Raw genomic sequence first — 111,856 nt, forward strand, 5'->3', positions numbered from 1 at the left:
GATCGGACCGCAATGATCTGGAGTGGTTGGCGGGCTACGTCGCACTGCGCAAGCTGAACGATCTGGCCACCGCGCTTGAGCATTTCCAGACCTTCCAGCTGGGTGTCGAAACCCCGATCAGCCTTGGCCGTGCCGGGTACTGGCAAGGCCGCGCTTATGAGGCGTTGGGCGACACAATCAGCGCGCAGGCGTCCTATGAATATGGGGGCGAGTTCCAGACCAGTTTCTATGGCCTTCTGGCGGCTGAGAAAGCGGGCCTTCCCATGGACCCACGCCTGACCGGGTCGGAACCTTTCCCGGACTTCCGGCAGGCCCGTTTCTGGGGTGGATCCGTCATGGAAGCTGCCCGTCTTCTGCAAGCCGCGGGTGAGCTGTACTGGGCCGAACGCTTTTCGGTCCACCTCGCCGAAAGCCTGACCCGCGAAGAGATCGGCCAGCTGGCCGCATGGGCAGAAAGCGTAGGCGAGCCGCATTTGCAGGTGATGATCGCCAAACAGGCCGCGCGTCAGGGTCACACCATCGCCCGCCCATATTTCCCGACGCCCGACATCGGGCGCGGCAACCGCACCGTCCCGCGCGCGTTAGAACTGGCCATTGCCCGGCGCGAAAGCGAGTTCGATCCTTCGGTTGTGTCAGGCGTCGGCGCGCGCGGCTTGATGCAGTTGATGCCCGGCACCGCGTCCGACATGGCGAAGCGGCTGGACATGCCCTATTCCAAGGCCCGCCTGACCGAAGACCCCGCCTATAACACCCGGCTGGGATCGGAGTATCTGGCGAAACTGATCGAAGATTTCGACGGCAACCCGGTTCTGATCTCGGTGGGCTATAACGCGGGCCCCAGACGGTCGATCAACTGGACCGAACGGTTCGGGAATGTGCGATCCTCGTCCGTGGATATCATCGACTGGATCGAACACATCCCCTTCCGCGAGACCCGCAATTACGTCATGCGTGTCACCGAAAGCCTGCCTATCTATCGCGCACGGCTGACGGGCAAGACACAACCGCTGCGTCTGTCGAAAGAACTTAAGAAGTAGCGCGACGACTGCGGACCAATGTGAAGATGCCTGCCGACACAACGATCACCGCGCCGATGACGACATTGGTGTGCAAGGTCTCGTTAAACACCAAGACGCCGATGAAACTGACGAAGACCAGTTGCAGATAGGCGAAGGGTTGGACGGTGCTGGCCTCGGCGAATTCGTAGCATTTGATCAGCAGCCAGTGGCCCAACACGCCGGTGCAGCACAGAAGCGCCATCCATGCCCAGTCGCCTTGTGACATGGGCTGCCAGAACCACACGCCAATCGCGGTCATCACCACCGCGCCGACAATACCCGTCCAGAAAAAGCTGGTTTGTGTGCTGTCCGTCTTCGCGGCCAACCGCGTCATCAACCCATAGACCGCAAACATCGCCGCCCCCAACAGCGGAATGATGGCATAGGGCGAGAACACACCCGAGCCCGGTTGCAGGATCACCAGAATGCCAATGAAGCCAATCCCGATCGCCGCCCAACGCCGCCAGCCCACATGCTCGCCCAGCACAGGGCCGGACAGGGCAGCCACCATCAACGGATAGACCGAGAAGATCGCATGGCTTTCCACCAGCCCCAGCAATGTGAACGAGATGACTGTCACGCAAATCTCAAGCGCCAGCAGTGCCCCACGCGAGATTTGCAGCCACAGACGGGCGGGTCGCAGTGCTTGGGTCAGCCCACCATTGCGACGGGTGATCCAGATGACGAACGCCGCAAAGAACCAATAGCGGATCATCACCACCATCCAGACGTTATACTCGCCGCCCAAATGGCGCGAGATCCCGTCCTGCATCGCGAAGACAAAGGTGGTGGCCACCATCAGCCAGATGCCGATTTGATTGTTGCGCTCCATTGCGTCCCCTTAGGGCCGCAGTGTTCCGCGGCTCATGTGCCGCTTGCGCCCGTATCCGGGTACACGTTCCACGTCAAAACCGGCCACGTCTAGGGCGCGACGGACAAAACCTGCGGCGGTATATGTCGTAAACGTACCATTTGGTGCGGTATGGCGTCCAACCTCGCCCATCAGCGCCTCACCCCACAGCTCAGGGTTCTTGGCGGGCGAGAACCCGTCAAGGAACCATGCGTCCGCCTTTCCGTCCCACGCGGCGAGGGTGTCGCGGGCGTCGCCTTCGATCACTTCGACCGAGAACCCGTCCAGATCAAAGCGCCTTGCGCCCTGCTCCCATGCTTCCATAAACGGCCCAGCGACCGCATGCGCCTCGGGGAAAGCTTGCAGAGCGCGGTCGATGTCGGCGGCGTCCATCGGGAAGGCCTCGAACGACGTGAACCCAGCCCCCACAGGCGATCCCGCTGCACGCCACGCGATGTACGCGGCCAGCATGTTCAACCCAGTGCCAAAGCCCAGCTCGGCAATCTGGAAACCGGGTCGGAACCGCGTGGCCAGATCATTGCCCTCGATGAAGACATGCCGCGTCTCGGCCAGCCCGTCTTCCAGCGAGAAATAGGGGTCGTCGAACTGCTCGGCCACCGGCACGCCGCTGTCTTTCCACGTGATGCTCGCCGTGATCGTCGCTGTCTGGCGCTTTGTCATGATCTGCCCTAGAACGCTGATGAAACCCGCGCGACCATGAAGAAGGAACGGCCCAATGGCAATCGCTGATGTGACAGTTTACGGCGCGGGGATCTTTGGCCTGTCGGTCGCGTGGAGCTGCGCCAAGCGCGGCGCAAAGGTGCGGGTGATTGACCCAAACGGGCCGGGCGCAGGATCGTCCGGCGGTCTGGTCGGCGCGCTAGCCCCGCATGTGCCCGAGCGCTGGAACGCCAAGAAAGCGTTTCAATTCGACAGCCTGATCATGGCGGAAACCTACTGGGCCGAGGTCGAGGCCGTGTCCGGCACATCCCCCGGCTATGCGCGGTCAGGCCGGTTGCAACCCGTCACGGACGAGCGTCTGTTGGAGCTTGCCAAAACCCGCGCAGTCGAGGCGGACACCCTGTGGCAGGGTAAAGCTGTCTGGCAGGTCCGCCCCGCGTCGGACTTCCCAGACTGGGCGCCGATCAGCCCCACAGGCTTCCTGATCCACGACACGCTGACCGCCCGGATGAGCCCCCGCCGGGCAGGTGCCGCTTTGGTCGCCGCGATCCAAGCCAAGGGCGGCGAGATCGTGACTGAAGGCCCGTCAGAAGGGACCGAGGTCTGGGCGACGGGCTGGCAAGGTATGGTGAAATTGTCCGAGGAGTTGGGCAAACCTGTCGGCAACGGCGTCAAAGGCCAAAGCGCGCTGCTGGATTACGATGCGCGGGATATGCCGCAACTGTTTGCCGACGCCGTGCACATCATCCCACACGCAGACGGCACCGTCGCCATCGGATCGACGAGCGAACGCGACTTCGACGACCCATCCAGCTGTGACGACGCACTGGACGAGGTCATCGCCCGCGCCCGCACCGCCTGCCCGGCCCTTGCAGACGCGCCGGTGATCGAACGCTGGGCGGGGGTCCGCCCTCGCGCCAAATCCCGCGCGCCAATGCTGGGCGAATACCCCGGCCGCCCCGGTACCTTCATCGCCAATGGCGGCTTCAAAATCGGCTTCGGCATGGGTCCGCGTGTAGGCGAGTTGATGGCGGATCTGGTGCTGGAGGGCCACGACGAAATCCCCGATGACTTCCGGGTCGAGGCGAGCTTGTAGGAACTCACAAGGCTTTGCTCTTTTTCTTGCCCTAAATATCCCGGGGGTGAGAGCCGCAGGCTCGAGGGGGCAGCGCCCCCTTTTTCATCCTAACAGATTTATACCGTCGCCCGCAGCTTGCCCATAAGTTTTACCAGATTAGCCTCGTAGCGCTCATTCGTCAGAACGCCATCCGCATCGAACTCTTTCGAGCTGCCCGCCACGGCGATCTCTGGCCCAATCACAAGCTTCGGCTGAAACGGCACCATCGCCGCCACCAAAGACGCCTGCGCCCGTTCTCCGCCAGCGCGACCTCCGGCAGCGGACATGACAGCGACCGGCTTGCCCTGCCACGGATGAGGCTTCACCCGGCTCACCCAATCCAGCGCGTTTTTCAGAACGCCGGTCAGCATCTTGTTGTATTCCGGCGTCGAGATAATCACCGCATCTGCCGCTGCAATCTGCGCTGCCAGCTTCGCCACACCTGCGGGGATCCCCTCGGCATCCTCAAGATCGCCATCGTAAAGCGGCAGGTTCAAATCTGCCTCAATATACTCTGCATCGCCATAAAGCCGCGCAGCATTTCGCAGCAGGAACCGGTTCGTTGCGTCTTTACGCAGGGAACCGGACATGCCAAGCAATTGGTGTTTGGACAATGAAGCCTCCTTGTTCGCGTCCCAAGGATGTGGGGCGCGCGACATAAGAGGTCAAGATAAGACGAGACTTACCCATGCGCCACGGCGGACAAATCCTGGTCGATCACCTGAAAACCGAAGGCGTGAGCCGTGTCTTTTCCGTGCCCGGAGAAAGCTTTCTGGCCGCGCTGGACGGGCTTTATGACAGCGGGATTGAAAACGTCGTCTGCCGTCAGGAAGGCGGCGCGGCCATGATGGCCGAGGCACATGGCAAGCTAACCGGCGCTCCGGGTGTGCTCTTCGTGACGCGCGGGCCGGGGGCGACGAATGCGTCCGCCGGCATTCACGTCGCGATGCAGGATGCGACGCCAATGGTGGTGTTTGTCGGTCAGATTGCACGCGCCCACAGGGATCGCGGCGCGTTTCAGGAAGTCGACTATCGCGCCTTTTTCGGCCCTCTTGCCAAGTGGTCCTGCGAGGTTGACCAGACCGAGCGCCTGCCCGAATACCTCGCCCGCGCCTTCCATGTGGCCCGCACCGGGCGCCCCGGCCCCGTCGTGGTCGCCCTGCCCGAGGATATGCTGAGCGACGTAGCTGATGTGCCGGACCGCCCCGCTGTGCCTGCCACGCAGGGCCATGTGTCCAGCGCGGACGCAGGTGCAATACTGGCCGCGATTGAGACGTCTGCGCGTCCGCTTCTGATCGCAGGCGGGCCGGGTTGGACGGCAGATGCGGGCTCCACGCTGATGAAGTTCGCCGCCGCAAACGCCCTGCCCGTCGCCACCGCCTTCCGCCGTCAGGACTATGTCGACAATCGCCACCCGAATTATGTCGGGGACCTTGGCCTTGGCATCAACCCGGCGCTCAAGACCATGTTCGACGCGGCCGACACGCTGGTCGTTCTGGGCAGCCGTCTGGGCGATATCGTCACCGGCAGCTACGAGATGCTGGACCCGATGCAGACCGGCAAGCGCATCGTGCATGTCTATCCCTGCGCCGAGGAGCTGGGGCGCGTCTATCACGCCGACCAAACCGAACTCGCGACCGGCCCTGCGGCGATTGCAGCGCTTGGTGAACAACCCTCTCTGACCGCGACACCGTGGGCGGAATGGACGCAACAGGGCCGCGCGGCCTATGACGACTTCCAAACCCCGGTCGAGACCCCCGGCCCGGTCAAGCTGGAGCGCATCATGCACTGGCTGTCGGACACGCTGCCTAACGACACGATCATGACCAATGGGGCAGGAAACTACGCCACATGGCTGCACCGTTACTTCCGTTTCAAGGAATACGGAACGCAGCTGGCCCCGACCTCGGGGTCGATGGGCTATGGCTTCCCCGCAGCGGTTGCGGCCAGCATTCAGCACCCCGACCGCTCTGTCATCGCGTGGCTGGGGGATGGCGAGTTTCAGATGACCCTGAACGAGATGTCGACCGCCGTGCAGCACGGCGCGAAACCCATTGCGATCATCGTGAACAACGGGCGCTATGGTACCATCCGGATGCACCAAGAACGCACCTACCCGGCGCGCGTGTCCGGCACCGACATGGCGAACCCGGATTTCGCAGACTTGGCTCGCGCCTATGGCGGCCACGGCGAAACGGTCACGCGAACCGAAGACTTCGACGCCGCCTTCCGCCGCGCCGAAGCCTCCGGGAAATTAGCCGTGATCGAGTTGGTGGTGGACCAGCAAGTCGCCACGCCAGGCCTGACGCTGGACCAGTTGCGCGCGCAGGGCGAGGCGGGGTGACCGCCGCGCCCTGTCGCTAGGGATCAGCCTTTCGGCATCTCCATCAGTTCGGCCAGATGGATCGTGCCCATCTGAATGAAGCTGTTTTCGCCGGCAATCGCCAAGGCCGTTTCCGCGTCCGGCGCGTTGATCACGCAAAAGCCCATCATCGGCTGCTTGAACCCTTCGCGGTGGCCATCGCCATCCACGGTCCATTGCGCCTTGAAGGGTGTTTCGGGCATCTCGAACACATCCGCGTATTTGGCGATCCACGCCTTATACGCGGCCTGCATCTCGGCCTTCTTGTCGTCGGGTACATCCGTCGGTTCGTGATAGGCCATATAGAATTTCGGCATCGTCTCTCCTCCCGTTTAGGGGATCAGTATTCGACCCCAATCTGCGCCTTGATGCCCGACCGGAACGGGTGCTTCACCAGCTCCATCTCGGTCACCAGATCGGCAATCTCGATCAGATCGTCCGAGGCATTGCGCCCGGTCAGAACCACGTGGGTCATCTCGGGCTTTTCGTCGACCAAGAACTGCACAACCTCGTTGATGTCGACATAATCATAGCGAATGGCGATGTTGATCTCGTCCAGCAGCACCATCTTGTTCGACGGATCGCGGATCAGCTCTTTCGACTTCTCCCACGCGGCCTGTGCCATCTCGATGTCGCGGGTGCGGTCCTGCGTTTCCCACGTGAATCCCTCGCCCATCGTGTAGAACTCGCAGATGTCCGAGAACTTGGCGTTGATCAGATCACGTTCGCCGCAATCCATGCCGCCCTTGATGAACTGCACCACGGCGCATTTCATATCCGCCGCGATACAGCGGAAAATCATTCCGAACGCGGCCGAGCTTTTGCCCTTGCCTTTGCCCGTATGCACGATGATCAGACCTTTCTTGTCGGTCTTCGTCGCCATGATCTTATCACGGGCGGCTTTTTTCTTTGCCATCTTGGTGGCGTGGCGATCGGGATCTACGGTCATTCTGGCCTCACTTCTGACTGTTCATCCACTGTGAGAGCACACGCCCCCGGATGCAAGAGCGGGCGCCCCGAAAATCAGGACGCCCGCCTATTTTGGCCACCGTGAGTGGTATATTACTCGGCTGGTACGGCCGAACTATGTACGCGGCCAAAATGCTGTTTGTTCAAGCGAACAACCAGAACAATCATGGCCATTTGGAACGCAATCGCAATGGCGGAAATCACCCAGTACATCAGCGAAAACTTGTCGATCACGCCCGCTTTGACCAGACCCGAGTTCAGGAAGAAGTGCAGCAGAACCGACAGGGCAACACCCGGGCAGACCAGCGCATAGGAGCCGGGCGAGGTCTCGTTCCCGAAGACAAAGCTCTTCCAGTAGCCAACGCGCGACAGCACAACCAGACCCAGAAGACCGAACAGAACTTGGACAGCGATCAGACGAGCAAGGAAGACCATCGTTTCGGCAGCCGAGCCGTGCACATCAAAGGTTACGTGCATTCCGTGGTCCTGGCGCATGAACATGATGCCCAGAATGGTCATCAGCGGGATAACGATCATCAGGGTCGGGGCAGCTTCCTTGGCGGTGCCGTGATGCAGCATCGAGTTGAAGGCGGTGAACAAGGCCAGCGCAGCATAAACGATGGACGCGGTACCGAAGAAAGTCGAGCCAACCAGCGATACGCCCACGACGATGGTATTTGCGCTCATTGCGGCGGGGGCGGCGAAGCCAACCGCGGTCATGGCAAGCGCGAAGGACGGCAGCATCTGGGCAAAGCTGTTATGGGCGGTCACGTCGAACACGCCACCTTTGGACAGCACGCGGCCCAAGAAGTCACCGATGAAGCTCAGCGCCAGAATGCCGATGGCAAGGAAGGCGGCCATGGCGAAGGGGAACAGGTATTCCACGATCGACCACAGGCCCGGCACGAAGACCAGTCCGGCCACGAACAGGCCATTCACGCTCATCGCCAGCGCAAGCGGCATGGCAAGGATGGTGGTTTCCGCGTTTGAATTCTTCAGCGCGGTGTACGCTTCGGTTTTGCGGAAGGCCGAGAAGCTTTTCAGGTTCCAGATCAGGTATTTCAGGTTAAGGAAGACCATGGCGGCGATCCCGGCCCACGCAACGACGATGGCGGTTTTGATGCCCATCGAGCCCGTGGTGAAGGCGGCCATGATGTCTTCAAAGACCGGCACGGGCTGACCCGGGTGCTTCACCCAGAACATCAGATACATGAAGAAGGTGACCGACAGGCCACCGGCCCCAACCGAGGCGAGGAAGTAGAGCGGCGAATATTTATCCGCGGGACGTGAGGTTTGCATCGGATCTCTCCATTCATATTCGTAATCTTGAATATCTTATAATTGCAATTGCAACAGTTAGCAAGCGGCCAGCTGTGCACAGATTGTCGCGGGGGGATTTTGCGGGGATTTACCGATTATTAACCAATGCATCGCAAGCTGCACGGGAAGGAGACCCACCCATGCGCCTTGCCCATTCCCTTGTTTTTCTGGGCTTTGCAGCCCTGACCGCCTGCGACAGCCCCAGCCCGCAATTCATGCATCGCGACACCGCCACCACGCGGGTCGAGGTCGAAGGTTCGACTTTTTCCGTGCATCAGCGCGAAAACTGGGTCGAGGTCTATCGCATTGGTTTCGAGGCTCTGCCCCGCGTCCCGGTGATTCTGGCCCGCGCGAAAATCGCGATAGAGCAGGCCACCGGTTGCAAAGTGGTCAAAGGGTCGCTCAGCGGGGATCAGGCCATCCAAAGGGCCAAGGTTGACTGTGACGTCGGCTAGACGCCCTACTGAATGATCATCTGATCTGATCCAGCATCGCACGGGCCGAGTTTGACCGTGGCGTCCAAAGCCCCCGCTCAATCGCTTCGCGCAGACGTTCAGCGATCTCTTTCAACGCCGGATCGTTGTGTTCCTCGATGAACTCGCGGGTGTCGTCGTCCTCGATGAAGGCGCTATAGACCAGATCGAAATGATGGCTGCGCACTGCGCCCGTGGTCGCTGCGAAGGCGAACATATAGTCGACAGTCGCCGCGATCTCGAACGCACCTTTATAGCCGTGGCGCTTCACCCCATCGATCCATTTCGGGTTCACAACGCGCGAGCGGACCACGCGGCCGATCTCGTCTTCCAGCGTGCGAATGACCGGGCGTTCAGGCCGCGAGTGGTCGTTATGATAGATCGGGCGATCCCGGCCCTGAAGGGTCGACACAGCCGCAGCCGCCCCGCCTTCGAATTGGTAATAGTCGTCACTGTCCAGAAGGTCGTGCTCACGATTATCCTGGTTCTGCACGATAGCCTCGACTTGCCCCAAACGGGCCTCGAATCCTTCGCGGTCGCGGGTGCCTTCCGACCCCGCGCCATAGGCATAGCCACCCCATTCCAGATAAGCCTCGGCCAGATCCGCCTTGTCGGCCCAAAGCCGCTCGTCGATCATCGCCTGCAGCCCCGCGCCATAGGCCCCGGGTTTCGAGCCATAGACCCGCGATGCCCCCTCGCCCGCTCGCACGCGCGCGGCAGCAGGGTTCACATCATCTGGTTCGTCCAGCGCCTGCACAGCGCGCGCGGCGCTATCAACCAAAGCGATCAGCTGCGGGAAGGCGTCGCGGAAGAAACCGGAGACACGCAAGGTCACGTCCACACGCGGACGGCCAAGTGCGGATGATGGGATCACTTCGAACCCGGTCACGCGGCGGTTGGCGCTGTCCCATTTGGGCTTCACGCCCATCAGCGCAAGCGCCTGCGCGATGTCATCGCCACCCGTACGCATGTTTGCCGTGCCCCATGCCGTGACCAGCATCGTGCGCGGCCAGTCGCCATGGGTTTGCAGGTGCTTGTCGATCAGCAGGCTGGCCGATTTCCACCCCAGCGCCCACGCGGTTGGCGTCGGCACCGCGCGGCTATCGACCGAGAAGAAATTCCGGCCCGTCGGCAGAACATCCAGTCGTCCGCGGGTGGGCGCGCCGGACGGCGCGGGGGCGACGAACTGCCCGGAAAGGGCGGTGAGGAGCCCCTCCCCCTCATCTGGTCCACAGGCGCGGACCGAGGGCAGAACCTGCGCGTGATAGGCATCAAGAACCGGGCGCGTAGCCGTGAACTCCTCCGGCACCTCATCCCAAGCGACGGCTGTCTGTGCCAACAGTTCCAGCCGCTCAACCGTGTCACCATTGCTGCGCCACTTACCTGCCGCGATCGCCTCAAGACGTGCGTGACGCGGACCGTCATATGTGGCCGCCATATCGCAATCCAGAGGGTCAATCTCCACACCGCAATCCGCTGCCAAAGCCCGGATCAAGGACGCATCGCCGCCTTCACCCTGACCGCGCGGCACACGGACAAGCGCGATGCCTAGATCCCGCTCAAGATCCCCAGTCGGAGACTGCCCGAACACGTGCAGCCCGTCACGGATTTGTGCTTCCTTGAGTTCACACAAGTAAGCATCCAGCTTCGCGAGATCGCTATCTTCATCCTCACCCGACATGCCCACATCGGCGTCCAGCCCGGTGGCGTGTGTCAGAGTCAAGATCTCGCGGCGCAGGCGGTCGATGCGGCGGGGGTCGACGCCGGCGGCTTCATAATATTCGTCAACCAGAGCTTCCAAATCACGCAGCGGACCATAGGTTTCGGCCCGGGTCAGGGGCGGCGTCAGGTGGTCGATGATCACCGCCTGCGCGCGGCGCTTGGCCTGCGTGCCTTCGCCGGGGTCATTCACGATGAACGGATAGACATGGGGCATCGGGCCCATCACAGCCTCGGGCCAGCAGGTCTCGGACAGGGCGACGGCCTTGCCCGGCAGCCATTCAAGGTTCCCGTGCTTGCCCATATGCACCAGCGCGTGCGCGCCAAACGTGTGGCGCAACCAGAAATAGAAGGCCAGATAGTTGTGCGGCGGGACCAGATCGGGCGAATGATAGGTGTCAGTCGGGTCGATGTTATAGCCGCGCGCGGGCTGTACCCCGACGACAACGTTGCCGTATTCCAGAACCGATAGCGAGAACGACCCGCAGTCGACCTCACCCGGCGTGAAAAAGGGATCTTGTTCCGGCTTGCCCCAGCGGCTCTCAATCGCCTCGCGCATCTCCCACGGCAGTTGGCCATAATTGATCTGATAGTCGGACATCGGCATCGAGACTCCGCCCACGCGCGCAGCCCGGTCGGTCAGCCAGTTGGTCGGCCCCGCCATCACTGCCTGCATCAGGGCATCGCTATTCGCAGGCGCATCTGCAACCGCGTAGCCCTGTTCGGCCAATAGCCCCAAAGCGTGCACCACGGCGGCGGGCGTATCCAGCCCCACGCCATTGGCAAGACGACCATCCTTGTTGGGATAGTTCGCCATGATCAACGCGACTTTGCGGTCGGCTGCTCCGGCGCGGCGCAGGCGTGCCCAGTTGGCGGCAAGCTCGGCCACGAATTGCACCCGATCACCCAGTGCCTTGTAGGTCGCGATGGGGCATTCGGTGGCCTCGTCAAAGAATGCCTCGCCTTTGAAGCTGATCGCGCGGGACAGGATGCGCCCGTCCACTTCGGGCAGGGCGACGTTCATGGCGATGTCGCGGGCAGAGAGGCCGGTCAAGCCCTCGGCCCATGCCTCTTCGCTGGACCCGGCGAGCACCACTTGGAACACCGGCGCCGCGTTGCACCACGGGGCTTCGAACGGGTTCTTGCTGGGCGCGTCACCTGCATGCGGCGAGCCGACGGCGAATGAGGTGCAGTTCAGGATGACCTCGGGCGCGGCCTCGGAAAACAGGCTTTCCAGCGTGGCGACCGATACCGGGTCTTTTAGCGACGCCACGAACACGGGCAGCGGGTTCAGGCCCTGCCGCAGAAGCGACTTCACAAGGCGGTTAATCGGGTTCAGCCCTGCGCCCTGCACCAGCGCGCGATAGAAGACGACGGGCACAACAGGGGCGCCGTCAGTCCACATTTCTTCCGCGGCGGCCAGGTCCGCCACACCCGCACCTGGCCAATAGACACCTGCGCGCAGAAGGGGACGCGCGGCTTCGGGTTTGTCGCCGCCGTCCATCATCGCCTTGGCATAGTTCAGGAACCCGACCGAGTTCTCTGGCCCGCCCTCGACCAGATAGGCCCAGAGCGCATCGTAATCCTCGTCCGAGACGGTCGACAGCGCGCGCAGTTCCGCGTCCGGCTTGTCGTCGCCCGGCAACAGCGCCAAGGGCACGCCCGCGTCGCGCAGATGGGCGGCGTATTGCTCGGCCCCGTATTTCCAGTAGCCGACACCACCAAGCACCCGCGCCACAACAAGCCGGGACTTCGTCGCGCAATTGTCGATATGCAGATCGACCGACATCGGGTGCGCCAGATGCATCATGTTGGCCAGTCGCAGACCCGGTGCGCCCGCCATCTCGGCCCGCGCTTGAGCAAGCCCCGCAAGTTCCGTGTCTGCCGCCGAAATGAACACCAGATCCGAGGGCGTCTGCCCCAGATCAACCGGTTCTTTTCCGTCATCAATGCTGCCCGGAGTTGCTGCCAGAAGATGCATATCGCGTCCCTTGCGTTAAGATGTTATGGACCGGGAAAACAAAACCCGATCAAGGTGAACCCTATGGATTATAAAGCTGCCGGCGCGCCGAAACCCGCCAAGGGCAAGCCCCGCCACTCCGAACACAACGCCCGCGGAACCGAGAAGAACCCGCTGAACCGCAAGGACGACAAATCGGCGCTTTTGGCGCGGATGAAAGCGGCTGCCGACAAGGGTAAGAAGGACTGAACGCCGCTCACAGCGCTTTCTCCATGAAGAGAGAGCTGTTGGCCTCGGGGTAATCCCCAAACGGGCCGCATTTGGTAAATCCGGCCCGTTCATACAGACGGTGCGCTGCATAGAGCACATTGCCGGTTTCCAGCTTCATCGCCGCGTGGCCTTGCGCGCGAGAGGTGGCTTCGATCTGCTGAAGCAGCGCCTCGCCCACGCCTTTACCGCGCGCGTCGGGCGAGACGAACATGGATTTCACCTCGCCATAGTCGCCCTTATCGGCCAGCGCACCAGTGCCCAGCACAGTATCGCCTTCGCGCGCCACGAAGAACGAGATTTCGGGCACGCAGAGGTCGTCGATGTTCAGAAAGAAATTGTCCTCGGGCGGAAACAGGCTCTCCATCAGGGCATGGCTTTGCTTTAGCAACGCCGTGGCCTGTGGATCGAGTGGATCGCCGGGGACAACGTCAATCGTCATGCGGTTAGCGCCTGTGCGATGGCGTCGCGGTCAAGACCCGACTGGCCGATGACCACCAGACGCGTTTCGCGGGGCTGGGTGCCGAAAGGCTGGTCGAAATAGGTGTCGACGCGGGGACCAACCGCCTGCAACGTCAGACGCATCGGCTTGCCTTCGACGGCAGCGAAGCCTTTTAAGCGCAGGATGTTGTTGGCGCGGATCACGTCGGCGACTTTCTCGGCAAAGGTTTTGGGGTCTGCGACCTCGCCCAGTGTGACGACGAAGCTTTCAAACGCATCATGGTCATGATCGTGGTGGTGGTGATGATGGTGGTCATCATCGTGATCATGGTGGTGATGGTCGTCGTCATGGTCGTGGTGGTGATCATCGTGGTGATGATGCCCCTTCTCGTGCAGCGACAGGCGGGCGTCCATGTCATCCTCAGCACCCATGCCTTGGCCAAGCAGAACCTCAACCGGCAGCGCGCCCATGGTCGAACGCACAACCTGCACGCCGTCGCGGCTATCCCCAGACAGTTTCGAGACCAGCTGATCCGCCTCGCCTTCTGCCAGAAGGTCGGACTTGTTCACGACGATCATGTCGGCACAGGTCACCTGATCCTTGAACAGCTCGGACAGAGGCGTTTCGTGGTCGAGATTTTCATCCAGCTTCCGCTGCGCTTCCACGGCGTCCAGATTGGACGCGAACTGACCGTCAAACACGGCCTTTCCATCCACAACAGTCACAACGCCATCCACGGTCACGCGGGTCGAGATTTCGGGCCATTGAAACGCGCGGACCAACGGTTGCGGCAGGGCCAAACCCGAGGTTTCAATCACGATGTGATCGGGCGGGGTGTCGCGGTCCAGCAGCTTTTCAAGCGTCGGGATGAAGTCCTCGGCCACGGTGCAGCAGATGCAGCCGTTCGACAGCTCCATGATGTCATCCTCGGTGCAGGTCTCGTCTCCGCAGCCTTTCAGGATGTCGCCATCCACGCCCAGATCGCCAAATTCGTTGATGATCAGCGCAATGCGCTTGCCCTTGGCGTTGTCCAGCATGTGACGGATCAGGGTCGTCTTGCCCGCGCCCAGAAAGCCGGTGACCACGGTGGCAGGGATCTTTGCTTGCATCTTATCCTCCTTCGCCCGTCTCCCCGACGGGTGGGTTGCGTGTGGGCATGGCAGGTCTCCTGGCTATGCGGGTCGAAGCGCGCCGCCGCCTTCCCGACCCGAAGATCAGTGGCGCTGGCGGGCGCTCTCCGCTTACAGTCGCGGGGGCGGCTGCACCATCAAACCCCGGATTGGGTCGTCCCCGGTGCATTCCCTTTTGTCCCATTGGGAACCATGCAGAACGTCTTTGCCGTGCAAGGGGGCAAAGGGTCAAGATCGAAACCGACCTTGGACGGGGGAATGGCGGCACGGGAATCCCGCCCAAACGGCACCAAATGCAATATCTTGTGGATAAGTTGCCCATTTCGACCACATATCGGTCACCGCCGTTGACTCCTGCAACTTCCCTTCGAACAATCATTGGACAGTAAGAATCAATTATGAGGCAGACCGCTTGCGGTTTTCAAAACTCCGTCTGAATGGCTTTAAAAGCTTCGTGGACCCGACCGATCTGGTGATCGCGGACGGGCTGACGGGTGTGGTGGGACCGAACGGCTGCGGCAAATCCAACCTTCTGGAAGCCCTGCGCTGGGTTATGGGTGAAAACCGCCCGACCGCCATGCGCGGTGGAGGGATGGAGGATGTGATCTTCGCCGGTGCGGCCTCGCGCCCTGCCCGGAACTTTGCCGAAGTCTCGTTGCTCTTGGACAACAGCGAACGCCTTGCGCCCTCGGGGTTCAATGAAAGCGACAACCTTGAGATCGTGCGCCGGATCACCCGCGATGCAGGTTCGGCCTATAAGGTGAACACCAAGGATGTCCGCGCGCGTGACGTCAGTATGCTGTTCGCCGATGCCTCGACCGGGGCGCATTCGCCTGCGCTGGTACGTCAGGGTCAGATCTCGGAACTGATCAACGCAAAACCGAAGGCGCGTCGCCGCATCCTTGAGGAAGCCGCGGGCATCTCGGGCCTGTATCAGCGCCGCCACGAGGCCGAGTTGAAGCTGAAAGGCACCGAGACCAATCTGGCGCGTGTGGAAGATGTGATCGAGCAGCTTGCGCAACAGCTTGGGCAACTGGCGCGTCAGGCCCGCCAAGCCGCGCGTTATCGCACCATCGGGGATGATCTGCGCCGCGCCGAAGGGCTTTTGCTTTACCGTCGTTGGAAAGAAGCCGACGCTGCCCGCGCCGAAGCACAAGCGCAATTGACCGAACGCGTGAAAGCCGCAGCCGCCGCAGAGAGCGCCTCGCGCCACGCCACCAAAGCGCGGCAAGAGGCCGAAGACCGCCTGCCGCCGTTGCGCGAGGAAGAGGCCGTCGCCGCCGCCATCCTGCAACGCCTTCAGGTTCAGCGCGACCAGCTGTCGGATCAGGAAAGCCAAGCGCGCGAACGGATCGAGACCCTAACCAGCCGCATCACGCAACTGGCCCGCGACATCGAACGTGAAAGCGGGCTGAACAAGGATGCAGGCGAAACGATCGAGCGTCTGGAATGGGAACAGGATCAGATCGCAAAGGCCTCGGAAGGCCACGACGACGCGCTTGAGGCGTCTAATGCGGATGCCCGCGACAGTGCTGCAATCTTGCAGGAGCGCGAAGGCGACCTGACCCAACTGACGGAAGACGTCGCGCGGCTGGCCGCGCGCCACCAATCCGCCCATCGCCTGCTGGATGACAGCCGCAAGACGCTTGAGAAAAGCGAAGGCGAAGCCATGCGGGCGCGGTCCGCAATGGACGATGCGAAGGGCGCGGTCGACAAGGCAGCCGCGGATTTTGACGCAGCTGGCGTTGCGCAGACGGCAGCTGCGAAAGCCTCGGAACAGGCTGAGGCAGCGTTGGTTGCTGCCGATGAAGCCCGTTCTGAAGCGCAGGCGCGCGAAGCCGACGCCCGCGCCGCACGCTCGTCCGCCGAGGGCGAAGTGAACGCCCTCCATGCCGAGGTTCAAGCCCTGTCACGTCTGGTCGAACGCGATGCAGCCGAAGGCACGCAAGTGCTCGATACGCTGCGGGTGAAATCGGGCTACGAGAAAGCCTTGGGCGCGGCATTGGCCGACGATTTGCGTGCGCCCGAGATCGAGGGCGAAGCGCCGTCTGGCTGGGCGTTGCTGCCGGGCTATGCGCAAGCGCAGTCCTTGCCTGACGGCGTGAATGCCCTGTCCAACTACGTCACTGTGCCCGAGGTCCTGGCCCGCCGGATGAGCCAGATCGGTCTGGTCCACACAGAAGACGCCGCACGCCTGCAGGCAGAGTTGAAACCGGGGCAACGGCTTGTCTCGATGGAAGGCGATCTGTGGCGTTGGGACGGGTTCCGCGCTGGGGCGGAAGACCAGCCCTCGACCGCTGCGTTGCGACTTGAGCAGCTAAATCGTCTACAGGAGCTGAAGCAAGATCTGGAAGAGGCCTCGGCCCGCGCCGATGGTGCCCGCGCTGCCCATGACATGCTGAAAACCCGGCTGGTCGAAACCACCGAGGCCGACAAACGCGCCCGTGATGCCCGCCGCGATGCCGACCGCGCCGTCACCGAAGCCAACCGCGCCCTGTCGCGCGCCGAAGCGGACCGCAACATCGCGGAAGGCAAGTTGGAAAACCTCGGGCTGGCGCTGAAACGCCACGAAGAAGAAGCCATGAGTGCACGTCAGCGTCTGGCCGAAGCAGAAAAAGGCGTCGCTGATCTGGGTGATCTGGACGCCGCCCGCACGCAGGTGGAAGAGGTCAAAATGGCCGTCGAAGCCGCGCGGATGACCATGATGTCCAAGCGCTCGGCCCATGACGAATTGCGCCGCGAGGGCGAGGCGCGGACCCGTCGGTCTCAGGAGATCACCAAGGAAATCTCGGGCTGGAAGCACCGTCTGGAAACCGCGGGCAAACGGATCGCCGAGCTGGACGAGCGCAAGACCGAAAACGAAGCCGAACTGAAAGACGCCCAAGCCGCACCGGACGAGCTGGCCGCCAAGCGCGACGAGCTGGCCGATGCGATTGGCGAATCCGAGACCCGGCGCAAAGCCGCAAGCGACAAGTTGGCCGAGGGCGAAACCGCTGAACGTGAAGCCGCCAATGCGGAACGAGACGCCGAACGCGCCGCAGGTGAAGCCCGCGAGGCCCGCGCCCGCGCCGAAGCCCGCGCGGATGCGGCGCGCGAGACGGTCGCACTGGCCGCCGAGCGCATTCAGGAAGAAATGGAGACCACGCCGGACGCCCTTCTGGAGACGCTGGATGCAGACCCGGAAAAGATGCCCTCGTCCGAACAAATCGAACACGACGTGAACCGCCTGAAACGCCAGCGGGATTCACTGGGCGCGGTAAACTTGCGCGCTGAGGAAGACGCCAAGGAAGTTCAGGAAGAGCACGACAATCTGCTGTCGGAAAAGACAGATCTGGAAGAGGCGATCAAGGCCCTACGCACCGGCATTTCCAGCCTGAACAAGGAAGGCCGCGAACGCCTTTTGACCGCGTTCGAACAGGTGAACGAAAGCTTCGGCACCTTGTTCAAGCACCTCTTCGGCGGCGGCGAAGCCAAGCTGGTACTGGTCGAAAGCGACGACCCGCTGGATGCCGGACTGGAAATCATGTGTCAGCCTCCGGGCAAGAAACTGTCGACGCTCAGCCTTCTGTCAGGCGGCGAACAGACCCTGACCGCGCTGGCCCTGATCTTTGCCGTGTTCTTGGCCAACCCCGCCCCCATCTGTGTGCTGGACGAGGTCGACGCGCCGCTGGACGACGCGAACGTGACCCGTTTCTGCGACCTGCTGGACGAGATGACCCGCCGCACCAACACGCGCTTCCTGATCATCACCCACCACGCGGTGACGATGGCACGGATGGATCGTCTGTTCGGTGTGACGATGGCAGAACAGGGCGTTAGCCAGCTGGTCAGCGTTGACCTGAAGAAGGCCGAGCAAATGGTTGCCTGATCCGGCAACGCCCTTGCCCCCTGAAAGTCAAATCCCTAGGCTGACCCAAAGTCTGATTTGGAGAAGCATATGAAATCGATCCTTTTTTCCGGCGCAATGGCTCTATCCTTGTTGGCAGGTCACACCGCGACCGCCCAACAGGTCAAAGCGTCCGAGCCTGAAAGCGTTCTGGCGTATTTTGAAGACCTTGGTGCGCCTGCAAAATTGGTCGAAGACAATGTCGGCGATCCGTCGGTCGAGGTGCGTTATTACGGCACCAGCATGGTCGTGTTCTTCTATGGTTGCCGCAACAACAAGAACTGCAACTCGCTTCAGTTCTTCGCCGCCTACACCGAGGACAGCGAGATCTCGCTGTCGGGCCTGAACGAATGGAACGCCGAGCAGCGTTATGGCCGCGCCTATCGCGCGGATGATGGCCGCAAGATGCTGGAGTATGACGTCTATACCGGTCAGGACGGCGTCAGCATGACCGACTTTGACGAGATTTTCGACATCTGGACCGAGGTCGTCGAAAGTTTCGAAGACTCTCTTTCCTAAAACGTGTCGCCCCCACCCTGATGGCTGGGGGCGTTCTTTTTTACAGCGCGTTCAGCAGCTGTGCCGTCGGCCACGCATCAGCAGGCAGGCCCAGACGGATCTGCTCTTGCTGAATGGCGGCACGGGTTTTCGCGCCCAGAATGCCGTCGATCTTACCCACATCATGTCCGCGCGCGGACAATTTCTTTTGCAGCGCTTTCATCTGTTGGCCGGTGAAGGCCGGGTCGGGGTTGCCCGCGTCAAAAACCGGCGCGCCTTCCAGCCGCGTTGCGAAATAGGCGGCGGTGGTCACGTAGACGAAGCTTTGGTTCCACTCGAAATAAACGTTGAAGTTAGGGTAGGCGATGAAGGCCGGCCCCTTGCGTCCTTGTGGCAAAATGATCGAGGCCGGCAGGGTCCCCTTCCCCAGCTTCCCGCTGCGAGGTTTCACGCCCAGCGCGGCCCAGTCCGACACGGATTTCGTGGTGTTCAGCCCGGTCTCGGCCCAGTTCAGGTTTGACGGTACTGTGACCTCTTGCAGCCACGGCTCGCCCGCGCGCCAGCCCAACCCGCGCAGCATATTGGCCCCGGACAGAAGCGCATCCGCTGGGGTCTTGCGCAGGTCGATCTTACCGTCGCCATTGCCGTCCACGCCTGCCTCAATAATGTCACCGGGCAGCATTTGGACCATGCCAATCTCACCCGCCCAAGCGCCGGTTGAGGTCGCGGGGTTGAAGGCACCGGCCTCGTACAGTTCAAGTGCTGCGAAGACCTGCGGCTGGAACAGCTCGGGGCGCCGGCAGTCATGCGACAGCGTCACCAGAGAGTTCAGCGTGTTGAAGTCCCCTTGGAAGGCGCCATAGTCGGTCTCGAACGCCCAGAACGCGGTCAGGACACCGCGGCTGACGCCGTATTCTGCCTCCATCCGGTCAAAGGTGGCGGCGTGCTTGGTCAGCATCGCGCGGCCCCGGTCGATCCGGTTCTGGCTAATCAAACGGCGCGAGAAATCGACGAAGGGCCGTTGGAAAATCCCCTGCGCGCGGTCGGCTTTCAGCGTAGCGGGGTCTTGCCGGACCGACGCGAAGAATTTGTTCACGCTGGCTTTGGAATGTCCCTTGGCAATGGCCGCCTTCTTCATCGCGCCCACGAAGCCCTTGAAGCTGCCACCACAGGCCACGGTTTGCGCCTGCGCGGGAAGGGCCAGTGTCATAGCCAAAACCGCTGCGGAAATAAATTTTTGCATGTGAATACCTTATTCTGCTCGGTGGGCAGATTACCGGATTCGCATCACGTGACAACCGCAAGTAGGAATACGAGGCCCAGCAGGACCAACCATGCCGACCAGAGCGCATCGACGGCCTGATCGACCTCTTTCGCGCCAATGTCGCGCGCGCCTTCGCCGTTCACCCACGGGAAGTCCCGCATCTCGCCGTCATAGGCACGGGGGCCAGAGAGGGCGACGTTCAGGGTGCGGGCCATCGCGGCCTCGGGCCAGCCTGCGTTGGGCGAGCGGTGCAGGGGCGCGTCGCGGCGGATCACCGACCACGCGGACCATTGGCGGCTGGCGAGGATCAGGATCAGCGCAGTCAGGCGGGCGGGGATCCAGTTCAGCACATCATCCAGTCGCGCGGCGAACTTGCCGAATTGCTCATAGCGCTCGTTGCGATAGCCGATCATGCTGTCGGCGGTGTTCACCAGCTTATAGACCATCAGCCCCGGCAGACCTGCGATCAGGAACCAGAAGGCAGGCGCGACAACCCCGTCCGAGAAGTTCTCGGCCGCGCTTTCAATCGCGCTGCGGGCGATGGCGTCATCCGTCATGTCCTTGGTGTCGCGCCCGACGATCATGGCGACCGCCTGACGGCCATCTTCCGTCGATTGGCGCAAGGCGTCGGCCACGGCCTGCACATGCTGGGCCAAGGATTTCTGCGCCAGAAGGATTGCAGCCACGATGATTTCCAGCAGTCCGCCGAAGGGCAGATACTGGATCACTTGGCCAAGTATCCCGGCAACGGCGGCCAGCACGAACACGCCCATCGCGCCGTTGAAAAAGCGGTTGTCGCCTTCGTTCAGATTGCGCTCTAGCCACCCAATCGCGCGGCCCATCAGGACTGCCGGATGGGGCACCCGTTTCCACGCCCAATCGGGTTCGCCCAGAAAGGCATCCAAGATTAGGGCCAGAACCAGAGGTGCTGCGTAGATCATAGAGCAGTCTCCAACTGCGCCCAGCGGTCCGGGTGCGGCAAGCCAAGGCGAAGCCACCCGGTCGAATAAGGGAAGATACGCGACCAGACGTGGCGTTCGGCCAAACGGTCCTGCCACGCCTGCGCGTCGCCCACATCATAAAGCCGGAATAGCGTCGTGCCGCCCAGCGCCTTGGCGCCCTTGGCGGTCATCAGGGCATCCAGACGCGCGGTGTCGTCCGCCAACCGCACGCGTGTCGCTTCGGCCCAATCAAAATCCTCAAGCGCCTGCGCGCCCAGTTCCAGTGCCGGGCCCGAGACCTGCCACGGACCGATCGTATAGCGCAGCTTGGCGATCAACGCGGGGTCTCCGATCACAAAACCCAGACGAAGCCCTGCGAGACCCCAGAACTTGCCGAAGCTTTTCAGGATCAACACGCCGGGAGTGGTCGCGGCGTCGATCAGGCTTTGATCCGGCATCACGTCGCAAAAGCTTTCGTCAATCACGGTCAGGGCGCGGTTCAGATCCAGATCCGGCCAAACGCGACCATCAGGGTTGTTGGGGTGCACCACCACGCGGGCGGGGGCGGTGTGGTCCACGACCTCCCACCCTTGCGCATGAAACCCGGCGGCGTGTTCGTTATAGGTCGGGCCTTCGATCTGCACCTGACCAGCGGGCAGCAAAGACGGGATGCGCGCGATCAGCGCAGACGCACCGGGGGCCGCCAGAACAGCGGCACCTTCGGGTACGTTCCAGAACTTACGTGCCGCAGACTCAAGCCGCGCAAACGCGCCCTTGTCGGGCAGCGCGGTCCACGCGTCAGCCGAGAACGCGCCCACAGGATAGGGCAACGGGTTGATGCCCGTGGACAGGTCCAGCCAGCCCGTGCGTGTGCCGCCGAACCGTGCGATGGCCGCGTCCAGCCCGCCCCCGTGATCGCGTTCTTCCACTTGGGTCATGTGTCCTCCGGCAAGGGGGCGTGGCGGGTGACGAAATGGCCTTTCACGGCCTGCGGCCATTCGCGATAAGGCACCTGTCCAGTTTCGCTGCCTGCATGGGCCACGGCGTAGTCGACGATCCCTTGGGCAGCTTCCTCGGACACCTCGAACCGGCCCAGCGTGTAGCACAGCTTGCCATGTGCCTGAACGGTGACGTTGCAGCTGTTGTCACACCCCATCATGCAGGATACGCGGCGGGTGCGGACCTCGGTGCCATCGGCCTGCGCCTCGATCAATGCGGCCAAGGCTTCGCCGTCGGTCTGCTCCATCCCGCGTTCAGCCCAATCAGCGTGTTTGCAGGTGTCACAGATGGTGATCCAAGTTGTCATGGCGCGCGCTCCTTCAGTGTTGGTGACGGTTCAAACGGAAAATGCAGCGAAAGACAACGCAAATTGCGGCGAAGTGGCTGGGTTGGGCGACACAACGGCAGCAACGGCAAGATTGGCAAGTGCTGCGGAACGTGTCATACCGCGCCCGCGGAGAATATTATGCAAGTACTTATTATCGAGGAAAACCCCGATCTGGCCCGAATTTGGTCGGCGCACCTGAAGCGTCAGGGGATGAACGTGACGCACGCGACGTCGAAAATCGAGGCGCACACGGCGGTGACCGAACGCGCGTTCGACGTGGTTGTTTTGGACGCCGATATTGATGGAGGACGGCCGATTGCGCTGGCGGATTATATTTCCTACCGCCTGCCTGCCGCGCGGATCATCTTTGTGACCAGCGCCAGCTTCTTTTCCGATGGCTCGATCTTTGCCTTGGCGGCGAATGCCCATGCCTGCGTGCCGACAGACTCGGATCCCGCGGACATTGTCAGCCTTGTCGACCACCACGCCCGTGCCGCACGCCTGCAGGCCAGCCTCTCAGGCCCCTCGGGCCCTCTGGACGGATAACGCGCACCCGCAGGTTTCGGCTTCCGTTTCCGGACAAACGCACTAAGGTCGCGGCATGACACAGAATACCCCCGTCACCGCCGTGGTCTTTGACATCGGCAACGTCCTGATCCGCTGGCAGCCGGAAGAGCTCTATGACCAATGGGTCGGGCAAGCGCGCCGGGAAGAGATGTTCGCCGCCATCGATCTGCATTTCATGAATGAACTGGTCGACCGTGGCGCGGATTTTCGGCAGGTGATTTATGATACGGCAGACAAACACCCGACCTACGCGGAAGAAATCCGCTGGTGGCATGATCGCTGGCTCGACATGGCCAGCCCCGCGATTGACCTGTCGGTGGCCACGTTGCGGGCGTTGAAAGCCCGTGGCGTGCCGGTCTTTGCTCTGTCCAATTTCGGCATCGGCACGTTCGAAGTCGGAGAAGCCGCCTATGATTTCCTGTCTGACTTCGACCGGCGCTATATCTCGGGCCATATGGGCGTGACCAAGCCCAGCGCGCGGATCTATCAGATGCTGGAAGACGATTGCGGCCACGCGCCCAGCGGTCTTCTGTTCACCGATGACCGCGAAGAAAACATCGACGCCGCCGCCCAACGCGGTTGGCAGACCCATCATTTCACCACGCCCCGTGCGTGGGCCGACACCCTGATCGCCCGCGACTTGATAAAGGAGAGCGACCTGTGACCCCCGAACTGATCCCGTTTGACGCCGATGCCCTTCTCAGCTGGCAGGGTCTGGCCGACGCTTTCCTTGCGGACCACACCAAACCCAAGGCCGAGATCGGGGATACGTTCCTCTATCGTGGCGAAGACACCATGTTGACCCGCTCGGCCTGGATCGACGGGCTGGGGATCGCGGTGAAGACCGCCAACATCATGCCCGGCAACCCGGGGCGGGGCGAGCCGATGATCCACGGAGCGGTGAACCTCTATGACGATACCACCGGGCTGCTTGAGGCCATCGTGGATTTCCATCTGGTCACCAAGTGGAAAACCGCAGGTGACAGTGCCCTTGGCGCGCGACTTCTGGCGCGGCCTGACAGCAAAGTGGTGCTGATCGTCGGCGCGGGCACCGTGGGGCGCAATCTGCGAATGGCCTATGAAGCCATGTTCACCGACGCCCGTTTCCTGATCTGGAACCGCAGCCCGGAAGGTGCCGCCAAGTTCGCGGACAGTTTCGACAAAACCGAGGCCGTCGCCTCGCTGGAAGAAGGCTTTGCGCAAGCGGACATCATCACCTCGGCCACCATGACGACCGATCCCCTGATCAAAGGCGAGTGGCTGCGCCCCGGCCAGCATCTGGACCTGATCGGCGCCTATCGACCCGACATGCGCGAAGCTGACGACACCGCCCTGACCCGCGCCCGCCTGTTCATGGACAGCCGCGATACGGTGCTGGATCACATCGGCGAGTTCAAAGACCCACTGGCCCGGGGCGTGATCAGCCGCGACGATGTGGTGGGCGACCTTTACGATCATAAGGATGGCGTTTTCCAGCGCGCGCCCGAGGACATCACGCTCTATAAAAACGGTGGCGGCGCGCATCTGGACCTGATGACCAGCCGCTACATCCTGAACGCCTGGAGGAACAGATGATCACACAGCAGCATATCGAGGACTTCCAGCGCGACGGTGTGGTCGTGATCCGTGGGGCGTTCACCGACTGGATCGATACGATGATTGCGGGCGTGGAGCGCAACATGGCCGAGCCGTCGCAATACGCGTCCGAGAATGCCGTGACCGAAGGCCGCTTCTTCGACGATTACGTCAATTGGACCCGCGTTCCGGAATACGAACGCATCGTGCGCGAAAGCCCGGCGGCCCAGATCGCTGCTGAAGTCATGCAAAGCGAGACCGCGCAGTTCTTCCATGATCACGTGCTGGTCAAAGAACCCGGCACGCCCAAACCCACCCCGTGGCATCAGGACGGCCCCTATTACTTTGTCGAGGGCGAGCAAACCGCCAGCTTCTGGATCCCACTGGACCCGGTCCGCGAGAACTCGCTTCGGTTCATCGCAGGCAGCCACAAATGGGAACGCATGGTCCGCCCGGTCAGTTGGGCCGATGATAGCGACTTTTATGAAGGTGATCAGGAATGGACGCCGGTGCCGGACCCAGACGCAAACCCAGACGATATGAAAGTGCTGGAATGGGAGATGGACCCCGGCGACGCCGTCATCTTCGACTTCCGCACCGCCCACGGCGCCCGTGGCAACCATTCACCTAACCGCCGCCGCGCACTCAGCCTGCGCTGGATGGGCGATGACGCACGCTATGTCGAACGCCCGGGCCGCACGTCTCCGCCTTTCCCGGGGCACGAGATGATTCAGGGCCAAAAGCTGCGCGAGGACTGGTTCCCAGTAATCTGGCCGAAAACTTAAACCAGACAAAAACAAACCCCCGGAAGCGGCGCTTACGGGGGTCGTTTTGACGGACAGTTGACAACCTGCCCATCGAACACTGTTCAGATCTTAGAGAAGACCTTCACGCTGTGCTTTTTTCCGAGCCAGCTTACGCTGACGGCGAATCGCTTCTGCCTTCTCGCGCGCTTTTTTCTCGGAGGGCTTCTCGAAATGCTGCTTAAGCTTCATCTCACGGAAGACACCTTCACGCTGAAGTTTTTTCTTCAGCGCACGAAGCGCTTGATCGACGTTGTTATCACGAACCGAAACCTGCATGTGGTTGTCACCACCTTTCTAAGTTAGAGTTTGCAAAAAGTTGCAGGAAGCTGGCTTCTAGCAGCGACGAAGCCTCTTGTCCAGTTCGCGCTCAGATGCGAGGAAATAACCATGATTGAAAAAGATAAATTGCTTGAGGCTGCTCTGAACCACGTCCCCTTCGACGGGTGGTCGGATGCAACCCTTATCGCTGCCGCTGAAGATTGCGACCTAACCGAATCTGACGCGCGCGCGATGTATCCGCGTGGGGCGGTGGATCTGGCGCTGGCCTATCACCGGGCGGGCGACGCTAAGATGGTCGACCGGCTAACCGCCGCGGACCTGTCCGAGATGCGCTTTCGCGACAAGATCGCGGCGGGTGTGCGGTTCCGGCTTGAAGTCGCGGACAAGGAGCTGGTCCGCAAGGGCATGGCCTTCTTCGCGATGCCGCAAAATGCCAGCGATGGGGCGGCTGCGTTGTGGCAGACCTGCGGTCTGATCTGGGAGACATTGGGCGACAGCTCGACAGATCTGAACTGGTACACCAAGCGAGCGACGCTGTCGGCGGTCTATTCATCCGTCGTGCTGTTCTGGCTTGGCGATGAAAGCGAGGGGGATCAGGACACATGGGCCTTCTTGGACCGTCGCATCGACGACGTGATGCAGATCGAGAAATTCAAAGGACAGGCCCGCGGATCGGCGCTGTATAAGGCGTTTATGTCGGGGCCGGGCAAGATCTTGGATACGATCAAGGCCCCCGGAACGCCTAACCCGAACTACCCCGGCCGCTGGCACCCAGACGAGGACGAATAATGACCAACACCATGCGCGCAATTCAGATCACCGAGCCCGGTGGTCCAGACGTCCTGCAACTGTGCGAAGAACCCATCCCGACCCCGCGCCCGGGCGAGATCCTGATCAAGGTCGCCTATGCCGGGGTAAACCGCCCCGATGCGTTGCAACGCGCGGGCAGTTATGCCCCACCCCCCACCGCAAGCCCCCTGCCCGGCCTTGAAGCCTCGGGCGAGGTTGTGGCGCTTGGCGACGGGGTGACCCAGTGGGCCGTGGGCGACAAGGTCTGCGCCCTTCTGCCCGGTGGTGGCTATGCGGAATACGTCACGACCCCTGCGGCACATACCCTACGCATCCCCGAAGGCATGGGGATGAAAGAGGCCGCCTGCCTGCCCGAAACCTTCTTCACCGTCTGGTCCAACGTCTTCATGCGCGGTGGGTTGCAAGCAGGCGAGCGGTTCCTTGTGCACGGCGGCAGCTCGGGCATCGGCACCACAGCCATCCAACTGGCCAACGCCTTTGGTGCCCGCGTGTTCACCACCGCTGGCTCGGACGAGAAATGCACCGTGTGCACCGATCTGGGGGCCGAGCGCGTGATCAATTACAAAGACGAGGATTTCGTCGAGGTGTTGAAACCCGAAGGTGGCGCGAACCTGATCCTCGACATGGTGGGCGGGGGCTATATCGCCCGCAACATCAAATGTTTGGCCGTAGAAGGCCGCATGGTCCACATCGCCTTTCTGTCTGGCCCCAAGGCCGAAATCAACTTCGCAATGATCATGGCAAAGCGCCTGACCGTCACCGGATCGACCCTGCGCCCGCAATCAGATCTGGCCAAAGCCCGCATCGCCGAGGAACTGGCCGAAAAGGTCTGGCCCCTTCTGGATGCAGGCCGCATCGCGCCGGTCATGGATCAGGTCTTTACGCTTGAAGATGCCCACAAGGCCCATGCCCGCATGGAAACCAGCCAGCATATTGGGAAGATCGTTCTGGAGATCCGCTAGTGCCCTATATCGAACATGGCGGAAAACGGATCCTGTTCGCTCACATCCCCAAGACGGGCGGGTCGTCGGTCGAAGACTGGCTCAGCTCGATCGCGCCGCTTCGGCTCCACAACCCGATCCCATAATGGGACTTTCTGACCGAGGCCTGCACGTTCGCGGCGAACTAAAAGTACCGGGCGAGATTCGAGAACCTCGGCTATGAGATGCGCTAAACAAGCTTCAAGTCCCGTCTAGGCCACCTTTTGAAGCCGCAAAGATTGACGGAAATGGAAAAATCAACTTTACGGCGTTGCCGGGCTAGCGGTAGCATGAAAAAGGTAAACTAATCAGGCAGCTTTACAACAATGACGCGAATTGAATGTGCACTCATTTCTTTGCTCCTTTCTATTCCAACCATTGCCCACGCAGATAGATATGAGACGACCAATCTGTTCCGGCACAAGGCGTGGTCGGTCACGTTAACCCATGATCAGCTCGACAATGACTTTTGGTGCAACGCAGAGACCACAAATCGGCGCAATCAGTTGCTTTCGATCTCTGCTTTCGACAGCGGCAACCTTGGCCTGTTCATATTTGATGACAGGTGGTCGCTGAGGGAACGCGAGCTAAAGTTCCGAATTGACGTCGACTACTCGCGCTGGATCGTAAGCGGGAATGCGGAAGGTACTGGTGTGTCAACGATGCTCAGCGACCCGGAATCCAGCGTGAAATTTCTGACGGAAGTTGCGGAAGGTTCAGCGGTGGCGGTCTACAATTCGGATGACCGCAAGATTGCCACTTTCTCGCTTGCTGGTTCGAGTGCATCACTTCGAAAGCTCATGGAATGCTGGAAGCGCATCACTCCTACCGACCCCTTCGAGACCGGAGGAAGGCAAACCGCACCTCAAAGTGATCCGTTTTAAGTGGCTTACTTGATCGGATCCAGCAACGCCCGCTGCGCCGTGCAATCGCGCACCACGTCGCGGGCGCAGACGCGGGGTTCTAGGTCTTTGGTCAGGCACAGGCGGGCCTCTTGGATGCGGTCGGCTTTGCAGGTGATGGTCAGCATGTCCGCGTGCCAGTCGGGATTGGCCTGAAGGAAGGCCTCTTCCACCACGGATGCTGGCAAGCGCACGGGATTGGTCAGTTTGCGGAACACTTCGGGGCGGTTCACTGCGCCAAATGCCTTTCGCACGAGGTCATAGTAGACCGCCGCTTCAATGCCCGCGCAGGACCCGTGCTTCTTCCACTGATACCATGCGGCCCCGCCCGTGCCGAACAAATCAGCCTGTGCTGCGGTCATCGCGCGGGACGGCGCACGCACGGCGGTTTTGCAGTAGCTCGGCCAGCCGTCTTCGTATTGCGGCCACAGCCCGTGCACGACCCAGCCCAGATCGCGGTCGGGGTCGCATTGCTTGGACCCGCGCCGGTCGCCGGTCGTGGCACACCAGTTGGGAGACCAACTGAGCGACAGGACGTAGTAATCGAAATCCCCGGCGCGTTCGCCCTCGGCCACGCAGGCCCATGCTGCACTCAGCCAGATCAAGCCGCTTAGGACCAGTTGACGCATTTGCCCTTCCCTCTTTCAGCTTCCTTCCTTATATAGACCCCAAGTTCCCCGACAACGGAAACCCGTCTGGAAGGTCAGAAGACGCCAGACAGCCCAGCCAGGGCGCGGGAAAGTTGTATCCGGGCCGATATCGTAAGGAGTGTTCAGATGAGCAAACTGATCATGGCAAAAGCCACCGCTGTTTGGCTGGTGGACAACACGACGATCAGCTTCAAGCAGATCGCGGATTTCTGTGGCCTGCACGAGCTGGAAGTGCAGGGCATTGCGGATGGCGACGTCGCCACCGGTGTTAAAGGTTTCGATCCGGTAGCCAACAACCAGTTGGATCAAGAAGAGATCGACAAGGCCGAAGCGAACCCGCTGCACAAGCTGAAGCAGAAGTTCTATGCCGCAGCCGCCGGTGAAGAAAAACGCCGTGGCCCGCGCTATACGCCGCTGTCCAAGCGTCAGGACCGTCCGAACTCGATCCTGTGGCTGGTGAAGTTCCACCCGGAACTGGCCGACGCCCAGATCGCCAAGCTGGTGGGCACCACCAAGCCGACCATTCAGGCAATCCGCGAGCGCACCCACTGGAACATCCAGAACATGGAACCGATCGATCCGGTTGCCCTGGGTCTGTGCCGTCAGAGCGAGCTGGACCAGGCCGTTCAGAAAGCCGCTGCCAAGCAGGCCAAAGAGGGTGGCGTGATGTCCGATGACGAACGCCGCAAGCTGGTTTCGACCGAGCAGAGCCTGGCCATGGACACCGAGCCCAAGATGCCAAGCGCCATCGAAGGGCTGGAAACCTTCTCGTTGTCGGACACACCGGAAGAGAAAGAGGAAGAACTGCCCGATGCAGACAGCTTCTTCAACCTGCCGGACTCGAAAGAAGACGACGACGAATAAGATCCCAAACCCCGGCCCCGCGCCGGGGTTTTTCGTTGCCGGATCCGTGCGCCTCAAGTTTTCCGGGTCTTGTTAAGTTCCTGTTCACCGTGATCGACGATGCTGCCTTGGACAGTATCGGAAGACCGGAGAACCGGGGATGAAAATCGAAGATATTCTTGCACAGGAACGGCGGGCCAGAATGGCCGCTGAACGGCTGTTGGCCCAGAAACAGGCCGAGCTATCGGATGCCAACCGGATACTGTCTTTGCACGCATTATCACTGTCGGACGAGATTACCGAGACCCGCGAGGTCGTCGAGGAAATCAAAGGGGAGAACACCCAGGTCCGCGCAGACCTAGAGCGTGCCAATAAGGAAGTGGTGATTGCCAAACGGCGGCTTTGGGATTCGCTGGAGACCATCGAAGATGGTTTCGCCGTCTTCGATCAGACCGACCGCATGATCGCCGCCAACAGCGCCTATCTGAAACCCTTCGACGGGCTGACCTGCGTGGCGCCGGGGGTCCGCTATGTGGACATCCTGAACATCGCCACAGAAGAAGGCATCGTCGACATTGGCGACCTGCGCCCGCTGGCGTGGCGCGATATGATGCTGGCGCGCTGGCATGCCCCCAAGCGCGACCCACTGAATTTGCGCCTGTGGGACGGCACCCATATCCGGCTGATCGACCGACGCTCGCGCGATGGGGATATGGTGTGCCTTGGGCTGAACATCACCGAAACCATCACCTATCAAACCAAGTTGAAAGAGGCCCGCCACCGTGCCGAGGCCGCAAACCGCGCCAAGTCCGCCTTCCTTGCCAATATGAGCCACGAAATTCGCACGCCGATGAACGGGGTCGTGTCGATGGCCGAGCTGATGGCCGAAAGTGAATTGGACGACGAGCAGCGCCTCTATGTGGATACGATCCGAAAATCCGGCGAGGCGCTTTTGACGATCATCAACGACGTGCTGGATTACTCGAAGATCGAAGCCGCGAAGCTGGCGCTCCACCCGGAACCCTTCGACCTTGAGAAGACCATTCTGGACGTGGTGACCCTGCTGCAGCCCACCGTGCAAGAGAAAGGCATCCAGCTGTCGATTGATTTTGACCTGTTCATGCCCACGAAGTTTATGGGCGACGCGGTACGCTTGCGGCAGATATTGACCAACCTGATCGGCAACGCGGTCAAATTCACCTCGGAAGGGCACGTACTGGTCCGCGCAATCGGCTTGCCTGCTGACGATGACAAGGATTACCGCGTGCATCTCTCGGTCGAAGACAGTGGCATCGGTATTCCAAAGGACATGCAGGCGCACATCTTTGGCGAGTTCAATCAGGTCGAGGACGAGCGTAATCGCCGCTATGAAGGCACCGGACTGGGCCTTGCCATCGTCAAGCGCCTCGTCAAGCTGATGGACAGTGAGATCTGGCTGGAAAGCGAAGAAGGCGAGGGCTCGTGCTTTGGGTTCAACATCTCGCTGCCCGCGCTCGAACATGTGGTCGAACCCAATCTGCCGGATACACCGGGCAAGGCCGTGCTGGCCCTGACCGACGGGCTGAACAAGGCCATTCTAGAAAAGCGCCTGCGCGCACTGGGGTTTGAGGTCACGCTGACCTCAGCGACCGCCAATTTAATGGATATCTGCCACGGCGCTCGGCTGGTTTTCGTGGACGAGGCTCTTTGTCCTACGACACCCCTTGATAGCCACCCGCTACGCAATCTGAATGCCACATTTCCCGACTGCGACCTGATCCTTCTGACCCCCCCGCAAAAACGCGAACCGGATTGCGGCTGCACGGCGCTTACTGCGTTCACCCTGCACACGCCGGTTTTGCGCACAGAGCTGTTTGACACGCTCAACCGGCTCGGCCATGCGCCCGCACCGACAACGTGGCCCCCCGCCGCATCCGCGCCGATCGCAGAGCCCCTCCCGGTTTCAGACACCCAGGCTAAGGTTGCCGCCCGCCAAATGCGCGTGCTGGCCGCCGAGGATAACAAGACCAACCAGCTGGTCTTCTCGAAATTGGTTAAATCCCTGAACATCGACCTACGCTTTGCCAATAACGGGCTTGAGGCGGTCGAGGCGTTCTTGGACTTCAAACCCGATCTGATCTTCATGGACATCTCGATGCCCGAGGTCGACGGCAAAGAAGCCACCCGTCGCATTCGCCTGATCGAGCAAGATCAGAACATGCCCCGCACCCGCATCGTCGCCCTGACCGCGCACGCGATGCCGGGCGACGCAGAAGAGATCATGGCCTACGGCTTGGACAACTACCTGACCAAACCCCTGCGCAAACCCGTCATCTTTGACGAGATCATGGAAAGCTGCCCCGAGGGTGCGACGCCGCCGATGGACGACGTCTGATTACCCCTCGTCGCGTAAGAAAACAGGCTGGTCCGGGGTGCTCATCTTTGGTTGGTATTGATACCCACCCAGATCGAACTCGGTCAGGGCCGCAGGATCGCGCAGGCGATTTTGCACCACATAGCGCGCCATCGATCCACGGGCTTTCTTGGCATAGAAGCTGACCACCTTCGGCGCGCCGTTCTTCATCTCCATGAATTGGGGCGTGATCACGCGCAGCGCCAAACGGTCCTTCTGCACAGCCGAGAAATACTCTACCGAGGCGCAGTTCACCAAGACCTCGCTTTGGGTCTCGTCCGCGGCCGCATTCAACGCATCCGCAATGCGCGGTCCCCAGAATTCATAGAGGTTCTTGCCCCGCGGGTTCTGCATCCGCGTGCCCATCTCAAGCCGGTGCGGCGCGATCTGGTCACGCGGGCGCAACAGGCCGTAAAGGCCCGACAGAAGACACAGATGGTCGTCGGCATAGCGCAACGCGTCTTCATCCAGACTGGGTGCATCAAGGCCTGCATAGGTATCCCCCGCGAACATCTCGATCGCCGGCTTTTCTCCTTCGCCGCTGCCAAACGCGTCGAAGCGTTCCGCATTCAGCGCGCCCAGCTTGGGCGAGATATGCATGAGTTTCTCCAACCCCTCCGCCCCGACACCGCGTGCGGTTTCGGCCAGAATTTCAGCCTGCTCCAAGAACCGAGGCCGCGTACCCGCCCCGTTCAGGGCCGGTTTTTCGTCCAATCGTTTGGCAGGAGACACCACAACCAGCATATCAGTCCTCTTCGTTTAGAATTTCCAAAAACGCGGGGCCGAATCGTTCGGCTTTGGCATCATTCATCCCCGGCATGCGGCCAAGATCTCCGATGCTCATCGGTTTGCGTTCAGCAATTTTACGTAAGGTGCCCGGCGCGATGGTCAAGTACTTGCCGGTGCCATCTTCGCCGCGCAACAATTCCGTCGCGGCGTCCTGCAGCCGGTCAAATAGACTGCCTGCCGCGCGGCCAGCCAGTTTGCGACGGGCGGGGTGCATGTGCTCGACCGCGCCTGCGATGACTTGAAGGAAGTCTGCGCCATAGCTTTCCAGCTTCTTCGCGCCAACGCCGCCAATCCGCGCCATGTCGTCCAACGTGGCGGGTCGGGTTTCGGCCATTTCGATCAGGGTTTTATCTGTGAAGACCACATAGGCGGGGACGCGGGCGGCCTCGGCCAATGCGCGGCGTTTTGCCTTGAGGGCAGACAAAAGCGGCGCGTCTTCCTCGGACACCAGCATCTTGGCAGCGGGGCGGCGCGCGGCCTTCAACGTGTCACGCCGCAGCGTGACCTGCGCCTCGCCGCGCAGCACCGGATGCGCCTTTTGCGTGATGCGCAACGCACCGTGGCGTTCCGGATCGGGCCGCACCAGATCCAGCCCCAACATCTGCCGGAAGATCGCCTGCCACATGGGCTTTGTATGGTCCTGCCCCACCCCGAAGGTCGGCAGGCTGTCATGGCCGCGTTCCTGCACACGATCCGTCATCGTCCCGCGCAGAATGTCGATCAGGTGTCCGGCGCCAAAGCTTTCGTCGGTGCGCAGAATGGCCGACAGCGCCTTCATCACGTCGACCGTTCCGTCGAACAGATCAGGCGGGTTGGAGCACAGGTCGCAATTCCCACAAGGTTCAGCCGCTTCCCCGAAATAGGCCAGAAGCTGCTGGCGGCGGCAGCCATGGGCCTCGGCCAGACCCAGAAGCGCATTCAGCCGCCCGTGATCCGCCGCACGGCGTTCCGGCGGGGCGAGCCCTTCGTCGATCTGGGTGCGCCGAAAGCGGATGTCGTCGGCACCGAACAGGGTCAACGTCTCGGCAGGCGCGCCATCGCGACCTGCGCGGCCGATTTCTTGGTAATAGGCTTCGATGGATTTGGGCAGATCGGAATGGGCAACCCAGCGGATGTCAGGCTTGTCGACCCCCATGCCGAAGGCAACGGTGGCAACGACGATCAGCCCGTCTTCCTGTTGAAAGCGGCGCTCGACCTCGCGGCGATCATCGGGCTCCATGCCGCCGTGGTAATGTACAGCAGCGTGGCCCGCATCGCGCAGAGCGTTGGCCAAGGTTTCAGTCCGGGCGCGCGTGCCGGAATAGACGATGCCCGACTGACCTTTGCGCGCGGCGGCGAAGGACAGGATCTGCTGTCGGGGTGAGTTCTTGGCGGCGAAGGCCAGATGAATATTGGGTCGGTCAAAGCCCCGCAGGAACGCAGCGGGCGGGACACCGTCAAACAGTTTCTCGACAATTTCGGCCCGGGTTTCTTCATCGGCGGTCGCGGTAAAGGCGGCGAGGGGTACGTCGAGCATGCGGCGCAGCTCGCCTATCCGCAGATAGTCGGGGCGGAAATCATGGCCCCATTGGCTGACGCAATGCGCCTCATCCACGGCGATTAGGCTGGTACCGATCCGGCGCAGAAGGTTCAACGTCCCACCCGAGGCCAAACGCTCGGGCGCCATATACAGCAGCTTCAGCTCGCCGCGCTCCAACGCGTCAAACACCGCATCGGTTTCTTCCTGCGTGTTGCCCGAGGTCAGCGCCCCAGCAGAAACGCCCGCCGCCTGCAGCCCACGGACTTGGTCGCGCATCAGGGCAATCAGCGGCGAAATCACCACCGTCACCCCGTCACGCACCAGCGCAGGCAATTGAAAGCAAAGGGATTTTCCGCCACCCGTTGGCATGATGGCCAAGGTGTTCTGACCATCGCAGACGGCCTGCACGATCTCGGCCTGACCGGGCCGAAAGTCATCGAAGCCGAAAACGGATTTCAGAAGATCAAGGTCGCGGGGCATGTGTGTGCTGCTCGGTGTTTTGACAGCACAATCCCATGCCCGCGCGTGGGCAGCAAGGGGTTAGTAGGCGGCCGAGTACAAAGCGTCGTTCAGCACGATCCGAATGGCCATCAGTGCAATCAGGGCGACCAGCGGCGCCAGATCCAGATTGCCCAGATTGGGCAGGAAGCCACGGATGCGGGAATAGATCGGCTCGAGCAGTTTGTTCAGGCCGAACCAGATCTGCGCAACGATCGGCTGGCGCAGGTTCAGCACCTGGAAATTGATCAGCCACGACATGACGATGTGCACGATCAGGATGAACCAAGCAATTTCGGTAAGCATCAGAAGGATTTTAAGAATGCTGATCATGTCGGCTCCTTGCATGTTGGTCACACCCATCTAGGTCGCCTGACGCGCAAGAGCAAGGGTGACGCGCGGTTGGCATTGACGTTTGGGGAAAGGCGCGGCAGGGCAACCACAATCAAAGGAGCCCCCATGTACCCCTTCGTCCGCATGATCAAAGAGATGGTCAAATTCGCCAAGGCAGAGCCGCTGCCTGTTGATGGCGTCCACATCAGCCACCACCGCTGCTGGCCGTGGGATATCGACCTGTGGCGCGAACTGAACAATGGCCGCACCCTGACCATGTACGATCTGGGCCGCATTCCGCTTGCAGGTCGCACCGGGTTAAGCCGCACCCTGATCAAGAACCGCTGGGGGCTGACCATGGCGGGCGCGAGCGTGCGCTATCGCAAGCGCATCCGCACCTTCGCGCGGTTCGAGATGCGCAGCCGCTTGGTCGGGTGGGACGACAAGTTCTTTTATGTGGAACAGAGCATGTGGTTGGGCGGTGACTGTGCGAACCAGATCGTCTATCGCTCGGCCGTCACGGATCGCAGCGGAATTGTGTCTACGGACAGGGTGCGGACGGCCATTGGCCACGCGGGACCGGCACCTGCGCTGCCCGAATGGGTGCAAGCCTGGATCGCGGCTGACGCAACGAGACCTTGGCCCCCCGAAATGTAATCCCCTTGCCCGCGCGCCTGTTTCCCTGTTTGATCGAAAAAAAGCACACAGGCATTCTCAGGGGCAAACATGGCAGAGATCTCGGCACGCAAGCGCATCTGGGGATGGTTCTTTTTCGATTGGGCCAGCCAGCCCTATAACACGCTGATCCTGACCTTCGTCTTCGCCCCCTATTTCAAAACCGTGGTGGGCGATGGTGCACAGGCGCAGGCCAGTTGGGGCTTTGCCGTTGGCACCTGCGGCCTGATCATCGCGATCCTCGCCCCAATTCTGGGTGCCTTCGCCGATAACTCGGGCAATCGTCTGCGATGGATTTGGCTGTTTTCGGTCATGTATGTGATCGGCAGTTTCGGGCTGTGGTATGCAGCCCCAGACAATTTCAACATGACGCTTATTCTGATCCTGTTCGGCATCGGCCTGATTGGGATGGAGTTCGCCACGATCTTCACCAACGCCATGCTGCCCGACCTTGGCTCGCGCGAGGAAATCGGCAGCATTTCCGGCAATGGCTGGGCGTTTGGCTATATCGGAGGTCTGCTGACCCTGATCATCATGCTGCTGCTGTTCGTTGAACAAGAGAACGGCAAAACCCTGATCGGCATGACGCCCCCCTTCGGGCTGGACCCCGTTGCGAAAGAGGGCACGCGGTTTGTCGGCCCGCTGACCGCAGTTTGGTACGCTCTGTTCATGATCCCGTTCTTCCTGTGGGTACGTGATCCGAAGCCGGTCAGCAGCGACCCCCTGTTGGTGCGCCACGCGCTGGCGAGCCTATGGAAAACTCTGAAATCTCTGCCCCGCTCGCCCAGCCTGTTTGCCTATCTCAGCAGCTCGATGTTCTATCGCGACGCGCTGAACGGGATGTACACGTTCGGCGGCATCTACGCGGCGGGCGTGTTGAACTGGTCCGTGGTTGATGTGGGCATCTTCGGCATTCTGGCGATCATCACCGGTGCGATTTTTGCATGGATCGGCGGTCGCGCAGACCGGCGCTTTGGCCCGAAGCCCGTCATCACCACCTGCATTCTGGTGCTGACCTTCGTCGCCATCTGCATCGTCTTCATCTCACGCGAGAGCGTGTTTGGCATGCCGGTCGAGCCTGACAGCAAGCTGCCCGACATCGGCTTCTACATCCTGGGCGCGCTGATCGGGGCCGCGGGTGGCGCGCTGCAATCGGCCAGCCGCACCATGATGGTCCGCCAAGCCAACCCGGAACGGATGACCGAAGCGTTTGGCCTCTATGCCCTTGCTGGCAAGGCCACCAGCTTTCTTGCGCCCTTCCTGATCGGCATCATCACGGCGGCGACGGGCAGCCAGCAGCTCGGCGTCTCCCCGCTTATCGGGCTCTTTGTACTGGGACTTGTCCTATTGATCTGGGTTAAACCCAAAGGCACTCACGCGTAGGTCTTCATATGAAACTGTTTCACAAGCTCATCCTGATTACTGGCCTTGCCCTGACCGGGGCGCCTGCGGCGGCCCAAACACCTGCGAAAGAGCTGTTCGGCGCAGCCCGCAATGGCACCGCAAGCCGGTCGGCCTCGTTCGGGTCCTACGCCAAGGGCTGTCTGGCCGGGGCCGAGCAACTGGCCGAGACCGGGCCGACATGGCAAGCCATGCGCCTGTCGCGCAACCGCAACTGGGGCCACCCCGAGCTGATCGACTTCGTGGAAAAACTGTCGCGCAAAGCCGCCCAGCAACCCGGATGGAAGGGGCTTTACGTGGGCGACCTCAGCCAACCGCGCGGAGGGCCGATGCTGACCGGGCACCGCTCGCACCAGATCGGGCTGGATGCCGATATCTGGATGCTGCCGCCCAAACGCCTGAACCTGTCCGCGTCCGAGCGCGAGGCGCTGTCGTCCATCTCGACCCGCCGGTCAAAGGGCGCTTATGTGAACGACAACTGGACCCGCGCCCATCACGAGATCATCAAGGCCGCCGCCAAAGACAAACGCGTCGCGCGGATCTTTGTCTTCCCCGGCGCCAAGGTACAGATGTGCAAGGACGCCAAGGGCGACCGCCGCTGGCTGCGCAAAATTCGCCCATGGTGGGGGCATCACTATCACTTCCACGTGCGACTTTCCTGCCCCAAGGGCGTGAAGGGCTGCGTGAACCAAGCGCCGCCGCCCGCCGGGGATGGCTGCAAAGACGCCGAGAAATGGGTACAAGATATTCTGCACCCCAAACCTGCGCCGAAAAACACGACGCCGCGCAAACCCCGCGGCCCCCTGACCCTTAAGGATCTTCCCAACCAATGCGGACCCGTATTGTCATCGCGATAGCGGCACTTGCCGCGCTTCTTGCGCTTGATCTTGGGGCGCAGCCTGTGTCGGACGCCCAACTGGTGTCCGCCTATCGCTGGCATGGCACCGGCGAGAATTTCGGCGGATTCTCTGGTCTAGAAGTCAGCGACGACGGCAAAGATTTCATCGCGATCACTGACCGGGGCTATATCGCCCGGGGCAGCTTCAATCGCGAAGAGGGCGTGATCAAAGGCCTGAACACCACGCGCCTTGGCCCGCTGAAATCCCCGAAAGGCACTCCACTCGGTCGCTTCCGCGCTGACAGCGAGGGGCTGGCCACCCATATGGACGGTCCAATTTTCGTCAGTTTCGAGGCCAAACACCGTGTGATGCGCTTTTCCGGCCTACGAACGAAGGGCCGCGCGCTACAAGGGCATCCAGACTTCAAGGGATTGCAAAACAACTCGTCGCTCGAGGCCTTGGCCATCGAACGCGACGGCACGCTTTACACCATTCCCGAACGCACGGGCGTCGAGGGCTCGCCGTTCCCGGTCTATCGCCTGCGTGCCGGTAGCCAAACATGGGACAAGCCCTTCTCGATCCCCCGCTTTGCACCCTACCTGCCGGTCGGCGCTGACATTGGCCCGGATGGAAAGTTCTATCTGCTGGAACGTCACCTCAGCGGCATTCTGGGCTTCACCAACCGCGTTCGTCGCTTCGACATCACGCCAGAGGGGTTCAAAAACGGCGTGGAATTGCTGCGCACCCCCGTCGGCCTGCACGACAATCTGGAAGGCCTGGCCGTCTGGCGCGACACAGATGGAAACATCCGCCTGACCATGGTGTCGGACGACAATTTCAAGTTCTACCAGACCACTGAATTCGTCGAATATGTGGTCCCGACCCCGGCCCCCGCCACAAACAAGGTCGCGAACTGACGCGACATCCCCCTTGTTTACAAGGGTTGATCTGTCCGTTTCGTCCCTGTAAGAGCACTCCGTCCCTGATCGGCAGGGGCCAAGTCTCCGCAACCTTGCTAAAACGGACCAACAACATGACCCGTCTTCTTCCTGGCGTAATCGCCATGGCCGCCATCGTCGTGGCCTCAAACATTCTGGTGCAATTCCTGTTCGGCAACTGGCTGACCTGGGGCGCCTTCACCTACCCGCTTGCTTTCCTTGTCACCGACGTGATGAACCGCGTCTACGGTGTGTCCGCGGCGCGTAAGGTGGTTCTGGTCGGCTTCATCACCGGCGTGATCTGCAGCTTCATCGGCACCCAAATCATGGGCGAGTTCGGTCCGCTTGTGACCCTGCGCATCGCTATGGGCTCGGGCCTTGCCTTCCTGACCGCACAGCTGCTGGACGTCGCGATCTTTGACCGCCTGCGCGAAGGCCGTTGGTGGCGCGCGCCGGTTGTCTCGACCCTGATCGGCAGCTCGGTGGACACCGCGATCTTCTTCACCATCGCCTTCTCGGGCACGCTGACCTTCCTTGAACCCGCTAATGACGTCAGCTGGGCGGGCGAGGTTTTGCCGCTTCTGGGCGCAGGTCCGATGGCCCCGCTGTGGGTGTCTTTGGCGGTTGCTGACTGGATGGTGAAACTGGCCCTTGCCCTGCTGGCATTGGTGCCGTTCCGCGTCTTGGTCACAAAACTTTCACCAAATCCTGCGTGAAAAGTTTTGACAAACGCAAAATATGTGGCACGCTCCTAGATATAGAAACAGCGAGAAAGGAGGTGTCCATGTCAAGAGATACAACGGAGCGAGGTGCCGGGACAATCTAGATCGCGACGTTTCGGGGCAGCCCCCGGAACGGAACGCGGGCCGAATTGACCCAGGTCTAACCGGTCCCACCTCCTACATTCTCGAAAGGGTCGTCCTGCTGGGCGGCCCTTTTTCGTTGCGCCCATTCCCGTCCCCGTCTCAATTCGCTACGGTGCCCCCATGATCCGCGTGAATGACGATATCACCCTGAAAGATTGGGAGCTGAGCGAGAGCTTTTCGCGTTCCTCTGGTCCCGGCGGGCAGAACGTGAACAAGGTCTCGACCGCCGTCGAGTTGCGTTTCGAGGCCGCCCGTTCGCCCCATCTGACGCAAGCGGTGAAAGCACGTCTGAAGCGGATCGCCGGGCGCAAATGGGCGCAGGACGGTGCCATCACCATCCGGGTCGAGGACACAAGAAGCCAAGCCCGCAACCGCGAGATCGCCGCCGAACGTCTGGCCGAGATGATCCGCAAAGCGCTGGTCGCGCCCAAGCGGCGCATTCCCACCAAACCAACGAAGGGATCCCAGCGCCGTCGCATGGACGCCAAAACCAAGCGCGGGCAGGTCAAAGCGCTGCGCGGGCGGGTCACCGACGACTGACGCCACTTACTTAACAACGCAATTAATTTGCTTTGCGCCCAGCAAGCTGGCATAGTCGGCGCAGAACACCCAGCACAGCGGAGCATGACATGGCGGACACCTCTTCGATCCTGGAACGGCGCGCGCAGCTTCTTGGCCCGAACATGACCACCTTCTATCGCGAACCCGTTCACGTTGTCCGCGGTGAAGGCACGTGGCTGTGGGATGCGGATGGGAACCGCTATCTGGACTGCTACAACAACGTCCCGCATGTCGGTCACGCCCATCCGAAAGTGGTCGAGGCGATCACCAAGCAGGCCGCGACTCTGAACACCCACACGCGCTATCTGCACGAGGGCATTCTGGACTATGCCGAGCGTCTGACCGGCACGATGGATCACGGGCTGGACACGATGATCATGGTCTGCACCGGCTCCGAGGCGAACGACATCGCCCTGCGCATGGGCCGCGCGATGACCGAGAAGGTGGGCATCATCTGCACCGACAACACCTATCACGGCAACACCGATCTGGTCAGCCAGATGTCGTCAAAGCGCACGCCGATTGGCGGGCCGGTGGACTGGGTCAAGAAGGTGCCCGCGCCGGATACGCTGTCTCCGCTGGGCGGCAGCGCCGAGGCCCAGCCACAGGCCTTTGCCGACGAGATCCAGCGCGCGATTGATGAGCTGGAGGAGGCAGGGTACGGCTTCGGCACGCTGATCCTCGACCCGTTTTTCGCCAATGAAGGCTTTCATACGCTGCCCAAAGGTTTCCTCGACCCGACCTTAGCGGTGGTCCGCATGGCCGGCGGCATCATCATCGCAGACGAGGTGCAACCGGGCTTTGGTCGCACGGGACGTAATTTCTGGGGGCATGACCGGATCGGGTTGGTGCCTGACATCGTGACGATGGGCAAGCCGATGGGGAACGGGCATCCGGTGGCAGCCGTGGTTACGCGGCCTGAGATCATGGCCGAATTCCGCACCCGTTTCGGGTACTTCAACACATTCGGCGGCAACCCAGTGTCTGCGGCGGCGGCGATGGCGGTTCTGGATGTGCTCGAAGAAGAAGAGCTGGTCCAAAACGCACGCGACACGGGCGACTATGCGTTGGGGTTGCTTAAGGAACTATCGCACCCGATGATCGCAGACACGCGTGGCGCAGGCATGTTCATGGGCATCGAATTCACGCGCGACGGCGACCCGGAAGGCGCGACGACGTTCTGCAAAGATCTGGTGGAAGAGGTACGCAATCGTGGCGTGCTGTTGCACCTGATGGGGCGGCATTATCACGGGATCAAGATCCGTCCGCCCATGTGTTTTAGCCGCGCGCAGGCCGACCTTTTGGCCGAGACGCTGGACGCCGCGCTGAAAGCCGTTCCCGCATGAGCACCACTTTGAAACAGGCCCTCAAGGCGTGGGGCGCGCAGCATGTGCGGATGATCAAGGATCGCGAGAACGCGGTGCATGAGGTGCGGATTTCCGGTAAGCCCGCCGCACTGCGTCTGCACCGTCCGGGGTATCAATCCGAAGCTGCCATTCGGTCGGAGCTCGACTGGATGGCTGCGCTGGCCGCGAAGGGCATGCGGGTGCCCTCGCCCATCCCGACGAAGGATGGCGATCTGGTGTTTTCGCTGGGGTCCGATCAGTGCGCGACGATGGTGTCGTGGGTCGAGGGCGCCCCGATTGGGGAAAGTGGCGTGCCGTTGCAGGGTACGGTCAAGGATCAGGCCGCGCTGTATCGCAAAGTCGGCGCCGAACTGGCGAAACTGCACAACCTAACCGATGATATCACGCTGCCCGACGGGTTCACACGGCACCGCTGGGACATCCCCGGCCTGCTGGGAGACGACCCGTTCTGGGGGCGGTTTTGGGAGTGCCCAGCGCTGCGCGAGGACGAGCGCAACATGGTGCTGCGGGCGCGGGCCGTGGCGCGTGATCTGGCGACGGTCTATCTTGAGAACGGCGCGGATTTCGGGTTGATCCATGCGGACGCCCTGCGAGAGAACGTGTTTATTCACAAGGGCTTGCTGACCCTGATCGACTTCGACGACGCAGGGTTTGGGTTTCGGCTTTACGACCTTGCGGTGATGCTGTCACAGAACGAAGACGAACCCGCCTATGAGGCGATCAAGGCGGCTGCGCTGGCGGGGTATCGAGACCACCGCGCGCTGAGCCAAGAGGCGGAAGACCTGCTGCCCATGTTCCTAATGATGCGCCGCTTCGCCTCAATGGGCTGGGCGGTCCCGCGCTATGATCCGGCCGACCCGAAAGTCACCAGCTATACCCAAAAAGCGGTAACCGCTGCGCGGAGATTTCTCGGGGGCTAAAAGCAGCGTGACAGACAAAGATCTACCAGAGACCTCAACAACACAATGTTGAACTTCTTGAGGGGGCAGCGGTGTTTTTGCTTGGGTTTCCATGACCTACTGCTACGATCATGCACGAGCATCTTGAACCCTGCGGTCCACCAAAAAGAAAGGGCATTGATCCGACAATAGGTTCAATATCCGACTAAACCCGGTCTGCAGATTTGCGCTGAATGCGTGCTAATACTTCATGAAGCCGCCCATTAGCACGTGGCGCTGATATTTACTTGGATTCTGCCTAGTGACATCGCCAATAGAAAAACGTCTTGGACTCGAACTCCTTCGGTTCTACTTGGCCTTTGCGGTTGTTCTATATCACTATTTGTTTATCGGGCCGATACACAAGATTATCCACCCGCCATATGGGAACGCGCCTGACTCAGATCTCTTTTGGATTGGAATGCTGCTTGGCGCACTTGCCGTGCCAGCCTTCTTTGTCATTAGCGGCTATACGATTTTTTTCTCGGCAGAAAGAAACAACTGGCGCAACTTCTCGGCCGCACGAGTTTCTCGCCTATACCCGGCACTGATCGTATGCGCGACATGCACCTTCCTGCTGCAGCCCGTCCCACAAGGCCAGCTCGCCAGCGAATACACTCGCATGTATTTGGATGCAGTTCTTTTCGTACCGATCTATTTTGAACGCGGTATGATCGACGCTTCGTACTGGTCGCTGGCATATGAGGTTCGCTTCTACCTGTTCGTTGCAATTTTACTGGCCCTGCGGCTATTCAAACATGTTTCGCTGGTCATAATAGTGGTGTCATTGCTGGGAACAGCCATGTCACTTGCGCCAGAAGGCGTTGATTTATCGAAGTATTTCCTCTTTCCCTATGCATCATTCTTCGGGATTGGCATTTCCATCGCACAGATCGAGAGACAAGGAGCCACAATCCCAAACGTCTTGATCGCTGCGCTGCATTTAGGCACCGCATCCTACGGGTTCCTATACGGTTACGAATTCATCGATATGCTTGACGGAGTTCGATCGCCTTGGTGGGTTGGCCTAGGAGCTGCGCTATTCTGCACTGGTGTTGTTATCGTACACCTGCGCGCCAAACCCAGCGCAAAGATGGCGCGGCTGGCAATCCCGCTGGGCGCGATCAGCTATCCACTCTACCTATTCCACCAAGAAATCGGATATGAGCTGATCAAATATCTCGCCCCTCATCTGGGTTTTTGGGCGAGCACGATACTTGCAATCTTCGTCGCGCTTATCGCCGCATGGCTTGTGAACATTGCCGTTGAAAAGCCATTCTCGCGCCCCTTGCGCAAGTTACTGAGCGCAAACAGGAAGCGAGATCACGAACAGTCCACAACGGATCTCGCTACAGAAGCAGTAAGGCCGCGATAGCTGGACACCTACTGAAGTCATTAGATGAATCGATCAAACGACAGGATGGCCAACAACCGCAGTTGGCGCCACTATACGACGACCTCCATCCCGACCTGTTCGCCCACCCCAAACACCCGCTTATAGCGAGCAATCTCGTCTTCCGGCCCCATCGCCTTGTTGGGGTTATCCGACAGCTTCACCGTCGCCCTCCCATTCGCCTTCACCGCCTTACAGACCAGCGAGAACGGGGCGAGGGCGTTATCCGGCACGAGGTCTCGGAAATCATTCGTCAGCAGGGTGCCCCAGCCAAAGCTGGTGCGCACGCGGCCTGCGAATTGCTGGTGCAGTTCAATGATTTTGTCGGTGTCCAGACCGTCCGAGAAGATGACCATTTTCTGGGTGGGATCCTCGCCGCGGGATTTCCACCAGTTGATGGCGATCTCGGCGCCCGTCGCGGGGTCTCCGCTGTCGATGCGGATGCCGGTCCAGCCGGCCAGCCAATCGGGGGCGTTCTGAAGGAAGCCTTCGGTGCCATAGGTGTCGGGCAGGATGATGCGCAGGTTGCCGTCGTGCTCCTGCTGCCAGTCGGCGAGCACGTCATAGGGCGCTTGGGCGAGTTCGGCGTCATCTTCGGCAAGGGCCGCGTAGACCATGGGCAGTTCGTGGGCATTGGTGCCGATGGCTTCGATGTCGCGCTTCATGGCGATGTGGCAGTTCGAGGTGCCGACGAAGCTGTCGCCCAGCCCCTCCATCGCCGCTTGCACGCACCAGTCCTGCCAGAGGTAGGAGTGGCGGCGTCTTGTGCCGAAATCGGCAAGGCGCAGGCCATCGAGGGTGCGGAGCCCGGAGATCTTCTCCCACGCGCGGGTCATGGCGCGGGCGTAGAGCACTTGCAGTTCGAACTTGCCCATGCCGCGCAGGACGGCGCGGGAGCGGAGTTCCATGAGGACGGAAAGCGCGGGGATTTCCCACAGCATAACCTCGGGCCAGGAGCCTTCGAAGGTAAGCTCGTATTGGTCGCCGACGCGTTCGAGGTGATAGGCGGGAAGGCGCATGTTCTCGAACCACTCCATGAAGTCGGAGCGGAACATCTGGCGTTTGCCATAGAAGGTGTTGCCGCGCAGCCAAGTGCTTTCGCCGCGGGACAGCGACAGCGAGCGGATATGGTCCAGTTGCTCGCGCAGTTCACCTTCGTCGATGAGGTCGGCGAGCGGGACGTGTTTCGAGCGGTTGATGAGGCTGAAAGTGACGTGGGCATCGGGCTTGTTGCGGAAGACCGACTGGCACATCAGAAGCTTGTAGAAATCGGTGTCGATCAGCGAGCGGACGATCGGGTCGATTTTGAAGCTGTGATTGTAGACGCGGGTGGCAATATCGACCATTTACGCCTCCAGCTTGACGCCAGCGGCGCGCATGTTGTCACGGGCGGCTGCCAGCGAGCCATCAAGGTCAATGGCGCGGCAAGCAGGTTCAAGTACAGTGACGTCGAAGCCCAGTTTCGCGCCGTCGATGGCCGAGTAAGCAACGCAGAAATCGGTGGCGAGGCCAACCATGGTCAGCTTGGTCACACCACGGGTGCGCAGGTAGCCTTCCAGCCCCGTGGGGGTGGTCTGGTCGTTCTCGAAAAAGGCGGAATAGCTGTCGATCTGTGGGCGGAAGCCTTTGCGGATCACAAGGTCGGCGGGATCGGTCAGAAGGTCGGGGTGGAAGGCCGCACCGTCGGTACCCTGCACGCAATGGTCGGGCCAGAGCACTTGGGGGCCATAAGGCATATCCGTCACCTCGAACGGGGCTTTGCCGTCATGGGACGTTGCGAAGGACGAATGACCCGCCGGGTGCCAATCCTGCGTGAAGACCTTCACGGCGAAGTCAGGCAGCATGGCGTTGATCAGGGGCACGATCTGGTCCCCGTCCGCGACAGCGAGTGCTCCGCCGGGGCAGAAATCGTTCTGCACGTCGATCACGATCAGGGCTTCATCTGCACTATGCATGGGCGTTCCTCCTTGAACTTCAATGGGTAAGGACCGGGCGCGGCAGGGTCAAGCGACGAGGGTCATCGTCACCTGTATCACCACGGGAAACGGGCGCGCATGATGCGCACCCCGATCATCCGCTGCGATCCGCCGCACAAGAAAGCCCTGACAAAACAAGGGTAAGCACAACGGAATGACACGCGACACCGACGGCGAGGCGTATCCGCAAGATTGCATTAAGAACCTGTTAATTTTCAATTGCTTACAATTCCTAAACAAAACCCTGACGAGAAGTAAACAGTCCTTAACCTCCAGCCAACACACTTGAAGAGCGCATTCAGCGCGTGGGTGAAAACAAGGGTGGTTGGGGTGACCATGTTTCGTTTCGCTGGCACCAGCTCGGGTGCCGGTCGACTATATGAATCGGGCATTACGGATCTAAAGATCGTCTGGCAGGATGGTCAGGCACATCTTGTATCTATCAGCGCCTCGGCCAGCGGATCGATGATTCAGACCATCGGCGCGGGCGGCACGCTGACGCTGTCCGATCAGGTCTGGACCGGCGGGGGGGCGGTGTCCTCCTCTGTCCCTGTCTTGGAACCCATAACACACCAAGGCGCAACTGCCCTTTTGACCTTTGGCCAAAGCGACTGGGGGATTGCGGGGCTGGCTCTCGCCCCCGGCGCAACGCTATCGGACCCGGTTACGTATCAGTGGGGCCCAAGTGGGGTGGGGCTGCTTACGGCCCTGCACGCGACAGTCATCGACGGCGAGACACATATCTACGCGGCCAGCATCACCGGTGAAGGTTTTTACCACTACACAATTGATGCCGCGAACACCTTTATTCTGCAGGGTAATTATAGCCAGCCTGCAAGTCTGTCAGAACCGGATGTAGTCGATATCGAGTCCATTGACTTTGGAACGCATCAGGTTCTGATCATGGCCTCATCCTTGGGCGATGGCATCGCCAGCTATATGCTGAATGCAGAGGGCACCCCGTCCCTTGTGTCCGAGCATTCGGCCGCCACATCCCTGCCGGTCGGCACGCCAACAAAGCTGGCCAGCGGGAAGGTTGGCAATCAGACCTTCGTCATCATGGCGAGCGCGGGCAGCTCTTCCCTGACCGTCTTTGCGGTCGATGCAACAGGAACGCTTACCCCGACGGATCACATCCTTGATAACAAATTTACGCGCTTCTCGAATGCATCCGAACTGACCACGGTCGAACATCTGGGCCGCCTGTATGTTATCGCGGGCGGATCGGACGATGGGCTATCCCTGTTCACGGTGCTCCCTGACGGCACGCTGGTCCATTTGGACACCGTTTGGGACACCAACATGACCGCCCTTCAGAACGTCGCCGCCCTTGAGGCCACCGTCATGAATGGACAGATCGTAGTCTTTGCGACCAGCGAGACCGAACTGGGGATTACCCAATACACGATCGACCCAGATCCTGCGGGCGTAACGCTGATCGGCGGCGGCGCAGGGGATACATTAACCGGAGGTACCGACAGCGATATCATTCATGGCGGCCTTGGCGATGATGTTCTTGTGGGCGCCGAGGGCGCTGACATTCTCAGCGATGGTGCAGGTGCGGACACGCTGACAGGTGGTGCGGGTGCGGATGTATTTGTCCTTTCTGCCGACGATAATCTGGATACGATCACCGATTTCGATCCGGCTGAGGATTCGCTGGATCTCAGCCGCTATCGCATGCTGTATGACGCCAGCCAGCTTGATGTGACCTCGACCAGTTGGGGGGCCATCCTGACGTATCGGAACGAGGTCCTGCATGTCTATCGCGCGGGCGGTGGGTCGCTGGATGCCTCGCATTTCCAGACACCCGACATTTTGACAGTGGACCGTCCGCCGAACGGGTTCGAATTCATCCCGGGAAACTTGGACGGCACTCCGACGGACAGCAGCCCGCCAGAGATCGAAACCATTTGTTTTTCAATGGCAAGCTCTGGCACCCTGAATGGCTCTCACAACAGCGAGATCGAACAGCGCTCCCTTAAAGGCCAAGCTGGTTCTGCTGACAGCATGTCCGCGGATCCCGGTCTGGATAGCGATATTGATCCAGACACATTTGCGTTCCGCCACATCACCGACCACATTCGCGCGCTCACTTTTGCGGATGATGAGTTCCTGTTTCACGATGTTCTTCCAAGCGGCGGATACCCTTCCGCGAAGCAAACACTCAGGTCCACATTCTTGGAAGACCCCCGAGAAATGGATGACGTCGGCGACAGGAACCTACTGGCGTTTCTGGGCATCGACGACCCGCCTTTTTTCGAAGACATGTTGGGTTTCTACTAAGGAAACATCCGCACATTTCCGCGACGCAACGCACGCTTGGGTGCGGCCCCGTTAAGCATTTTCGCCAATCACTTGGTCGGAAACGACCTTTTCGCGGAGAACCTCATGAGCCAGTCCCCCATCCTGTCCCTACCCCTGATCCAGCCGTCTCAGGCGCAAAAGCATGTTACGCATAATGAAGCACTTCGGGTGCTTGACGTGCTGGTCCAACTGACAGTTCAAAGCGCAGATGGCACTGCGCCGCCCGTCTCTGCCGCAGAGGGGGATCGCCATATCGTTGCCAGCGGTGCAACCGGTGGCTGGGCTGGGCAGGATCACAACATTGCCCTGTTGGAAAACGGCACTTGGCAGTTTTTCGTACCGCTGGAAGGTTGGCGCGCTGATGTTCTGGCCACGGCCGAGACCGTGCGGTTCAACGGCAGCGCGTGGGGGGAAGTAACCCCCGACACCAACAATCTGGATCTGGTCGGCGTCAACACCAGCGCCGATACGACCAACCGGCTTGCCGTGTCTTCGGACGCAACGCTTTTGACCCATGCGGGCAGCTCGCATCAGTTGAAGGTCAACAAGGCCAGCGTCGGCGATACCGCCACGCTTCTGTTTCAGGACAACTGGTCCGGTCGTGCGGAAATGGGGCTTGCGGGGAATGACGACTTCTCGATCAAAACCAGCGCTGACGGGTCCAGCTGGAACAGTGCGGTGGTCGCCACCGGTGGCGGAGACGTTGGGATCGGCAAAACCCCAGACGCCAAGCTGGACGTGGACGGCGTGATGAAGTTGACACCGGTGCTGACCGCCGATCTGCCCGCCGCGGCAACCATCGGCGCGGGCGGAATCGCCTTTGTGTCGGATGCGAGCGGAGGCGCTCAGCTGGCCTATAGCGATGGTACGGCGTGGCTGAAAGTGGCAGACGGCACAGCGCTGTAATCGGCACGAAGACTTGGCAGTGGCAAAAGTTTTGCCGCTGCCGGATGCACTACCTATAGACCCAACATCTGCGACGCGCTTTAAAGCAAACGACAGATGAACGGGCACCCGTCCTTGGCAATCACCACACTCCGGAGCCAAACCCGCGACGCCCAACGGCCGAATAGGCTACGAACCCCGCGCGTTCCGCGTCCAATGGCGAATAGATGTTGCGTAAATCGGCCATCGCTGCCGTGTTCATCCCGTCCGCCAGACGTTTCAAGTCCAGCGCACGGAACTCATTCCACTCGGTCAAAAGCACAACCGCATCGGCACCCTCGGCGGCCTTATACGCATCTTCAAACCAATGTGCGCCCGGCAAAAGCGCCTCGCCCTCGGCCCGCCCCTGAGGGTCGACCACGCGGACGGTTGCCCCACCACCGATCAGGGCAGGAACAATGGTCAGGCTGGGCGCATCGCGCATGTCATCCGTGTTCGGCTTGAAGGTAACGCCCAGCACGGCGATGGTCTTGCCCGAGACCGAGCCACCACACATATCGACCACCTTGTCGATCATCCTGCGCTTGGCATTGTCATTTACGTTGATCACAGTTTCTGTGATCTGCATCGCCATGCCGTTTTCTTGCCCGATACGGGCCAGCGCCTTGGTATCTTTCGGAAAACAGCTGCCCCCATAGCCCGGCCCGGCATGCAGGAACTTGTTGCCAATGCGCCCATCCAGCCCGATGCCCCGCGACACCTGCTTAACGTCCGCATCCACGCGTTCACACAGCGCGGCGATCTCGTTCATGAAGGTGATCTTGGTCGCCAAGAACGCGTTGGCGGCGTATTTGATCATCTCGGCGCTTTCCAGATCGGTAGTGACAATCGGGAAGTCGCGCAGGAAAAGCGGACGATAGATCTCGGCCATCACTTGGGCAGCGCGGTCGCTTTCGACACCGACCACCACACGGTCCGGCCGCATGAAGTCATCAATCGCAGCTCCCTCACGCAGGAATTCCGGGTTCGAGGCCACGTCGAAGTCCAAATCCGGATCGGCCTTCGCGATGACCTCGGCGACGCGGCGATTGGTGCCGACGGGGACCGTGGACTTGGTGACGACCACCGCATAGTGGTCCAGCGATTCGGCAATCTCTTCCGCAGCTGCGAAAACATAGGTCAGATCCGCGTGGCCATCACCGCGACGCGTCGGCGTGCCAACGGCAATGAATACAGCATCAGCCCCCGACACGGCGTCTTTCAGGTTCCCCGTGAAGGTCAGGCGCCCAGCCTGAACATTCTTCGCCATCAAGTCTTCCAACCCGGGCTCATAGATCGGAACTTTCCCCGCTTCCAGCATCTGGATCTTGCGCGGATCCTTGTCGACGCAAACGACTTCATGTCCAAAATCAGAAAAACAAACCCCCGATACGAGCCCAACATAGCCCGTTCCAATCATTGCGATTTTCATCGGTCATTACTCTCATGTATTTAATAAAACTGCACAACTTAGGTGCGGGAAACACCGCGCCAAGTCAATGGACGGCGCCACAAAATTGCCAAGAAATGGTCTCGCATTTCTCTACCATTTATTGAACAATAGGCTCTAGGATCCGTTATTACCACTCTGATCGGAGACAGAAATGTTGCGCCCCTTGTTCCTTGCCTTGCTGGCGGTTTGTTTGGCAGTGCTCCTGACACCTGCTGCAGCGCAGGCCAAATGCTCTGTTCCGCGCGTCGCAGGCGAAGAAAAACCCCTATCCTATAAACGGTTAAACCAAGCGCTTTTGGATGCTGCGATCTTGGCGCAAGTGAATTTTTATAGGTGCAAACACGGCCTGCCAAAGCTGACAGCGGCAAGCGGCTTGCGCAAGCAGGCCAGCAAACATTCCAAGTGGATGGCCAAGGCCGACAAGCTTAGCCACCACGCATCCAGTGGGACATCACGTAACCTGAAAGGGCGGCTTAAATCATCTGGCCTGAAGTACAAAACGGGCGCCGAGAACATCGGCGTCATGCGCTTTTTCAACGTCGACAACCGCCAATTTTTGGTTCGGTCTTCGGGGAAATGCGTGTTCACAACGCCCGCCGGCCAGCGCATCGGGCCGCATAGCTATCGCAGCCTGGCACGACTCGCCGTGCGCGAATGGATGGAATCCCCGGGTCACCGCAAGAATATCTTACGCCGAAACCTGCGCTACACCGGTGCGGGTGGCGGGATCCGCCCGAACTCTCAGTACTGTGGAGCGGTTTTCCTGACCCAGATATTTTCAGGCTAGTAGGCGGGTATGGCAACCATGCCACATCGGCCAAACTTCGCTGGTCAAGCAGGGGTAGTCGGCAGTTCATCCTTCCAAAACCACCGCTTCTATGAGAAATATTGCGTGACGGCACGCTAAAGTAGTGAGCCTGTGCACCATTATGGAGTATGTAACATGAAAAAAGTCATGACCCTTGCCGCTGCTGGCATGATCGCTCTGTCCGCCCCCGCTTTTGCTGGCGGCTACAGCGACCCGATCGTTGAAGACGTTGTTGTGGTTGAAGAAGCTGCAAGCTCGATCGGCAACACCGGTCTGGCACTGCTGGGCCTGGCACTGATCGCCGGCATCATCATTGCTTCGGATTCGGACGACGATTCGACTCCGGTTCGTACGCAACCCTAATAGCTTGCTTCCCACGAAGCATTCTAACAAAACGGCAAGCCTTCGGGCTTGCCGTTTTGCTTTTGGGTATGGCCCATCTACCGACGCACCTAGGTTGACAGTGAATTCACATTGAGGACCCAAGGTATAAATTGGCAACACTGCCTAACGCCGCCAGAACTTCATCCTTCCAAAACCACCTATTCTGTGCAAAGTACGAAGGGACGGCGCGCTAAAATAGCGACGCCCGCCCATTTGTTGAGGAGTATGTAACATGAAAAAAGTCATGACCCTTGCCGCTGCTGGCATGATCGCCCTGTCCGCCCCCGCTTTTGCTGGCGGCTACAGCGACCCGATCGTTGAAGACGTTGTTGTCGTTGAAGAAGCTGCAAGCTCGATCGGCAACGCCGGTCTGGCACTGCTGGGCTTGGCCCTGATCGCCGGCATCATCATCGCGTCGGATTCGGACTCGGACGACGATTAATTCGATCGCTTTTAGCTAAGCATTCGGATGGAACGGCAGGTCTTCGGGCCTGCCGTTTTGTGTTTGGGGATGGCCCATCTGTCGACGTGATCAGATCAAAGGTGAATTCGAATGGGAGGCCCAAGGTATAAATTGGCAACACTGCCCAACGCCGCCCGAATAACAGCCTTCCAAAGCCACCTGTTCTGTGCAAAGTACGAGGAGACGGCGCGCTAAAACAGCGACGCCCGCGCATCATTATGGAGTATGTAACATGAAAAAAGTCATGACCCTTGCCGCTGTTGGCATGATCGCCCTGTCCGCCCCCGCTTTTGCTGGCGGCTACAGCGACCCGATCGTTGAAGACGTTGTTGTGGTTGAAGAAGCTGCAAGCTCGATCGGCAACACCGGTCTGGCACTGCTGGGCCTGGCTCTGATCGCCGGCATCATCATTGCGTCGGATTCGGACGAGCAAGCCCCCGAATAAGATTACACGTCTGCTTTTCAAAAAGCATTCGAATGAAACGGCAGACCCTCGGGCCTGCCGTTTTGCGTTTTAGCGGGAAGCCATCAAAAGTCGGGCAGACACGCGCATCTGGGCACCAGCGTTGCGGCAGGCGGCAGACGCGGAACCGAGTGGGGCAAACGGTCGCGACGCAGCCCGCAGTTCATACTTTCTTGACCGCCTTTAGTATGCAAAAAACCGGTGGGGTGGCGCACTGACATAATCCTGCCCGCCCATTCATTATGGAGCACAAAATATGAAAAAAGTAATGACCCTTGCCGCTGCTGGCATGATCGCCCTGTCCGCCCCCGCTTTTGCTGGTGGTTTCAGCGACCCGATCGTTGAAGACGTTGTTGTGGTTGAAGAAGCTGCAAGCTCGATCGGCAACACCGGTCTGGCACTGCTGGGCCTGGCACTGATCGCCGGCATCATCATTGCGTCGGATTCGGACGACGACGACCGCATTAAAAGATAAGTCGTGCGCCTTCCCATAAGCACACGAACGAAACGGTAAGCCTTCAGGCTTGCCGTTTTGCATTTCAGAGACGTGGATAAAGGTTACAAGCGCAGGTTTTGGATGGCCAAGCTGCCGATACGCTGCCCGACCCATTGGCTCGATTTCAGCACGCGGCCAGCATCATCAACCCAATAGACATTGCTGAACGCGATCTGATCCCAGCGGCAGGTTTCCTTCAGAATGACGGCATCCTCGTCAATCTCGCCCAAGGTGACTTTTTCGGTTTCCCCGCGACGCAGCGTACAGTTCAGCCGCAGCTCTGTCGTCTGCCCCAAATCCCCTAGATAATAGTGAAACCGCGTGTATTCGGCATCACTGCGCGAGGTGATCGCAGCCACGGCGTCATCAATGCGTGACGACATCAGGTCATCACCCAGACCGCGCGTATTGGTCATGACACCACGGTTATAGGTGATCCCCTGCCCCGGTGCGCTTCCCCAAGTGACGTGATCGCCATTGGTGCCCACAGGGTTCATCGCCAGCACTGCCTTGGTGTCCAGACGAACCACGATGGCAATCGGGCCATCTGTGGCAGCCAAGGCCTTTGCGATCAGCGCACCGGGATCCGCAGCAGCGGCCGGAGCAGCGCCCGCGTTGGACTTACCTCCACCAATCTTCGAGGTCAGTTTGCTGGTTGTCTGTTTCAGAACATCCAGCGCAACATTGGACATTTCGGTTTCTTGCGTATTAGACCCGCAGGCCACCAGACCAGCAACCGCGCACAGCGCAAAACCTGCCGCACGCAGCGGCTTTGTCAGATGAAATCCCAGCACGGTTACCTCCAGAATCGGCCCCAGCGGCCAGAATAGGCATCACCGTGACCCTGATCGACCCAATCAAACAAGCGACCTTCGACGCTCAGACGTGCGCCATCATCGCGGCTAAGCGATCGTAGCTCGGCAACGGATGCGCTTTTCGTCGGGCTTCCAAGCGCCCATTCCAGCGGAATCGAGATGCGGATCCCTTTGTCAAATGAGCCGCTTGCCGATGCATTGGTCTTGGTGAAATACCCACCAATCTTCCAGCCATTGTCAAAGTTTCGATCCACCGAGACCGTCGCGCCAAAGTCCCCGGCCAGATAACGCCCTACATCCACGCGGGTCGAGAAACCGTTGCCGAAATCGTAATAGGCCGAGACGTGGCCAGTCACGACATCATAATCCTGAAAGCCGAAAAGCTGGTCATAGTCGCGCTGCTTGACCCATGCGATCTCGGCCCCGAGGGCAAGCCGGCTGTCCACAGGTTTCCAAAGAAGTTCCGCCGACACACCGCCAAACATCTGTTCCAGATAACCAACGGTGACGCGGCTATACAGGTTTTTGCCGGGTCGCTCGTACCAGGATGCAGTCAGGTGCGCGATCGCGGGATCGCCTTGTTGCGCATAGAGCGCGCTATCGGTGCGCACATGGGGCAGAGTCGAGGTGTTCGGACCTGAATCATCGCCGAGATTCCCCCAGATGCTTTTCTGAAGCGCACCCGACAGGACGAAATTCGGAGTGACCTCGTAGCTCGCGCTCAGACGCACCCCAGAATCCCCTTGGATCGGCTTGGTCGGATCAAAGAAACTGAGCTTCAGATACGGCGCCAATGCCCAGGTGAAACGCGTGTCATGGTTCGCCAGCTCAGAATTCTGCACGGCAACGGGAGAGGCTTCGTCAATGGTGACGCGAGCGTACATGTCGTTGGCGGGCGCGTGCTCTAGTCGCTCGACATCGCTGCGGCGCATAGACACCGTCGACAACGGGATGCCATTCGCGACTACGGTCACCTCAAATGTCTCGACCGAGGGCGGTGTGGCGTGGGTCAAAATGCGTACGGTGCGACCTACGGCCTGCGCCAGCGCGTTATACCGATTGTTCTCAATCTTCACTTCAGCCCGCGTGGCCGTCAGCGCCAAGGCTTTCAGTTGAATGCCTTCTTTACCAAGCGCGTCCGAGGCAACCCTCTTGATGCCAGCATGATCTTCCGGGTTGCTCACCCACTCCGTGCTCCACGCAGCCGAGTCAGCACGAGATGGGCGCGGTTTCACCGGCAGCGGGGCCTTTTCGCTGCCCGAATAGACCGGGGGCTTGCGGGGGTTCATGGTGAACGTCAGACCCGCACCGAACATGCTCCCTGCGACATAGGCAGCGTTCAGATGCGCAGATGGCGAAATCTGATAGTCGATGCCAAAGTTGAAAGGAGAGTTATACTCGACCAATCCGCGCTGGGTTTCCTCAACAAACGCGTCTGACGAATATTCCGCCTTAAATGTTAGCTTGTCATTAACCTTGTAGCTCAACCCACCAAATGGGGCGAAATCCCCACGAAACCATTGGTTCGCGTTAAGAGAGCTACCTTGGTTCGGATCCCACGGCGCACGAGCTCCACCGGTCGCGCCGATTGGGTTGTGTGACCCCAAACGCCCCCAGCCCAAGCCGCCGTGTACGCGCAGCCGGTCACCGAAGCTTTTCGTCGCAACAATGTATTCGCCAGAATTGGCACCCTTACTGACAAAATCCCGCAAACCAACCGAGACAGCCGGCAGGTAATCCGATTCATTCAGGATGCGATATTGCAGGTCGAAACTGCCGTCATTGAAGCTTTGACCTGTCTGGGGGCCGCTGGTCCAAAAGTTGTCAATGCTCGAGTAACGGAAGGTGCCCGACAAACGCGGGGAGATTTGAAAAGTCAGTACGCCATTGGTATTTGGACCAAAATGCGAATACGTAATCGCCAGCTCACTGTCTTCCGCGACCTCGGCCGTGGGCATCAGGATCAGACCCGGCGTCCCGAACATCGTATAGCTTGAGGTTTCGGTCCCGACTTGCGCCTGGGCAGGCGTTGCCGCCGTGGCCAGCACGCCAAGCGCTGCGTATTTGATGAAATCCACCCGTGCAGTAGTCACCGCGGTCTCCGTCTAATATCTTTTCAATCTCATTACGTGATCCATACGCTCAACGCACGCAAAACATACCCCTTGGGGCGGTTTGCAGTGGATTGTCGCGCAATTGCACAAGTTCCCTTGCGTCCGCTTAGCGCGTGTAACGTCACGTTACCAGTCCGATTGCCAAATGCGCGGCCTATAGTTTGAAAAACAACGTCAAATCGGAGGCCACCATGAGCCTGTTTTCGCCCTCGGCCAGCTGGATCAGCGACGAACATCGCATGTTCGCAGACATGACCAACCGCTTCTTCGCGGACGAACTTTCCCCCAATATCGAACGCTGGGTCGATCAAGGTATCGTCGACCGCGAATTTTGGCACACCGCCGGTCAGGCGGGGATCATGGGTGGCGCGATTCCCGAGGAACATGGCGGCGCGGGCGGCGACATGGGGTTCGAAAGCGTCGTGATCTATGAACAGACCCGCACAGGCGATTGCGGCTGGGGCTATGGCATTCAGTCGATCGTCACCCACTACATCACCGCCTATGGCACCGAGGAGCAGAAGGCGCGCTGGCTGCCGGGTCTTGCCTCGGGCGAGATCGTGGGCGCGATTGCGATGACCGAACCGGGCACCGGATCGGACCTTCAGGCCGTGAAAACGCGGGCCGAGAAGGACGGCAACCAGTACAAGATCAACGGATCGAAGATTTTCATCACCAACGGTCAGGCCGCCGATCTGGTCATCACCGTCTGCAAGACGGATCCAAGCGCGGGCGGAAAAGGTGTGTCCCTGATCGTGGTCGAACCCGACCAGTGCGAGGGCTTCCAGCGTGGTAAGAACCTGAAAAAGCTGGGCATGAAAGCCAATGACACGTCCGAGCTGTTCTATGAAGACGTGAAGGTGCCGCTGACCAATCTGCTGGGCGCGGAAGAGGGTCAGGGCTTTTATCAACTGATGAAGCAGCTGCCGTGGGAACGTCTGCTGATCGCCATTCAGGCGCTTGGCGCCATTGACTTCGCGATCGAGCAGACCGTGGCCTACACACAGGAACGCAAAGCCTTTGGACAGCGCGTGATGGACTTCCAGAATACCCGCTTCAAGCTGGCCGAGTGCAAAACCAAGGCCGAGGTTCTGCGCAGTTTCGTCAACGATTGCATCGCTCAGCTGATCGCGGGGACGCTGGACGCGCCCACCGCCTCGATGGCGAAATATTGGGGCACCGAGGTCCAGAACGAGATTATGCACGAGTGTCTGCAGTTGTTCGGCGGCTATGGCTATATGATGGAGTACCCCATTGCGCGGCTCTATGCGGATGCGCGGGTGCAGATGATCTATGGCGGCACGAACGAGATCATGAAGGAATTGATCGCACGGTCGATTGACGTGTAAGCACAGGGCGCCCGCTGCGTTGCGTCGGGCGCGCTTTCGATGGCTCACGGTGTGAGCCTGATGGGGCTCTGCCCCTCGCCCGTTCCGGGCTCACCCCGGGATATTTGTGGCAAGGAAATGCAGTCATGCGAAGGAGCAGGGCATGAGCACAGGGAAACCTCTTTCAGGGTTGAAGGTTATTGAAATTCAAGGGCTTGGCCCCACCCCCTTTGCGGCCATGTGGCTGGCGGATATGGGGGCGGATGTGGTGCGCATTCAGCGTCCGAACTTGAAGGCGCTGATCCCGCAAAAGGTAGATGTGCTGAACCGCGGGCGCGGCTTTGTCGAGCTGGATCTGAAGTCCGATGCCGACCGCGCCACCGCGCATGACTTGATCAATCGCACGGACATGCTGATCGAAGGCATGCGCCCCGGCGTGATGGAGCGGTTGGGACTGGGCCCGGGTGATTTTCCGGACAACCCCGCGCTGGTTTATGGCCGTATGACGGGTTGGGGCCAAAGCGGTCCGTTGGCCCATGCGGCGGGGCATGACATCAACTATATCGCCATCTCGGGCGCGCTGCATGCGATTGGCGGGGCACATCCCGTACCACCCTTGAACCTGTTGGGCGACTTTGGTGGCGGCGGCATGTATCTGGTGGCTGGCATGTTGGCCGCGCTGCATGCGGCAAAGACCACCGGGCGTGGGCAGGTGGTGGATGCGGCCATCACCGATGGAACTGCGCATCTGATGGCGATGATCTATTCGCTTTACGGGTCGGGCATCTGGGCTGATCAGCGCGAGGCCAACCTGCTAGACGGCGGCGCGCCGTTCTATGCGGTCTATGAATGCGCCTGTGGTGGACACATGACGGTGGGCGCGTTGGAAGCCAAGTTCTATGCCGAGTTTCTGGAGCGGATCGGGCTTGCGGATGCAGGCCTTCCGGACCAGCACGATGTAGAAGGATGGCCAAAACTTCGGGCAGCCTTCGCCCAGCGTTTCAAGGAAAAGACACGCGACGCATGGGCCGGTTTGCTGGAAGGCACAGATGCCTGCTGCGCCCCTGTCCTGTCGTTGGCCGAGGCCCCCACCCACCCGCATAACGCGGCCCGCAGCAGCTTTGCCACGATCGACGGTGTGGCCCAGCCAAGCCCTGCTCCGCAGATGTCCGGCAGCACCCTGCACGCTAGAGCCGGAGAGGAACAGCGCCCGCAAGATATCGCCTCGGTGCTGTCCCGCTGGGCAGGGTCAGCAAAATAAGGGGCAGTACGAGGGTTGAATGCGCTTCTGCGAAAAAGTCGAAAAAACTTCGACTTTCGCCCTTGCAAACCCCCGGCGGTCCAGTTACATCCCCGCCTACCGCGCTCTGGTAGCTCAGCTGGATAGAGTACTTGACTACGAATCAAGGGGTCGGGGGTTCGAATCCTCCCCAGAGCGCCATTTTCCCTTCCAGCGAAAAAATAGATGCAGGTATTGCCTGCGTGTCTGTTTTGTTGACACCCTTTGACCGACACCTAAGCCGCGCTATAGCTGACGCTATGAACGAGCATTCACCTTGGCGCAGCGCATCTTTGATTTCCCTCGGCGCGAGCGCCCCATGATCAGTCCGCGCATCGATACACTCCGTCAGACGGCACGTCGGATCTTCGCGAAAGCGGTCGAGGCCGCCGACCCTGCGCTGGCCGTCCGCAAGGCGATTGGCCAGTCACCGTTTCCGACACCCGGCCCCAGCGGGAAAAGCTATATCGTCAGCATCGGCAAAGCCGCCCCCGCCATGATGCGCGAGGCATTGCAGCACATTGACGGTCCGCGCCAGGCCTTGATCGTCACCCATCCCGAGAACCAGGAAACGGTCGAGGGTGCAACCCTTCTGCACGGCGCACATCCGGTGCCAGACCAGCACAGTCTGGCCGCAGGGCAGGCGGTGAAAGAGCTGCTGTCGCAAGCCGGGGCCGAGGACCGAGTGATCGCCCTGATCTCGGGCGGGGGGTCGGCGCTGATGGCGCTGCCTGCGGATGGGATCTCGATCGAGGTCAAAGGGAAGGTCAGCGCGCTTTTGCTGGGCGCGGGCATCGACATCACCCAGATGAACCTTGTGCGCCAACAGCTGAGCCAGTTGAAAGGCGGCGGCATGTTGCGGGTTGCAAACCCCACGCCGGTGACCGCCTATATCCTGTCCGACGTGATCGGAGACGATCTGTGCGCGATTGCCAGCGGACCCACTGTGGCGCCCATCGGCACGCGGAAAGACGCCCGTGCAATCTGCGAGGACGCAGGCGTTTGGTCAGATCTTCCCACGTCGGTCCAAGCGCATCTGGCGCAGCCTGACATGGCTGACGACCTGCCGCAAACCGCCCAGAACCATCTGATCGGATCGAACGGCCACAGCCTGCGCGCAGCCGAGGTCGAGGCTCAGGGCATCGGCGCGGTTCAGATCGTTTCGGATATGCTGACCGGGGATGTGAAAGACGCGGCATCCACCCTTCTGGACGCAGCCGAGGCTGCGCCTGCTGGCACCTTATCTGTCCTTCTGGCGGGGGGCGAAACCACAGTGCACCTGACCGGCACCGGGCGGGGCGGTCGCAATCAAGAACTCGCGCTTCATGTGGCGACCGGCGCCGCCGCGCGCGGATTGCAGGGCGATTGGGTGTTCCTGAGCGGCGGCACGGACGGGCGCGATGGGCCGACCGATGCGGCGGGTGGCATCGTGGATGTGGACAGCTTGAACCGCATGCGCGCCGCAGGGGTAGACCCCGCCGCGCTTCTACACAACAACGACAGCTACGCCGCGCTTGCGGCCTCGGACGATCTGTTGATGACCGGCGCGACGGGCACCAATGTGGCCGACATTCAGTGCTTTCTGATTGCCAAACCCTAAAGGTCAGTCCTTCCCCAAGAAAGTCGTGATCTCGGCCCCGACTTCCTCGCGCTGGGTGTACATCAGCAGGTGACCTGCGGGATACACGTGCAGACTGGCGTTCGGCAGCATGTTCGACAGCAGGATCTGATTGGTGATCGGGATCAGCCCATCATACTTGCCGGCGATCACCAGCGTCGGCTGGGTCAGCGTGCGCAGCCAAGGCAGGCTGGTCCAGCCACACATCGCCCGCACCTGCGAGAAATACCCCTCGGGGCTGGGACGGATCGCGTGTTTCGAGTACTCGCGGAATTCGGCAGGCGCAAAGATCGCCTCGCCGCCATACATCAACGGACCGATGAAATTGCCATAGGCCTTGCTGGTGAAACGCAGCGGGAACATGATTTCGGACAGCGCGATGGGGGTGCCCCACCAGCTGCCGATGCCGCCCGCGGAACAGATCGCCAGTACCAGCTTCGCCACACGGTCCGGGACCATATGGGCGATCTGCTGCGCCAATGCGCCACCCCACGAGATGCCGAGGATATCGAAGTTCTCGATCCCGATCTGATCCAGCACCCGCAGCGTGAAATCCGCATAGTCCGGAATGGTCGAGACCCCCTCGATCATATGCGAGCGTCCCGTGCCGGGCATGTCGATCGCGATCAGGCAGCGATCGTTGATCTCATCCAACAACGGCAGAAGAACCTCGATGGACTGAGCAAGGCCGTTGCACACCAGCAGCGGCGGCAGGTCCGAATTCACGACGCGATGGAGGTAACGGATTTTCGCGCCGTCCACCTCGATCATGTGGAACTCGGACTGGTCGATGGTGTCGATCACCTCTTGCACGCCCATCAATCCTTGCCCTCAAGCACATAGGTGCCGGGGGCGTCGGCCAGACGTTTGTACTTGCGGTTGCCCAGCGTCTTGGCGGGCGCGCCGCGTTCAGCGGGGTTGTTCTTGTCCAGCCACTCCAGCCAATGGGGCCACCAGCTGCCGTCGGTCAGCGCGGCACTTTCCTGCCAACCTTCGGCACCAGAGCCATCCGAGCCATCTGCCCAGAATTTGCGGCGGGTCTTGGCCGGGTGGTTGATTACCGTGCCCGAGACATGGCCGCCCGTGGTCAGCACGAACTCGGTCGGGCCGGATACCAATTCGGTCGCCGTGTACGAGGATTTCCACGGGACGATGTGGTCGCCGTCGGCCGCCAGGAAATAGCACGGCACATCAATGTTGCGCGTGTCCACGGGCGTTCCACAAAGGGTCAGCGCGCCCGGCTCTTTCAGCTTGTTGGCCATGTACATCTCTTCCACGAAGAAGCTGTACCACTTGGCCGGAAGGTTCTGCGTGTCCGAGTTCCAATACAGCACGTCGAACGGTGCAGGCGACTTGCCCATCAGATAGTTCGACACCACGAAGCCCCAGATGCTTTCGTTCACGTGCAGCATCGCCATGGCGTTTGCAATGTCGCGGCCGGGGGCCACCCCTTCGGATTGCAGGCGCTGGTTATAGACCTCGACCTGCGGTTCATCGATGAACACTTTCAACTGCCCCGGATCGGCGAAGTCGATCATCGAGGACAGGAAGGTTGCGGTGCCAAGTTTGGCTTTCAGATCGTCCGGCATGACGGCCAAAGCCGCGACCAGCATGGTGCCGCCATTGCACCAGCCCATGATGTCCACAGCGTCCGATTTCGACACCTCGGACGTCACGCGCAGCGCTTCGAAAATCCCGTCCGAGACATACTCGTCCCAGCCCAGATCGCCCAGTTCGGCGCTGGGGTTGCGCCATGCCATCATGTAAACGCTCTGCCCCTGTTCCAGCAGATAGCGCACCATGGATTTCTTTTCGTTCAGATCAAAGATGTAGAACTTGTTCACGCAGGGCGGCACGATCAGGATCGGCGCCTTTCGGGTCTTTGCGGCCATCGGCTTGTACTGGATCAGCTCGATCAGCTCGTTGCGATAGATCACCGACCCGGGCGTGGTGCCAAGGTTCTTGCCCACGTCGAACGCATCTTCGTCAGTGGTGCTGATATAGCCCTTTTCCAGATCTTCCATCACGTTCTGGAAGCCGTCGATCAGGCTTTGCCCACCAGTTTCCTGCGCCAGTTTCTGCGCTTCGGGGTTGGTGGCCAGGAAGTTCGAGGGCGACATGTTGTCGGCGGCAACGCGGGCGTAGAAGCTTAGCTTGTCCTGTTCCTGCTCGGACAGCCCGGCCTTGTCGGCCATGTCTACCATCGCCTTCGCGGTCAGTTCATAGGAATGGCGCAGCAGCGGGAAGACGCCTTCGTTCCACGCGTCACCTTTGAAACGGTGATCCTTCGACGGCTCGATCCCGTCGCCCGCTTTCAGCGCGGTGGTCATCCACAGCTTGGCCATGTCTTTCTGATAGGACATCCACGTTTCCGCCCAAGCGCCAAAGGGATTGTCCCCGGACTTGTTCATCTCTTCCAGCAGTTTGAAGAATTCTTTGTTCATGCCGCGCGCCTTCTGATTCCGGTTTCTCGCGCCGCAGTATTCCAACGAAATGCTTCACGAGTTTTTCAACAGGGTCCTTTAGATCAGTTTTTGGCCGAATCTCGTGCAGAATTCAGCTTTCCCTGAAGCTTTTCATCCTTATCGGGAACCAGAGATGCCAACCCTTCAATCAGCCCCGAAAGATGTGCTGAGGGGACTTTGTCTTCAATTTCGGACAGCATCAGACCGCCATAGACTTTCCACATCTCCGCCCGCAGCGCTTTGCCCTCTTCGGTGATCCGCAGCTCACGCCCGCGCCGGTCGGTTGCTGCGGGGCATTGTGTCACCAGCCCGTCATCCACCATGCGCTTGATGGTGCGCGACAGGTTGGGTTGGTCGAATAGGGATTGGCGCTCCAGCTCGTTCTGGCGCATCCCCTCTTCCGCGCGCTCCAGCGCCCACAAGATGTCATACCACGCGGCCGAAGGTAGATGCGCGCGCTTCAGTTCCGCCTCGAAGGTTTGCGTGACCCGTTTATGGGCAATGTTCAGAAGCACCCAGATCGCGGTGGTCTGGCTATTCGGTTTTCTATCCATCTCACATTCCCGTTACCGGCAGATTTGCCGTCTTCCCCTACGCGCTCACATTAGATACATGCACATGCATCTAATATTTCATCCCACGTTGTCCTGCAACATGACAAAGGAGCCGACACAATGAAACCTCTTCTGACCGCCGCCGCCCTGGGACTGGGCCTTGCTGCCGCCGGAACCGCCACCGCCGAGATCTATAAGTTCGACCCCGGCCATACCGAAATCCGCTTCTATTATAACCACGCCGGCCTGTCGGAACAGTCGGGCCAGTGGAAAGTGATCGGCGGCGAAGTTGACTTCGACCCCGCGAATGTCGCCGCCACCAAAGTCACCGTGACCATTGACCCGGCCAGCGTCGACACCGGTGTCGGCCCGCTGGACGACCACCTGAAAAGCGCCGACTTCTTTGATGTCGAGAACTTCCCCGAGATCACCTTCACCTCGACCGGGGTCGAGCAGACCTCGGACAACACCATCACGCTGGTGGGGGATCTGACCATCAAGGACAACACCAAGCCGGTCACCATGAACTTCACCCTGAACCACAACGGCCCGCACCCGCTGGGCGATTTCTTTGACTACTACAAAGGCGAATGGATCGGCGTTCAAGGCACCGGCGACATGCTGCGGTCGGACTTTGGCGTGGGCATGTTCGCGCCCGTGACCTCGGACGAAGTGCGTCTGGAAATCTCGGCCGAGCTGCGCGCAGGCGGCTGGGAATAAGCCATGCGGCTTACCAACACGACACAAAGCTGGGGGGCGCTTGCGCGCCTCCTGCATTGGGCGATTGCTGTGATCATCCTGTATCAATTGGGGATGGGCGTCTGGATGACGAAATTCGTCACGGACGCCTTGGCCCAGTTCCCGCTGATCCAGACCCATAAAAGCTGGGGTTTCGTGGTATTCGCCTTGGCGGTCATCCGCGTGATCTGGCGGCTGCTTAATCGCAACGCGCCCACTTTGCCCGACCACATGCCGCCGCTGGAAAAGCTGGCGGCAAAGCTGGGGCATCTGGGGCTTTACGCGCTGATGTTCATCATGCCGCTGTCGGGGTGGCTGATGGCCTCGGCCTCGCCCTTGCAAGACCGGTTCGGCGTGAAGAACAAGGTGTTTGACTGGTTCGAGATGTACGACCCCTTCGTCCCCGGAAGCCAAGCCCTGACAGACTTTTTCGCGCAGGTGCATTTCCTGTCCGCGATTGCCCTTGGCCTGCTTTTGCTGGGCCATGCGGGGGCGGCGATTTGGCACCACGTCCATCACAAGGACGACGTGCTGAAACGCATGACGTGGGGCAAATGATCCCGGAAACATAAAAAGGCCCGGCGAGTTGCCGGGCCTTTCCGTTTTCAAGCAGCGGAACGATCAGTTGTTGTCGTTCCCCAGCGCGTTGGGATCGAACACGTTTCCGAAGCCGGAGTTGTTCGACGATCCCGCGGCACCTTCATCTGACGCACCATCATCCGCACCCTCGTTCTGCAGCGTGTTCGGCGCGAACACTCCACCGAAGCCCGAGTTATTGGACGGTTTCGGCGCCGTCTGGGTTGCTCCACCCTCCGCGCCTTCGGCGGCAGCTTTCTCGGCTGCTTCCTTGGCACGGCGGTCGCGCAGTTCCTGAATGCGCTTCTCGGTTTCAAGGCGCTTCTGTTCCTGCACATCGGCGATGCACTGATCCGGGCTGTAGGTCATGGCCGAGGCCGTCACCGTTGCCACACCGATCACCAGCACGATCAACGCAATCGCGGCCGGGTTGCGGCTGATCAGACCGGGCACTTCGATCTTGCCCGCCAGTTCACCCACGGTGGCATCCTTGCGCGCCTCGGCGACCATCTTCTTACGCTTGATGTTCGCTTCGTTGACCAAGGCAAAGAACACCGTCAGGGCCACGATCATGAAGGCCAGGGCCGAGATCGCAGGCGTGATCCCGTAACGCACTTTCTGGGCCAGTTCGATCGTCAGGGTCGGATATTCCCCAAAGGTGAATGTGGTGGTGTTGTAGTTCTCGAACGACGCGAGGAACGCCAGCACAGCCGCCGACAGGATCGCGGGCATCATGAAGGGCATCAGCACCTTGCGGAAGGCCTGCGCGTGGGTTGCACCCAAGTCCAACGCCGCCTCGGTCAGCGCGATGTCATAGCGCTGAAGACGGGCCACCAGCACCAGCATGCAGTAGCTGGCGATGAAGGTAGACTGGCCGATGATGGTCAGGAACAGACCGTTCGACAGGAAGCTATCCGCACCAAGACCCAGCATACGGTTGATGCGATCCCAGAACACAAGGGTCGAGATACCCAGAACCACGCCCGGAATAAGAATCGGGGCAATGATGATCGTGTAATAGGTCGCCCGCAATTTGGGCCAGATCTGCGTGAGCATCAGAGCCCCCGCCAGACCCATCGACACCGACAGGATCACCGTGCCGAACCCGACAAGGATCGAGTTCCAGATCCCGTTCAGGATCCGCTCGTCCCGGAAAAGCTCGCCAAACCAGTTGAAGGTCAGACACTCCCACGGCGTCATGCGCGGGAAACTGGGCGAATTGAACGCCGTCGCCGACATGATGATCAGCGGACCAAGCAGGTAGGCAAAGAAGATACCCAGATAGACCCAGATGGAGACGCGAATGATTTTATCAGTCGTCATTTGCCAATATCCCCCATGTTCACTTTGAACACACGCATCAGGGCCAGCACCAGCAGGATACAGGTGACAAGCAGAACGATCGCGTAGGCAGCACCTTGCGGCCAGTCAGAGTTGTCGTTGAACTGCTGATAGATCAGCTGCGTGAACCACAGGCTGGACGGTCCCCCAAGGATTTGGGGCGCGGCCAAAGCACCTGCAGACAGCATGAACACCATCGTACAGCCCGAGCTGATGCCCGGCTTGGCATAGGGAATGACCACCCGCTTGTGGATCCGCCACCACGGCGCACCAAGGTCACGCGCGGCCTCGATCTGGTTGTGATCAAGGCTTTCGATCACGTTGTAGATCGGGAAGATCATCAGAAGGATGTAGGCGTACCCAAGACCCGCATAGAGCGCGATGTCGTTGCGGATGAAGTCAAAGGGCGTATCGAATATCCCACTGCCGACAAGCAGCGTGTTCAACACCCCGCTTTCACCAAAGATGATGCGCAACGCAAAGGCGCGCAGGATCTCGTTGATCCAGTAGGGGATGATCAGCATCAGCGCGAAAACGCGGATGTGGTTACCCTTATTCTGACCCAGATAATAGGCAATCGGATAGCACAGGATCAGGTTGAAGATGGTCACACAGACCGCCGCCACCAGCGTGCGGAAGAACACTTTCAGGTCCACCGCGTTGTAATCCTGCGACCCGCCTTCGGGGCCATAGATCAGGTATTTATAGTTCTCGAGCGTATAGACATCCTTCGGCCCACCAATCTCGGGCGGGGGAAGGTTTGGACGGAACGAGAAGTCGAGCATCGACAGCTGCGGAAGAATGATCAGGCCGACGGTCCAGAAAAGGACCAGACCCAGCATCAGGGATCCCATCAGCGTGCCGTTCCGGTTGAAGAATTCCTTCAGGAAACCTGGCATCGCACCCCCTCCTTATTCCGCGGCCAATTCGCCGGCGGGAACCGCAACGGCGTTGTGCACGTCATATTCCAGCGTCATGTCCTGACCCGAATGGTCATCGAATGACTGGCCGTGGTTGGGGATCGCAACCTTCAGCTCTTTCCCGCCATCGCCTTCCATGAAGATGTTGAAGGAATTGCCTTCAAATTCTTCGTGGTTGACCTTGGCAGTGACAAAGTGATCGCCCTGCGTGCCGGTCGGGGCCAGCGAAAGGGCTTCTGGACGGATGAACATCATCGCATCGTCGCCCACGTTCATCTTGCCCTGATTGGCGGTCGAGATCCGCGACAGCAGATCCCCCGAACGGTTGGTGCGGATCAGAGCCTGGTCGCCACGCACTTCCAACACCTTGCCGCGGAAGACGTTGTTTTCGCCCACGAAGCTGGCCGCAAAGGCCGTCGCCGGATCGTTGTAGATGGTCTTACCATCCGCGATTTGGTCGATCACACCGGCACGCATCACGGCGATGTCGTCCGACATGGTCAGCGCCTCACCCTGGTCGTGGGTGATGTAGATGAATGTAATGCCAACGCGCTTCTGAATTTCGCGAAGCTCGGTCCGCATGTGTTGGCGCAGCTTCAGGTCAAGCGCGGACAAAGGTTCGTCCAGCAACAGAACGTCCGGTTCTGCACAGAGCGCTCGGGCAATGGCCACACGCTGACGCTGACCACCTGACAATTCGCTGGGCAGTTTGTCGCCCTGACCGGGCAGCGCGATCATGTCCAGCAGTTCGTCCGCACGCTTGCGGCGATCGCGTGCGGATGCGCCTGCGATCTCCATCGAGAAGGTGATGTTTTCCCAGACTTTCATAAGGGGGAACAACGCAAGGTTCTGGAAGATCAGCGCGGTCGGGCGCTTGTTCGGTCCAATGCCCTTCATGTTGTTTCCACCAATCAACACATTACCTTCGCTGGGCTCAAGAAAGCCCGAAACGGCGCGCAGGATCGTGGTCTTGCCACAGCCCGACGGCCCAAGGAACGAGAAGAAGTCGCCCCCTTTGATGTGCACATTCGCGTCGCGCACCGCGACGAAATCTCCAAAGCGGATCCAGAGGTTTTCAAGATCGACGCCTACTCCGGCACTCATATGGTTTCTCCCCATAAACGGGCCGCTCACGCGCTGATCTCAGGCGTGCGACCGTGTTTCCAGACGTTTCAGTCAGTTTGGTGTGGCGCCCCCATCCGGTGACGGGGACGCGCAGTTTTCAAGTCGCTTAGGCGCTCTTGAACTTGTTGACGAACTCGGTCCGCACATCTGCATACCAAGGCGCTTCAGCAGGCCACGGGTTCAGGTTGGCCAGACTGTCACCCGGATAGGCTTCCGAGAAGTTCTTCTTATAGGTGTCACCCGAATAGGTGTCGGCACCCAGCACCGGCGAGTTATAGCCGTGGCTGTCAATCGCGACACCAGCCGGTTCCTGACGATAGGCATATTCGATGAAGGCATAGACTTGCTCTTCATTCGTTGCGCCGACCGGCATCGACATACCGTCGACCCATGCCATCGCGCCCTCGACCGGAGCCTGATAGTGCACCGGCTCGCCTGCCGATTTCAGGGCCAGCGGCGGACCATCCCAAGTCTGACCGACCACAACGCCTTCATTCAGAAGACCGTTCTTCTGGGTGTCAGCGTCGTTCCAGATCAGCTTGATGCGCGACTTGCGTGCGACACACCAGTCGGTGATCTGGCCCCATACCTTACGCATGGTCTCTTCGTCGTTATAGGCAGCCCAGACCGAGCCCGGCTCCATCTCGCCAGCACGTTCCATGTACAGACCGGCACCCAGCATCATCGAGTGGGCACGGCCCATGGTCTTGCCAGCGTTTTCTTCCGACCAGACGTCGCCATAGCTGGGTGCATCCCCTGCCGGCAGCCACTTATCGGTACGATAGGCAATGCCTTCGGTACCCCAGATGTGCGGCAGCCAGTGCGCACCGCCACCGGCAAAGTTCCATGCATCGGTGCCGATCTTGGCCATCGCCGGGTTCACCGCATCGATGTTCACTTTCGACAGGTCGAACGGCTTCAGAAGCTCAAGCGGCTCCCACTGCAGCGACCGGTTGTTGGTCGGCGACACGATGTCGAAGCCCTGACCCTTGGTCGCCTTCATCTTGTTGATGATTTCTTCGTTCGACCCAATGCCGGTGTAGTTCACCTTAATGCCGGTCTCAGCCTCGAAGCCCGCGATGAACTCGGGCGGCAGATAGTCCGACCACATCAGGATGTTGATTTCACCCGAGGACGCCAGCGCGTTCTTCACGTAAAGCGGCGTCGCCAGTGCGGCGGCACCCATCGTGGTCGCGCCTTTCAGCACGGAACGACGGCTGAACTTGTTCTCTGTTGTCATTGTATTCTCCCGTTGGTTTTTTAGTTTTTGTCTTGCGATAGTTTTTTTCATTATCCAGCGCACCAATAGCGCCAGGTTATATCGCTTGTTCGGTCCAGTTTTGTAACACCACATTGGCTTCTGGACACAGATCGAGCACAAATCCTCAAAAATTGGGCCTTAGGCGTGGATTTCTCCTTTTTCTTTCAAGCCTCTATGCATCAAGGCGCAATCTGGATACATCAGCACCCGGGTTCTCGATTTCATTGGACCGACTCCTCGGCCACCTGAGGAAGTGAACGACCTGAAAGGGTCTTGTGTCAACTACTTAGGCCCGTTGCCTCGAATCTCGCTCATATCGACAGACCAATCAGGGCAACGCCACCTGCCATCAGAACCGCTGCCAGCAGGCGGCGCTGCCAGTTGCCTTCTCCCAAAAAAACAAAGCCAATCAGTGCCGCAAAAATGACCGAGGTTTCACGTAAGGCCGAGACTGCGCCCAGCGGAGCGAAGTTCTTAGCGTACAGGACCAACCCATAGGCGGTCATCGACACCATGCCGCCCAGAATACCGATCATCCATGTGCGGCGCGGCAAGGCGCGCATGGCATTCCCACGGCGCGCGGCCACGAAACCCGTGATGAAGATATGCAGCACCGAATGCCACGCCCAGTAAGACAATGTGTTGCCAGACAGGCGTACGCCGACCCCATCCACCAGCGAATAGCCCGAGATGCAGACCCCAGTGCCAAGGGCAAAGAAAAGCGCAGCCCGACCAACCCCGTGCCGAAGTGCTGCCCAGCTGGACACCTGAATGGCCACCGCAATCAGCGCGATGCCAAACCAGGCCTGTGCAGGAAGGATTTCGCCTACGAACAGCATGGCCCAAAGCGAGACCAGCGCGGGGACAATGCCACGCGCAATGGGGTAAACGACGCTGAGGTCACCGTGCTTATAGGCCTGACCCAGCATGTAGAAATAGCCAAAGTGGATCACTGTGGAGGCAATCAAGTAGGGCCAGCTTTCCGCCGCAGGCAAGGGCAGCAACGCCACCATCACCAAGCCGGGAATCACATGACCCAGCGCCACCAATCCCAGTGTGGCCGTCCGATCCCCCGCCGTTTTCACGATGGTGTTCCATGTGGCGTGCAGCATTGCCGCCGACAGGATGATCAGGACGATGCCCGTGGTCATTGGGTCAGATCACATCTTCAAAGAGTTGCCGCAGGTTTTCACGCGTCAGTTCGACCGGGTTGCCGCCGCAGCTGGGATCCTTGATGGCCCCTTCCACCAGAGCATCCATCTGATCCGCGCTCACGCCCATCTCGGACAGTTTGCGCGGGATTTCGAAGCTGTCATTGAAGTCTTGCACGAAGCTTTGGAAGCCTTTGAAGCCGCCCTTGATGCCCAGATAACCCGCCGCACGATCGAACCGATCTGCGATCTCAGCGGCATTGAACTCCAACACCGCTGGCATGCAGACTGCATTCGTCGTGCCGTGGTGCGTGTTGAAGATCGCGCCCACCGGGTGTGACAACGCATGGATTGCGCCCAAGCCCTTCTGGAAAGCCGTCGCGCCCATTGCAGCTGCGGACATCATGTTTGCCCGTGCCTCAAGGTCGGTGCCATCCGCATAGGCGCGCGGCAAATAGTCGATGACCAAACGCATGCCTTCCAGCGCAATGCCTTGGCTCATCGGGTGATAATGCGGGCTGCTGAATGCCTCGACGCAATGCGCAAACGCATCCAGACCGGTGCCTGCGGTGATGAACTTGGGCATGCCCATGGTCAGCTCGGGGTCGGCAATCACGACGGTCGGCAGAACCTTCGGGTGGAAGATGATCTTCTTCTCATGCGTGACCGAGTTGGTGATGATCGAGGCGCGCCCGACCTCGGATCCCGTCCCCGCCGTGGTCGGCACCGCGATGATCGGCGCAATCGCGTCGGCATCCGCGCGGGTCCACCAATCGCCAATATCTTCGAAATCCCAGATCGTGCGGGTTTGGCCTGCGTAGAACGCCACCATCTTGCCCAGATCAAGACCCGAGCCACCACCGAACGCAATCACACCATCATGCCCGCCTGCCTTATAGGCCTCGACACCGGCGTGCAGGTTAATCTCGGACGGGTTCGGGTCCACGTCGCTAAACATGCCGCGGCCCAGACCGGCGGCCGCCATGATGTCCAGCGTGGCTTGCGTGATCGGCAGATCGGCCAGACCTTTGTCCGTCACCAGAAGCGGCCGCTTCATGCCCGCCTGCGCACAGGCCTCGGGCAGTTCCTTGATGCGGCCTGCGCCGAATTTCATCGCGGTCGGATAGGACCAGTTTCCAACAAGGCTCATGATGTCACCTTCTTCAGATGGTAGGATTTCGGGCGTGTCAGGTTGTGGAAGCCGATCACGGACAAACCACCCCCACGCCCCGTGTTTTTGCACCCGGTCCAGCACAGGCCGGGATCAAGATAGTCGGCCCGGTTCATGAAAACTGTCCCCGTTTCGACCAGATCGCCCACACGCGCGGCACGATCCACATCGCTTGTCCACAGGCTCGCCGTCAGACCGAACTCGCTGTCATTCATCAGCGCGATGGCTTCTTCGTCTGACGAGACCTTCATGATCCCCACAACCGGACCAAAGCTTTCATCCCGCATCACCCGCATGTCGTGGTTCACATTTGTCAGGATCTGAGGCGTCAGATAGGCACCACCATCATCCTCGGCAAACGTCTCGATATGCGCGACGGCCCCATCGGCCAGCGCTTCCGAGATCTGCGCGCGGACCTCGTCGGCAAAACGCACATTCGCCATCGGGCCAAGCGTGGTTTCCGGGTCCAGCGGATTGCCCAGCTTATAGCCCTTCACGATCTCGACCGCTTTGTCGACAAAGTCGTCATACAGGCTCTCATGTACGTAAATCCGTTCGATCCCGCAGCAGCACTGCCCCGCGTTGAACATGGCACCATCGATCAGCGTATCGACCGCTGCATCCAGATCGGCGTCCTCCATGACATAGCCGGGGTCTTTGCCGCCCAGTTCGGTCCCCACGCCGGTAAACGTACCCGCCGCCGCGCGCTCCATCGCCTGACCGCCACCGACTGAGCCGGTGAAGTTCACGAAATCAAACGCATTGCCCGCGATCAGATCATTGGTCACGTCATGCGACAGGAAGACATTCTGGAACACATCGGCTGGCACCCCGGCCGTGGCAAACGCCGCCGCCATCCGCTCGCCCACCAACAGGGTCTGCGTGGCGTGTTTCAGCACCACCGTGTTTCCCGCGATCAGCGCAGGCGCGACCGTATTGATCGCCGTCATGTAAGGATAGTTCCACGGGGCCACGACAAAGACCACGCCATGCGGCACGCGCTTGATATAGCGCTTGAACGTCTCATCCTCGCCCACCTCGATATCTGCCAAACTGTCCGCCGCGATCGAGGCCATGTGGCTGGCGCGTTCGTTGAACCCGCCGAACTCTCCGCCGTAGCGCACCGGGCGACCCATCATCTGGGCCAGCTCCGGTACGATCTCGTCATTCATCGCGCCAACGGCGGCAACACCGGCCATCACCAGCTCCACCCGCTCAGCCAACGGACGCGCAGCCCAATCTGCCTGAGCAGCCCGCGCACGTGCTACGACCGCCTCAGCGGCCTCCAGCGACAACACCTCGCGCTCGGCAAAGACCGATCCATCAATCGGCGAGATACATTTCAACATTTGGCCCATGCCAAACCTCCACGATACAGGGCAATCCAGCCCTCTTCCTCTTGCTTCAAATACCTCGGGGAGCGCGAGGGGCGTCGCCATTGTTGCTCGAACCAATGGCGCATCAACGGCGACCCTCGCCTAACACCTACGCCCGCTCGAACCCGCGCGCGACTTCCCAATCGGTCACGACGCGCTCGAATTCCTCGATCTCGACCTCGGCGGCGCGGGTATAGTGGTCGACCACATCATCCCCCATCGCAGCCCGCAACATCGCAGATCCGTGCAGTGCATCGCGTGCGGCGGACAAATTGCCCGGGATCATTCCAGTTTCCCCCTGATAGACATCGCCCGTGGTCGGCGCCTGAAGCTCCAACCCTTCTTCAATGCCAGCAATACCTGCGGCCAGCATTCCGGCTATGGCCAGATAGGGGTTCATGTCCGATCCAGGGATGCGGCACTCGACACGCACCGCCTTGGTACCTTCCCCGCACAGACGGAAACCCGCCGTGCGGTTGTCCACCGACCAGATGATCCGCGTCGGCGCAAAGGTGCCCTTCATAAAGCGCTTATACGAGTTGATATAGGGCGCCATGAAATAGGTGTAGTCCGGCGCGTATTTCAACAGACCCGCCATGTAGGACTTCATCAGATCCGACATGCCCAGCGCATCTTCGGGATCATAAAACGCGTTTGCCCCATCCTTCCACAGCGACTGGTGCACGTGGGACGACGAGCCCACCTTGTCGTGATGCCATTTCGGCAGGAAGGTCACGGCATGGCCTTGCTGCCACGCGATTTCCTTCACCGCATGTTTGGCAATCGTATGATACTCGGCATTGTCCATCGCGGGGGCGTATTTGATGTTCAACTCTTCCTGACCGGTCTCGGCCTCGCCCTTCGAGTTCTCGATCGGCAGACCCGCGCTCCACAGGTGATTGCGGATCGGCCGCATCACGTGTTCTTCCTTGGTGGTCTGCAGAATGTGGTAATCTTCGTTATAGCCACTGATCGGAGCCAGATCGCGGAAGCCCTCTTTGCGGATCTCGTCAAAGCTTTTCTCGAACAGGAAGAATTCCAGTTCGGTCGCGGTCATGGCGTCAAAGCCCAGCTCGGCCAGACGCGCCACCTGACGTTTCAGGATCGCGCGCGGGGAATGCGGCACATCCGCATGCGTATGGTGATCCAGCACATCGCACAGCACCATCACCGTGCCCTCAAGCCACGGCACCGGGCGCAGGGTCGACAGGTCGGGCTTCATGACATAGTCGCCATATCCCCCTTCCCACGAGGTCGAGGCATAGCCGTCCGGCGTCCCCATCTCTAGATCCGTTGCAAGTAGATAGTTGCAGCAATGGGTTTCTTCGTACGCCCCATTCAAAAAATGGCCCGCGTGGAACCGCTTGCCCATCAGGCGCCCCTGCATGTCGACCAGACATACCAGAACCGTGTCGATGCTGCCTTCGGCAAATTGGGCTTTCAGATCGTCGAGTGTCATAACTGCCTCTTTCAAGAAAAGCGGGGGCGGCAGGTGGCCGCCCCACGCGGTATCATTAACCGTAGCGATAAGGCCGTCCAGCCTTCTGCATGTCGGCGTTATACTTGCGGAAGATCTCGACCACTTTGGCCTTGGTCGGACTTTCTGCGGCGATCTCGTCCCAGAAGGCGACGGCGGCGTTCTCGACCTGTGCCCATTCCTCGTCCGGGATGGTGGTCAGGCTCATCTTGTCGCCGTTGACGCGCAGGTTGGCTTCGCCGCCCCAATACCACCACTGGCGATAATAATGCGACTGGTCACAGCAGACGCGGAACAGCGTTTGCAGATCTTCCGGCAGCTCGTTCCAGCGATCCATGTTCGCAAAGAACGACCCGGCCCATGCGCCCGAGATGTTGTTGGTCAGGAAGTAATTGGTCACGTCGGCCCAACCCACGGTGTAGTCTTCCGTGATGCCCGACCATGCGATCCCGTCCAGCTCGCCGGTTTGGACGGCGACCTCGATGTCTTCCCACGGCAGGGTCACGGGAACCACGCCGAACTGCGACAGGAAGCGGCCTGCAGTTGGGAAGGTAAAGACGCGCTTGCCTTTCAGGTCGGCCAGCGAGTTGATCGGATCCTTGGTGGCAAAGTGGCACGGATCCCACGAGCCAGCGCTGACGTGTTTGATGCCAACGGCCGAATATTCCTCGTCCCAAATCTCGTTCAGGCCGTACTGGTTGAACAGCACTGGCACATCCAGAGAATAGCGCGAGGCGAACGGGAAATAGCCGCCGAACACGGTGACTTCCGTGGGCGAGGCCATCGAGTCATCATCCGACTGCACTGCATCAATCGTGCCCTTCTGCATGGCGCGGAACAGCTCGCCGGTCGGGACCAACTGGTCGGCATAGAACAGCTCGATCTGCATGCGGTCGCCTGCGATCTTGTTGAACATCTCGATCGCCGGGTCGATCACGTGGGCGGCCAGTGCGGGGCCTGCATAGGTCTGCATCCGCCACTTGATCGTGCCCTGCGCAATCGCAGGCGTTGCCAAAGGTGCCGCGGCCAGTCCGGCCCCGGCGGTGGTTAAAAACTTACGTCTCGTCGTCATCTTGTCTCTCCTAGTTGGTTGTTTTTATTATTGTTATTTTCCGTACACGTAATTGGGCAGCCAAAGTGCGATTTGGGGGAAGGTCATGATGATCGCCAACGCCATCACCATGATAAGGACGAATGGCACGATAGAGCGGTAGATGTCCCCCAGCCCAATTTCTGGCGGTGCCATGGCCCTCATTAGAAACAGGTTGTAGCCAAAGGGGGGCGTCATATACGCGATCTGGGTGGTGATGGTGTAGAGCACCCCATACCAGATCAGGTCGAAGCCCAGCACTTTGACCAAGGGTACGTAAAGCGGCGCCACGATGACCAGCATCGCGGTGTCATCCAGAAACGTACCCATGATGATAAAGCTTAGCTGCATCAGGATCAAAATGACCCACGGATTCAGCCCCAGCTGTTCGGTAAACAGGTTGTCGATGGCCTTGACCGCGCCCAGCCCGTCAAAGACGGCGCCAAAGCCAAGTGCGGCCAGGATGATCCACATGAACATGCAGGAAATCAGCAGGGTCTGCTTGGTGCAGGTCTCGAAAATATGCCACGTCATGCGGCGCTTGGCGACGGACGCAAACAAAGCGGTCAGCGCGCCAATGGCCGAGCTTTCTACCAGCGAGGTCCAGCCGTTCACGAAGGGCACCATCATCGCGGCGAAGATGGCCAGCGGCAGCACGCCCGCGCCGAGCAGGCGGATCTTCTCTGCGCGCGAGACTTGGTGCGCGTCCTCCATCGCCGGGCCAAGATGCGGTTGGATTTTGCAGCGCAGCCAGATGTAGATGATAAACAGCGTGGCCATCATCAAGCCTGGGATCACCCCTGCCAGCCACAGCTGCCCCACCGGCTGGCGCGCGATCATCGCATACAGCACCAACACGACCGAAGGCGGCACAAGGATCCCCAGACTGGACCCGGCCTGAATAACCCCCGTGACCATGATTTTGTCATAGCCCCGGCGCAGCAATTCAGGCAGTGCAATAGTGGCTCCGATGGCCATGCCTGCGACGCTCAGCCCGTTCATGGCGGAGACCAGAACCATCAGGCCGATGGTGCCAATCGCTAGACCCCCATTCACCGGCCCCATCCAAACGTGGAACATGCGGTACAGGTCATCGGCTAATCGGCTTTCGCTCAGGACATAGCCCATGAAGATGAACATCGGCAGGGTCAGAAGCGGATACCATTTCATCAGCTTCATCGCGGCCGAGAACGGAATGTCCTGTCCGCCGACGCCCCACAAAAGCAAGGCCGCAATCGCGCCCACGGCTCCGATTGCGCCGAACACACGCTGGCCGGTGAACAGCATCAGCATCATCGATGCGAACATGAAAATGGCGATATATTCTTGGCTCATGTGCGTGTCACACCAATCTCGTTGCCGCGAATGCGGGCGATGTCTTTGAACAGTTCGGAAATGGCCTGAAGCAGCATCAGGAAGAAGCCGATGACCATGATGGATTTGATGGGCCAGGCATAGGGACGCCACGCGGTCGACGAGCGCTCAAGCCGCCCGACCTCCTCAGCCCCCGTGATCAGCCCCCAGAAATAGGAAAACGGCGCGTCGCCCCAATAGCCCAGCGAATAGGCGGTCGATCCGACGCCGCCCCAGACCAGCACGCCCAGATAGATCAGCAGGAAGAACACCGTGAAGGCGTCAAACCACGCTTTCTTGCGGTCGTTCCAGTTGTGGTAAAACAGGTCCATCCGCACGTTCGACCCCATCTGGAGTGAATACGGACCGCCCATGATGTAATAGGTCACCATCGCAAACTGCGCCATTTCGAGCGTCCAAAGCGATGGCAGAAAGAACGTCTTCGAGATCGAGGACCACAACAGGATCCCCATCATCACAAAGAGCCCCCACATCATCACCCGCCCGATGCGATAGTTCACGGCATCGACGACATGCACATATATCTTCATGAACGCAGTCACGCGGAGTTCCTTTCGTTCATGGCAGCCTCGGCTGTGGCGACCCACTCCGCCAGAATTTGTGCGATGCGCGCGTGCTGGGCGGCGGTCTCGATCAGGTCGTTCCGAATTTCAATCATCACGTTCGGCAGACCATACGGGACCGCATGCTTGTTCAACGTATGCGCCACGCCATCCACCGCTGCGTAGGGTTCGTTCAGTTGCACCTCCATCCCGAGACCGTCGGGAATGGTCTGCATCATGGACAGTGCCAGACGGTCGTCATCTCCATGCAGGATGCCGATCTGCACATCCCTCAATTGGCCGCGATAGACAGGCGTGAAACTATGGACCGTAACCATCATGCGAAGGTTCGGGCGATGCACGCCGATCTGCTCTGTCAGCATTCTTGAGAACGGACGATAGACCTGCGCGACACGCTCGTTGCGTGCGACATCGGAGAGACCCGAGTTTCCTGGAATATCAAAGATTTCGCTGCGCGCCGGGATCGCGTCTGGCGCTTCTGGCGGGCGATTACAGTCATAAACCAGCCGCGAAATTCCGCCATGCACCAGCACGGCGTTCATCTGCTGCGCCAGCCCCTTTGCAACGGGCAGCGCGCCGGGATCCCACGCGATGTGGCGGGTCAAGATCTCGGCATCCAGACCCAGCCCCGAAAGATGCGCAGGCACCCGGTTCGAGGCGTGTTCACACACCACGATCACCCGGGGCGCGTCCCCCATCTGGTCCACATGCACGGCCGGACCGAAAGTTGAATTCAACGACTGCGATTCCATGTGGAAAAAGTTCCACAGCTTAATTAACTGTGTCAATAATTTTCCGTAATGATTTTCCCGCCCTTGATTTTCCTGTCGATTTTTTGACAGAATGACTAAATTCACAGCGAAAGGGTGTTGCCACGTGCGCGTAACTGATCAGCTTTTACAACATCGCGAAGATATGACCCCGTCCGAGCGACAGCTTCTGAACGCAATTCTGGACGACTATCCGCTGTCTGGGCTTGGCAGCATCACTGAACTGGCCGCGAACGCGTCGGTGTCCACCACGACAGTTGCGCGGCTTTTGCAGAAAACCGGGTTCAGCGGTTACCCGCAGTTTCAGGCGGCCCTCCGACGCGAGTTGAAAGAGATGATCTCGGACCCCGTGGCCAAGCGGGACGTGTGGAAGACCGATCTGCCGGAAGAGCACATGCTGAACCGGTATTCGCGGCAGGCGCTTGAAAACCAGCGCCGCACGCTAGACGAGGTCGATCCCGAAGAATTCGACGGGCTGTGCAAACTGCTGTCTGATCCAAACCGCCGCATCTTCATCACGGGGGGGCGGATCACCGGAACGCTTGCGCAGTATTTCTATCTGCACCTTCAAATGATCCGCCCCGACGTGCGTATCCTGCCCTTCTCGGCCTCATGGACGCACGAGCTGTTGGACATTCGCAAAGGTGACGTGCTGATCGCACTGGATGTGCGCCGCTATGAAAACACCACGCTGGTAATCGGGCAGCTCTGCCATGAACGCGAGGCCGAGATCGTGCTGTTCACCGACCAATGGCGCTCGCCCATCCACCGGCTGGCCCGCCACACCTTCAGCGCACGCATCGCGGTGCCGTCCGCATGGGATTCGATGGCCGCGATTCTTGTCTTGCTGGAATGCGCCGTGGCCGAGGTGCAAGAGCGCCTTTGGGACGATGTGAAGGCCCGGACGGATGCGTTGGAAGAAGCCTTTGACCGCACCAAACTGTTTCGAAAATTCGGACAAAGCAGCAGTCAAAATTAGAACCTTACGCTTTGTAGAAACAGTATAATTTCCGTTTTCCCCTGTATTTGCTGGGCCAAACGCAACCCAGCGCCACCTGCCCCATTCCTGCCGCAATTTTGAGAAACCTCCACTTTGTGATAGAATAAGGGGGTAAGCCTTCTAAATTTAATTGCAAATTCCGATTTGGGCCGCGGGTGCGCATGTCCGAAATTGATACCAAAATTGTGCAGAAAAACGGGGTCCGGGCAGATTGGGTTGATCTGAGGGATCAGACCTATGTGCCGAACCTGGCCATCCTGAAACACGCGCTGTCGATCAATCCTCAGCTACTGACCCAAGCGGATGAGGCGGGCTTGCGGCATCCGTTGTTCACGGTGCGCCATCAGGGAACATCCGGGCGCTGCGTGGGCTTTGCCCTTGCCAACCTGATCGACATCCAGCGCCACCTGCAACGGACCGAACGCGGTGACCCACAGGGCGGCGCGGATCACACAAAAGACATCACCAGCGCAGACATGCTGTATCGCATGGCACATTTCCACGACCGCTATCCCGCGCTTGAGGCCGTGAAATCCGACGCGCATGAAGGCGTCCTGACCCTGCGCTCGGCCATCAAGGGGTTTTACCACCACGGGGCGTGCCTTGACTGGCCCTTCGACATGCCGCCGCCCGACGACACGCGGTGGCAGAGCGACTGCTATCTGGCGGGCGGACCGGATGCAGGCCGACGGTTCACCAGCGTGGCGCAGGCGCGGCATGCGCGTGATATCGGGCTGGGGGCATATTTCCGTCTGGCCTCGGTCCTGAACCATTTTCATGCAGCGCTGAACGACGCGCAGGCCGTGCTGGTCAGCGCGAATATCCATGACGGCTGGCTACAGGCCACGCCGCAAAACAGCGGCGCCATTGGCTGGCCGCCTGCGCAGGGCAAGCTGGGCACCCATGCTTTTGTGCTTACGGGATATGACGAACACGGATTTCACGTTCTGAACTCGTGGGGGCCGGACTGGGGCGGATATCTGGGACAGGCCGGGATCGGGCTGTGGAGCTATGACGACTGGGCGCGCAATGTGATCGACGGCTGGGTGCTGCGGCTGGGCGTCCCCGCCCCTGCGGCGTTTGGTGCTTCGGTCGGCGAGAAGGGCACCAAGGGTGTGATTGGCAAGATCCGGTCTGGCTCAACCCCGTGTTTTGAACTGGTCGGGCACTACATGCATCTGGATGACGGCTATCACGTCTCGACCGGCTCCTACCCTTCGTTCAAAGACGGCTGGACCCGCACACAGGCGCATCTTGCACCTAAGCTGGACCCCAAGGCCGCGCCGGATGACCCGCATAAATATCGCGGCGTGCTTCTGTGGATCCCCGGTAGTCTGGAGGGCATCAAGCCTGCCTTTTCCGCCGCCGTCGCCCGCAAAAATGCGATCAAGGCGATAGGGCTGTATCCGTACTCGATCTTCTGGTGCAACAGCTTCGTCGAGAAGTCGCTGGAGGTGCTGGCTAGTCTGTTTGACAGCTGCACCGAGCAAGCGGGCGACACTGCCGAGCATCTGGACGAGCTGATCGAAAACCGCGTGCGCGGCGTCGGGCGGGCCTTTTGGCGGGATATTGAAATGAGCGCCATGCGTGCGCTTAAAGGCACGGGCGAGCTGCCATTTGAGCAGCATCACGACCGCAGCTATTCAAAAACCGGGATCGTCGGGGATTTCCTGCACAGCCTTCTGGATCTGAAGGACCAGACTGGCTGCGAGCTGCACATCGTGGCCGAGGGCGCGGGCGTGTTGATGGTGCACGAGATGCTGTCCCTGCTGCAGCCCGACATGCCGCCGCCTTTCACGCGCCCCGGCGTGGATTTCCGCGAGACATGGTTCGACACGATGCATCTGGCGCATCCGGCCATTGGATTGCCGCGCGCGCAGAACGTCCTTCTGCCCCGGATTGCACAGATGAACGGCGTGTTGGACCCCGCGCGTCACAGCAAAAGCCGCGCCCGCGGCCCCGTGGTGCAACCGCTACTCCGCGCCGCCGACAACGTGCCCGCCCGGATCTATGTCCCGACAGAAGAGTTAGAGGATCGTGTCTGCTTTGGCGCTTACGGCAAATCGGTTTTGCATCTGGTCTCGAACGCGTTCGAAGACCGCTATCCCCTGCCGCGCGGCACCGACACGCCGGACGCCGGCGCCTATCTGAAAGCGCGCCCCTTTCTGGGCATGGCTAGCCTTGTCGACAACGACGCGGCGGTCGCCAGCGGCGCGATCTTTCGCCTGAACCGCATCCACGACCAGAAACACGATCTTGAGCGCATTCAACAGACCGACCTGAATACCGACCCGACCATCACCACCAGTATTTTCGAGTGCATCAGAGGATTTCAGAAACACGTGACCTGACAAAGGAGAAGACCGATGGCCAAAATCTCAGTCGAACAGCTTATGTCCCAAATGGCGGATCCCAACGTCGCGGAAGAGGACCTGGCCAAGTATTTCATTCTGGACGAGGCGACCTCGGGCGCGTTCAACCCGATGTTCAAGCTGAACCCAGAGACGGTCGAGTTGCCGGAAGGGCCAGATGCGCGGGCGCGCACGGCAGCGGCAATGAACTTTTTCAACTGGATTTCACGTGCGCGGCGGCAGGGCATGTTCCGTGACAAGCTGAAGGAAGGGTATACCGGCCCGATCATCGTGTCCGAGGGCGACAGCTGGTTCCAATATCCGGTGCGCCTGCGCGATACGATTGATTGCCTGATGAAGCCCTACGCGGTGTTTTCGCTGGGGGCGGCCGGTGATCTTCTGAAGAAGATGGCGGACAAGCAGGAATATCTGAACGCGCTTGATGACGAGAAGGGCGAGATCCTGCTGCTGTCCGGCGGCGGCAATGATCTGGTCGCGGGCGGGGCGCTTGCCTCGCATCTGGAAAAATACGACCCGGCGCTGAAACCTGCGGATTATCTGCTGCCCTCGTTCCACGCGCTTCTGGACGATGCGATCCATAATTACGGGCGCATGTTCCGGGACGTCCAACAGCACTTCCCGCATGTCAGTGTGCTGTGCCACGGCTATGACTATCCGATCCCGGATGGGGGCCGATGGCTGGGTGCTCCGATGGAAGAGCAAGAGATCCTCGACAAGAAGCTGCAGCGCGATATCGCGGTCGAGATGATGGACGCCTTTAACCGCCGTCTGCGGCGGCTGTCGCAATCCGTGCCGAACGCCACCTATATCGACTGCCGCAACACGGTCGCGGACGAGAACTGGTTTGACGAACTGCATCCAGACGACACCGGCTATGGCAAGGTCGCACAGAAGTTCGAGGCCGAGATCAAGAAGATCGAGGCCGAGCGTGTCGAAACGCCCCCGGTCATCAGCGGGCCGTTTGGCCTCGCCAGCGATCTTCAGGCCGACATCCACCCCAGCCCCGTTATTGCGGGGGGCACGCCCAAGGGAATGTCTCTGCATGTGGGTCTAAACTTGGTGGACCCCGCCCATTACGACGGCTGGGACGGCAAGTTGAACGCCTGCGAGGCCGACGCGCTGGACATGGAAGCCTTGGCCGAGGCTGAAGGCTTCACCCCCACCCGTCTTCTGACCACCGATGCCACACGACAAAACGTGGTGGCTGAAATCGAACGCGCGGCAGAGGAACTGCACGCGGGCGATATGTTCCTGTTCACCGTCTCGGGTCACGGCGGGCGGGTGCCGGACTTCAATCAGGACGAAGACCACGACGGCGACGAAAAGATGGACGAGACGCTGTGTCTTTACGATTTCCAGATCGCCGATGACGAGCTTTACATGCTTTGGACCAAGTTCCGCGCGGGCGTGCGGGTGCTGATGGTGCCGGACACGTGCCATTCGGGCTCGATGATCCGGTTTGGGCCCGGCGCGCCGACGACCCTGTTTGGCCGCCCGATGACCCCGAACCCCAACGTGCGGGCGATGCCCTTGCACATCGAAGACCGCGTCTGGCGTGCCAATGAAGCGGCCTATCGTGAGGCGTCAAAGTCATATAGCGCGCTAAAGGAAAGCGTGATTACCTCGCCGCTGTCCAGCCCGATCCAGGCCTCGGTCCTGAACCTTGGCGCGTGCAAGGACGAACAGTTCGCTATGGATGGCCCGCAGAACGGCGCCTTCACCGGCGCACTTCTGAAGGTCTGGTCCGATGGTGCATTCAAAGGCGATTATCGGTCCTTCCGCATCGCCATCGACGCCGAGATCAACAGCGACAGCCAGACCCCGCAACTGTTCGAGGCGCTTCTGAAAGAGCCGAACTTCATCACGGACCGCCCCTTCACTTTGCTGCCCGCTAAGGGGCAACACGTCGCGGTCGCAAGCCCACCCCGCACCAACCCCGAGGATGAAGAGGGCGACGAGCGTGACCAGATCCCCGACAGCCAAGTTCGCGCGATCCTTGATGCCAAGGCGCGTGGCGCAGGGTTCCGAGACTCGACTGCCGCGTTGAACTGGCCAGACTATGCCGCGTTCGACGCCTTCATCCGGTCGCTGGGACTGCGGAATTTCTCGACCGACGAATTTCTGGTTCTGGGCGGCGGACACAACACCCCCGGCGGGGCGTGTCAGGGGAAAAACTTGTTTCCGTCGCGCAACCTGTGGGGGAACATCGCCAAGACCGCGCAGGTGCTGGATCATCTGCGGGATCGTCTGGGCAAGCCAATTGCCATCACCAACGCCTATCGCGGCCCGGCCTATAACCAGTGCATCGGCGGGGCGAAATCCAGCCAGCACATGGCGTTCCGGGCGCTGGATTTCCAAGTCGCGGGGATGGAGGCCCCGCAGGTCGCTATGGCCCTGCGCTGGCTACGCGACAAGGAAGGGTTCTTTGCCGGCGGGATCGGGCGCTACAACAGCTTCACCCATATCGACACGCGGGGCGTAAACGCCACGTGGCCACCCGCCTTCCGGGAAGCGGCCCTGCCCGCAGACTCTCCGCTTCTGCCAGTCGACCCGGGCGCGGCCCCTGTGGTGCACAGCCCAAGCGGCAAGCTGGATCTGGCGGACCGCATCGCGACGCTGTTCGCGACCGTTCTGGCCAAGCCCCGGTCTGCACCAAGCGACATCCGTTCGGCCTTTGCCGAATCCATGCCACGCTCGGCAGACGCGTTCGATCCAAGCACCACCAACGCCACCGCGCAGCAGGCGCTGCAATCGGCGGTGAATGCATCCAGCGTGATCTCGTTCGTCGACAACCTGACCCCGCTTCAAAAAGAGGACGTGCTTCTGTCGACCCTCTTCGCCCAGCGCGCTGCGGATGCCGTCTTTGACCCGGTGAAAGACCGCGCCGCGTGGTTCGTGAAATACATGGACCTGATGAGCCTCATGGGCTGGAGCCGCGAAGCCGCGCCCTTTGAGGCCAGCCAGCGGATGAAAGGCAATGGCAGCTTCGATCAGGTCATTCTGGCCACGCTGGCGCAGGTGGCAACGGGCAACCAGTTCCGCATCGTCGAAAGCGCGATAGAAGCCTTGCGCGGGCTGACGCAAGACGATGGCAAGATCAAACTGTTTGACTTCGAGACCTCGTCGTCCACTGGCGGCAACTTCCAGATCGGCAGCGCCGAGGCTTCAGGCGATGTAATCAGCATGGCCTTGGGCGCGTTCAACTTCACCTACAAGGATCGCAAGCAGAACCTGCTGTTCGTCACGTGGGGCAAAAACGAGCTGCAATATTGGCTGTCCGCCCAGAAGCTTGCGCTTAGCCCGGTAATCTATGCCGATGTCCGCGAAATCATTCGCGACAAGCTGTCGGACACGCGTAAGACACTGATTGCAGACATTGATCTGGGCTGAGCGGAGGCTGTGATGGTGCGCGCAAAGGACATGACCAAACTGCAAATCGATCCGCGATACCTGCTGATCATGCTGCTACCCGTCGTTGTTCTGATCGTGTCCGAATATCTGTTGGGCACCTTCGGGGACACCTCGGTTCATCTTGAGGGGCTAGAGCTGAAAGACCAGTCCCGCCTGATCGAACTGAGCGCGCGCTATCGCTTTCTGGCTGCCCTGTTCTTCTTCGGCGGGGCGACGGTTTCAGTCACCGCGATCTTCGTGTTTGAGCTTTATTCTCGCCATACGCGGCGCTCGATCCTGACCACGATTGTGGGGATCGTGGGGATCATCGTGGTGTCGCTCAGCTTTTCCACCTTCGAACCCGACTGGATGCCCGCGGGCTTTGAAAGCGAATCCCTTTTGGGGCTGAACCTGTTTCACGCCCTGCTGATCCCGGCCAGTCTGGCGGGCTGCGAGGCCGGGGGGAGCCTGCCGGATGGCTGTGACCAACAGGGGGCGTATTTCGCGATGGACTATTTGCTGGACCGCGCGAACATGCTGACCTCGCTCTCCGCAGGTGCGGTGATTGCGGGAATGGTGCTGGCCCTGTCCCGCCCCGCACATATCGGCCGGTCGACCCACCCCAACCTTGAAACCGAGGCCCAAATTCTGAAAACCGCGCAAGAGGCCACGCAGCGCTATCTCTACAGCTCGGGCATTTTGCTGACGACCGGGATGGTCTTGATGCTATCGTGGATGTCGTGGCCCGGTGACGCGATCCTGAATGACGACATGCGCAAAGCCCATGCCGAGCTGGTAAGTTCGCTGTCGATCTATCGGGGCGTCACCTACTCGATCCTGATCCTGTCCTATTACTTGCCCGTCAGCCTGATCCTGAAGGTTCGTATCGACGCCTTCCACGACGCGGTTGCCACTGCCGGAAAACCCGAACTGGCCGAAGACGTCGCGGGCTTTGACATTCAGCGCATCGCAACACTGGACGCGCTGAAGGCGATCATCGCCATCGTCTCGCCCATCCTGACCGGGGCGATTGGGTCGTTCGGAGGCTTGGCAGGGTTCGGAGGCTAACTGCCATGCCCGCGTGCCGCACAACCACGACGTGCAATTGCAGGGCGCCGCCACAATTTCGCTAGATTTTTGGATCCAAGATACATTAGGGTGAAATCACCACTCGCGGGCAGCCTGCCTTCTATCGAATAGCCGTCAATGAATCAGGATATCTCAAACAATGGAGGGCTCTCCCCTTTGACTGGATACCATCTGGTATCCCAAGGGGGCGCCCATGCAGGCGTTACACCCTGCGCGGCAGCGCTCCATCAAGAAGAATGCGCCGTGCCATCCACCCCACGGACACGGCAAAACGGTTTCAATGACGACCTACAGATGGAAGGTGCCAAGCGCAAATTGACTGCGCGTCTGCACATCGAAGGAAACTTTGATGCTTTTGGCCCAGCCCCGGCCGTCGCCCATACGTTTCTCGCACAAAGTATGGGCGCGGCCGGGCTGGCGGGTTTCACACCCATTCGCCCGCGTATGTCCCCTGACATTTCGGTTTAAGATCTCATGGATATTGTCGACAGCCACACTGGTGGCGAACCCACGCGCGTCATCCTGAACGGAGGCCCCGATCTGGGCATCGGCCCCTTGGCCCAGCGCGCCCAGACGTTGGCCGATGAACATGAGGATTTTTATCTGTCCGTCATGCTCGAGCCACGCGGTCAGCCCGCGATGGTTGGTGCTTTGCTGGTCGAACCGGTGGACCCAAGCTGCGTGACCGGCGTGATCTATTTCGACGCGGGCGCGGTGATTGGCATGTGTGGGCATGGCACGATCGGGCTGGCCGTGACGCTCTATCACCTTGGACGGATTGGGCTGGGTACGCACCGGATCGAGACCCCCGTGGGCGTGGTCGAGGTCCTGCTGTCCGACCCCAACACCGTCACCGTTACCAATATCGAAAGCCGCCGTGTGCATGCGGGCGTCTCGGTTGACGTGCCCGGGCTTGGGAAAGTGACGGGGGACGTCGCCTATGGCGGCAACTGGTTCTTCATCCTTGACCCGTCGCCCCTGCCCGTCGATCCCGGCAACATCCGCGCGCTGACCGATGCGGCCATCGCCATCCGCGACACTGCCAACGCCCAAGGCATTGGTGGCGAAAAAGGCGAACCGATTGACCACGTGATCTTCCAGGACACCTCGCCCAACTCAGACATGCACAGCCGGAACTTCGTGCTGTGCCCCGATGACACCTATGACCGTTCGCCCTGTGGCACCGGAAGCTCAGCGCGCTTGGCCTGTCTGATCTCCGACGGACAGCTGCAATTCGGGGAAGAGATCACGCAGGAAAGCGTCATTGGCAGCCCCTATCGCCTGTCCTGTACGCCGGGGCCGAACGGGGGGGTTATCCCGTCCATCACGGGCCAAGCTTTTATCATGGCCGAAGGTCGATTGATCTTTGACGCCGCCGATCCTTTCAGGAATGGTATCCGCACCTGATCCACTTTTCTCTCAAGGTCCAAGATGTCTGACGAAATCACAATCATCGGTGCCGGAATCATCGGCGTCAGCATCGGGCTGGAGCTGGCCCGCCGCGGCCAGAAGGTCCGCGTTCTGGAACGTAAGGGCGTCGCGGGCGAGACGTCGGCCGGGAATGCGGGGGCGTTTGCCTTTCAAGAGGTCGAGCCGCTGGCCAAACCCGGCATCATGAAGCAAGCGCCCAAATGGCTACTGGACCCACTCGGGCCACTGTCGGTTCCGCCCGCCTATGCGGTGCAGATCGCGCCTTGGATGCTCCGGTTATGGCGCGCCAGCTGGCGGGATCGCTATGAAGGGTCCATGAAGGCACAGGCTGAGCTGATGCATGTGGCAAAAGCTGCGTTCGAACGGCAGGTCGCGCATATCAACCGCGAGGATCTGATCCAGCGCAAAGGCCAGATGGCGCTCTATGAGGGCGAAAAAGCCTATCGCGCGACCCTGCCCGCGTGGGAGCTGAAGAAACAGCACGGCTTTGACGCCATCCACCTGACCAGCCCTGAAGCGATTGCCGAATACCAGCCGGGTCTGCACAGCCGCTTTACCCACGCGGCCTTCACGCCCAACTGGTTCAACACCGTGGACCCGAAACTGTGGACCGAAACCGTGGCGCAGGCGCTGCGTGACGCGGGCGGCGAGATCCAGATCACCTCGGTCAAGAACATCCTGCCCACGGAAACCGGGGTGCGGATCGACACGGATGAGGGCGTGATTGAGACCCAGAAGCTGATCATCGCGGCAGGGGCATGGTCACACCATCTGGCGCGCCATCTGGGCGACAAGATCCCGCTTGAAACCGAGCGCGGCTATAACACCACCCTGCCCCCCGGCGCGTTCGATCTGCGCACCCACCTGACCTTCAGCCAGCATGGCTTTGTTGCCTCTGTGATCAACGGCGGTGTGCGGATTGGTGGCGCGGTGGAACTGGGCGGGCTGACCCTGCCCCCGAACTTTAAACGCGCGGATGCCTTGTTGAAGAAAGCCAAGGCGTTTATGCCGGGGCTGAATACGGAGGGCGGCACGCAGTGGATGGGATACCGCCCGTCGCTGCCTGACACCCTGCCAGTTATCGGAGCCTCGCCCAAGGATCCGCGGGTGCTCTATGCCTTTGGGCACGGCCATCTGGGCCTGACCCAATCGGCAGGCACAGCGGAACTGGTTGCGGACTTGGCCCTTGGCGCGACACCAGGGCTGGACCTTGCCCCCTTCGCGCCGACGCGGTTCTGAGGCTTTCGTTACAAATCGCTCACGCCAACGTGCGCCGCATAGCGCTTCCATTTAGCGCCCCACACCCCATATCCTTGGCTCACACCGAAGGAGGACCGCATGCGCTATCAAAAAACCCAAGACGCCCTAGACCGCCTGACCCCGGAAGAATACCGGGTGACCCAACAAAACGGGACCGAGCGGGCGTTCACGGGCAAGTATGACAAGCATTATGAACCGGGCATCTATGTGGATGTCGTGTCGGGCGAGCCCCTGTTCTCGTCGTCCGCCAAATTCAATTCGGGCTGTGGCTGGCCGGCGTTTTCGACGCCCATCGAGGCCACCCATGTGACCGAGCACCGCGACAGCACGTTCGGGATGGAACGCGTTGAAGTCCGCTCGAAACACGGCGACAGCCATCTGGGGCACGTCTTCCCCGACGGCCCGCGCGAAACCGGCGGGCTGCGCTATTGCATCAACTCGGCCTCGCTGCGCTTTGTGCCGAAAGACCAGATGGAAGCCGAAGGCTATGGCGACTATCTTGACCTTGTGGAGGGAAACCAATGACTGAACGCGCAATTCTGGCCGGTGGCTGTTTCTGGGGCATGCAGGATTTGATCCGCAAGATGCCCGGCGTGACGAGAACCCGCGTAGGATACACGGGCGGGGACGTTCCCAACGCCACCTATCGCAATCACGGCACCCATGCCGAGGGGATCGAGATCTGGTTTGATCCGGCCAAGACCAGCTATCGCACGCTGTTGGAGTTCTTCTTCCAGATCCACGATCCGACCACAGTGAACCGTCAGGGCAACGACCTTGGCGCCAGCTATCGCTCGGGCATCTACTATTTGTCGGACGAGCAGAAGGCGACCGCGTTGGACACCATCGCGGATGTGGACGCCAGCGGGCTGTGGCCCGGCAAGGTCGTGACCGAGGTGAAAGCCGCCGGTGATTTCTGGGAAGCCGAGCCCGAGCATCAGGACTATCTGGAGCGTCTGCCCAACGGCTATACCTGCCACTTCGCGCGGCCCGATTGGGTTCTGCCCAAACGCGCTGCGGAATAAGTCACCGCATGACCCGCGCCGAATTTGACAACAGTTTCGTCCGCGAACTTTCCGGCTTTTATGTCGATTGGAAGGGGGCGCAAGTCCCCGACCCAAAAGTGCTGCGCCTGAACCGCGCCTTGGCGGACGAACTTGGGCTGGATGCCGATCACCTTGAGACCCGTGAGGGCGCCGAGGAGCTGGTCGGCATGCGCATTCCCGACGGCGGCACATCAATCGCCATGGCCTATGCGGGCCACCAGTTTGGCGGCTTCTCGCCGCAACTGGGCGATGGCCGCGCGCTGTTGATTGGCGAGCTGATCGACACCTACGGCAAGCGCCGTGACCTGCATCTGAAAGGCTCGGGCAAGACGCCGTTCTCGCGCGGTGGTGATGGCAAGGCGGTGCTTGGCCCGGTCTTGCGCGAATACCTGATGGGCGAGGCGATGCACGCCCTTGGCATCCCCACCACCCGCGCGCTTGCGGCCTCGACCACCGGCGAAACCGTGCTGCGCCAGAACGGCCCCGAACAGGGCGCGGTTCTAGCGCGGGTCGCGGCCTCGCATCTGCGGGTTGGCACGTTCCAATTCTTTGCCGCGCGGGGCGATCATGCACGGGTGCGGCAGCTGGCCGATTACGCCATTGCGCGACACTATCCTGACGTCGCCAATGCCGAGAACCGCTATCTGGAACTGTTCCGCCAAGTGCAGGCCCGTCAGGCCGCGCTGATCGCGCAATGGGTCCATGTGGGCTTTGTCCACGGGGTGATGAACACCGACAACATGACCATCTCGGGCGAGACGATTGACTATGGCCCCTGCGCCTTCATCGACGCCTACAGCCCGGATGCGGTGTTTTCGTCCATCGACCGGCAGGGGCGCTATGCCTTCGGGAACCAACCCAATCTGGCGCAGTGGAACCTCGCCCGCTTTGCCGAAACACTGGTCTTGCTGATCAACCCAGATGACCAAGACGCGGCCATCGCGCAGCTGATGGAGGTGCTGGAAACCTTCCCCGCGCAATACCAACAGCATTGGCTGGAGGGCATGCGCAAGAAGCTGGGCCTGCTCACCGCGCGGGACGAGGATTTGGAGCTGGCCAACGACCTGCACAGCCTGATGCAAGAGGCGGGCAGCGACTACACCCGCACCTTCCGCGCGTTATCCCGTGTGGCGGATGGAGATGCGACCGCGTTGGATGGGATCGTGGCCGCTGATGGGACCAAGGACTGGATCGCCCGCTATCAACACCGTCTAACCCATGACGAGGATCACCCCACCCGCGCCGCCGCGATGAACGCCGTAAACCCGATCTACATCCCGCGCAATCACAAGGTGGAAGAGGCGCTGACTGCGGCCTCAAACGGCGACATGGAAGTCTTTGATCGGCTTCTGGAAATCCTCTCGACGCCCTTCGACGAACAGCCAAACGCCGAGGCCTTTGCCCTGCCTGCTCCGGACGGGTTTGGCCCCTACACGACCTATTGCGGAACCTGAACCGGCATAAATGTCGGTTTTCCACCCTCAATAGACCATTCCCAAACGCGTCGGCGTGCTTGCCTTGTGGCAGAACGGGCCTGTATCAGGGATGCCTGAATGAGCTAAGGGCCGCACATGTCGGATCTGTGGGAAGGAATACGCCAGGCGCTCTGGCTGTTGGTGACACTGGATGCAGATCTGGTGGAAATCACGCTGCGCTCGCTGCGTGTGACGCTGACCGCGCTTGTCATTGCCTGTGCGATTGCCCTGCCTATCGGGGCGTATCTGGCGGTCCGCCGTTTCCGCGCCCGCCGCTTCACCATCGCGTTTTTGAATGCGCTGATGGGACTGCCGCCGGTGGTGGTCGGGCTGATTGTCTATGTTCTCCTCAGCCGCTCGGGCCCCTTTGGCGTTTTCGGCCTGATCTTCACCCCCACCGCAATGATCATCGCGCAGGTCATCATCATCGTGCCGCTGATCGCATCCATCGCCCATCAGGCCCTGCGCGAGCTGTGGTCGGACTATCACGACCTGCTGATTTCGCTGAACACCACGCAACGCCAGCGTATGGCCGCGCTTTTGTGGGACGGGCGCCGCGCACTTTTGACCGCCGCGCTGGCCGGCTTTGGCCGCGCCATCGGAGAAGTCGGTGCGATTATGATCGTCGGCGGCAATATTGACCACCATACACGCGTCCTAACCACAGCCATCGCGCTGGAAACCGGCAAAGGAGACTTTGCCATGGCGCTTGGGCTGGGCTTTGTGCTGATCCTGATGGCGATCGCCGTGAACCTTGCGATCCACATCATCGGGCGCACGGAACAAGAGGGGCGCTGGTGATGAGTACGCTGTTCCCCCTCACCCTGACCCGGGCCACGATCCGGCGCAAAGGTAAGCGGCTGGTCGGGCCGATTGACCTGACGCTTGAAGGCCAAGGCATTACCATCGTTATCGGCCCGAACGGCGCGGGGAAGACCTCGCTTCTGCGGATGATGCATGGGATTGCGCGGCTGTCTGATGGTGACATCACATGGGGCTGCGATCTGGACACGGCCCGCGCGGCGCAGTCCTTTGTCTTTCAGCAACCGATCCTGCTGCGCCGGTCGGTGCGCGACAACATCGCCTATCCGTTGCGTCTGCGGGGCATCCCGAAAGCCGACGCCCGCGCGCAGGCTGACGAGGCCGGTACGCAGGTCGGGCTGGGCGCGATGCTGGATCGTCCCGCCACGTTCCTATCCGGCGGCGAACGGCAGAAACTGGCCATTGCCCGCGCAATGATCACCCAGCCTGCGCTTCTGTTTCTGGACGAACCCTGCGCCTCGCTGGATGGTCGCGCCACCCGCGAGATTGAAGAGATCCTGCAACGCGCCGCAGCCTCGGGCACGCGTCTGATCATGTCGACCCATGACATGGGACAGGCCCGTCGCTTGGCCGATGACGTGCTGTTCCTGCTGAACGGCCACATCCACGAACACGCGCCGAACCCCCATTTTTTTGACCAGCCACAGACCGCCGAAGCTGCGGCCTTCCTGAACGGAGACATTGTCGAATGAAATCCCTGCTGACCGGACTTTGGGTTGCCCTTGCCACGACCGGCACCGCCTTTGCGGACGACTTGAAACTGGCCGTCACCACATCGTTCCAGAACTCGGGTCTGGCCGAGGTTCTACTGCCCGCCATCAAGGAAGACACCGGGCTTGAGGTGCAGCTGCTGGTGGTTGGCACCGGTCAGGCAATCCGTCTGGGCGAGGCTGGCGACGTGGACGCCGTGCTGGTCCATTCCCGCGCAGCGGAAGAGGCGTTTGTCGCCGCTGGCCACGGCACCCATCGGCGCGAGATCATGTATAATGACTTTGTCCTGATCGGCCCGTCCGGGGATCCTGCGGGCATCAAAGCCGCCGCGACAGCCGCAGACGCACTGGCCCGCATTTCGGACGCTAGTGCTGCCTTTGTCAGCCGGGGCGACGACAGCGGAACCCATAAGGCCGAGAAACGACTTTGGGCCTCGGCCAACGTGACGCCCGCGGCAGATTGGTACCGCGAAGCGGGTGCGGGCATGGGCGCTGCGCTGAACATCGCGGCGGGGATGAATGCCTATATCATGTCCGACCGCGCCAGCTGGTTGAACTTCGGCAACAAAGCGGATTTGGCGCTGCTGTTCGCAGGCGATCCGGTGCTGTTCAACCAATACACCTTCCTGCCGGTGAACCCGCAAAACCACCCGCACGTGAATGCAAAAGGGGCCGAGGCACTTGAGGGCTGGCTGACATCAGACCGCGCGCAGGGGATGATTGACGGTTACCAGATCAACGGCGAGACGCTGTTTACCTTCAACGCGACACCCGTCGCGCAGTAACGCGCCTAGCTGCGCGCCATCAGGCGGGCGACATCCAGCATGCGGTGCGAAAAGCCCCATTCGTTGTCATACCAGCCAAACACGCGCAGCAATCCGCCCTCGCAGACCGAGGTTTCGGGGCCTGAGATCACGATGCTTTCCGGGCGCATCCGCAGGTCGGACGAGACCAAGGGTTCCTCGGTCCAGCCCAGCACTTTGCCCGTCGCGCCCTCTTGCAGGATTGCGCGGGCCTCGGCCTCGGTGACGTCTTTGCTCACACGCACGGTTAGGTCGATGCAGGACACGGATGCGGTGGGCACACGGATCGCCCGCGCCTCGACCTTGCCGGCCAGTTCGGGCAGCACGTCACCCACCAGTTTGTGCGCGCTGGTGGTGGTTGGCACCATCGACAGCGCCGCCGCCCGCGACCGCGCCGCATTGGCACGGGGTTTGTCCACGGTGGGCTGACTTCCAGTATAGCAATGCACGGTGGTCATATGCCCGCCAATCACGCCCAGCTGATCGTCGAGCAGCTTCAACAGCGGCGCCAGCGCGTTGGTGGTGCAGGATGCGTTCGAGACAATCCGATGCCCCGCCAACTGATCCTCATTCGCGCCCAGCACGACGGTCACATCGGCCTCGGACGACGGGCCCGAGATCAGGACGTTGCGCGCCCCGGCCGCCAGACCACGTTCCGCCACCGCGCGTTTTCCCGCCATGCCGGTGCATTCCAGCACCACGTCCACATCGGACAGATCCATCGTGCTGATGTCGGGCTTGGCATAGAACGGAATGCTCTGCCCGTTCAGGACAAGCGCCTGATCGCCGGTCGAGACCTCGCCCGGGAAGGGGCCGAAGACGCTGTCATATTTGAACAGATAGGCACAGGTATCCAAGCTTTCGATATCGTTGATGAACGCCACCTCGAACGGGCCGGGATCCTGCGCCAAGATACGCAGAATCGATCGGCCAATCCGGCCAAATCCGTTCAATCCGATGCGAATCTTTTGTGACATCGTTGATCCCTCGCGCGTGTTTCCGTGCCACAGAAGGGGAAATGGCCGGAAGGTTCAACCCTTATGATCAAAACGCGTTCGCGGGCCGAGGCCTCAACAGAACTATGACGAATGCTCACGTTTTCGTATGTCGCATGGACGCGGGGGGCGGATTTGGTCCAGATATCCGTAAACGCCGCAACAGATCGGCGATGGGAAAGGGCGCGCCATGCTGGACGCTTATGCACGGAAACTGATTGATCCGCCGCTGGATCGTGTAGGCGGCCTGCTGGCGCGCACAGGCGTCGGCGCCAATGCGGTGACGTTGGTGGGGCTGGGGCTTGGCCTGCTGGCAGCGATCAGCATCGTGTTTGGACAGTTCACGCTGGGGCTTTGGCTGATCCTTGCCTCGCGCGTCGCGGATGGGCTGGACGGCGCCATCGCTCGCGCCAGCACGCGGACTGACTTTGGCGGCTATCTGGATATCACCGCCGACTTTGCCTTTTACGGCACCATTCCCTTCGCCTTCATCCTGTACGATCCCGCCACAAACGGCATCGCGGGCGCGGTCCTTCTGCTGAGCTTCTATGTGAACGGCGCCAGCTTCCTTGGCTACGCGATCCTTGCGGCGAAGCGCGGCATGGACACCCGCGCACAGGGGATCAAGTCGCTCTACTATTCCAATGGCATCCTTGAGGGCACCGAGACGATCCTGTTCTTCGTCATCCTCTGCCTTGCCCCCCGTTTCTTCATGCCTCTGGCATGGCTCTTTGCCATCGCCTGTTTCGCCACCGCCATTCTGCGCGTCTGGGGTGCGTATCAGGCCTTTGGCCCCATCCTTTCCGATCAACAGGAGTCCAAATGAAACACCTTGCTCTTGCCGCCAGCCTTTTGGCGTCGACCCTTCTGCCCACGGCCAGCTTTGCTGATCCTGATCCCGCGAATTGGGATGCCGTGCTGGACGAGGCAAAAGGCCAGACCGTTTACTGGAACGCATGGGGCGGTTCGCCCACCACGAACGCGTTCATCGAATGGGCCGGCGACCAGATCCAAGCACGCTATGGCGTGACGCTGGAGCATGTGAAGCTGACCGACACCGCCGACGCCGTGACCCGGGTGTTGTCGGAAAAGCAAGCCGGTCAGGACGATGACGGCGCGATCGACATGATCTGGATTAACGGGGCCAACTTTGCCTCGATGAAAGACAACGGTTTGCTGTTTGGTCCGTTCGCCGAGGACCTGCCGAACTGGCAATTCGTAGATGCCGAGGGCAAGACTGTCCGCACAGACTTCACCGTTCCGGTCGAAGGCTATGAAGCCCCGTGGGCGATGGCGCAGGTGGTGTTCATGTATGACACCGCCGACATTGCTAAGCCGCTTCCCTCTGCCGCCGCGATCCTTGAGTGGGCCAAAGCCCATCCCGGCCGTTTCACCTATCCGCAGCCGCCCGATTTCCTGGGCACGACCTTCTTGAAGCAAATGCTGGTCGAGCTGCTGGACGATCCATCGGTTCTGGCCGCGCCCGTGTCGGATGAAAACTACGCCGATGTCACCGCGCCGCTTTGGGACTATCTGGAAGAACTGACCCCCGCCCTGTGGCGCGAGGGCCGCGCCTATCCGCCCAACGGTACCCGTCAGATCCAGCTGATCAATGACGGAGAGCTGGACATGGCTGTCTCCTTCAGCCCCAGCGCGGCCTCGACCGCCATCGCCAATTACGAACTGCCCGACACCGTGCGCACCTTCGTTCTGGACAAGGGCACGATTGGCAACGCCTCCTTCGTGGCGATCCCGTATAACTCGGGGTCGAAAGCAGGCGCGATGGTGCTGGCCGATTTCCTGATGTCGCCCGAGGCGCAGGCTCACGCGCAAGACCCGAACGTGTTGGGATATGGTACGGTTCTGAACATGGCAGCGCTGTCCGACGAAGACCGCGCCCGTTTTGACGCGCTGGATCTGGGCATCGCCACTCTGACGCCCGCCCAGCTGGGCCGCGTGCAGGACGAGCCGCATCCCAGCTGGATGACCCGCATCGCCGAAGACTGGCAGTCGCGCTACGGCGTTCAGTAAAATACGATTGCCCCGCGCGCTGCGTGCGGGGCAATACTCTGATATGAAATACCTCCCCCGCCTTCCCCTGTTTCCATTGCTGACGGTCCTGTTTCTGCTGGGACCGCTGGTGGCAGGGCTGTGGGGAACGCTTCTGCCCGCGTTTGGGCACTTCCCGGCGGGCGGACATACCGGCCCGTCGCTTGATCCCTTCCGCGCGCTTTGGAACTGGCCCGGCCTGTCGGATGCCTCGCGGCTGTCGCTGGTCACGGGCGTGGTCTCGGCTGTCCTGTCGCTGGCCATCACAGCCCTAATCCTCGCAGGCTGGACAGGCACACGCGGGTTTCGCGTGCTCGAACGTCTGCTGTCCCCCTTCCTCTCGGTCCCCCACGCCGCCGCCGCCTTCGGGCTGGCCTTTCTGATCGCTCCGTCAGGCTGGATCGCACGCCTGTTCTCCCCGTGGCTGACGGGGTGGGAGCGTCCGCCGGACCTTTTGATCCTCAATGACCCATGGGGGCTGTCGTTAATCGCAGGCATGGTGGTGAAAGAGGTCCCGTTCCTCCTCCTCATGTCCATCGCTGCCCTTGGCCAGATCGACGGACGCCGCCGCATGGCGTTGAGCCAGAGCATGGGATATGGCCGCATCAAAGCATGGATGATCGCCATCTTCCCGGCGCTCTACGCCCGCATCCGCCTGCCCGTGCTTGTGGTTTTGACATGGGCCATGTCGGTCGTGGATGTGGCGGTGATCCTTGGCCCGTCGACACCACCCACCCTATCGGTGCAAATCGTCCGCTGGATGTCCGATCCGGACATTGGCTTCCGGCTGCTCGCCGCCGCTGCCGCGTTGTGGCAACTAGCGCTGGTCATCGCGGGCGTCGGTCTGTGGTTTCTGGGCGAAGCGTTGATCGCGCGCCTTGCCCGTCGCCAGGTCGAGGCTGGACGACGCGGGCGCAGCGACACCGCCCTGCGTGTTGCAGGATTTGCCCTCGGCACCACGGTCTCGCTGTCGCTGCTCTTGGGTTTCCTCGGCCTGATCATCTGGTCCTTCGCCGGGTTCTGGAGCTTCCCTGACCTGCTGCCCGACCAGTTCACCCTGCGCAGCTGGATGCGCCACCGCACGGGTAGTCTGGACGCGCTGGGGGAAACCGCGCTAATCGCTGGCGTCTCGGTCATCATCGGGATGATCCTGACCATCGGCTGTCTGGAGACCGAGGAACGCTACGGCCTGCGCCTGACCCAACGGGGCATGTGGCTGATCTATCTGCCGCTGATCCTGCCGCAAACCGCATTCCTGCCGGGGCTGCAAACCCTGCTTCTGAACCTTGGGCTGGGCATGGGGCGGCTGCCCGTCATTCTGGCCCATCTGGTCTTTGTGCTGCCCTATCTGCGCCTGTCTCTGGAAGGACCGTGGAGCTCATGGGACAGCCGCCAAGCCACCGTCGCCAAAGCACTGGGGGCCTCGCCCAATCAAATCCTTTGGCGCGTGCGCCTGTCCATGCTGCTGGCCCCGCTCTTGACCGCCACCGCAGTGGGCGTCGCCGTGTCCGTGGGGCAATACCTGCCCACGCTTCTGGCGGGCGGAGGCCGGGTCGAAACCCTGACCACCGAGGCCATCGCGCTGGCGTCTGGCGGAGACCGCCGCGCCATCGGCGTCTTCGGCCTGATGCAAACCGCCGCCGCGATGTTGCCCTTCGCGCTGGCCTTGGCGCTGCCCGCTTTGGTATGGCGCAATCGAAAGGGGCTTTTGAATGGCTAACGGATTGCATCTGGACCACGTCCGCATCCTGAAAGACGGCGTACCGCTGATCGAGATCGACACCCATGTCGCGCCCGGATCAGTGCTGACGATCATGGGGCCAAGCGGCGTCGGGAAATCCACGCTGCTGTCGGCGATCATCGGCACCTTGCCCCCGGCATTCTCGCTGCATGGCCATGTCCGTCTAGAGGACCGCGACCTGCTGCCCATGCCGCCCGAGGATCGCTGTGTCGGCATTCTGTTCCAAGACGCGCTTCTGTTCCCGCATCTCAGCGTCGGCGCAAATCTGGCCTTCGGACTGGCCCAAGGCGGCACGCGTGCCGAGCGGCGCGTAAAGATTGACGCGGCGCTGGCGGAAGTGGGGCTGGAGGGCTTCGCAGATCGCGATCCCGAAACCCTGTCCGGTGGGCAACGGGCACGGGTGGCGTTGATGCGGATGTTGCTGTCGGAACCTAAGGCGCTGTTGCTGGACGAACCGTTTTCCGGCCTTGATGCGGCCCTGCGCGAACAAGTCCGTGCGCTGGTATTCGACCACGCCCGCGCCCGAGCGTTGCCCGTTCTGATGGTCACCCATGATCAGGAAGACGCAGATGCTGCCGGCGGAGAAGTTGTGCGGCTGGGGTAACGCGTAGGGCTGCATAGACCCGCGGGGTGGCGCATTGCGCCGCCCCATGGGGGCGGGTCGGCGCAGCCCGGTCTATCGACCGGGCAGATTTTAGATCCGCACCAGTTTCCGATGCTCCAACCGATAACCATCCGGCGCGATCTCGGCGCGGAACTCGGGTGCGTGGCTGACCAGCAGAATCGCCTGATCCAGCCCTTTCAGGATTTCGGTCAAGCGGGCGTAGTTGTCCGGGTCCAGCGCGTTTGTGGGTTCGTCCAAGATCAGCACTTCGGGCTCCATGGCCAGCACAGTCGCCAGCGTCACCAGACGCTTTTCGCCGCCCGACAGTTTATGCGTGATCCGGTCGCGCAGATGCATCAGACCAAGACGGGTCAGCACTTGATCCACAATCGCCAGTGCCTCGTCCTTCGACTTGCCAAGGTTCAGGGGGCCAAAGGCAACGTCTTCGGCCACGGTGGGGCAGAACAGTTGGTCGTCGGCGTCCTGAAAGACAAAGCCGATGCGGCGGCGGACTTCGTGAAAGTCTGCTTCCTGCGTACGGGGTTTGCTGAAGGCGGTGATGGTCCCCGCGTCCGGTTGCAACAGCCCCATGATCAGCTTCAACAGCGTCGACTTACCCGCGCCGTTCGGCCCGACAATCGACAGCCGCTCACCCGGATCCATCCGCATGGACGCCTCGTCCAGCACCGGCTCAAGCCCCGGATAGGCAAAGTGGATGTCAGTCAGTTCAAGCAGCGGCATAGGCGACCTCGGCCCAGATCAGGGCAGCCAGCGCAAGCGCCATCGCGCCTGCGAACATCACATCAGTCCGGGTCAGGCGGAACTCTTCCAGCAGCACGATCCGGCCCGAGAAGCCCCGGCATTTCATCGCCGCGAGAATGCGTTCCGAACGCTCAATCGCGCGCACCAACATCATGCCCACCAGATAGCCGTAGCTGCGATAGGTGTGCCAGTTCGTACCGGGGCGGAACCCGCGCAGCTTCATCGAGGTCCGTAGGCGCAGATATTCCTCGCGCAGGACGTCGATATAGCGGATCGTGAACATCATCAGATGCACAAGCCGTTCGGGCGTTTTCAGGGCGAAAAGGGCGTGACCCATGGTGACCGGCTCCATCGAGCCGACCAGCGTCATCACCGCCAGAATGACGGCGTTGGCGGTCAAAGCGATCTCGGTCGCGCGCCACAGGCCTTCCCATGTGGCGTCAAACCCGAAGACCGAAAACATCGGCGTGCCGGGCATGGTGAAGGGCAGAAGGATCAAGGTGAAAATGATGAACCCGTCCATCATCGCCATGCGCTTCAGCGTCTTCTGAAACGGCAGGCCCGAGATCGCCAGAAGCCACATCGACAGGATCAAGGCACCGGACAGAACCCGCAGATCGTCCAGCGCAACCACTGTGATGGCATAGATCACGGTCATCACGATCCGCATCCGTGGATCAAGCGAAGACACCGCCGCCCGAAGCGCGCCAAAGCCGGTAAGCGGTTTGTCTTCGCCGGTCAGGACATAGGTCATTTGCCGCCCTCCATCTTGCGGCGGGCCGCGATGTAGAAGCCAAGGCCGAACAGGCCCGCGATATAGCCCAACCCGCCCAGAACGGTCTGCAGATTATTCTTGTTCTTATACGCGCTGAGTTCCTGCCGCAGCGGACGCAGCTCGGTCCGGATCATAGTCGCAAGTTCCGCGCGGGCCTGATCGGACAGGCCGGACAGGCCCGCCGTCGCGGTGGGTGCCGCGACAGACGCAGCGGCCTTTGACGCTGCAGCCTCCTGTCCCATCAGTCCGGCAACCTCGGCAGCGGGCATCATGACTTCGGCCACGTGGCCGGCGCCTAGGTCACCGCGGAAGATATGGGTGACGGGCTGCGTCGGCGTGAAGACAAAGAATCCATCCGCGTCGGTGACTGTCTCGCCCAGCTTATTGCCCGCTTCGTCAAAGACTTCGACCAGCAGATCTGTTGCCATGTCGCCGCTGGAAAAGCCGATCTCGCCCTCGATGTCCGACCCGGACGGGAAGACGGACGAGATGATGTTGTGGGCCAAGGCGGGCACGGGTGCTGCCATGGCGAGGATCAGAACTAGGGATCGGATCATGTCCACCCTCCTTTCGAGCCCGCGAAAAGCTCGGGCTTCACGCGGCGGGCCAGGAAAATGGCCGCGCCGGACAGAAGCGCTTCGATGATGATAACAGGAATATGCGCCACGAAGACCAGTTTGGCTGCGGGGATGAATTCATCCCCCGACAAGGCCAGCGAAAAGGCCACGGCCAGCGTGGTCACCGCGATGGCAAAGCCTCCGCCAATCCCGCCCCAGATCGCGCCCTGCATGGGGGTGCCGCGCGCAACAAGGCGCCCGAAGATCAAACCAGCCAGAACGGCTGGCCCCGCGATGTTCACCGCGTTCACGCCCAGCACGGTCAACCCGCCGAAGCCAAAGAACACGGCCTGCAAAAGCAGCCCGACAAATAGCGCCGGGAATGCCGCCCATCCCAGAACCAGCCCCGCCAACCCGTTCAGGATCAGGTGGACCGAGCTTGGACCGATGGGCACATGGATCAGAGACGCCACGAAGAAACTGGCGGATAGCACGCCTGCCGCCGGAATACGCTCCAACGGCAGCTTCTTCAGGCCCATCGCGATCCCGCCCACAGCCAACACCGCGCCGCCAAGCAGCACGGGATTTGACAGGGCTCCATCTACAATGTGCATCGCGTGGTCCTTACTTTAGCTCGGTGGCGTTGATCCACAGAACCGCGTCTTGGCTCAGCTCTTTGCCGTTGTGCTCGGTCGCCGGGCCGGTGCCCAAGGCCGCAAAGCCCCAGTTGCCCGCTTTCGGAATGCCGAAGGTGAAGACGCCGTTTGCGTCGGTCAGGGCCACGATGGTCCCGCCGGGCATCGGGCTGACCGTGCTGTCGGTGGCGGTGAAGGCTGTTAGGTCGGGCTCGGAAGCCATGTACTCGATCTCGATCTCAGCACCAGGAACCGGTTTGCCTTCCGACAGAACCACACCCGAGAAGGTCGAGCCGACGACAACGTTGTAGGGCTTGTTCAGCGGCAAGATCTCGGTCGGCAGACCAACGGGCTGGTCCCAATCGGTGGGCAGCGTGTTGCGGTTCAGAACCGACTTGGTGATCTGCTGGATGTAGATGTCTTCGCTGGGCTCGAAATAGGGCGCAGGCACGGTCACGACCACGTAGTCGCCCGAGCGTTTGACCGGCACGGACGCGGTGAAAGCCGAGGCGTCGTTGCTTTTGCCCTTGAAGGTGGCAGGCGCCACGCGATCCATCAGGTCGGTTTTTTCACCCTTGTGGATCATGAAGAACTCTTGCGGGGCGTCCATATTCATGGCGTGCCCATTCTCCATCGGGTGCCAGAAGATCAGGCCCATCGGCACATCGCCGGGCTTCTCGATCAGCACCTCATCGGTGTGTTGCAGCAGGAAATGTGCCTGCGCGGCAACGGGTACAAAAGCGGCCAGTGCAGCGGCCAGAAGTGTCTTTTTCATGTCGTCCTCATTCGACGTCGCAGGTTGCCCTGCAATCAAATGAACGAACGGGGTATCGGCACGGGAGGGTCTTTGGACCGCCGGGCCAGACGCTCACCCCGGCGTCCGGTGGAAATGGGCAATTGCCCAGCGTCCGGCAGGTCTCCTGACTTGCGGGTCGTCGCGTAGCTGGCCTTCCCGGGGCGGACCCAGTGGCATGTTCAGCTTTGCTCGCCGCTCACAGTTGCGGGGGCAGTCCCGGACTTGGCGCCTGTTGGCTACACCTCACCGGGTTCCCTATTACTTTCGCGGTGCTTCTGCACACGCGAAACCGATCGCTGGCCTTGAATGTCAGAACAGGCGGGGACGAGTCAAGCGAAAGCACGGGTGGCGACGGGTCGCAGATGTGACGGGAGAAGTCGCAAAATTTGTAAGGGTTTGTTTTCGAAAAGAATTAACTTCCGCGATATGTCGAGTATCCATAAGGCGATAGTAAAAGCGGCACGTGGTAATGCGCCTGCTCGGATATGCCGAAACGGATGGGGACCATATCAAGGAACAGCGGGCTTTCCCCGTCCTGACCGGTCGCACGCAGATAGTCGCCCGCATGGAAGTCCAGCTCGTAAACCCCGGCCTCAAACTCGTCAGACGGCAGGATCTGTTCGTCCGTCCGCCCGTCGTCATTGGTCACAAGGGAACGCACCAACGCCCGCACCTCGCCCTCGATCCGGTAGAGGTCAATGCGCAAGCCCTGCGCCGGGCAGCCGCGCGCCGTGTCCAGAACGTGGGTGGTTAGATATCCGGTCATGGCGTGTCCTTTCCTTGGCTTCACTATTGGGGGATCGGCGATCTGGCGCAATCCCATTTGACCTGACCCGCGTTCCTTGGAAGGGTGGACAGGAACCAAGTACGAGGGAACCCATGCCCGACAGATACACCCGTGACATGCGCGGCCACGGCCCGACACCGCCCAACCCGAACTGGCCGAATGAGGCCAAAATCGCAGTTCAGTTTGTCCTGAATTACGAGGAAGGCGGCGAGAACTGCGTGCTGCACGGCGATGCCGCGTCCGAGGCGTTCCTGTCCGACATTCCTGGTGCTGCCCAGTGGACCGGCCAACGGCACTGGAACATGGAAAGCATCTATGAATACGGCGCACGGGCGGGGTTCTGGCGGCTGCATCGTCTATTCACGGGCGCGGATATTCCGGTGACGATCTATGGCGTGGCCACCGCCCTCGCCCGCAGCCCCGAACAGGTGGCCGCGATGCAGGATGCCGGGTGGGAGATCGCGAGCCACGGGTTGAAATGGGTGGACCACAAGGACATGCCCGAGGACGAGGAACGCGCCGCGATCACCGAGGCTGTCCGTCTGCACACTGAGGTCGTCGGCACGCCCCCGCGTGGCTGGTACACCGGGCGGTGTTCGGAAAACACCGTACGGCTGGTCGCCGAGCATGGCGGGTTTGACTATATATCAGATACTTACGACGACGACCTGCCCTATTGGACCGAAATCGGAGAACGCGATCAGCTGATCATCCCCTACACGCTGGAAGCCAATGACATGCGCTTTGCGACCGCGCCGGGCTGGGTGACAGGGGACGATTTCGGGGACTATCTGATCGACGCCTTTGACACGCTTTATGCCGAAGGTCAGGCCAGTGATCGCCCGTCGATGATGTCGGTCGGGCTACACTGTCGCCTGATCGGCCGCCCCGGCAAAATCGCCGGTCTGCGCCGGTTCATCGACCACATCCAACGCCACGACGATGTCTGGTGCCCCCGCCGGATCGAGATTGCCGAGCACTGGGCGACGCACCATCCGCACACCCGCATCGAGCGCCCCAGCCAGATGACGCGGGACCGTTTCGTGGACCTTTACGGTGGGATCTTCGAACACTCCCCTTGGGTCGCCGAACGCGCCTTCGAGTTGGAGCTTGGCCCCGCCCATGACAGCGCCGTGGGCTTGCACAACGCGCTCTGCCGCGCCTTCCGAACCGCCAGCGGAGATGAACGGCTGGGCGTTCTACGCGCCCACCCGGATTTGGCGGGCAAACTGGCGGCGGCGGGACGGCTGACGGCGGAAAGCACCTCGGAACAGGCCAGCGCCGGGCTGGATATGCTGACGGACCAGCAGAGGCTGACCTTCACGCAGCTGAACGCGGACTACGTGGCCAAACACGGCTTCCCCTTCATCATTGCGGTGCGCGACCACGATAAGGCCTCGATCTTGGCGGCCTTCAAGCGCCGTATCCACAACGACCGCGCCACCGAATTCACCGAGGCCTGCCGCCAAGTCGAACGCATCGCCGCGTTCCGCCTGATGGACCTGCTGCCATGACCGACATCACCGCGCAGCCCTTGACGGCTGACCCCTTTGCGCCGTTCGGCGATGTGCTGGAGCTGACCGACCGCGACAGCCTGACCATCAACGCGGGCATGTGCCAGCGTCATCACGATCTGGCGCAATTGGACTTTGGCGATGGCCGTGCCGGGATCAGCCTGTTTGACGGCAAGCCGCGGCAGTTTCCTTATGAACTGGATCTGGTGGAACGGCACCCGCTGGGATCGCAGGCGTTCATCCCGATGAACGGCGTGCCCCTGCTGGTTACGGTCTGCCCGGACGAAGCTGGCACCCCCGGCACGCCGCGCGCCTTCATCATGCGCCCCGATCAGGCGATCAACCTGCACAAAGGCACATGGCACGGGGTCCTTGCGCCCATCGGGGCGCAAGGGCTTTATGCTGTCGTGGACCGGATCGGCGATGGCGCAAATCTGGAAGAGTTCAGCTTCACGGCCCCGATCCTGATCCATCCGCCGAACCAAGAATAACGCGGCTTAGCGATCCGCCGAGCCGCAGCGACGGTCCACCATGCGCTGAACCATCGGCGCAAAGTGCCAATAGTCCGGCGTTTCCATCCCGGCACGCTTGCCGGCTTCGTCCAGATAGCGGACGGCGATGATCTCTTTCAGGTTTGGATTCTGTTCGAATTCCGCCACCTCGTCCGCGTTCATCGGCCCACCCTGCAATTCCAACGTATGCACTGACGCAGCGCTCAGCCGGTCGAAATAGGTCGGCTTGGTCGCGCATAGATAGCGCTTCGCCGCGACGTGAAAGCGCACGCAATCGGTGATCACGCTGGGGAAGAACTGCTCCAAAACCTCAGCGCCCGCATCTTCGTGATGCCGGTCTTCGGTGTCATCCGGGTGATAGGTGCCAAACTCGGACGTGAAGTGGCCAATGTCGTGCAGAAGAGCGCCAACGATGATCTCTTCGCTTTGGCCGTTCTGCTCGGCGATGGTGGCGCCTTGCAGCATGTGTTCGGCCATGGTGACGTCTTCGCCCAGATATTCTTCACCGCCACGGCGGTCGAAGATACCTCCGATGAATTCGACGATGTTTTCAGACGTCAGCGCTTCAATATCCGGCTTCATTCTGCAGCCTCCTGCGTGCGCGAACGCGATAGGGCAGCATGGGTTGAACGCAGCCCGTCCTTGTCCGAATAACAGCCCTGAAGCCAACGTGTACCTTCGCCCGAGTATCCCTTGCGGGCGTGTAGAACGCGGGTGTTGTCGACCACGAAGCCCTCGCCCGGTTCCAGACGGAAGGTGACCTCCATCGCGGGATCATCAATGATCTCGCCCAGACGGCGATAGGCGGCATAGTAGGCCTGCATCTGGTCAAACGGCACGTCGGTCACTGCCGCCAGCGAGCGGTTGTTGAAGCGGACGCCGATGATCTCGCCATCCGGGGCAAGTTCGATCATCGGGCGGCGCGATTGCAGGCAAACGCCTTCCTCGCCCGCGTATTCGAACTGCGCGCAGTGATTGGCCAGAACGTCGAAAGCAGCCGGGTCTTCCTCGCGCAGTTTGCGCGCGGCAGCGAAGCCGTCCACGACCATGTTCTCGCCCCCAGCGGCCGAGCTTTCCAAGCAATAGAGCACCTGAACCGAGGGCACCGGATCGCGATACGGGTTGTCCGTATGCGCCTGAAGCCCCAGCCCGGTGAAGGCCAAGTTGGTCGGGTTCACCTCGGTCCGGACCTCGAAATGACGGCCGTAGTTGGTCTCGCGGACATAGCCGAACAGATCGACGACCTTGAACAGCGCACCGTCTTCGACGGGCCCGTTTACAACCTTGCCGAACCCAAAGCGGGTGACCTGCTCCAACCACGCGGCTAGTGCATTCGGGTCCGACGACAGCTGCGCGAAGTCTCCAATAGGCACAGCGCCCATCAGACCCGAATCCCATGTTTCGATCCCGTCGCCCAGCCAACCGCGTTCGGCCGGGGCGGGGCGGTCATAGGCGTTGTCGATCAGCCAGCTTGCGTCATAGGTGATGGTCTTCCCTTCAGGCGCAAAACGGATGGTCACCTGATCGCCGCTGGCGGACGCCTCAGTCATATGTGTGTCGGCAGGCAGTTCGCCCAACGATACCAAGCGCTGGCCGTTGCCTGCTGCGCGGGTCTCGGGATCCCACGAATTGTCACGCAGCCACATGGCGTGAAAACGCAGCGGGCCGTTGGGGGTGGTCAGGGTCAAAACCTGGCCCGATGGGTCAAGCTGGGTGGTAAACATGCGCGTGTCTCCTGTGACGCGTTGATCCTGGGATGATTGTCCGCCCAAAGCGTGATAAGGACAACCAAGCGAAAACATACCTGAGACCCCGATCTGCTTATGGATAATCCCCTCTCAAACCTGCCGCTCGACTGGATCCACGCGTTCGAAGCCGCCGGGCGGCTGGGCAGTTTCACCGCCGCCGCGCAGGAAACCGGGCTGACGCAGGCCGCGATCAGCCAACGGATCGGGCATCTGGAAACACGTCTGGGCGTCGCGCTGTTCATCCGCAAACCGCGCGGCGTTGTGCTGTCGGTCGAGGGCGAGGCATGGCTGCCCTACGTCACCCACGCGCTGGGGACATTGCGCCAAAGTTCAGAGGAACTCTTTGGCATCCAACGTAAACGCCTGACGGTGTGGAGCAGCGCCTCGGTCCTTGAGCATTGGATTGCGCCGCGGCTGGCGGGACTGTCGCTGGGTGCGGATGTGCAACTGTCGTTCAAGACACTAATGCTGGCGTCCGAAGACAATCCGCAGCTGCGCGGGGTGCGGTTGCGCTATGGCAGCGGGGATTGGAGCATCCCCCACCGCGCCCGCCTGTTTGACGAGGTGCTGGCCCCCGTCGCGGCCCCCGCGCTGATGCAAGGCGTGGATCCGGACCGCTGGCAGGAGTTGCCCCGGATTGGGCTGTCCGGCCCGCGCATGGGCTGGCACGAATGGGCGGCCCACACGGGCGACGCGCCCACCCCCATTCCGCATCTGCGCTTTGACACTTTCACCGCCGCCCTTGCCGCCGCACGGGCCGGGGCGGGTGTGTTACTGGCCTCGATCCCCATGGTTGAACAGGCGTTGGCCACCGGCACGCTTGTCCGCTTGTCGGACGACGCGCTGCCGTCCGAGAACTCTTATTGGATGGTGGCCGAGCGCGGAGAGTTGACCCAACGGCAATGGAATACGCTTACTGCCGCATTCTGCACCTGACATGATCAAATTCGAGGCCCGAAATGTGACGGGGTAGAACTACGTTTTCTGCATTTTCTTGCGGCATTCTCTCTTGCGTCCGGTTAAAAGCCCCGTCAAACACCTGCAAACTTCGGGCCTTGGAAAGGGCACATGGACAGTCAGATGAAACCCGCGCGGATCGAATTCCAAGCTGCCAGCTTTGCGGTGGCCGAGCGTCGGATTCTGTCAGAGCTGTCGGTGGACCTGACCGCCAAACGCATCGGCATCATCGGGCGCAACGGGTCGGGCAAGACCACCTTCGCGCGGCTCTTGTCGGGACTGGTGGAACCCAGCGCGGGCACCGTCCGCGTGGACGGGATCGACCCGGCCAAAGACCGTCGTGCGGCGCTGTCGTTGGTGGGCATCCTGTTTCAAAACCCAGACCACCAGATCATCTTCCCCACCGTGGTCGAGGAACTGGCCTTTGGTCTGCGCCAGCTGGGACTGGACGACCCCGAGGGTGCTGCCCGTACCCAACTGGAGCGCTTCGGCAAAAGCCACTGGGCGGACAGCCATGTGCACGGGCTGTCTCAGGGACAAAAGCAACTTGTCTGCCTGATGGCGGTGTTGGCGATGGCCCCGCGCATTCTGGTGCTGGACGAACCTTTCGCAGGGTTGGACATTCCCACACGGATGCAGCTTGGCCGCTATCTGGATCGCTACGAGGGCACGCTGGTCCACGTCACCCATGACCCGCACGAGCTGACCACTTATGACCACGTTCTATGGATCGAAGCCGGGGCGCTGGCGCAGCAAGGTCTGCCCGCCGATGTGCTGCCCGCCTTCACCGCCCAGATGAAACAGCAAGGAGAGAGCGATGATATCTCTGACCTCTCCGATTGAGACCCGCGCCCACGGCTGGCCCGCCGGTCTGAAGCTGGCGGGGCTGTGCGTCGTGACGATCGTGCTGTTTCAAATGCAAAGCTTGTGGTTCCACCTGGCCGCCTTCGCCACCACGCTGACGCTTTATGCCCTGCCCGGCCAAAGCTTTCTGCGCGCCGGACTGCGCGCACTGAAAGTGCTGTGGCCCTTCGTCGTGCTGGTCGGGATCTATCACCTGATTATCCGCAGCCCGGTGGATGGGCTGGTGATCATCCTGCGCATGCTGACCGCCGTTGGGCTGGCCAATCTGGTCACCATGACTACCCGCCTGTCTGATATGATCGCCGTGGTGCGCTGGCTGGCAACGCCCCTGCGCGCGCTAGGGCTGCGCACCGAATACCTTGAGACCGCCATCGCGCTGGTCATCCGCTTTACGCCTGTGCTTCTAGCCAAAGGCACCCACCTGACCGAGGCCTGGCGCGCCCGGTCTGCCCGCCGCCCCGGCTGGCGCATCATCCTGCCATTCACGGTTCTTGCGTTGGACGACGCAGACCACATTTCCGATGCGCTGCGCGCGCGCGGCGGTTTCGATGCCATGAAGGAGTCTTAACTCAATGGAAAAGAACGTAACCCTTATCGCGCTGTTCGCAGCCCTGATCGCGGCCTTGGGCCTGATCCCCAAGATCGACCTGTTCTTCGGCGTGCCCATCACCGCCCAAAGCCTTGGCATCATGCTGTGCGGCACCATCTTGGGCGCCAAGCGTGGCGCGCTGGCCGTGCTTCTGTTCCTGCTGCTGGTTGCCATCGGCCTGCCGCTTCTGGCTGGCGGGCGCGGAGGCCTTGGCGTCTTTGCAAGCCCGACTGTCGGCTTCCTGATCGGCTTCCCGATTGCCGCCTTCGTCACCGGCCTGATCACTGAGAAATGGCGCACTGGCCCCGTCTGGCTGAGCGCCGGTGTCGCCGCCGTCGTGGGTGGCATCATCGTGCTCTACGGCTTTGGCATTCCGGGCATGGCGATCATGCTGGACAAGACGCTGGTGGAATCGACCGCTCTGGTCACCGCCTTCATTCCCGGCGATGTGATCAAAGCCGCGCTGGCTGGCATGCTGACCGCAGCCCTGGTCAAAGTGCGTCCGGCCAGCGTTCTGTCGCGCGCCGAAGCCTGATCCAAACACATCCTATTAGGTTTCAGCCGCAGCGCCCCCACGCGCTGCGGCTTTTCTTTTGCCGGACGTACCAGTTTGCCGCTTTCGACCGAACCAGCGCAACTTCCGCTGGACGCGGTGAAAATCCATGCCCTATCAATTTCAGTACAGGGGAGGGATCCGCGATGACCGCCAAGAAAAACGTGCTGTTTATCATCATCGACCAGCTGCGGGCGGACTGCCTGCATGGGGCGTTGGCCGATCACGTGGACCTGCCCAATCTGCGTGCGCTGTTGGACGAAAGCGTCACGTTCGAGCGTCACTTCTCGGTCGTGAACCCGTGCGGGCCGTCGCGTGCCTCGATCCTGACGGGGCAATATGCGATGAACCACCGCTCGGTCCGCAACGGCACGCCCTTGCGCCACGACACGCCCACCATCGCCAGCGAGATGCGCAAGGCGGGCTATCTGCCCATGCTGTTTGGCTATACGGATACGTCGCAAGACCCGCGTATCTTCGCCCCGAATGATCCCGCCGTTCAGACCTATGAACAAGCCATGTCCGGCTTTGTCGAACAGGTCGAGATGCGGCTAGAGATGTCGTACCCGTGGCGGTCCTACCTGATGGGCAAGGGGCATCACTGGGACAACTACTGGCAGCTTTATATCCCCGGCGGCGACGGGTCTGCGATCAATGCGCCCGCTGTGTATTCAGCTAAGGATAGCGACACCGCTTTCCTGACAGATCAGTTCCTTGACCGGATGCCCGCCTATGCCGATCAAAGCTGGTTCGCGCATCTAACCTATATCCGTCCGCACCCGCCGCTGGTCGCGCCCGCGCCCTATAACGACATGTACGACCCGACCACCCTGCCCGCGCCCACCCGCGTTGGCTCGCGGGATGACGAGGCTGCGGTCCACCCGTTCTTTGGGCCTGCGCTGGCCAAGGAAAAGGCGGCGAATTTCGTCATTGGCGCCAAGGCCGATGACAGCGACGAAACCCTGCAAGCGCTACGCGCCGTCTATCTGGGGCTGGCGACCGAAGTGGATCACCATATCGGGCGCGTCGTCAGCTTCCTGAAAGACAGCGGCCAGTGGGGCGAAACGCTGCTGATCGTCACCGCCGACCATGGCGAGATGCTGGGAGACCACCACGCATGGGGCAAACACTCGGTCTATGACGCAGCCTATCACACGCCGCTGATCATCCACGCGCCGGAGTGCAAAGCGGGGCATGTGGTGGATGTCCCGACCGAGAGCATCGACCTGACGCCCACGATCCTAAGCTGGGTCGGACAAGAGGTGCCGAACGCGATGGACGGGCGGTCTTTGCTGCCGTTCCTGTCAGGCGAGGTGCCCAAGGATTGGCGCGACTATTCCTTCTCGGAACTGGATTTCGCGGACCCGATCACCCCGACCCTGTGGCAGAAAGAACTGGGGACAGATGCCAGCAACTCCTGCGTTGGCATCCTGCGCGACAGCCGGTTCACGTTGA

At 60.8% G+C, this 111,856-nt stretch carries 108 protein-coding genes, 1 tRNA gene and 2 riboswitches (2 of these 111 cut by a window edge); of the genes, 62 read left to right on the forward strand and 47 right to left on the reverse strand.

What is annotated here, in order from left to right; translation table 11 throughout:
• Positions 1–1,037: the 3' portion of a lytic transglycosylase domain-containing protein gene (locus tag Q0677_RS00325; RefSeq protein WP_298904717.1), read on the forward strand. It extends 925 nt beyond the left edge of the window; only the last 1,037 of its 1,962 coding nucleotides appear in the window; its start codon lies beyond the left edge, outside the window; its stop codon occupies positions 1,035–1,037.
• Here Q0677_RS00325 and Q0677_RS00330 read toward each other — a convergent pair.
• Together Q0677_RS00330 and mnmD are read right to left on the reverse strand one after the other, a co-directional pair.
• Entirely contained in the window at positions 1,027–1,890 is an 864-nt protein-coding gene (locus Q0677_RS00330; protein WP_298904722.1) for a DMT family transporter, read from the reverse strand. The genes Q0677_RS00325 and Q0677_RS00330 overlap by 11 nt on opposite strands.
• 9 nt (positions 1,891–1,899) lie before the next feature.
• Entirely contained in the window at positions 1,900–2,589 is a 690-nt protein-coding gene (gene mnmD / locus Q0677_RS00335; RefSeq protein WP_298904724.1) for a tRNA (5-methylaminomethyl-2-thiouridine)(34)-methyltransferase MnmD, read from the reverse strand.
• A 55-nt stretch (positions 2,590–2,644) separates the two neighbouring features.
• Here mnmD and Q0677_RS00340 point away from each other — a divergent pair, with 55 nt between their 5' ends.
• Positions 2,645–3,685: an FAD-dependent oxidoreductase gene (locus Q0677_RS00340; RefSeq protein WP_298904727.1), complete on the forward strand. Its 1,041-nt coding sequence runs from the start codon at positions 2,645–2,647 to the stop codon at positions 3,683–3,685.
• A 98-nt stretch (positions 3,686–3,783) separates the two neighbouring features.
• Here Q0677_RS00340 and Q0677_RS00345 read toward each other — a convergent pair whose 3' ends face one another.
• Positions 3,784–4,320 carry an NAD(P)H-dependent oxidoreductase gene (locus Q0677_RS00345; protein WP_298904730.1) on the reverse strand — a complete coding sequence of 179 codons (537 nt, stop codon included), beginning with the start codon at positions 4,318–4,320 and terminating at the stop codon, positions 3,784–3,786.
• 74 nt (positions 4,321–4,394) lie between these two features.
• Between Q0677_RS00345 and Q0677_RS00350 the strand changes: the two genes are divergently transcribed.
• On the forward strand, positions 4,395–6,050 hold the full coding sequence (locus Q0677_RS00350) for a thiamine pyrophosphate-binding protein (RefSeq protein WP_298904734.1): 1,656 nt from the start codon (positions 4,395–4,397) through the stop codon (positions 6,048–6,050).
• 23 nt (positions 6,051–6,073) lie between these two features.
• On the opposite strand, the gene Q0677_RS00355 is transcribed toward Q0677_RS00350, so the two are convergent.
• From Q0677_RS00355 to Q0677_RS00365, 3 genes are all read right to left on the reverse strand, one after another.
• Positions 6,074–6,385: a hypothetical protein gene (locus Q0677_RS00355; protein WP_298904736.1), complete on the reverse strand. Its 312-nt coding sequence runs from the start codon at positions 6,383–6,385 to the stop codon at positions 6,074–6,076.
• 23 nt (positions 6,386–6,408) lie between these two features.
• Positions 6,409–7,017, reverse strand: a complete 609-nt coding sequence (gene cobO / locus Q0677_RS00360; RefSeq protein WP_282182308.1) for a cob(I)yrinic acid a,c-diamide adenosyltransferase — start codon at positions 7,015–7,017, stop codon at positions 6,409–6,411.
• A gap of 113 nt (positions 7,018–7,130) precedes the next feature.
• Positions 7,131–8,336, reverse strand: a complete 1,206-nt coding sequence (locus Q0677_RS00365) for a hypothetical protein (RefSeq protein WP_298904739.1) — start codon at positions 8,334–8,336, stop codon at positions 7,131–7,133.
• A gap of 161 nt (positions 8,337–8,497) precedes the next feature.
• Between Q0677_RS00365 and Q0677_RS00370 the strand changes: the two genes are divergently transcribed.
• Complete coding sequence (locus Q0677_RS00370; protein ID WP_298904741.1) at positions 8,498–8,812, forward strand: hypothetical protein; 315 nt, start codon at positions 8,498–8,500, stop codon at positions 8,810–8,812.
• A 16-nt stretch (positions 8,813–8,828) separates the two neighbouring features.
• On the opposite strand, the gene cobN is transcribed toward Q0677_RS00370, so the two are convergent.
• A complete protein-coding gene (gene cobN / locus Q0677_RS00375) occupies positions 8,829–12,530 on the reverse strand; it encodes a cobaltochelatase subunit CobN (RefSeq protein ID WP_298904743.1) in 3,702 nt (1,233 codons plus the stop codon).
• A gap of 63 nt (positions 12,531–12,593) precedes the next feature.
• On the opposite strand from cobN, the gene Q0677_RS00380 reads away from it, so the two are divergent.
• Complete coding sequence (locus Q0677_RS00380; protein ID WP_166636205.1) at positions 12,594–12,758, forward strand: hypothetical protein; 165 nt, start codon at positions 12,594–12,596, stop codon at positions 12,756–12,758.
• A gap of 7 nt (positions 12,759–12,765) precedes the next feature.
• Here Q0677_RS00380 and Q0677_RS00385 read toward each other — a convergent pair whose 3' ends face one another.
• Entirely contained in the window at positions 12,766–13,218 is a 453-nt protein-coding gene (locus tag Q0677_RS00385; RefSeq protein WP_298904749.1) for a GNAT family N-acetyltransferase, read from the reverse strand.
• Complete coding sequence (gene cobW, locus Q0677_RS00390) at positions 13,215–14,327, reverse strand: cobalamin biosynthesis protein CobW (RefSeq protein ID WP_298904752.1); 1,113 nt, start codon at positions 14,325–14,327, stop codon at positions 13,215–13,217. The genes Q0677_RS00385 and cobW overlap by 4 nt, the downstream gene beginning before the upstream one ends.
• 31 nt (positions 14,328–14,358) lie before the next feature.
• Positions 14,359–14,558: riboswitch (cobalamin riboswitch) on the reverse strand.
• 202 nt (positions 14,559–14,760) lie between these two features.
• Between cobW and smc the strand changes: the two genes are divergently transcribed.
• Together smc and Q0677_RS00400 are read left to right on the forward strand one after the other, a co-directional pair.
• Entirely contained in the window at positions 14,761–18,216 is a 3,456-nt protein-coding gene (gene smc / locus Q0677_RS00395; RefSeq protein WP_298904755.1) for a chromosome segregation protein SMC, read from the forward strand.
• A gap of 69 nt (positions 18,217–18,285) precedes the next feature.
• Complete coding sequence (locus Q0677_RS00400; RefSeq protein WP_298904758.1) at positions 18,286–18,753, forward strand: YbjN domain-containing protein; 468 nt, start codon at positions 18,286–18,288, stop codon at positions 18,751–18,753.
• A gap of 40 nt (positions 18,754–18,793) precedes the next feature.
• Here Q0677_RS00400 and Q0677_RS00405 read toward each other — a convergent pair whose 3' ends face one another.
• From Q0677_RS00405 to Q0677_RS00420, 4 genes are read right to left on the reverse strand one after another with little or no spacing between them, the layout of a single operon-like run.
• The gene (locus Q0677_RS00405; protein WP_298904761.1) at positions 18,794–19,975 is read right to left on the reverse strand and encodes a lytic murein transglycosylase; all 1,182 of its coding nucleotides are present in this window, start codon (positions 19,973–19,975) and stop codon (positions 18,794–18,796) included.
• Positions 19,976–20,019: 44 nt separating this feature from the next.
• Positions 20,020–20,937: an adenosylcobinamide-phosphate synthase CbiB gene (gene cbiB, locus Q0677_RS00410; protein ID WP_298904764.1), complete on the reverse strand. Its 918-nt coding sequence runs from the start codon at positions 20,935–20,937 to the stop codon at positions 20,020–20,022.
• On the reverse strand, positions 20,934–21,875 hold the full coding sequence (locus Q0677_RS00415) for a threonine-phosphate decarboxylase (protein WP_298904770.1): 942 nt from the start codon (positions 21,873–21,875) through the stop codon (positions 20,934–20,936). Before Q0677_RS00415 ends, cbiB begins: the two co-directional genes overlap by 4 nt.
• Entirely contained in the window at positions 21,872–22,243 is a 372-nt protein-coding gene (locus Q0677_RS00420) for a DUF1636 domain-containing protein (RefSeq protein ID WP_298904772.1), read from the reverse strand. The genes Q0677_RS00415 and Q0677_RS00420 overlap by 4 nt, the downstream gene beginning before the upstream one ends.
• 159 nt (positions 22,244–22,402) lie before the next feature.
• Here Q0677_RS00420 and Q0677_RS00425 point away from each other — a divergent pair, with 159 nt between their 5' ends.
• Genes Q0677_RS00425 through Q0677_RS00440 form a run of 4 tightly spaced genes read left to right on the forward strand, consistent with a single transcriptional unit; the run spans position 22,403 to position 25,191 of the window.
• Complete coding sequence (locus Q0677_RS00425) at positions 22,403–22,810, forward strand: response regulator (protein WP_298904774.1); 408 nt, start codon at positions 22,403–22,405, stop codon at positions 22,808–22,810.
• Positions 22,811–22,865: 55 nt separating this feature from the next.
• Positions 22,866–23,495, forward strand: a complete 630-nt coding sequence (locus tag Q0677_RS00430; protein WP_298904776.1) for an HAD family phosphatase — start codon at positions 22,866–22,868, stop codon at positions 23,493–23,495.
• Positions 23,492–24,406, forward strand: coding sequence for an ornithine cyclodeaminase (locus tag Q0677_RS00435; RefSeq protein ID WP_298904779.1), 915 nt, complete (start codon positions 23,492–23,494; stop codon positions 24,404–24,406). The genes Q0677_RS00430 and Q0677_RS00435 overlap by 4 nt, the downstream gene beginning before the upstream one ends.
• Positions 24,391–25,191: a phytanoyl-CoA dioxygenase family protein gene (locus Q0677_RS00440; RefSeq protein ID WP_298905757.1), complete on the forward strand. Its 801-nt coding sequence runs from the start codon at positions 24,391–24,393 to the stop codon at positions 25,189–25,191. Before Q0677_RS00435 ends, Q0677_RS00440 begins: the two co-directional genes overlap by 16 nt.
• A gap of 90 nt (positions 25,192–25,281) precedes the next feature.
• On the opposite strand, the gene rpsU is transcribed toward Q0677_RS00440, so the two are convergent.
• Positions 25,282–25,488, reverse strand: coding sequence for a 30S ribosomal protein S21 (gene rpsU / locus Q0677_RS00445; RefSeq protein WP_007255353.1), 207 nt, complete (start codon positions 25,486–25,488; stop codon positions 25,282–25,284).
• A gap of 111 nt (positions 25,489–25,599) precedes the next feature.
• Between rpsU and Q0677_RS00450 the strand changes: the two genes are divergently transcribed.
• The 4 genes from Q0677_RS00450 to Q0677_RS00465 all read left to right on the forward strand — a co-directional run bounded on the left by Q0677_RS00450 (position 25,600) and on the right by Q0677_RS00465 (position 28,165).
• Entirely contained in the window at positions 25,600–26,280 is a 681-nt protein-coding gene (locus tag Q0677_RS00450; RefSeq protein WP_298904782.1) for a COQ9 family protein, read from the forward strand.
• The gene (locus Q0677_RS00455; protein WP_298904784.1) at positions 26,280–27,263 is read left to right on the forward strand and encodes an NAD(P)H-quinone oxidoreductase; all 984 of its coding nucleotides are present in this window, start codon (positions 26,280–26,282) and stop codon (positions 27,261–27,263) included. Before Q0677_RS00450 ends, Q0677_RS00455 begins: the two co-directional genes overlap by 1 nt.
• Complete coding sequence (locus tag Q0677_RS00460; protein WP_298904787.1) at positions 27,263–27,388, forward strand: hypothetical protein; 126 nt, start codon at positions 27,263–27,265, stop codon at positions 27,386–27,388. Before Q0677_RS00455 ends, Q0677_RS00460 begins: the two co-directional genes overlap by 1 nt.
• Positions 27,389–27,607: 219 nt before the next feature.
• Positions 27,608–28,165 carry a hypothetical protein gene (locus Q0677_RS00465; RefSeq protein WP_298904790.1) on the forward strand — a complete coding sequence of 186 codons (558 nt, stop codon included), beginning with the start codon at positions 27,608–27,610 and terminating at the stop codon, positions 28,163–28,165.
• A gap of 5 nt (positions 28,166–28,170) precedes the next feature.
• Here the strand turns inward: Q0677_RS00465 and Q0677_RS00470 are convergent, their stop codons facing one another.
• On the reverse strand, positions 28,171–28,812 hold the full coding sequence (locus Q0677_RS00470; protein WP_298904793.1) for a ribonuclease T2: 642 nt from the start codon (positions 28,810–28,812) through the stop codon (positions 28,171–28,173).
• Positions 28,813–28,959: 147 nt separating this feature from the next.
• On the opposite strand from Q0677_RS00470, the gene Q0677_RS00475 reads away from it, so the two are divergent.
• Both Q0677_RS00475 and Q0677_RS00480 read left to right on the forward strand, forming a co-directional pair.
• Entirely contained in the window at positions 28,960–29,697 is a 738-nt protein-coding gene (locus Q0677_RS00475) for a cell cycle transcriptional regulator TrcR (RefSeq protein ID WP_298904795.1), read from the forward strand.
• Between the two features lie 139 nt (positions 29,698–29,836).
• Positions 29,837–32,050, forward strand: a complete 2,214-nt coding sequence (locus Q0677_RS00480) for an ATP-binding protein (protein ID WP_298904797.1) — start codon at positions 29,837–29,839, stop codon at positions 32,048–32,050.
• Here Q0677_RS00480 and yaaA read toward each other — a convergent pair whose 3' ends face one another.
• Genes yaaA through Q0677_RS00495 form a run of 3 tightly spaced genes read right to left on the reverse strand, consistent with a single transcriptional unit; the run spans position 32,051 to position 35,207 of the window.
• A complete protein-coding gene (yaaA, locus tag Q0677_RS00485; protein ID WP_298904800.1) occupies positions 32,051–32,812 on the reverse strand; it encodes a peroxide stress protein YaaA in 762 nt (253 codons plus the stop codon).
• Position 32,813: 1 nt separating this feature from the next.
• Entirely contained in the window at positions 32,814–34,856 is a 2,043-nt protein-coding gene (recQ, locus tag Q0677_RS00490; RefSeq protein WP_298904802.1) for a DNA helicase RecQ, read from the reverse strand.
• A gap of 60 nt (positions 34,857–34,916) precedes the next feature.
• Positions 34,917–35,207 (reverse strand): YggT family protein, encoded by a 291-nt coding sequence (locus Q0677_RS00495; RefSeq protein ID WP_133486758.1) that lies wholly within the window; start codon positions 35,205–35,207, stop codon positions 34,917–34,919.
• A gap of 126 nt (positions 35,208–35,333) precedes the next feature.
• Here Q0677_RS00495 and Q0677_RS00500 point away from each other — a divergent pair, with 126 nt between their 5' ends.
• From Q0677_RS00500 to Q0677_RS00540, 9 genes are all read left to right on the forward strand, one after another.
• Positions 35,334–35,864 (forward strand): thioesterase family protein, encoded by a 531-nt coding sequence (locus Q0677_RS00500; RefSeq protein WP_298904811.1) that lies wholly within the window; start codon positions 35,334–35,336, stop codon positions 35,862–35,864.
• Positions 35,865–35,933: 69 nt separating this feature from the next.
• Positions 35,934–37,265: an MFS transporter gene (locus Q0677_RS00505; protein ID WP_298904814.1), complete on the forward strand. Its 1,332-nt coding sequence runs from the start codon at positions 35,934–35,936 to the stop codon at positions 37,263–37,265.
• Positions 37,266–37,273: 8 nt separating this feature from the next.
• On the forward strand, positions 37,274–38,140 hold the full coding sequence (mepA, locus tag Q0677_RS00510) for a penicillin-insensitive murein endopeptidase (RefSeq protein ID WP_298904817.1): 867 nt from the start codon (positions 37,274–37,276) through the stop codon (positions 38,138–38,140).
• Entirely contained in the window at positions 38,113–39,039 is a 927-nt protein-coding gene (locus tag Q0677_RS00515; RefSeq protein WP_298904819.1) for an esterase-like activity of phytase family protein, read from the forward strand. The genes mepA and Q0677_RS00515 overlap by 28 nt, the downstream gene beginning before the upstream one ends.
• Before the next feature lie 116 nt (positions 39,040–39,155).
• The gene (locus Q0677_RS00520; RefSeq protein ID WP_298904821.1) at positions 39,156–39,776 is read left to right on the forward strand and encodes a queuosine precursor transporter; all 621 of its coding nucleotides are present in this window, start codon (positions 39,156–39,158) and stop codon (positions 39,774–39,776) included.
• Positions 39,777–40,046: 270 nt separating this feature from the next.
• Positions 40,047–40,466 carry an alternative ribosome rescue aminoacyl-tRNA hydrolase ArfB gene (gene arfB / locus Q0677_RS00525; RefSeq protein ID WP_298904823.1) on the forward strand — a complete coding sequence of 140 codons (420 nt, stop codon included), beginning with the start codon at positions 40,047–40,049 and terminating at the stop codon, positions 40,464–40,466.
• A gap of 89 nt (positions 40,467–40,555) precedes the next feature.
• The gene (locus Q0677_RS00530) at positions 40,556–41,833 is read left to right on the forward strand and encodes an aminotransferase class III-fold pyridoxal phosphate-dependent enzyme (RefSeq protein WP_298904825.1); all 1,278 of its coding nucleotides are present in this window, start codon (positions 40,556–40,558) and stop codon (positions 41,831–41,833) included.
• Positions 41,830–42,774, forward strand: coding sequence for a phosphotransferase (locus Q0677_RS00535; protein WP_298904827.1), 945 nt, complete (start codon positions 41,830–41,832; stop codon positions 42,772–42,774). Before Q0677_RS00530 ends, Q0677_RS00535 begins: the two co-directional genes overlap by 4 nt.
• Positions 42,775–43,054: 280 nt before the next feature.
• Positions 43,055–44,167 carry an acyltransferase gene (locus Q0677_RS00540; RefSeq protein ID WP_298904829.1) on the forward strand — a complete coding sequence of 371 codons (1,113 nt, stop codon included), beginning with the start codon at positions 43,055–43,057 and terminating at the stop codon, positions 44,165–44,167.
• Positions 44,168–44,238: 71 nt separating this feature from the next.
• Here the strand turns inward: Q0677_RS00540 and pncB are convergent, their stop codons facing one another.
• The gene (gene pncB / locus Q0677_RS00545) at positions 44,239–45,531 is read right to left on the reverse strand and encodes a nicotinate phosphoribosyltransferase (RefSeq protein ID WP_298904832.1); all 1,293 of its coding nucleotides are present in this window, start codon (positions 45,529–45,531) and stop codon (positions 44,239–44,241) included.
• Positions 45,532–46,140: a bifunctional nicotinamidase/pyrazinamidase gene (gene pncA / locus Q0677_RS00550; protein WP_298904835.1), complete on the reverse strand. Its 609-nt coding sequence runs from the start codon at positions 46,138–46,140 to the stop codon at positions 45,532–45,534. It lies immediately after the preceding gene.
• 357 nt (positions 46,141–46,497) lie between these two features.
• Between pncA and Q0677_RS00555 the strand changes: the two genes are divergently transcribed.
• Together Q0677_RS00555 and Q0677_RS00560 are read left to right on the forward strand one after the other, a co-directional pair.
• Positions 46,498–48,447 (forward strand): hypothetical protein, encoded by a 1,950-nt coding sequence (locus tag Q0677_RS00555; RefSeq protein WP_298904840.1) that lies wholly within the window; start codon positions 46,498–46,500, stop codon positions 48,445–48,447.
• Between the two features lie 105 nt (positions 48,448–48,552).
• A complete protein-coding gene (locus Q0677_RS00560) occupies positions 48,553–49,374 on the forward strand; it encodes a DUF2793 domain-containing protein (protein WP_298904842.1) in 822 nt (273 codons plus the stop codon).
• 121 nt (positions 49,375–49,495) lie between these two features.
• On the opposite strand, the gene Q0677_RS00565 is transcribed toward Q0677_RS00560, so the two are convergent.
• A complete protein-coding gene (locus tag Q0677_RS00565; RefSeq protein WP_298904845.1) occupies positions 49,496–50,824 on the reverse strand; it encodes a UDP-glucose/GDP-mannose dehydrogenase family protein in 1,329 nt (442 codons plus the stop codon).
• Positions 50,825–50,996: 172 nt separating this feature from the next.
• Here Q0677_RS00565 and Q0677_RS00570 point away from each other — a divergent pair, with 172 nt between their 5' ends.
• From Q0677_RS00570 to Q0677_RS00590, 5 genes are all read left to right on the forward strand, one after another.
• Positions 50,997–51,632: a CAP domain-containing protein gene (locus Q0677_RS00570; protein ID WP_298904847.1), complete on the forward strand. Its 636-nt coding sequence runs from the start codon at positions 50,997–50,999 to the stop codon at positions 51,630–51,632.
• A gap of 156 nt (positions 51,633–51,788) precedes the next feature.
• A complete protein-coding gene (locus tag Q0677_RS00575; protein WP_298904849.1) occupies positions 51,789–52,016 on the forward strand; it encodes a hypothetical protein in 228 nt (75 codons plus the stop codon).
• 253 nt (positions 52,017–52,269) lie between these two features.
• Positions 52,270–52,479, forward strand: coding sequence for a hypothetical protein (locus tag Q0677_RS00580; protein WP_298904851.1), 210 nt, complete (start codon positions 52,270–52,272; stop codon positions 52,477–52,479).
• A gap of 253 nt (positions 52,480–52,732) precedes the next feature.
• Positions 52,733–52,945, forward strand: a complete 213-nt coding sequence (locus Q0677_RS00585; RefSeq protein WP_298904853.1) for a hypothetical protein — start codon at positions 52,733–52,735, stop codon at positions 52,943–52,945.
• Positions 52,946–53,219: 274 nt separating this feature from the next.
• A complete protein-coding gene (locus Q0677_RS00590) occupies positions 53,220–53,438 on the forward strand; it encodes a hypothetical protein (protein ID WP_298904856.1) in 219 nt (72 codons plus the stop codon).
• A gap of 83 nt (positions 53,439–53,521) precedes the next feature.
• On the opposite strand, the gene Q0677_RS00595 is transcribed toward Q0677_RS00590, so the two are convergent.
• Positions 53,522–54,253, reverse strand: a complete 732-nt coding sequence (locus Q0677_RS00595; protein WP_298904859.1) for a YjbF family lipoprotein — start codon at positions 54,251–54,253, stop codon at positions 53,522–53,524.
• A 2-nt stretch (positions 54,254–54,255) separates the two neighbouring features.
• Positions 54,256–56,367: a YjbH domain-containing protein gene (locus Q0677_RS00600; RefSeq protein ID WP_298904862.1), complete on the reverse strand. Its 2,112-nt coding sequence runs from the start codon at positions 56,365–56,367 to the stop codon at positions 54,256–54,258.
• A gap of 212 nt (positions 56,368–56,579) precedes the next feature.
• Between Q0677_RS00600 and Q0677_RS00605 the strand changes: the two genes are divergently transcribed.
• The 4 genes from Q0677_RS00605 (at position 56,580) to Q0677_RS00620 (ending at position 60,595) form a co-directional block, all read left to right on the forward strand.
• Complete coding sequence (locus tag Q0677_RS00605) at positions 56,580–57,737, forward strand: acyl-CoA dehydrogenase family protein (RefSeq protein ID WP_298904865.1); 1,158 nt, start codon at positions 56,580–56,582, stop codon at positions 57,735–57,737.
• 142 nt (positions 57,738–57,879) lie between these two features.
• Complete coding sequence (locus Q0677_RS00610; RefSeq protein WP_298904868.1) at positions 57,880–58,977, forward strand: CaiB/BaiF CoA-transferase family protein; 1,098 nt, start codon at positions 57,880–57,882, stop codon at positions 58,975–58,977.
• A 103-nt stretch (positions 58,978–59,080) separates the two neighbouring features.
• Positions 59,081–59,157 (forward strand) — tRNA-Arg (locus Q0677_RS00615).
• Positions 59,158–59,314: 157 nt separating this feature from the next.
• Positions 59,315–60,595, forward strand: coding sequence for a DUF4147 domain-containing protein (locus Q0677_RS00620; RefSeq protein WP_298904870.1), 1,281 nt, complete (start codon positions 59,315–59,317; stop codon positions 60,593–60,595).
• Between the two features lie 3 nt (positions 60,596–60,598).
• Here Q0677_RS00620 and Q0677_RS00625 read toward each other — a convergent pair whose 3' ends face one another.
• The 3 genes from Q0677_RS00625 to Q0677_RS00635 form a co-directional block, all read right to left on the reverse strand.
• On the reverse strand, positions 60,599–61,426 hold the full coding sequence (locus Q0677_RS00625) for an alpha/beta hydrolase (RefSeq protein WP_298904872.1): 828 nt from the start codon (positions 61,424–61,426) through the stop codon (positions 60,599–60,601).
• Between the two features lie 5 nt (positions 61,427–61,431).
• Positions 61,432–63,057 carry an alpha/beta fold hydrolase gene (locus tag Q0677_RS00630; RefSeq protein ID WP_298904875.1) on the reverse strand — a complete coding sequence of 542 codons (1,626 nt, stop codon included), beginning with the start codon at positions 63,055–63,057 and terminating at the stop codon, positions 61,432–61,434.
• A gap of 83 nt (positions 63,058–63,140) precedes the next feature.
• Positions 63,141–63,632, reverse strand: a complete 492-nt coding sequence (locus tag Q0677_RS00635; RefSeq protein ID WP_298904878.1) for a helix-turn-helix domain-containing protein — start codon at positions 63,630–63,632, stop codon at positions 63,141–63,143.
• Positions 63,633–63,752: 120 nt separating this feature from the next.
• On the opposite strand from Q0677_RS00635, the gene Q0677_RS00640 reads away from it, so the two are divergent.
• A complete protein-coding gene (locus Q0677_RS00640) occupies positions 63,753–64,352 on the forward strand; it encodes a YceI family protein (protein ID WP_298904880.1) in 600 nt (199 codons plus the stop codon).
• 3 nt (positions 64,353–64,355) lie between these two features.
• On the forward strand, positions 64,356–64,928 hold the full coding sequence (locus Q0677_RS00645; RefSeq protein ID WP_298904883.1) for a cytochrome b: 573 nt from the start codon (positions 64,356–64,358) through the stop codon (positions 64,926–64,928).
• Positions 64,929–64,991: 63 nt separating this feature from the next.
• Here Q0677_RS00645 and Q0677_RS00650 read toward each other — a convergent pair whose 3' ends face one another.
• The 12 genes from Q0677_RS00650 to Q0677_RS00705 all read right to left on the reverse strand — a co-directional run bounded on the left by Q0677_RS00650 (position 64,992) and on the right by Q0677_RS00705 (position 78,547).
• Positions 64,992–66,269 (reverse strand): ABC transporter permease, encoded by a 1,278-nt coding sequence (locus Q0677_RS00650; protein WP_298904885.1) that lies wholly within the window; start codon positions 66,267–66,269, stop codon positions 64,992–64,994.
• Positions 66,266–67,186, reverse strand: coding sequence for an ABC transporter permease (locus Q0677_RS00655; RefSeq protein WP_298904888.1), 921 nt, complete (start codon positions 67,184–67,186; stop codon positions 66,266–66,268). Before Q0677_RS00655 ends, Q0677_RS00650 begins: the two co-directional genes overlap by 4 nt.
• A 12-nt stretch (positions 67,187–67,198) precedes the next feature.
• Complete coding sequence (locus tag Q0677_RS00660) at positions 67,199–68,311, reverse strand: ABC transporter ATP-binding protein (RefSeq protein WP_298904891.1); 1,113 nt, start codon at positions 68,309–68,311, stop codon at positions 67,199–67,201.
• A 127-nt stretch (positions 68,312–68,438) separates the two neighbouring features.
• Positions 68,439–69,572, reverse strand: a complete 1,134-nt coding sequence (locus Q0677_RS00665) for an extracellular solute-binding protein (RefSeq protein WP_298904894.1) — start codon at positions 69,570–69,572, stop codon at positions 68,439–68,441.
• Positions 69,573–69,904: 332 nt separating this feature from the next.
• Entirely contained in the window at positions 69,905–70,744 is an 840-nt protein-coding gene (locus Q0677_RS00670) for an EamA family transporter (protein ID WP_298904899.1), read from the reverse strand.
• 4 nt (positions 70,745–70,748) lie between these two features.
• A complete protein-coding gene (locus Q0677_RS00675) occupies positions 70,749–71,894 on the reverse strand; it encodes an iron-containing alcohol dehydrogenase (protein ID WP_298904902.1) in 1,146 nt (381 codons plus the stop codon).
• Complete coding sequence (locus tag Q0677_RS00680) at positions 71,891–73,273, reverse strand: aldehyde dehydrogenase family protein (protein ID WP_298904905.1); 1,383 nt, start codon at positions 73,271–73,273, stop codon at positions 71,891–71,893. The genes Q0677_RS00675 and Q0677_RS00680 overlap by 4 nt, the downstream gene beginning before the upstream one ends.
• A 127-nt stretch (positions 73,274–73,400) precedes the next feature.
• A complete protein-coding gene (locus Q0677_RS00685; RefSeq protein WP_298904908.1) occupies positions 73,401–74,750 on the reverse strand; it encodes a glutamine synthetase family protein in 1,350 nt (449 codons plus the stop codon).
• A 55-nt stretch (positions 74,751–74,805) separates the two neighbouring features.
• Positions 74,806–75,840 carry a TRAP transporter substrate-binding protein gene (locus Q0677_RS00690; RefSeq protein WP_282182240.1) on the reverse strand — a complete coding sequence of 345 codons (1,035 nt, stop codon included), beginning with the start codon at positions 75,838–75,840 and terminating at the stop codon, positions 74,806–74,808.
• A gap of 33 nt (positions 75,841–75,873) precedes the next feature.
• On the reverse strand, positions 75,874–77,193 hold the full coding sequence (locus tag Q0677_RS00695) for a TRAP transporter large permease subunit (protein WP_298904913.1): 1,320 nt from the start codon (positions 77,191–77,193) through the stop codon (positions 75,874–75,876).
• Positions 77,190–77,762, reverse strand: coding sequence for a TRAP transporter small permease subunit (locus Q0677_RS00700; RefSeq protein WP_298905760.1), 573 nt, complete (start codon positions 77,760–77,762; stop codon positions 77,190–77,192). The genes Q0677_RS00695 and Q0677_RS00700 overlap by 4 nt, the downstream gene beginning before the upstream one ends.
• A gap of 8 nt (positions 77,763–77,770) precedes the next feature.
• Positions 77,771–78,547, reverse strand: coding sequence for an N-formylglutamate amidohydrolase (locus Q0677_RS00705; protein WP_298904916.1), 777 nt, complete (start codon positions 78,545–78,547; stop codon positions 77,771–77,773).
• Between the two features lie 124 nt (positions 78,548–78,671).
• On the opposite strand from Q0677_RS00705, the gene Q0677_RS00710 reads away from it, so the two are divergent.
• From Q0677_RS00710 to Q0677_RS00765, 12 genes are all read left to right on the forward strand, one after another.
• A complete protein-coding gene (locus Q0677_RS00710; RefSeq protein WP_298904921.1) occupies positions 78,672–79,544 on the forward strand; it encodes a MurR/RpiR family transcriptional regulator in 873 nt (290 codons plus the stop codon).
• Between the two features lie 182 nt (positions 79,545–79,726).
• A complete protein-coding gene (locus Q0677_RS00715; RefSeq protein ID WP_298904924.1) occupies positions 79,727–81,916 on the forward strand; it encodes a C1 family peptidase in 2,190 nt (729 codons plus the stop codon).
• A 15-nt stretch (positions 81,917–81,931) separates the two neighbouring features.
• Positions 81,932–85,327 (forward strand): D-Ala-D-Ala carboxypeptidase family metallohydrolase, encoded by a 3,396-nt coding sequence (locus Q0677_RS00720; RefSeq protein ID WP_298904927.1) that lies wholly within the window; start codon positions 81,932–81,934, stop codon positions 85,325–85,327.
• A gap of 12 nt (positions 85,328–85,339) precedes the next feature.
• The gene (locus tag Q0677_RS00725; protein WP_298904931.1) at positions 85,340–86,395 is read left to right on the forward strand and encodes a hypothetical protein; all 1,056 of its coding nucleotides are present in this window, start codon (positions 85,340–85,342) and stop codon (positions 86,393–86,395) included.
• 495 nt (positions 86,396–86,890) lie between these two features.
• Positions 86,891–87,823, forward strand: coding sequence for a proline racemase family protein (locus Q0677_RS00730; protein ID WP_298904934.1), 933 nt, complete (start codon positions 86,891–86,893; stop codon positions 87,821–87,823).
• A gap of 24 nt (positions 87,824–87,847) precedes the next feature.
• Positions 87,848–89,086: an FAD-binding oxidoreductase gene (locus tag Q0677_RS00735; RefSeq protein ID WP_298904938.1), complete on the forward strand. Its 1,239-nt coding sequence runs from the start codon at positions 87,848–87,850 to the stop codon at positions 89,084–89,086.
• Positions 89,087–89,185: 99 nt separating this feature from the next.
• The gene (gene msrB, locus Q0677_RS00740; RefSeq protein ID WP_298904941.1) at positions 89,186–89,632 is read left to right on the forward strand and encodes a peptide-methionine (R)-S-oxide reductase MsrB; all 447 of its coding nucleotides are present in this window, start codon (positions 89,186–89,188) and stop codon (positions 89,630–89,632) included.
• Entirely contained in the window at positions 89,629–90,132 is a 504-nt protein-coding gene (gene msrA, locus Q0677_RS00745) for a peptide-methionine (S)-S-oxide reductase MsrA (protein ID WP_298904944.1), read from the forward strand. Before msrB ends, msrA begins: the two co-directional genes overlap by 4 nt.
• A gap of 8 nt (positions 90,133–90,140) precedes the next feature.
• The gene (locus Q0677_RS00750; RefSeq protein WP_298904946.1) at positions 90,141–91,607 is read left to right on the forward strand and encodes a YdiU family protein; all 1,467 of its coding nucleotides are present in this window, start codon (positions 90,141–90,143) and stop codon (positions 91,605–91,607) included.
• Positions 91,608–91,724: 117 nt separating this feature from the next.
• Entirely contained in the window at positions 91,725–92,429 is a 705-nt protein-coding gene (locus tag Q0677_RS00755) for an ABC transporter permease (protein WP_298904949.1), read from the forward strand.
• Entirely contained in the window at positions 92,429–93,142 is a 714-nt protein-coding gene (locus Q0677_RS00760) for an ATP-binding cassette domain-containing protein (protein WP_298904952.1), read from the forward strand. Before Q0677_RS00755 ends, Q0677_RS00760 begins: the two co-directional genes overlap by 1 nt.
• Positions 93,139–93,945: a substrate-binding domain-containing protein gene (locus Q0677_RS00765; RefSeq protein WP_298904955.1), complete on the forward strand. Its 807-nt coding sequence runs from the start codon at positions 93,139–93,141 to the stop codon at positions 93,943–93,945. Before Q0677_RS00760 ends, Q0677_RS00765 begins: the two co-directional genes overlap by 4 nt.
• A 5-nt stretch (positions 93,946–93,950) precedes the next feature.
• On the opposite strand, the gene Q0677_RS00770 is transcribed toward Q0677_RS00765, so the two are convergent.
• The gene (locus tag Q0677_RS00770) at positions 93,951–94,940 is read right to left on the reverse strand and encodes a glyceraldehyde 3-phosphate dehydrogenase NAD-binding domain-containing protein (RefSeq protein WP_298904958.1); all 990 of its coding nucleotides are present in this window, start codon (positions 94,938–94,940) and stop codon (positions 93,951–93,953) included.
• A gap of 208 nt (positions 94,941–95,148) precedes the next feature.
• Here Q0677_RS00770 and Q0677_RS00775 point away from each other — a divergent pair, with 208 nt between their 5' ends.
• The 4 genes from Q0677_RS00775 to Q0677_RS00790 are packed head-to-tail and all read left to right on the forward strand — an operon-like array spanning position 95,149 to position 99,352.
• Entirely contained in the window at positions 95,149–95,784 is a 636-nt protein-coding gene (locus Q0677_RS00775; protein ID WP_298904960.1) for a CDP-alcohol phosphatidyltransferase family protein, read from the forward strand.
• Positions 95,781–96,989: an ABC transporter substrate-binding protein gene (locus tag Q0677_RS00780; protein ID WP_298904963.1), complete on the forward strand. Its 1,209-nt coding sequence runs from the start codon at positions 95,781–95,783 to the stop codon at positions 96,987–96,989. The genes Q0677_RS00775 and Q0677_RS00780 overlap by 4 nt, the downstream gene beginning before the upstream one ends.
• A 43-nt stretch (positions 96,990–97,032) precedes the next feature.
• Positions 97,033–98,727 carry an ABC transporter permease gene (locus tag Q0677_RS00785; RefSeq protein ID WP_298904966.1) on the forward strand — a complete coding sequence of 565 codons (1,695 nt, stop codon included), beginning with the start codon at positions 97,033–97,035 and terminating at the stop codon, positions 98,725–98,727.
• The gene (locus Q0677_RS00790) at positions 98,720–99,352 is read left to right on the forward strand and encodes an ATP-binding cassette domain-containing protein (RefSeq protein WP_298904969.1); all 633 of its coding nucleotides are present in this window, start codon (positions 98,720–98,722) and stop codon (positions 99,350–99,352) included. Before Q0677_RS00785 ends, Q0677_RS00790 begins: the two co-directional genes overlap by 8 nt.
• Positions 99,353–99,442: 90 nt before the next feature.
• On the opposite strand, the gene Q0677_RS00795 is transcribed toward Q0677_RS00790, so the two are convergent.
• From Q0677_RS00795 to uraH, 6 genes are all read right to left on the reverse strand, one after another.
• Positions 99,443–100,093: an ABC transporter ATP-binding protein gene (locus Q0677_RS00795; RefSeq protein ID WP_298904972.1), complete on the reverse strand. Its 651-nt coding sequence runs from the start codon at positions 100,091–100,093 to the stop codon at positions 99,443–99,445.
• Positions 100,080–100,868 carry a cobalt ECF transporter T component CbiQ gene (cbiQ, locus tag Q0677_RS00800; protein ID WP_298904975.1) on the reverse strand — a complete coding sequence of 263 codons (789 nt, stop codon included), beginning with the start codon at positions 100,866–100,868 and terminating at the stop codon, positions 100,080–100,082. Before cbiQ ends, Q0677_RS00795 begins: the two co-directional genes overlap by 14 nt.
• Entirely contained in the window at positions 100,865–101,446 is a 582-nt protein-coding gene (locus Q0677_RS00805) for a cobalt ABC transporter permease (protein WP_298904978.1), read from the reverse strand. The genes cbiQ and Q0677_RS00805 overlap by 4 nt, the downstream gene beginning before the upstream one ends.
• Entirely contained in the window at positions 101,443–102,060 is a 618-nt protein-coding gene (gene cbiM / locus Q0677_RS00810) for a cobalt transporter CbiM (protein ID WP_298904981.1), read from the reverse strand. The genes Q0677_RS00805 and cbiM overlap by 4 nt, the downstream gene beginning before the upstream one ends.
• Positions 102,061–102,070: 10 nt before the next feature.
• Positions 102,071–102,856: a DUF4198 domain-containing protein gene (locus Q0677_RS00815; protein ID WP_298904984.1), complete on the reverse strand. Its 786-nt coding sequence runs from the start codon at positions 102,854–102,856 to the stop codon at positions 102,071–102,073.
• A gap of 117 nt (positions 102,857–102,973) precedes the next feature.
• Positions 102,974–103,186: riboswitch (cobalamin riboswitch) on the reverse strand.
• 103 nt (positions 103,187–103,289) lie between these two features.
• Positions 103,290–103,643, reverse strand: a complete 354-nt coding sequence (uraH, locus tag Q0677_RS00820) for a hydroxyisourate hydrolase (RefSeq protein ID WP_298904987.1) — start codon at positions 103,641–103,643, stop codon at positions 103,290–103,292.
• A 113-nt stretch (positions 103,644–103,756) separates the two neighbouring features.
• On the opposite strand from uraH, the gene puuE reads away from it, so the two are divergent.
• Positions 103,757–105,178 carry an allantoinase PuuE gene (gene puuE, locus Q0677_RS00825; RefSeq protein ID WP_298904990.1) on the forward strand — a complete coding sequence of 474 codons (1,422 nt, stop codon included), beginning with the start codon at positions 103,757–103,759 and terminating at the stop codon, positions 105,176–105,178.
• Positions 105,175–105,669, forward strand: coding sequence for an ureidoglycolate lyase (locus Q0677_RS00830; protein ID WP_298904993.1), 495 nt, complete (start codon positions 105,175–105,177; stop codon positions 105,667–105,669). The genes puuE and Q0677_RS00830 overlap by 4 nt, the downstream gene beginning before the upstream one ends.
• A gap of 6 nt (positions 105,670–105,675) precedes the next feature.
• Here the strand turns inward: Q0677_RS00830 and Q0677_RS00835 are convergent, their stop codons facing one another.
• Together Q0677_RS00835 and Q0677_RS00840 are read right to left on the reverse strand one after the other, a co-directional pair.
• Positions 105,676–106,272 (reverse strand): HD domain-containing protein, encoded by a 597-nt coding sequence (locus Q0677_RS00835; protein ID WP_298904996.1) that lies wholly within the window; start codon positions 106,270–106,272, stop codon positions 105,676–105,678.
• Entirely contained in the window at positions 106,269–107,414 is a 1,146-nt protein-coding gene (locus Q0677_RS00840) for a TauD/TfdA family dioxygenase (RefSeq protein ID WP_298904999.1), read from the reverse strand. The genes Q0677_RS00835 and Q0677_RS00840 overlap by 4 nt, the downstream gene beginning before the upstream one ends.
• A gap of 99 nt (positions 107,415–107,513) precedes the next feature.
• Here Q0677_RS00840 and Q0677_RS00845 point away from each other — a divergent pair, with 99 nt between their 5' ends.
• The 5 genes from Q0677_RS00845 to Q0677_RS00865 all read left to right on the forward strand — a co-directional run.
• Positions 107,514–108,374 carry a LysR family transcriptional regulator gene (locus Q0677_RS00845; protein WP_298905003.1) on the forward strand — a complete coding sequence of 287 codons (861 nt, stop codon included), beginning with the start codon at positions 107,514–107,516 and terminating at the stop codon, positions 108,372–108,374.
• 132 nt (positions 108,375–108,506) lie between these two features.
• Positions 108,507–109,238, forward strand: a complete 732-nt coding sequence (locus Q0677_RS00850; RefSeq protein WP_298905005.1) for an ABC transporter ATP-binding protein — start codon at positions 108,507–108,509, stop codon at positions 109,236–109,238.
• Positions 109,213–109,827, forward strand: coding sequence for an energy-coupling factor transporter transmembrane protein EcfT (locus Q0677_RS00855; RefSeq protein WP_298905007.1), 615 nt, complete (start codon positions 109,213–109,215; stop codon positions 109,825–109,827). Before Q0677_RS00850 ends, Q0677_RS00855 begins: the two co-directional genes overlap by 26 nt.
• A 4-nt stretch (positions 109,828–109,831) precedes the next feature.
• Positions 109,832–110,383: a biotin transporter BioY gene (locus Q0677_RS00860; protein WP_298905009.1), complete on the forward strand. Its 552-nt coding sequence runs from the start codon at positions 109,832–109,834 to the stop codon at positions 110,381–110,383.
• 164 nt (positions 110,384–110,547) lie between these two features.
• Positions 110,548–111,856: the 5' portion of a sulfatase-like hydrolase/transferase gene (locus tag Q0677_RS00865; RefSeq protein ID WP_298905012.1), read on the forward strand. It continues 227 nt past the right edge of the window; only the first 1,309 of its 1,536 coding nucleotides appear in the window; it begins with the start codon at positions 110,548–110,550; its stop codon lies off the right edge, out of view.

This window comes from uncultured Aliiroseovarius sp., from assembly GCF_947492455.1.
Taxonomy (GTDB): Bacteria; Pseudomonadota; Alphaproteobacteria; order Rhodobacterales; family Rhodobacteraceae; genus Aliiroseovarius.

What these genes read in the sequence shown, in the direction of transcription:
- Q0677_RS00330 (WP_298904722.1), bottom strand. Translation starts at nt 1,890, where the DNA reads ATGGAGCGCAACAATCAAATCGGCATCTGGCTGATGGTGGCCACCACC.
- mnmD (WP_298904724.1), bottom strand. Translation starts at nt 2,589, where the DNA reads ATGACAAAGCGCCAGACAGCGACGATCACGGCGAGCATCACGTGGAAA.
- Q0677_RS00340 (WP_298904727.1), top strand. Translation starts at nt 2,645, where the DNA reads ATGGCAATCGCTGATGTGACAGTTTACGGCGCGGGGATCTTTGGCCTG.
- Q0677_RS00350 (WP_298904734.1), top strand. Translation starts at nt 4,395, where the DNA reads ATGCGCCACGGCGGACAAATCCTGGTCGATCACCTGAAAACCGAAGGC.
- Q0677_RS00355 (WP_298904736.1), bottom strand. Translation starts at nt 6,385, where the DNA reads ATGCCGAAATTCTATATGGCCTATCACGAACCGACGGATGTACCCGAC.
- cobO (WP_282182308.1), bottom strand. Translation starts at nt 7,017, where the DNA reads ATGACCGTAGATCCCGATCGCCACGCCACCAAGATGGCAAAGAAAAAA.
- Q0677_RS00365 (WP_298904739.1), bottom strand. Translation starts at nt 8,336, where the DNA reads ATGCAAACCTCACGTCCCGCGGATAAATATTCGCCGCTCTACTTCCTC.
- Q0677_RS00370 (WP_298904741.1), top strand. Translation starts at nt 8,498, where the DNA reads ATGCGCCTTGCCCATTCCCTTGTTTTTCTGGGCTTTGCAGCCCTGACC.
- cobN (WP_298904743.1), bottom strand. Translation starts at nt 12,530, where the DNA reads ATGCATCTTCTGGCAGCAACTCCGGGCAGCATTGATGACGGAAAAGAA.
- Q0677_RS00380 (WP_166636205.1), top strand. Translation starts at nt 12,594, where the DNA reads ATGGATTATAAAGCTGCCGGCGCGCCGAAACCCGCCAAGGGCAAGCCC.
- Q0677_RS00385 (WP_298904749.1), bottom strand. Translation starts at nt 13,218, where the DNA reads ATGACGATTGACGTTGTCCCCGGCGATCCACTCGATCCACAGGCCACG.
- cobW (WP_298904752.1), bottom strand. Translation starts at nt 14,327, where the DNA reads ATGCAAGCAAAGATCCCTGCCACCGTGGTCACCGGCTTTCTGGGCGCG.
- Q0677_RS00400 (WP_298904758.1), top strand. Translation starts at nt 18,286, where the DNA reads ATGAAATCGATCCTTTTTTCCGGCGCAATGGCTCTATCCTTGTTGGCA.
- Q0677_RS00405 (WP_298904761.1), bottom strand. Translation starts at nt 19,975, where the DNA reads ATGCAAAAATTTATTTCCGCAGCGGTTTTGGCTATGACACTGGCCCTT.
- cbiB (WP_298904764.1), bottom strand. Translation starts at nt 20,937, where the DNA reads ATGATCTACGCAGCACCTCTGGTTCTGGCCCTAATCTTGGATGCCTTT.
- Q0677_RS00415 (WP_298904770.1), bottom strand. Translation starts at nt 21,875, where the DNA reads ATGACCCAAGTGGAAGAACGCGATCACGGGGGCGGGCTGGACGCGGCC.
- Q0677_RS00420 (WP_298904772.1), bottom strand. Translation starts at nt 22,243, where the DNA reads ATGACAACTTGGATCACCATCTGTGACACCTGCAAACACGCTGATTGG.
- Q0677_RS00425 (WP_298904774.1), top strand. Translation starts at nt 22,403, where the DNA reads ATGCAAGTACTTATTATCGAGGAAAACCCCGATCTGGCCCGAATTTGG.
- Q0677_RS00430 (WP_298904776.1), top strand. Translation starts at nt 22,866, where the DNA reads ATGACACAGAATACCCCCGTCACCGCCGTGGTCTTTGACATCGGCAAC.
- rpsU (WP_007255353.1), bottom strand. Translation starts at nt 25,488, where the DNA reads ATGCAGGTTTCGGTTCGTGATAACAACGTCGATCAAGCGCTTCGTGCG.
- Q0677_RS00450 (WP_298904782.1), top strand. Translation starts at nt 25,600, where the DNA reads ATGATTGAAAAAGATAAATTGCTTGAGGCTGCTCTGAACCACGTCCCC.
- Q0677_RS00455 (WP_298904784.1), top strand. Translation starts at nt 26,280, where the DNA reads ATGACCAACACCATGCGCGCAATTCAGATCACCGAGCCCGGTGGTCCA.
- Q0677_RS00465 (WP_298904790.1), top strand. Translation starts at nt 27,608, where the DNA reads ATGACGCGAATTGAATGTGCACTCATTTCTTTGCTCCTTTCTATTCCA.
- Q0677_RS00470 (WP_298904793.1), bottom strand. Translation starts at nt 28,812, where the DNA reads ATGCGTCAACTGGTCCTAAGCGGCTTGATCTGGCTGAGTGCAGCATGG.
- Q0677_RS00475 (WP_298904795.1), top strand. Translation starts at nt 28,960, where the DNA reads ATGAGCAAACTGATCATGGCAAAAGCCACCGCTGTTTGGCTGGTGGAC.
- Q0677_RS00480 (WP_298904797.1), top strand. Translation starts at nt 29,837, where the DNA reads ATGAAAATCGAAGATATTCTTGCACAGGAACGGCGGGCCAGAATGGCC.
- yaaA (WP_298904800.1), bottom strand. Translation starts at nt 32,812, where the DNA reads ATGCTGGTTGTGGTGTCTCCTGCCAAACGATTGGACGAAAAACCGGCC.
- recQ (WP_298904802.1), bottom strand. Translation starts at nt 34,856, where the DNA reads ATGCCCCGCGACCTTGATCTTCTGAAATCCGTTTTCGGCTTCGATGAC.
- Q0677_RS00495 (WP_133486758.1), bottom strand. Translation starts at nt 35,207, where the DNA reads ATGATCAGCATTCTTAAAATCCTTCTGATGCTTACCGAAATTGCTTGG.
- Q0677_RS00500 (WP_298904811.1), top strand. Translation starts at nt 35,334, where the DNA reads ATGTACCCCTTCGTCCGCATGATCAAAGAGATGGTCAAATTCGCCAAG.
- Q0677_RS00505 (WP_298904814.1), top strand. Translation starts at nt 35,934, where the DNA reads ATGGCAGAGATCTCGGCACGCAAGCGCATCTGGGGATGGTTCTTTTTC.
- mepA (WP_298904817.1), top strand. Translation starts at nt 37,274, where the DNA reads ATGAAACTGTTTCACAAGCTCATCCTGATTACTGGCCTTGCCCTGACC.
- Q0677_RS00515 (WP_298904819.1), top strand. Translation starts at nt 38,113, where the DNA reads ATGCGGACCCGTATTGTCATCGCGATAGCGGCACTTGCCGCGCTTCTT.
- Q0677_RS00520 (WP_298904821.1), top strand. Translation starts at nt 39,156, where the DNA reads ATGACCCGTCTTCTTCCTGGCGTAATCGCCATGGCCGCCATCGTCGTG.
- arfB (WP_298904823.1), top strand. Translation starts at nt 40,047, where the DNA reads ATGATCCGCGTGAATGACGATATCACCCTGAAAGATTGGGAGCTGAGC.
- Q0677_RS00530 (WP_298904825.1), top strand. Translation starts at nt 40,556, where the DNA reads ATGGCGGACACCTCTTCGATCCTGGAACGGCGCGCGCAGCTTCTTGGC.
- Q0677_RS00535 (WP_298904827.1), top strand. Translation starts at nt 41,830, where the DNA reads ATGAGCACCACTTTGAAACAGGCCCTCAAGGCGTGGGGCGCGCAGCAT.
- pncB (WP_298904832.1), bottom strand. Translation starts at nt 45,531, where the DNA reads ATGGTCGATATTGCCACCCGCGTCTACAATCACAGCTTCAAAATCGAC.
- pncA (WP_298904835.1), bottom strand. Translation starts at nt 46,140, where the DNA reads ATGCATAGTGCAGATGAAGCCCTGATCGTGATCGACGTGCAGAACGAT.
- Q0677_RS00555 (WP_298904840.1), top strand. Translation starts at nt 46,498, where the DNA reads ATGTTTCGTTTCGCTGGCACCAGCTCGGGTGCCGGTCGACTATATGAA.
- Q0677_RS00560 (WP_298904842.1), top strand. Translation starts at nt 48,553, where the DNA reads ATGAGCCAGTCCCCCATCCTGTCCCTACCCCTGATCCAGCCGTCTCAG.
- Q0677_RS00565 (WP_298904845.1), bottom strand. Translation starts at nt 50,824, where the DNA reads ATGAAAATCGCAATGATTGGAACGGGCTATGTTGGGCTCGTATCGGGG.
- Q0677_RS00570 (WP_298904847.1), top strand. Translation starts at nt 50,997, where the DNA reads ATGTTGCGCCCCTTGTTCCTTGCCTTGCTGGCGGTTTGTTTGGCAGTG.
- Q0677_RS00575 (WP_298904849.1), top strand. Translation starts at nt 51,789, where the DNA reads ATGAAAAAAGTCATGACCCTTGCCGCTGCTGGCATGATCGCTCTGTCC.
- Q0677_RS00580 (WP_298904851.1), top strand. Translation starts at nt 52,270, where the DNA reads ATGAAAAAAGTCATGACCCTTGCCGCTGCTGGCATGATCGCCCTGTCC.
- Q0677_RS00585 (WP_298904853.1), top strand. Translation starts at nt 52,733, where the DNA reads ATGAAAAAAGTCATGACCCTTGCCGCTGTTGGCATGATCGCCCTGTCC.
- Q0677_RS00590 (WP_298904856.1), top strand. Translation starts at nt 53,220, where the DNA reads ATGAAAAAAGTAATGACCCTTGCCGCTGCTGGCATGATCGCCCTGTCC.
- Q0677_RS00605 (WP_298904865.1), top strand. Translation starts at nt 56,580, where the DNA reads ATGAGCCTGTTTTCGCCCTCGGCCAGCTGGATCAGCGACGAACATCGC.
- Q0677_RS00610 (WP_298904868.1), top strand. Translation starts at nt 57,880, where the DNA reads ATGAGCACAGGGAAACCTCTTTCAGGGTTGAAGGTTATTGAAATTCAA.
- Q0677_RS00620 (WP_298904870.1), top strand. Translation starts at nt 59,315, where the DNA reads ATGATCAGTCCGCGCATCGATACACTCCGTCAGACGGCACGTCGGATC.
- Q0677_RS00630 (WP_298904875.1), bottom strand. Translation starts at nt 63,057, where the DNA reads ATGAACAAAGAATTCTTCAAACTGCTGGAAGAGATGAACAAGTCCGGG.
- Q0677_RS00635 (WP_298904878.1), bottom strand. Translation starts at nt 63,632, where the DNA reads ATGGATAGAAAACCGAATAGCCAGACCACCGCGATCTGGGTGCTTCTG.
- Q0677_RS00640 (WP_298904880.1), top strand. Translation starts at nt 63,753, where the DNA reads ATGAAACCTCTTCTGACCGCCGCCGCCCTGGGACTGGGCCTTGCTGCC.
- Q0677_RS00645 (WP_298904883.1), top strand. Translation starts at nt 64,356, where the DNA reads ATGCGGCTTACCAACACGACACAAAGCTGGGGGGCGCTTGCGCGCCTC.
- Q0677_RS00650 (WP_298904885.1), bottom strand. Translation starts at nt 66,269, where the DNA reads ATGACGACTGATAAAATCATTCGCGTCTCCATCTGGGTCTATCTGGGT.
- Q0677_RS00655 (WP_298904888.1), bottom strand. Translation starts at nt 67,186, where the DNA reads ATGCCAGGTTTCCTGAAGGAATTCTTCAACCGGAACGGCACGCTGATG.
- Q0677_RS00660 (WP_298904891.1), bottom strand. Translation starts at nt 68,311, where the DNA reads ATGAGTGCCGGAGTAGGCGTCGATCTTGAAAACCTCTGGATCCGCTTT.
- Q0677_RS00665 (WP_298904894.1), bottom strand. Translation starts at nt 69,572, where the DNA reads ATGACAACAGAGAACAAGTTCAGCCGTCGTTCCGTGCTGAAAGGCGCG.
- Q0677_RS00670 (WP_298904899.1), bottom strand. Translation starts at nt 70,744, where the DNA reads ATGACCACGGGCATCGTCCTGATCATCCTGTCGGCGGCAATGCTGCAC.
- Q0677_RS00675 (WP_298904902.1), bottom strand. Translation starts at nt 71,894, where the DNA reads ATGAGCCTTGTTGGAAACTGGTCCTATCCGACCGCGATGAAATTCGGC.
- Q0677_RS00680 (WP_298904905.1), bottom strand. Translation starts at nt 73,273, where the DNA reads ATGGGCCAAATGTTGAAATGTATCTCGCCGATTGATGGATCGGTCTTT.
- Q0677_RS00685 (WP_298904908.1), bottom strand. Translation starts at nt 74,750, where the DNA reads ATGACACTCGACGATCTGAAAGCCCAATTTGCCGAAGGCAGCATCGAC.
- Q0677_RS00690 (WP_282182240.1), bottom strand. Translation starts at nt 75,840, where the DNA reads ATGACGACGAGACGTAAGTTTTTAACCACCGCCGGGGCCGGACTGGCC.
- Q0677_RS00695 (WP_298904913.1), bottom strand. Translation starts at nt 77,193, where the DNA reads ATGAGCCAAGAATATATCGCCATTTTCATGTTCGCATCGATGATGCTG.
- Q0677_RS00700 (WP_298905760.1), bottom strand. Translation starts at nt 77,762, where the DNA reads ATGAAGATATATGTGCATGTCGTCGATGCCGTGAACTATCGCATCGGG.
- Q0677_RS00705 (WP_298904916.1), bottom strand. Translation starts at nt 78,547, where the DNA reads ATGGAATCGCAGTCGTTGAATTCAACTTTCGGTCCGGCCGTGCATGTG.
- Q0677_RS00715 (WP_298904924.1), top strand. Translation starts at nt 79,727, where the DNA reads ATGTCCGAAATTGATACCAAAATTGTGCAGAAAAACGGGGTCCGGGCA.
- Q0677_RS00720 (WP_298904927.1), top strand. Translation starts at nt 81,932, where the DNA reads ATGGCCAAAATCTCAGTCGAACAGCTTATGTCCCAAATGGCGGATCCC.
- Q0677_RS00725 (WP_298904931.1), top strand. Translation starts at nt 85,340, where the DNA reads ATGGTGCGCGCAAAGGACATGACCAAACTGCAAATCGATCCGCGATAC.
- Q0677_RS00730 (WP_298904934.1), top strand. Translation starts at nt 86,891, where the DNA reads ATGGATATTGTCGACAGCCACACTGGTGGCGAACCCACGCGCGTCATC.
- Q0677_RS00735 (WP_298904938.1), top strand. Translation starts at nt 87,848, where the DNA reads ATGTCTGACGAAATCACAATCATCGGTGCCGGAATCATCGGCGTCAGC.
- msrB (WP_298904941.1), top strand. Translation starts at nt 89,186, where the DNA reads ATGCGCTATCAAAAAACCCAAGACGCCCTAGACCGCCTGACCCCGGAA.
- msrA (WP_298904944.1), top strand. Translation starts at nt 89,629, where the DNA reads ATGACTGAACGCGCAATTCTGGCCGGTGGCTGTTTCTGGGGCATGCAG.
- Q0677_RS00750 (WP_298904946.1), top strand. Translation starts at nt 90,141, where the DNA reads ATGACCCGCGCCGAATTTGACAACAGTTTCGTCCGCGAACTTTCCGGC.
- Q0677_RS00755 (WP_298904949.1), top strand. Translation starts at nt 91,725, where the DNA reads ATGTCGGATCTGTGGGAAGGAATACGCCAGGCGCTCTGGCTGTTGGTG.
- Q0677_RS00760 (WP_298904952.1), top strand. Translation starts at nt 92,429, where the DNA reads ATGAGTACGCTGTTCCCCCTCACCCTGACCCGGGCCACGATCCGGCGC.
- Q0677_RS00765 (WP_298904955.1), top strand. Translation starts at nt 93,139, where the DNA reads ATGAAATCCCTGCTGACCGGACTTTGGGTTGCCCTTGCCACGACCGGC.
- Q0677_RS00770 (WP_298904958.1), bottom strand. Translation starts at nt 94,940, where the DNA reads ATGTCACAAAAGATTCGCATCGGATTGAACGGATTTGGCCGGATTGGC.
- Q0677_RS00775 (WP_298904960.1), top strand. Translation starts at nt 95,149, where the DNA reads ATGCTGGACGCTTATGCACGGAAACTGATTGATCCGCCGCTGGATCGT.
- Q0677_RS00780 (WP_298904963.1), top strand. Translation starts at nt 95,781, where the DNA reads ATGAAACACCTTGCTCTTGCCGCCAGCCTTTTGGCGTCGACCCTTCTG.
- Q0677_RS00785 (WP_298904966.1), top strand. Translation starts at nt 97,033, where the DNA reads ATGAAATACCTCCCCCGCCTTCCCCTGTTTCCATTGCTGACGGTCCTG.
- Q0677_RS00790 (WP_298904969.1), top strand. Translation starts at nt 98,720, where the DNA reads ATGGCTAACGGATTGCATCTGGACCACGTCCGCATCCTGAAAGACGGC.
- Q0677_RS00795 (WP_298904972.1), bottom strand. Translation starts at nt 100,093, where the DNA reads ATGCCGCTGCTTGAACTGACTGACATCCACTTTGCCTATCCGGGGCTT.
- cbiQ (WP_298904975.1), bottom strand. Translation starts at nt 100,868, where the DNA reads ATGACCTATGTCCTGACCGGCGAAGACAAACCGCTTACCGGCTTTGGC.
- Q0677_RS00805 (WP_298904978.1), bottom strand. Translation starts at nt 101,446, where the DNA reads ATGATCCGATCCCTAGTTCTGATCCTCGCCATGGCAGCACCCGTGCCC.
- cbiM (WP_298904981.1), bottom strand. Translation starts at nt 102,060, where the DNA reads ATGCACATTGTAGATGGAGCCCTGTCAAATCCCGTGCTGCTTGGCGGC.
- Q0677_RS00815 (WP_298904984.1), bottom strand. Translation starts at nt 102,856, where the DNA reads ATGAAAAAGACACTTCTGGCCGCTGCACTGGCCGCTTTTGTACCCGTT.
- uraH (WP_298904987.1), bottom strand. Translation starts at nt 103,643, where the DNA reads ATGACCGGATATCTAACCACCCACGTTCTGGACACGGCGCGCGGCTGC.
- puuE (WP_298904990.1), top strand. Translation starts at nt 103,757, where the DNA reads ATGCCCGACAGATACACCCGTGACATGCGCGGCCACGGCCCGACACCG.
- Q0677_RS00830 (WP_298904993.1), top strand. Translation starts at nt 105,175, where the DNA reads ATGACCGACATCACCGCGCAGCCCTTGACGGCTGACCCCTTTGCGCCG.
- Q0677_RS00835 (WP_298904996.1), bottom strand. Translation starts at nt 106,272, where the DNA reads ATGAAGCCGGATATTGAAGCGCTGACGTCTGAAAACATCGTCGAATTC.
- Q0677_RS00840 (WP_298904999.1), bottom strand. Translation starts at nt 107,414, where the DNA reads ATGTTTACCACCCAGCTTGACCCATCGGGCCAGGTTTTGACCCTGACC.
- Q0677_RS00845 (WP_298905003.1), top strand. Translation starts at nt 107,514, where the DNA reads ATGGATAATCCCCTCTCAAACCTGCCGCTCGACTGGATCCACGCGTTC.
- Q0677_RS00850 (WP_298905005.1), top strand. Translation starts at nt 108,507, where the DNA reads ATGGACAGTCAGATGAAACCCGCGCGGATCGAATTCCAAGCTGCCAGC.
- Q0677_RS00855 (WP_298905007.1), top strand. Translation starts at nt 109,213, where the DNA reads ATGATATCTCTGACCTCTCCGATTGAGACCCGCGCCCACGGCTGGCCC.
- Q0677_RS00860 (WP_298905009.1), top strand. Translation starts at nt 109,832, where the DNA reads ATGGAAAAGAACGTAACCCTTATCGCGCTGTTCGCAGCCCTGATCGCG.